The 114,486-nt window shown below is 65.4% G+C and carries 97 protein-coding genes, 1 pseudogene and 3 riboswitches (2 of these 101 cut by a window edge); of the genes and pseudogenes, 25 read left to right on the top strand and 73 right to left on the bottom strand.

Annotation, left to right across the window (positions count from 1 at the left end):
* Window positions 1–314 carry the 5' portion of a UbiX family flavin prenyltransferase gene (locus JQ627_RS03030; protein WP_212482659.1) on the bottom strand. The gene continues 307 nt to the left of window position 1, outside the view, so only the first 314 of its 621 coding nucleotides appear in the window; the start codon lies at window positions 312–314; its stop codon lies beyond the left edge, outside the window.
* 174 nt (window positions 315–488) lie between these two features.
* Here JQ627_RS03030 and JQ627_RS03035 point away from each other — a divergent pair, with 174 nt between their 5' ends.
* On the top strand, window positions 489–1,457 hold the full coding sequence (locus JQ627_RS03035; RefSeq protein ID WP_212483152.1) for a LysR family transcriptional regulator: 969 nt from the start codon (window positions 489–491) through the stop codon (window positions 1,455–1,457).
* On the opposite strand, the gene JQ627_RS03040 is transcribed toward JQ627_RS03035, so the two are convergent.
* Entirely contained in the window at window positions 1,454–1,666 is a 213-nt protein-coding gene (locus JQ627_RS03040) for a hypothetical protein (RefSeq protein ID WP_212482660.1), read from the bottom strand. The two genes, JQ627_RS03035 and JQ627_RS03040, sit on opposite strands and share 4 nt — an antisense overlap.
* Window positions 1,667–1,695: 29 nt before the next feature.
* On the opposite strand from JQ627_RS03040, the gene JQ627_RS03045 reads away from it, so the two are divergent.
* Together JQ627_RS03045 and JQ627_RS03050 are read left to right on the top strand one after the other, a co-directional pair.
* Window positions 1,696–2,382, top strand: a complete 687-nt coding sequence (locus tag JQ627_RS03045) for a siderophore-interacting protein (protein ID WP_212482661.1) — start codon at window positions 1,696–1,698, stop codon at window positions 2,380–2,382.
* A 208-nt stretch (window positions 2,383–2,590) separates the two neighbouring features.
* Entirely contained in the window at window positions 2,591–3,631 is a 1,041-nt protein-coding gene (locus JQ627_RS03050) for a tripartite tricarboxylate transporter substrate binding protein (RefSeq protein WP_212482662.1), read from the top strand.
* Window positions 3,632–3,657: 26 nt separating this feature from the next.
* On the opposite strand, the gene hydA is transcribed toward JQ627_RS03050, so the two are convergent.
* From hydA to JQ627_RS03070, 4 genes are all read right to left on the bottom strand, one after another.
* Entirely contained in the window at window positions 3,658–5,067 is a 1,410-nt protein-coding gene (hydA, locus tag JQ627_RS03055) for a dihydropyrimidinase (RefSeq protein ID WP_212483153.1), read from the bottom strand.
* Window positions 5,068–5,078: 11 nt separating this feature from the next.
* Window positions 5,079–5,819 (bottom strand): aspartate/glutamate racemase family protein, encoded by a 741-nt coding sequence (locus tag JQ627_RS03060; RefSeq protein WP_212482663.1) that lies wholly within the window; start codon window positions 5,817–5,819, stop codon window positions 5,079–5,081.
* 121 nt (window positions 5,820–5,940) lie between these two features.
* The gene (locus tag JQ627_RS03065; protein WP_212482664.1) at window positions 5,941–7,371 is read right to left on the bottom strand and encodes a PepSY domain-containing protein; all 1,431 of its coding nucleotides are present in this window, start codon (window positions 7,369–7,371) and stop codon (window positions 5,941–5,943) included.
* Between the two features lie 12 nt (window positions 7,372–7,383).
* Window positions 7,384–9,741: a TonB-dependent siderophore receptor gene (locus tag JQ627_RS03070; protein WP_212482665.1), complete on the bottom strand. Its 2,358-nt coding sequence runs from the start codon at window positions 9,739–9,741 to the stop codon at window positions 7,384–7,386.
* Window positions 9,742–9,857: 116 nt separating this feature from the next.
* A riboswitch (cobalamin riboswitch) is annotated at window positions 9,858–10,060 on the bottom strand.
* Between the two features lie 71 nt (window positions 10,061–10,131).
* Here JQ627_RS03070 and JQ627_RS03075 point away from each other — a divergent pair.
* Window positions 10,132–10,704 (top strand): histidine phosphatase family protein, encoded by a 573-nt coding sequence (locus JQ627_RS03075; RefSeq protein WP_212482666.1) that lies wholly within the window; start codon window positions 10,132–10,134, stop codon window positions 10,702–10,704.
* Between the two features lie 6 nt (window positions 10,705–10,710).
* On the opposite strand, the gene cobT is transcribed toward JQ627_RS03075, so the two are convergent.
* The 8 genes from cobT to cbiT all read right to left on the bottom strand — a co-directional run bounded on the left by cobT (window position 10,711) and on the right by cbiT (window position 17,907).
* Window positions 10,711–11,763, bottom strand: coding sequence for a nicotinate-nucleotide--dimethylbenzimidazole phosphoribosyltransferase (gene cobT, locus JQ627_RS03080; protein ID WP_212482667.1), 1,053 nt, complete (start codon window positions 11,761–11,763; stop codon window positions 10,711–10,713).
* 10 nt (window positions 11,764–11,773) lie between these two features.
* The gene (gene cobF, locus JQ627_RS03085; protein ID WP_212482668.1) at window positions 11,774–12,523 is read right to left on the bottom strand and encodes a precorrin-6A synthase (deacetylating); all 750 of its coding nucleotides are present in this window, start codon (window positions 12,521–12,523) and stop codon (window positions 11,774–11,776) included.
* Between the two features lie 42 nt (window positions 12,524–12,565).
* Entirely contained in the window at window positions 12,566–13,243 is a 678-nt protein-coding gene (locus tag JQ627_RS03090; RefSeq protein WP_212482669.1) for an energy-coupling factor ABC transporter permease, read from the bottom strand.
* A 36-nt stretch (window positions 13,244–13,279) separates the two neighbouring features.
* A riboswitch (cobalamin riboswitch) is annotated at window positions 13,280–13,498 on the bottom strand.
* A gap of 45 nt (window positions 13,499–13,543) precedes the next feature.
* Window positions 13,544–14,275, bottom strand: a complete 732-nt coding sequence (cobA, locus tag JQ627_RS03095; protein WP_212482670.1) for a uroporphyrinogen-III C-methyltransferase — start codon at window positions 14,273–14,275, stop codon at window positions 13,544–13,546.
* Entirely contained in the window at window positions 14,272–15,582 is a 1,311-nt protein-coding gene (locus tag JQ627_RS03100) for a cobyrinate a,c-diamide synthase (protein ID WP_212482671.1), read from the bottom strand. Before JQ627_RS03100 ends, cobA begins: the two co-directional genes overlap by 4 nt.
* Window positions 15,582–16,364 carry a precorrin-4 C(11)-methyltransferase gene (gene cobM, locus JQ627_RS03105; protein WP_212482672.1) on the bottom strand — a complete coding sequence of 261 codons (783 nt, stop codon included), beginning with the start codon at window positions 16,362–16,364 and terminating at the stop codon, window positions 15,582–15,584. The genes JQ627_RS03100 and cobM overlap by 1 nt, the downstream gene beginning before the upstream one ends.
* Window positions 16,361–16,729, bottom strand: coding sequence for a cobalamin biosynthesis protein (locus JQ627_RS03110; protein WP_212482673.1), 369 nt, complete (start codon window positions 16,727–16,729; stop codon window positions 16,361–16,363). Before JQ627_RS03110 ends, cobM begins: the two co-directional genes overlap by 4 nt.
* Window positions 16,726–17,907 (bottom strand): precorrin-6Y C5,15-methyltransferase (decarboxylating) subunit CbiT, encoded by a 1,182-nt coding sequence (gene cbiT / locus JQ627_RS03115; RefSeq protein ID WP_212482674.1) that lies wholly within the window; start codon window positions 17,905–17,907, stop codon window positions 16,726–16,728. The genes JQ627_RS03110 and cbiT overlap by 4 nt, the downstream gene beginning before the upstream one ends.
* On the opposite strand from cbiT, the gene JQ627_RS03120 reads away from it, so the two are divergent.
* Window positions 17,906–18,652 carry a cobalt-precorrin-6A reductase gene (locus JQ627_RS03120; protein WP_212482675.1) on the top strand — a complete coding sequence of 249 codons (747 nt, stop codon included), beginning with the start codon at window positions 17,906–17,908 and terminating at the stop codon, window positions 18,650–18,652. The genes cbiT and JQ627_RS03120 overlap by 2 nt on opposite strands.
* Here JQ627_RS03120 and cobJ read toward each other — a convergent pair.
* The 7 genes from cobJ to JQ627_RS03155 are packed head-to-tail and all read right to left on the bottom strand — an operon-like array spanning window position 18,628 to window position 26,550.
* Complete coding sequence (gene cobJ, locus JQ627_RS03125) at window positions 18,628–19,362, bottom strand: precorrin-3B C(17)-methyltransferase (protein ID WP_212482676.1); 735 nt, start codon at window positions 19,360–19,362, stop codon at window positions 18,628–18,630. The two genes, JQ627_RS03120 and cobJ, sit on opposite strands and share 25 nt — an antisense overlap.
* On the bottom strand, window positions 19,359–20,090 hold the full coding sequence (locus JQ627_RS03130) for a precorrin-2 C(20)-methyltransferase (RefSeq protein WP_212482677.1): 732 nt from the start codon (window positions 20,088–20,090) through the stop codon (window positions 19,359–19,361). The genes cobJ and JQ627_RS03130 overlap by 4 nt, the downstream gene beginning before the upstream one ends.
* A 2-nt stretch (window positions 20,091–20,092) precedes the next feature.
* The gene (locus JQ627_RS03135; protein WP_212482678.1) at window positions 20,093–20,722 is read right to left on the bottom strand and encodes a precorrin-8X methylmutase; all 630 of its coding nucleotides are present in this window, start codon (window positions 20,720–20,722) and stop codon (window positions 20,093–20,095) included.
* A complete protein-coding gene (gene cobG / locus JQ627_RS03140; protein WP_212482679.1) occupies window positions 20,722–21,885 on the bottom strand; it encodes a precorrin-3B synthase in 1,164 nt (387 codons plus the stop codon). Before cobG ends, JQ627_RS03135 begins: the two co-directional genes overlap by 1 nt.
* Complete coding sequence (gene cobN / locus JQ627_RS03145; RefSeq protein WP_212482680.1) at window positions 21,882–25,130, bottom strand: cobaltochelatase subunit CobN; 3,249 nt, start codon at window positions 25,128–25,130, stop codon at window positions 21,882–21,884. Before cobN ends, cobG begins: the two co-directional genes overlap by 4 nt.
* Window positions 25,130–26,179 carry a cobalamin biosynthesis protein CobW gene (gene cobW / locus JQ627_RS03150; RefSeq protein WP_212482681.1) on the bottom strand — a complete coding sequence of 350 codons (1,050 nt, stop codon included), beginning with the start codon at window positions 26,177–26,179 and terminating at the stop codon, window positions 25,130–25,132. The genes cobN and cobW overlap by 1 nt, the downstream gene beginning before the upstream one ends.
* Window positions 26,176–26,550 (bottom strand): DUF1636 domain-containing protein, encoded by a 375-nt coding sequence (locus JQ627_RS03155; RefSeq protein WP_212482682.1) that lies wholly within the window; start codon window positions 26,548–26,550, stop codon window positions 26,176–26,178. The genes cobW and JQ627_RS03155 overlap by 4 nt, the downstream gene beginning before the upstream one ends.
* Window positions 26,551–26,644: 94 nt before the next feature.
* Window positions 26,645–26,865: riboswitch (cobalamin riboswitch) on the bottom strand.
* A 40-nt stretch (window positions 26,866–26,905) separates the two neighbouring features.
* Between JQ627_RS03155 and cobO the strand changes: the two genes are divergently transcribed.
* Both cobO and JQ627_RS03165 read left to right on the top strand, forming a co-directional pair.
* Window positions 26,906–27,541, top strand: a complete 636-nt coding sequence (gene cobO, locus JQ627_RS03160) for a cob(I)yrinic acid a,c-diamide adenosyltransferase (protein WP_212482683.1) — start codon at window positions 26,906–26,908, stop codon at window positions 27,539–27,541.
* A gap of 11 nt (window positions 27,542–27,552) precedes the next feature.
* A complete protein-coding gene (locus JQ627_RS03165) occupies window positions 27,553–29,001 on the top strand; it encodes a cobyric acid synthase (protein ID WP_212482684.1) in 1,449 nt (482 codons plus the stop codon).
* Here the strand turns inward: JQ627_RS03165 and cobD are convergent.
* Window positions 28,990–29,955 (bottom strand): threonine-phosphate decarboxylase CobD, encoded by a 966-nt coding sequence (gene cobD / locus JQ627_RS03170; protein WP_212482685.1) that lies wholly within the window; start codon window positions 29,953–29,955, stop codon window positions 28,990–28,992. The genes JQ627_RS03165 and cobD overlap by 12 nt on opposite strands.
* Before the next feature lie 11 nt (window positions 29,956–29,966).
* Window positions 29,967–30,908 (bottom strand): adenosylcobinamide-phosphate synthase CbiB, encoded by a 942-nt coding sequence (gene cbiB, locus JQ627_RS03175; protein WP_312015726.1) that lies wholly within the window; start codon window positions 30,906–30,908, stop codon window positions 29,967–29,969.
* A gap of 121 nt (window positions 30,909–31,029) precedes the next feature.
* On the opposite strand from cbiB, the gene cobU reads away from it, so the two are divergent.
* The 3 genes from cobU to bluB are packed head-to-tail and all read left to right on the top strand — an operon-like array spanning window position 31,030 to window position 32,952.
* Window positions 31,030–31,536, top strand: a complete 507-nt coding sequence (gene cobU, locus JQ627_RS03180) for a bifunctional adenosylcobinamide kinase/adenosylcobinamide-phosphate guanylyltransferase (RefSeq protein WP_212482686.1) — start codon at window positions 31,030–31,032, stop codon at window positions 31,534–31,536.
* Entirely contained in the window at window positions 31,533–32,315 is a 783-nt protein-coding gene (gene cobS, locus JQ627_RS03185; RefSeq protein WP_212482687.1) for an adenosylcobinamide-GDP ribazoletransferase, read from the top strand. Before cobU ends, cobS begins: the two co-directional genes overlap by 4 nt.
* A 4-nt stretch (window positions 32,316–32,319) precedes the next feature.
* Entirely contained in the window at window positions 32,320–32,952 is a 633-nt protein-coding gene (gene bluB / locus JQ627_RS03190) for a 5,6-dimethylbenzimidazole synthase (protein ID WP_212482688.1), read from the top strand.
* A 163-nt stretch (window positions 32,953–33,115) separates the two neighbouring features.
* Here the strand turns inward: bluB and JQ627_RS03195 are convergent, their stop codons facing one another.
* The 3 genes from JQ627_RS03195 to JQ627_RS03205 all read right to left on the bottom strand — a co-directional run bounded on the left by JQ627_RS03195 (window position 33,116) and on the right by JQ627_RS03205 (window position 52,286).
* On the bottom strand, window positions 33,116–34,804 hold the full coding sequence (locus JQ627_RS03195) for a ShlB/FhaC/HecB family hemolysin secretion/activation protein (RefSeq protein ID WP_212482689.1): 1,689 nt from the start codon (window positions 34,802–34,804) through the stop codon (window positions 33,116–33,118).
* A gap of 11 nt (window positions 34,805–34,815) precedes the next feature.
* Complete coding sequence (locus JQ627_RS03200) at window positions 34,816–51,465, bottom strand: leukotoxin LktA family filamentous adhesin (RefSeq protein WP_212482690.1); 16,650 nt, start codon at window positions 51,463–51,465, stop codon at window positions 34,816–34,818.
* A gap of 71 nt (window positions 51,466–51,536) precedes the next feature.
* On the bottom strand, window positions 51,537–52,286 hold the full coding sequence (locus tag JQ627_RS03205; RefSeq protein WP_212482691.1) for a hypothetical protein: 750 nt from the start codon (window positions 52,284–52,286) through the stop codon (window positions 51,537–51,539).
* 296 nt (window positions 52,287–52,582) lie between these two features.
* On the opposite strand from JQ627_RS03205, the gene JQ627_RS03210 reads away from it, so the two are divergent.
* The gene (locus JQ627_RS03210) at window positions 52,583–53,614 is read left to right on the top strand and encodes an ABC transporter substrate-binding protein (RefSeq protein WP_212482692.1); all 1,032 of its coding nucleotides are present in this window, start codon (window positions 52,583–52,585) and stop codon (window positions 53,612–53,614) included.
* On the top strand, window positions 53,611–56,301 hold the full coding sequence (locus tag JQ627_RS03215) for a hybrid sensor histidine kinase/response regulator (protein WP_212482693.1): 2,691 nt from the start codon (window positions 53,611–53,613) through the stop codon (window positions 56,299–56,301). The genes JQ627_RS03210 and JQ627_RS03215 overlap by 4 nt, the downstream gene beginning before the upstream one ends.
* Window positions 56,302–56,345: 44 nt before the next feature.
* Here the strand turns inward: JQ627_RS03215 and JQ627_RS03220 are convergent, their stop codons facing one another.
* Both JQ627_RS03220 and JQ627_RS03225 read right to left on the bottom strand, forming a co-directional pair.
* Window positions 56,346–56,612, bottom strand: a complete 267-nt coding sequence (locus JQ627_RS03220) for a hypothetical protein (protein WP_212482694.1) — start codon at window positions 56,610–56,612, stop codon at window positions 56,346–56,348.
* Window positions 56,609–57,511, bottom strand: coding sequence for a LysR family transcriptional regulator (locus tag JQ627_RS03225; RefSeq protein ID WP_212482695.1), 903 nt, complete (start codon window positions 57,509–57,511; stop codon window positions 56,609–56,611). The genes JQ627_RS03220 and JQ627_RS03225 overlap by 4 nt, the downstream gene beginning before the upstream one ends.
* A 129-nt stretch (window positions 57,512–57,640) precedes the next feature.
* Here JQ627_RS03225 and JQ627_RS03230 point away from each other — a divergent pair, with 129 nt between their 5' ends.
* Complete coding sequence (locus JQ627_RS03230; protein ID WP_212482696.1) at window positions 57,641–58,579, top strand: ring-cleaving dioxygenase; 939 nt, start codon at window positions 57,641–57,643, stop codon at window positions 58,577–58,579.
* Entirely contained in the window at window positions 58,576–59,202 is a 627-nt protein-coding gene (locus JQ627_RS03235) for an alpha/beta hydrolase (RefSeq protein ID WP_212482697.1), read from the top strand. Before JQ627_RS03230 ends, JQ627_RS03235 begins: the two co-directional genes overlap by 4 nt.
* A 43-nt stretch (window positions 59,203–59,245) precedes the next feature.
* On the opposite strand, the gene clcA is transcribed toward JQ627_RS03235, so the two are convergent.
* Both clcA and JQ627_RS03245 read right to left on the bottom strand, forming a co-directional pair.
* Window positions 59,246–60,574: a H(+)/Cl(-) exchange transporter ClcA gene (gene clcA, locus JQ627_RS03240; RefSeq protein WP_212482698.1), complete on the bottom strand. Its 1,329-nt coding sequence runs from the start codon at window positions 60,572–60,574 to the stop codon at window positions 59,246–59,248.
* A gap of 271 nt (window positions 60,575–60,845) precedes the next feature.
* Window positions 60,846–62,399 (bottom strand): winged helix-turn-helix domain-containing tetratricopeptide repeat protein, encoded by a 1,554-nt coding sequence (locus JQ627_RS03245; protein ID WP_212482699.1) that lies wholly within the window; start codon window positions 62,397–62,399, stop codon window positions 60,846–60,848.
* A 247-nt stretch (window positions 62,400–62,646) separates the two neighbouring features.
* Here JQ627_RS03245 and JQ627_RS03250 point away from each other — a divergent pair, with 247 nt between their 5' ends.
* Entirely contained in the window at window positions 62,647–63,123 is a 477-nt protein-coding gene (locus JQ627_RS03250) for a hypothetical protein (protein WP_212482700.1), read from the top strand.
* Window positions 63,124–63,447: 324 nt separating this feature from the next.
* Here JQ627_RS03250 and JQ627_RS03255 read toward each other — a convergent pair whose 3' ends face one another.
* Window positions 63,448–63,981 carry an isoprenylcysteine carboxylmethyltransferase family protein gene (locus JQ627_RS03255; RefSeq protein ID WP_212482701.1) on the bottom strand — a complete coding sequence of 178 codons (534 nt, stop codon included), beginning with the start codon at window positions 63,979–63,981 and terminating at the stop codon, window positions 63,448–63,450.
* 64 nt (window positions 63,982–64,045) lie between these two features.
* Window positions 64,046–64,207 (bottom strand): annotated as a pseudogene (locus JQ627_RS03260) (phytochelatin synthase family protein); the annotation flags it as partial.
* Between the two features lie 229 nt (window positions 64,208–64,436).
* On the opposite strand from JQ627_RS03260, the gene JQ627_RS03265 reads away from it, so the two are divergent.
* From JQ627_RS03265 to JQ627_RS03280, 4 genes are all read left to right on the top strand, one after another.
* A complete protein-coding gene (locus JQ627_RS03265) occupies window positions 64,437–64,652 on the top strand; it encodes a dodecin family protein (protein ID WP_212482702.1) in 216 nt (71 codons plus the stop codon).
* 163 nt (window positions 64,653–64,815) lie between these two features.
* Window positions 64,816–65,127, top strand: a complete 312-nt coding sequence (locus JQ627_RS03270) for a hypothetical protein (protein ID WP_212482703.1) — start codon at window positions 64,816–64,818, stop codon at window positions 65,125–65,127.
* A 156-nt stretch (window positions 65,128–65,283) separates the two neighbouring features.
* Complete coding sequence (locus JQ627_RS03275) at window positions 65,284–65,460, top strand: hypothetical protein (protein WP_212482704.1); 177 nt, start codon at window positions 65,284–65,286, stop codon at window positions 65,458–65,460.
* Between the two features lie 39 nt (window positions 65,461–65,499).
* Window positions 65,500–65,823 (top strand): GcrA family cell cycle regulator, encoded by a 324-nt coding sequence (locus tag JQ627_RS03280; protein ID WP_212482705.1) that lies wholly within the window; start codon window positions 65,500–65,502, stop codon window positions 65,821–65,823.
* 203 nt (window positions 65,824–66,026) lie between these two features.
* Here the strand turns inward: JQ627_RS03280 and JQ627_RS03285 are convergent, their stop codons facing one another.
* The 7 genes from JQ627_RS03285 to JQ627_RS03315 form a co-directional block, all read right to left on the bottom strand.
* Window positions 66,027–67,667, bottom strand: coding sequence for an amidase family protein (locus tag JQ627_RS03285; protein WP_212482706.1), 1,641 nt, complete (start codon window positions 67,665–67,667; stop codon window positions 66,027–66,029).
* Between the two features lie 274 nt (window positions 67,668–67,941).
* Window positions 67,942–69,438, bottom strand: coding sequence for an ABC transporter substrate-binding protein (locus JQ627_RS03290; RefSeq protein ID WP_212482707.1), 1,497 nt, complete (start codon window positions 69,436–69,438; stop codon window positions 67,942–67,944).
* A 54-nt stretch (window positions 69,439–69,492) separates the two neighbouring features.
* Window positions 69,493–70,497: an ABC transporter ATP-binding protein gene (locus tag JQ627_RS03295; RefSeq protein WP_212482708.1), complete on the bottom strand. Its 1,005-nt coding sequence runs from the start codon at window positions 70,495–70,497 to the stop codon at window positions 69,493–69,495.
* Window positions 70,494–71,507 (bottom strand): ABC transporter ATP-binding protein, encoded by a 1,014-nt coding sequence (locus tag JQ627_RS03300; protein WP_212482709.1) that lies wholly within the window; start codon window positions 71,505–71,507, stop codon window positions 70,494–70,496. The genes JQ627_RS03295 and JQ627_RS03300 overlap by 4 nt, the downstream gene beginning before the upstream one ends.
* Window positions 71,508–71,509: 2 nt before the next feature.
* Window positions 71,510–72,403, bottom strand: a complete 894-nt coding sequence (locus JQ627_RS03305; RefSeq protein WP_212482710.1) for an ABC transporter permease — start codon at window positions 72,401–72,403, stop codon at window positions 71,510–71,512.
* Entirely contained in the window at window positions 72,400–73,350 is a 951-nt protein-coding gene (locus JQ627_RS03310; protein WP_212482711.1) for an ABC transporter permease, read from the bottom strand. The genes JQ627_RS03305 and JQ627_RS03310 overlap by 4 nt, the downstream gene beginning before the upstream one ends.
* 83 nt (window positions 73,351–73,433) lie before the next feature.
* Complete coding sequence (locus JQ627_RS03315) at window positions 73,434–74,855, bottom strand: amidase (RefSeq protein ID WP_212483155.1); 1,422 nt, start codon at window positions 74,853–74,855, stop codon at window positions 73,434–73,436.
* Between the two features lie 127 nt (window positions 74,856–74,982).
* On the opposite strand from JQ627_RS03315, the gene JQ627_RS03320 reads away from it, so the two are divergent.
* Window positions 74,983–75,870 (top strand): LysR family transcriptional regulator, encoded by an 888-nt coding sequence (locus JQ627_RS03320; protein ID WP_212482712.1) that lies wholly within the window; start codon window positions 74,983–74,985, stop codon window positions 75,868–75,870.
* Between the two features lie 12 nt (window positions 75,871–75,882).
* On the opposite strand, the gene JQ627_RS03325 is transcribed toward JQ627_RS03320, so the two are convergent.
* The 15 genes from JQ627_RS03325 to JQ627_RS03395 all read right to left on the bottom strand — a co-directional run bounded on the left by JQ627_RS03325 (window position 75,883) and on the right by JQ627_RS03395 (window position 91,127).
* Complete coding sequence (locus JQ627_RS03325) at window positions 75,883–76,818, bottom strand: carbohydrate kinase (RefSeq protein WP_212483156.1); 936 nt, start codon at window positions 76,816–76,818, stop codon at window positions 75,883–75,885.
* Between the two features lie 5 nt (window positions 76,819–76,823).
* The gene (locus JQ627_RS03330; RefSeq protein ID WP_212482713.1) at window positions 76,824–78,470 is read right to left on the bottom strand and encodes an FGGY-family carbohydrate kinase; all 1,647 of its coding nucleotides are present in this window, start codon (window positions 78,468–78,470) and stop codon (window positions 76,824–76,826) included.
* A gap of 38 nt (window positions 78,471–78,508) precedes the next feature.
* Entirely contained in the window at window positions 78,509–79,282 is a 774-nt protein-coding gene (locus JQ627_RS03335) for an SDR family NAD(P)-dependent oxidoreductase (RefSeq protein ID WP_212482714.1), read from the bottom strand.
* Window positions 79,283–79,322: 40 nt separating this feature from the next.
* The gene (locus JQ627_RS03340) at window positions 79,323–80,330 is read right to left on the bottom strand and encodes an ABC transporter ATP-binding protein (RefSeq protein ID WP_212482715.1); all 1,008 of its coding nucleotides are present in this window, start codon (window positions 80,328–80,330) and stop codon (window positions 79,323–79,325) included.
* Between the two features lie 15 nt (window positions 80,331–80,345).
* Window positions 80,346–81,176, bottom strand: a complete 831-nt coding sequence (locus tag JQ627_RS03345) for a carbohydrate ABC transporter permease (protein WP_212482716.1) — start codon at window positions 81,174–81,176, stop codon at window positions 80,346–80,348.
* A gap of 4 nt (window positions 81,177–81,180) precedes the next feature.
* A complete protein-coding gene (locus JQ627_RS03350) occupies window positions 81,181–82,053 on the bottom strand; it encodes a carbohydrate ABC transporter permease (protein WP_212482717.1) in 873 nt (290 codons plus the stop codon).
* Window positions 82,054–82,148: 95 nt separating this feature from the next.
* A complete protein-coding gene (locus JQ627_RS03355) occupies window positions 82,149–83,462 on the bottom strand; it encodes a sugar ABC transporter substrate-binding protein (protein ID WP_212482718.1) in 1,314 nt (437 codons plus the stop codon).
* Window positions 83,463–83,794: 332 nt separating this feature from the next.
* Window positions 83,795–84,745, bottom strand: a complete 951-nt coding sequence (locus JQ627_RS03360; RefSeq protein ID WP_212482719.1) for a sugar-binding transcriptional regulator — start codon at window positions 84,743–84,745, stop codon at window positions 83,795–83,797.
* A gap of 8 nt (window positions 84,746–84,753) precedes the next feature.
* The gene (locus tag JQ627_RS03365; RefSeq protein ID WP_212482720.1) at window positions 84,754–85,419 is read right to left on the bottom strand and encodes an HAD family hydrolase; all 666 of its coding nucleotides are present in this window, start codon (window positions 85,417–85,419) and stop codon (window positions 84,754–84,756) included.
* 74 nt (window positions 85,420–85,493) lie between these two features.
* Complete coding sequence (locus tag JQ627_RS03370; protein WP_212482721.1) at window positions 85,494–87,413, bottom strand: nitric oxide reductase activation protein NorD; 1,920 nt, start codon at window positions 87,411–87,413, stop codon at window positions 85,494–85,496.
* A 9-nt stretch (window positions 87,414–87,422) separates the two neighbouring features.
* Complete coding sequence (locus tag JQ627_RS03375; RefSeq protein ID WP_212482722.1) at window positions 87,423–88,235, bottom strand: CbbQ/NirQ/NorQ/GpvN family protein; 813 nt, start codon at window positions 88,233–88,235, stop codon at window positions 87,423–87,425.
* A 62-nt stretch (window positions 88,236–88,297) separates the two neighbouring features.
* Window positions 88,298–89,644 (bottom strand): cbb3-type cytochrome c oxidase subunit I, encoded by a 1,347-nt coding sequence (locus JQ627_RS03380; RefSeq protein ID WP_212482723.1) that lies wholly within the window; start codon window positions 89,642–89,644, stop codon window positions 88,298–88,300.
* Between the two features lie 81 nt (window positions 89,645–89,725).
* Window positions 89,726–90,178 carry a cytochrome c gene (locus JQ627_RS03385; protein WP_212482724.1) on the bottom strand — a complete coding sequence of 151 codons (453 nt, stop codon included), beginning with the start codon at window positions 90,176–90,178 and terminating at the stop codon, window positions 89,726–89,728.
* Window positions 90,179–90,288: 110 nt separating this feature from the next.
* On the bottom strand, window positions 90,289–90,549 hold the full coding sequence (locus tag JQ627_RS03390) for a cytochrome C oxidase subunit IV family protein (RefSeq protein ID WP_212482725.1): 261 nt from the start codon (window positions 90,547–90,549) through the stop codon (window positions 90,289–90,291).
* A gap of 2 nt (window positions 90,550–90,551) precedes the next feature.
* Window positions 90,552–91,127: a cytochrome c oxidase subunit 3 family protein gene (locus JQ627_RS03395; protein WP_212482726.1), complete on the bottom strand. Its 576-nt coding sequence runs from the start codon at window positions 91,125–91,127 to the stop codon at window positions 90,552–90,554.
* Between the two features lie 131 nt (window positions 91,128–91,258).
* Here JQ627_RS03395 and JQ627_RS03400 point away from each other — a divergent pair, with 131 nt between their 5' ends.
* Window positions 91,259–91,426: a hypothetical protein gene (locus tag JQ627_RS03400; RefSeq protein WP_212482727.1), complete on the top strand. Its 168-nt coding sequence runs from the start codon at window positions 91,259–91,261 to the stop codon at window positions 91,424–91,426.
* Between the two features lie 90 nt (window positions 91,427–91,516).
* Here JQ627_RS03400 and mmsB read toward each other — a convergent pair whose 3' ends face one another.
* The 11 genes from mmsB to ytfQ all read right to left on the bottom strand — a co-directional run bounded on the left by mmsB (window position 91,517) and on the right by ytfQ (window position 103,764).
* On the bottom strand, window positions 91,517–92,707 hold the full coding sequence (gene mmsB / locus JQ627_RS03405; protein WP_212482728.1) for a multiple monosaccharide ABC transporter permease: 1,191 nt from the start codon (window positions 92,705–92,707) through the stop codon (window positions 91,517–91,519).
* Window positions 92,704–94,281 (bottom strand): multiple monosaccharide ABC transporter ATP-binding protein, encoded by a 1,578-nt coding sequence (gene mmsA, locus JQ627_RS03410; protein WP_212482729.1) that lies wholly within the window; start codon window positions 94,279–94,281, stop codon window positions 92,704–92,706. Before mmsA ends, mmsB begins: the two co-directional genes overlap by 4 nt.
* A 101-nt stretch (window positions 94,282–94,382) precedes the next feature.
* A complete protein-coding gene (gene chvE / locus JQ627_RS03415; RefSeq protein ID WP_212482730.1) occupies window positions 94,383–95,456 on the bottom strand; it encodes a multiple monosaccharide ABC transporter substrate-binding protein in 1,074 nt (357 codons plus the stop codon).
* A gap of 73 nt (window positions 95,457–95,529) precedes the next feature.
* Entirely contained in the window at window positions 95,530–96,408 is an 879-nt protein-coding gene (locus tag JQ627_RS03420; protein ID WP_212483157.1) for an SMP-30/gluconolactonase/LRE family protein, read from the bottom strand.
* Window positions 96,408–97,484, bottom strand: coding sequence for an aldose epimerase family protein (locus JQ627_RS03425; protein ID WP_212482731.1), 1,077 nt, complete (start codon window positions 97,482–97,484; stop codon window positions 96,408–96,410). The genes JQ627_RS03420 and JQ627_RS03425 overlap by 1 nt, the downstream gene beginning before the upstream one ends.
* A 2-nt stretch (window positions 97,485–97,486) precedes the next feature.
* A complete protein-coding gene (locus tag JQ627_RS03430; RefSeq protein WP_212482732.1) occupies window positions 97,487–98,413 on the bottom strand; it encodes a Gfo/Idh/MocA family protein in 927 nt (308 codons plus the stop codon).
* Entirely contained in the window at window positions 98,410–99,186 is a 777-nt protein-coding gene (locus tag JQ627_RS03435) for a FadR/GntR family transcriptional regulator (protein ID WP_212482733.1), read from the bottom strand. The genes JQ627_RS03430 and JQ627_RS03435 overlap by 4 nt, the downstream gene beginning before the upstream one ends.
* Complete coding sequence (yjfF, locus tag JQ627_RS03440; protein ID WP_212482734.1) at window positions 99,183–100,163, bottom strand: galactofuranose ABC transporter, permease protein YjfF; 981 nt, start codon at window positions 100,161–100,163, stop codon at window positions 99,183–99,185. The genes JQ627_RS03435 and yjfF overlap by 4 nt, the downstream gene beginning before the upstream one ends.
* Window positions 100,160–101,152, bottom strand: coding sequence for an ABC transporter permease (locus tag JQ627_RS03445; protein WP_212482735.1), 993 nt, complete (start codon window positions 101,150–101,152; stop codon window positions 100,160–100,162). Before JQ627_RS03445 ends, yjfF begins: the two co-directional genes overlap by 4 nt.
* A complete protein-coding gene (locus JQ627_RS03450) occupies window positions 101,149–102,684 on the bottom strand; it encodes a sugar ABC transporter ATP-binding protein (protein ID WP_212482736.1) in 1,536 nt (511 codons plus the stop codon). The genes JQ627_RS03445 and JQ627_RS03450 overlap by 4 nt, the downstream gene beginning before the upstream one ends.
* A gap of 114 nt (window positions 102,685–102,798) precedes the next feature.
* Complete coding sequence (ytfQ, locus tag JQ627_RS03455; RefSeq protein ID WP_212482737.1) at window positions 102,799–103,764, bottom strand: galactofuranose ABC transporter, galactofuranose-binding protein YtfQ; 966 nt, start codon at window positions 103,762–103,764, stop codon at window positions 102,799–102,801.
* Window positions 103,765–103,864: 100 nt separating this feature from the next.
* Between ytfQ and JQ627_RS03460 the strand changes: the two genes are divergently transcribed.
* The gene (locus JQ627_RS03460) at window positions 103,865–104,017 is read left to right on the top strand and encodes a hypothetical protein (protein WP_212482738.1); all 153 of its coding nucleotides are present in this window, start codon (window positions 103,865–103,867) and stop codon (window positions 104,015–104,017) included.
* Window positions 104,018–104,129: 112 nt separating this feature from the next.
* On the opposite strand, the gene JQ627_RS03465 is transcribed toward JQ627_RS03460, so the two are convergent.
* The 8 genes from JQ627_RS03465 to JQ627_RS03500 form a co-directional block, all read right to left on the bottom strand.
* Window positions 104,130–105,302, bottom strand: coding sequence for a fumarylacetoacetate hydrolase family protein (locus JQ627_RS03465; RefSeq protein ID WP_212482739.1), 1,173 nt, complete (start codon window positions 105,300–105,302; stop codon window positions 104,130–104,132).
* A gap of 138 nt (window positions 105,303–105,440) precedes the next feature.
* Window positions 105,441–106,499 (bottom strand): putative sulfate exporter family transporter, encoded by a 1,059-nt coding sequence (locus tag JQ627_RS03470; protein ID WP_212482740.1) that lies wholly within the window; start codon window positions 106,497–106,499, stop codon window positions 105,441–105,443.
* 111 nt (window positions 106,500–106,610) lie between these two features.
* The gene (locus JQ627_RS03475; RefSeq protein ID WP_212482741.1) at window positions 106,611–106,829 is read right to left on the bottom strand and encodes a hypothetical protein; all 219 of its coding nucleotides are present in this window, start codon (window positions 106,827–106,829) and stop codon (window positions 106,611–106,613) included.
* A 163-nt stretch (window positions 106,830–106,992) separates the two neighbouring features.
* A complete protein-coding gene (locus tag JQ627_RS03480; protein WP_212482742.1) occupies window positions 106,993–107,706 on the bottom strand; it encodes an ABC transporter ATP-binding protein in 714 nt (237 codons plus the stop codon).
* Window positions 107,703–108,458 carry an ABC transporter ATP-binding protein gene (locus JQ627_RS03485; protein WP_212482743.1) on the bottom strand — a complete coding sequence of 252 codons (756 nt, stop codon included), beginning with the start codon at window positions 108,456–108,458 and terminating at the stop codon, window positions 107,703–107,705. The genes JQ627_RS03480 and JQ627_RS03485 overlap by 4 nt, the downstream gene beginning before the upstream one ends.
* A 2-nt stretch (window positions 108,459–108,460) precedes the next feature.
* Window positions 108,461–109,480, bottom strand: coding sequence for a branched-chain amino acid ABC transporter permease (locus JQ627_RS03490; RefSeq protein WP_212482744.1), 1,020 nt, complete (start codon window positions 109,478–109,480; stop codon window positions 108,461–108,463).
* Window positions 109,477–110,379 (bottom strand): branched-chain amino acid ABC transporter permease, encoded by a 903-nt coding sequence (locus tag JQ627_RS03495; protein ID WP_212482745.1) that lies wholly within the window; start codon window positions 110,377–110,379, stop codon window positions 109,477–109,479. Before JQ627_RS03495 ends, JQ627_RS03490 begins: the two co-directional genes overlap by 4 nt.
* Window positions 110,380–110,470: 91 nt before the next feature.
* The gene (locus JQ627_RS03500) at window positions 110,471–111,730 is read right to left on the bottom strand and encodes an ABC transporter substrate-binding protein (RefSeq protein WP_212482746.1); all 1,260 of its coding nucleotides are present in this window, start codon (window positions 111,728–111,730) and stop codon (window positions 110,471–110,473) included.
* A 169-nt stretch (window positions 111,731–111,899) separates the two neighbouring features.
* On the opposite strand from JQ627_RS03500, the gene JQ627_RS03505 reads away from it, so the two are divergent.
* The 3 genes in view from JQ627_RS03505 to JQ627_RS03515 are tightly spaced (each overlapping or abutting the next) and all read left to right on the top strand, a layout consistent with a single transcriptional unit that may run on beyond the window.
* Entirely contained in the window at window positions 111,900–113,393 is a 1,494-nt protein-coding gene (locus JQ627_RS03505; protein WP_212482747.1) for an AMP-binding protein, read from the top strand.
* Window positions 113,390–114,031, top strand: a complete 642-nt coding sequence (locus JQ627_RS03510; RefSeq protein WP_212482748.1) for a TetR/AcrR family transcriptional regulator — start codon at window positions 113,390–113,392, stop codon at window positions 114,029–114,031. The genes JQ627_RS03505 and JQ627_RS03510 overlap by 4 nt, the downstream gene beginning before the upstream one ends.
* Window positions 114,028–114,486: the beginning of an NAD(P)/FAD-dependent oxidoreductase gene (locus JQ627_RS03515; protein WP_212482749.1), read on the top strand. It continues 1,452 nt past the right edge of the window; only the first 459 of its 1,911 coding nucleotides appear in the window; the start codon lies at window positions 114,028–114,030; the stop codon falls past the right edge of the window. The genes JQ627_RS03510 and JQ627_RS03515 overlap by 4 nt, the downstream gene beginning before the upstream one ends.

Here is a 114,486-nt window from a genome sequence, read left to right on the forward strand (position 1 = left end):
GTGGTCACGCCTGAGGCGATCTCGGACATCGAGCGCATCGAGCACGGCGCCACGATCATGCCGGCGGTGCGGAACGAGCCGCTGGAGATTGCCGAGGCCATGTCGTCGATCGCATGGCAGACATTGGCGAGCGCCCTCACCTCCGCGATCTTCAGGTCCGTCTCGTAGGCAAAGGTCACCTCGGCGGTCTTCGACATCACCAGATGCGTCTCGACGCCGGCATTGCGCAGCAGCTGCAGCAGGCGCACGCCATAGGTGACGCCCGAGGCGCCGGAAATGCCGATGATCATCCGCTTGGGCGTTGCGTCCTGCATATGTCTGATTTCGCTCCCTGGGCACACGCCCCCTGAGGTCACGTGGCCCGCCGCAAGACTAGGGAATGGCACCCATCAGCACAAATAATGATTGATTATATCATTCATCATCTGAGATGATGGACCGCGAGCAAGATCGGCGAACGAAGGACGGGCCCCGTGGAACTCAGGCAGATGCAATATTTCCTGTGCCTGGCCGAGGAGAAGAACGTCACGCGGGCCGCGCGCCAGCTCAACATCGTGCAGCCGGCGCTGAGTATGCAGATCGCCAAGCTCGAGGCCGAGCTCGGCCAGAAGCTGTTCGATCGCAGCGTCCAGGGCATGACGCTGACCAGTGCCGGCGAGGCGCTGGTGCGGCTGACGGCGCCGATCGTACGGGATGCGGAGTATGCGCGGCAGGAGATGGCCCAGCTCGGCGGTCGCATCTCCGGTCGCGTCTCGGTCGGCCTCATCACCTCGGTCGCGCAAAGCACCATGGCGAGTTCGTCGGCGACAGTTGCCAGTCGCTATCCCGAGATCACGCTGTCCGCCTGCGAGGGTTACACCGAGACGCTGGTCGACTGGGTCAACACCGGCCAGCTCGACTTCGCGCTGATCAACGTGCCACGCCGAAGGACGCCCCTCGCCGCCCACCACGTCATGGACGAGGAAATGGTGTTCGCCTGCCGAAAGGACGGCCCGATCAAGCCTCCGGTAAAACTGCGTTTCGACCACATCGCGAATTTCGATCTGGTGCTGCCCTCGAAACGTCACGGCCTGCGGTTGATCCTCGACGAGCACGCCGCCGCTCTCGGCATCGACCTGCGGCCAAGGCTCGAGCTCGACACCCTCCCGGCCCTCTGCGACGTCATCGCGACCACCGATTTCGCAACGGTGCTGCCGACCATCGCGCTCCGGCAATCGCTTGCGAGCGGCGCCATCCGGGCGCATCGCTTCGACGAGCAGAAGATCGTGCGCTCGATCGCCTGGGTTCATCACCCGCGGCGAGCGGTGTCGGTCGCGGCCAAGGCCGTGCTCGACGTCATCAGCCATGATCTTGCGCAGGCCGCCGCCGTGGCAAGAGAATTCGTGGAGCCTGCCTCCGGCAGGACGAGCTCAACGTCCCGCAAGGAGCGCAGGAAGCCGCGGAGGCGAACCGGTTAGAACTGATCGAGATCCGGGCCGACCGCGTTGAAAGTCGCGATCGCGAGCCAGATATTACCTGCACCCAGCTCATCGCGTCCGGACCGATCACCAACCGCCGCCCCCGGACGCGGCAACGAGCTCACGATCAAAACCAGATAACTCAACCAGTCGAGAAGGGAGCGAAGCCTTGAACGGGCCCGGCCAAGCCCTGCAAATTTCCGGACCATCACAGCCACCGCAAGGACGGCTCACACGAATGCTGCTGCGCTGGTTGATGCACCCGGCGCGCGTCACTGCCATCGAGGCCCTCTCACCACGCTTTCGACTCATCGAGCTCGAAGGCGAGGCCCTCAAGGACGCCGCCTGGACTGCGGGGCAAAAGATCCAGGTCGCGATGGGCGCGGGCCTCAGCGCACGCACCTATACCCCGATGTCGTGGGACACAGGCCACGGCAGGACGCGGCTGCTCGCCTTCGCCCATGGCGACGGCCCGGGCAGTTGCTGGGTGCGCGGTTTGCGCGCAGACGATTCCTGCCATTTCTTCGGCCCACGCCGCTCCCTCGATCTTGCCGGCCTGGAGGCACCTGTCGTCCTGTTCGGCGACGAGACCTCGTTCGGCCTGGCTGCAGCTCTGCGCAACAATCTGCGGGCCGGCGGTGCGCTCCACATGTTCGAAGTCGCTGACGCAGCGGAATCGCAGCAGGTGCTGAATGCCGTCAACCTCGGCCAGGCGCGATTGATCACACGCAGCGCCAGCGAGGAGCATCTCACGGCCGTCGAGGCGGAAATGCTGCGCCTTGCTGCAAACGGCGCGCAGTTCGTCCTGACCGGCAACGCATCCTCGATCCAGCGCGTCAGCCGCGCCCTGAAAGCTGCGGGCGTCGCGCCATCGCGGATCAAGGCAAAAGCCTATTGGGCACCGGGCAAGACCGGGCTGGATTAAGCCCCGATTCACTCGGACAAGATGTCGCGCCCATAGCAAAATGAGACGCGTTGGTAAGTTTTGAGACGAGCAGGCATGACGGTCGCATTCACGAGATAACTACGGTCCAGGCGCATAAAATCGCGACCTGGTGCTCATCCCGATGACTCTTGTCCCGGACGGTCCCAGGTCTGGCAGAACAAGACACAGTCGGGAGATTCAGTCCGAGATGACACGGTTCGATCGCAGCAAGATCACGGACAGCACTCAGCAGCAGCGCGAGGGATTTCGTCCTGACCGGAGGTCGCTGCTCTCGCTCGGCGCCGGCGCGGCTCTCGCCGCCACCGGGCTGTGTCCCGCACAAGCACAAGACTATCCCGTCCGGCCGGTGCAGGTGCTCGTGCCCTTTGCCGGCGGAAGCGCCAGCGATGTCATTACCCGCATCCTGCTCAACCGCATGTCCACGTCACTGGGACAGGCCTTCGTGGTCGACAATCGTCCCGGCGCCGGCGGCAATATCGGCACCGCGGCCGCAGCGCATGCGGCCCCGGACGGCTACACTCTGCTGATGAGCACTTCCGGCCCGCTGGCGGCGAACAAGTCGCTCTACAAGGATCTGCCTTACGATCCGCTGAAGGATCTCGCCCCGATCGGGCTGTTCGCCACGCTGCCGAATGTCATCGTGATCAATTCGAAGCTGCCGCCGAAATCGCTGCCCGAGCTGATCGACTACGCCAAGGCGCATCCCCGGGAGCTGAACTACGGGACGGTCGGCGTCGGCTCGTCTCAACACCTCGCGGCCGCCTATTTCGAGCAGCTCACGGGCACTGAGATCACGCACGTTCCCTACCGCAACATCGCCGCTTACACGCCGGACTTCATCGCAGGCCAGGTCCCGCTCGGCTTCCAGCTCTTGCCCAACGTCCTCAGCCTGATCAAAAGCGGCGATGCGCGCCCGCTCGCGGTTGCCAGCGACAAGCGCATGACCGCGCTGCCTGAAGTGCCGACCGCGGCCGAGGCAGGTCTGAAAAATTACGAGAGCGCGGCCTGGCTCGCTTTGCTGGCGCCTGCGAGCACCGGCAAGGCCGTGGTCGACAAGCTCTATGCGGCGATGGTGGAAGCCGTGAACGATCCGAAGGTGCGCGCCCTCTTCGTCGAGCAGGGCGCCGAGCCGCTGGTGATGGACCCGCAAGGCCTGACGAATTTCATGACCGCCGAGACCACGAAATGGGCCGGGATCATCAAGAAGATCGGCATCGAGCCGATGTGATCAGCCACATCGCTTCGATGTGACGGTCACACCAGGCTCGACTTGCCGCGGCTCAGCACTTCGCCCGCGCCCTTGTCGCCAACGATCTTGCCCTGCTCGTACACCACGCGCCCGCGCGCAATGGTGGTGACGGGCCAACCGGTGACGTCAAAGCCCTCCCACGGCGTATAGTCCGCGCCGTGATGCAGGTCGGTCTGCCGGATTGGCTTGGTCAGCCTGGGGTCCCACAGCGCAATGTCGGCATCGAAGCCGACACCGATCGAACCCTTGCGCGGATAGAGGCCGTAGATCCGCGCATGGTTGGTCGCTGTCAGCTCAACGAATTTTTGCAAGCTGATCCGTCCTTTCGAGACGCCCTCCGAGAACAGGATCGGCAGCCGCGTCTCGACGCCGGGGATGCCGTTCGGCACCCAGCGGAACGAGGTACGGGAGTTTGGCGTCAGCTTGCCCTTGGGATCGTCGTAGCGGAACGGGCAGTGATCGGACGAGAAGGTCTGGAACACGCCGGTGGTGATGCCTTCCCAGATTGCCCGCTGGCTTTCGGCATCGCGCGGCGGCGGCGAGCAGACATATTTCGCGCCTGACATGTCCATGTTCAGGCCCTTCATGTCGTCGGCCGTCAGCGTGATGTATTGTGGACAGGTTTCCGCATGCACCGGCAGCCCACGCTGCTGGGCCCAGCGCACCTGCTCCATCGCCTCGCGGCCTGAGACGTGCACGATCATGATGGGAACGCCGATCACTTCGGCATGGCTGATGGCCCGATGCGTCGCCTCGCGCTCGACGGCCTGCGGCCGCGACACGCCGTGATAGTAGGGCGCGATGTGGCCTTCGCGCTCCAGCCTGGTGGTGAGGAAGCGGATCGCGTCATAGCCCTCGCAATGGACCATCACAAGCGCCTCCTCGCGGCGCGCGACATCGAAGACTTCGAGCAGCTGCTTGTCGCTGAGCACGAGGTCGTCATAGGTCATGAACACCTTGAACGAGGTGTAGCCGTCCTTGACCAGGGCCGGAAGCTCCTGCCCGAGCACGACCGCGGTCGGGTCGGAAATGATGAGGTGGAAGGCGGTGTCGATGTAGCACTCGCCCTCGGCGAGCTTGCGGTAGTTCTCGACGCAGGTGCGCAGTGAAGTCCCCTTCTCCTGGAGCGCGAAGGGCAGCACCATGGTGTTGCCGCCGGCCGCCGCTGCGCGCGTCGCCGAGGCAAAATCGTCGGCCATCACCACGTCGGGGCCGGAGGCCTGGGAGATGTGGACGTGGCTGTCGATGCCGCCCGGCAGCGCCAGCAGGCCCGTCGCGTCGATCTCGCGCGCCGCACCTTCAATGCGGTCGGCGATGCTGACGATGCGTCCGTCGCGAATGCCGATATCGGCACGAAATTCGTCGCTGGCCGTCACGATGGTGCCGCCGCGAATGGCGAGATCGAGCTGCGTCACATCTGTCTCCGTCACTTGATGATCGCTGATGTCTGGAAAATCCGGCCCCACTCGGCAAAGGCCGCGATGTCGCCGCCGGCAAGCTGCAACGTCCGCCACAGCGTGACCGCGACCGAGTCCAGCACGGCGATGCCCAACTCCCGTTCGAGCGGGGCCGCCAGCGCGGCGCCGTCAAGATTGGTGCAGAGGACGACCACGGTATCCGCGCCCTCCGCCGCGACGGCGCGGATCAGCTTTGCGATCGTTGCGGGCGCGACCTCGCCAAAGGAAAAATTGTCGCGCAGGCCGAGATGCCGCTCAGCGTGAGGGGTGATCCCCTCCCCGGCCCAGACATCGCCGATACGCCGCTGCACGTCGTCCGTATAGGGCGAGACCAGGCCGACACGTCTGGCGCCGAGCGCGCGGACAGCGTCGATGCAGGCGAGCGTGGAGGTCGTCGCCGGGATGCCGGTCCGCGCCGGGATCGCTTCGCAAAGGTTTTGGTCACGGGCGACGCCGAGCCAGCTTGCCGAGGTGCCGTTCCAGGCGATGGCGTCGACCCTGGCGTCCGCCAGCAGGTCCGCTGCCGGCAGCATCACCGAGGCATCGAACTGGCTCAGCGCCACGGCATCGAGCGCGATCTCGGTGACGCGGAAGCGCGAGAAATGTGCGGTGACGCCGGCGACGCCATGCAGCATCGAATTGGTGACGGGCTCCAGCACCGAATTGGAGGACGGCGTGATCATGCCGAGGCGCTTGCGCTGAACTGACATCGATCACGGTCGCCCCATTGGGGGAGCGCACCGCTGCGCCCCTCAGACGATCATCCTCGCCTGCCATCGCCCGCGCAACCCGCAATTTGCATGCTGCATATGATTTGTTCGAGACGCAGGCTCAGGTCGCGAAGGTCGACCGCAAACGCCGCCAGCCGATGACGATGCCGGTGACGGAGAACACCAGCCCGAGCAAGCAGAGCCCGACAACAAGGGCATCGCGCAGGCGCGGATGCGCCAACAGCACAGGAAAATCGAGCGTGTGAAGCGCGCTGTAGAACCAGCGATAGGCCCGCCGGGAAGAATCCAGCCGTTGCAGCACAGCGCCGGCGGCGCTGTCGATATCGAACCAGACGTCGCCGCAGCGGGAGCGGTAGACGGGGGCACCGGGGACGGCGGACTGCGCGGGATAGTCGTCATTGTCGGCGAGAACGGACGGCGTGCCGCAGTTCGCGCCGAGGCGCGTCGTCAATTCCTGAATGTCGCGCACACCTAGAACTCCCGCTTGTCCATCACGGGAGAGATACCCTGCCCTGATCAATGTCTGGGAACCGGGTGCGAACCGATCGCGACGGTAGACATTGCCTGCGAACGCGAACCATTCGACTTCGCGGACCGCCGCTGCCGGCAGCTGATCGCGCGATGAGGCCGCCGTCCAATCCGCCGCGGCATACACCACACCGGCTTCGGCCGGCGTCAACTGCCCGCGCGAGAACAGCCGGCCGTGATCCATGGACAGCCAACCGCTCAAAATCCAGGTCAGGACGAAAACGGTCGCGACAAGACCGATGACGTGATGCAGCGCGTGCCAACCGCGATAAGGCGACGAAATCCCGCGTCCTCGTATCCTGACGCGCGCGATCCCGAGTACCGCGCCGAGCACGGCCGAAATCGAGGCCAGCAGCGACAGCGTCCAGACCACACGATCCCATAGCGCCCAATGGCTCCTCAGGACCGTTGGATAAATCCAGTGCAAGACGCTGCCGACCAGGTTCCACCCGCGTTCGCTTCGCGTCGTATCCAGGACAATCTCGCCGGTAAGCGACGAGACATAGATTTCCGTTCCGGCGGGATCGCCGATGGCGACGCGAAACAGGGGCCGGTGGCGGTCAAAGCCGTTCGGCACGCTCCATTGATCGTAGTCGGAATGCGCGACGATCCCGGCCGACGTGGCATCGAGCCCGCGCTGACGGGCGTGATCCCGCGCGATGACGAGCGCGATGTCGGGCGACGTCACCGATGCCTCCGCCCCGTCGGAGGCGCGGACCGCGCGGACGCGCGATGGCCCCGATACGATATAGATCGATCCCTCGCGCCGCTGGATCAGACGAACGCGCGCGACATCGGCGACCCCGCTCGCGGCCACCGCATCGGCGACCGTGATCCGCGCCTCTCCGCGCTCCACTGGCGCGAGTCCGGAGAAACGTTCCGCTTCCGTCAATGACGGAAACGGAACGAAGTGCATCACGATCCCCGTCGCAAACCACATCGCGAACAGCAGGCAGAACGCGATCCCGAGCCAGCGATGTAGCAGGACGATCGCGCTCATCATGCGTTCAGCGCCTCACCATTTGAACGCGGCCGAGAGCTCGTAAGTGCGCGGTGTGCCGAGCAGGATCTGGTCGGGATAGAACGGATCGCCCCAGATCGCGTAGCGCTTGTCGGTGATGTTGCGCACGCGGAAGGTCAGGCGGGCCTGGTCGACCGCATGGAACACCGTTTTGGGGATGTCGACGAAGGCATAGACGTCGGCGATTGTGTAGGCCTTCATCGTCACGACGTTGGCATCGGTGTTGTAGCGGTCGCCGACATGGCGGCCGGTGACGCCGACTTCGACCGGCCAAGGCGTGAAGAACCGGTACGACGCGCCGGCATTGGCCACGACGCGCGGCACGTTCGGCGGCGTGTTGCCGGAGAACGAGCCGCCGGCGAAATTGTAGTCGGCGTAGCGCGCATCGACATAGGCGATGTTGCCCCAGAGGCGCAGCGGCTCGATCGGGCGCACCGCGGCCGCAAGCTCCACACCCTTCGACTCCTGCCGTCCCGCAATGTTGAGTGTCTGGCCGCCGGCCGCCGCATAGACGTTCTTGCGCACGATATCGTAGGCCGAGAACGACCACTCCGCCCGGTTATCCCAGAACAGATGCTTGACACCGGTCTCGTAGGTGCGCGCGGTGGTCAGGTCCAGGTTCTGGGTCGGACCAAGCAGGAAGATGTTGTTGGCCGAGATGTCGGCGCCGGTCGCATACTGGCTGAAGAAGGTGAGGCCGGGCACGGCGTCCCACGTGTAGCCGATGCGGCCGGTGACGGGCGCCCAGTCTTGCGTGAACGGGAAGTTCGCCTTCTCCAGCCCGTTCTTGTCGATCGAGTTGCGGTCAAGCCCGATATGCTCGACGCGAAGGCCGCCGATCAGCGCAAAGCTGCGTGTCAGCTTCAGCCGGTCCTCGAACGACAGCGCTTCGTTGTCGATACGTGCGGTCTGCTGCTGCGTCGTGAGCAGGCCGTAGAAGCCGCGGTTGGGATCAACCAGCGAAACGGAATCGCCGGGGAAATTTGCGGCGCCCGGCCTGACAAAGTCGAGATAGCTCGACGACAGCGTCGTGACCAGCCGGTTGTCGAATCCGGCGATGTTGGCGTCCCAGATCAGGTCGGTGATGTTGCCGACGAGGCGCTGGTTGTGCGCGACATAGAAGCGCTCGCGATCGACCAGATTCGTCCCGGAGTTGAAAGCCTCGATCTCGTTGTTGAACCAGCTACGTTCCGCCCCATAGCCATAGGCCTGGCTCTTCAAGGTCAGGTCAGGCGCGAGCTTCAGCTCGAAGCCGCCGCGGAGCCAAACTTCCTGCGCGACATTGCGGTTGTCGAGCACGTTGTAATTGGTGTTGAAGGTGCGGTCGTCGATAGTGACCGCACCGAGATTGGTTCCGTTGTAATTCGAAACGTAATTGCCGGAGACGATGCCGCTTGTCGCGTGCGAACCGCTGAAGGCGATCGGCACCAGCGGCGCGCCCCAATAGGCTTTCGAGCGGTCTTCCCGGTACTCGATCGCGCCCCAGATCTTGAGGCTGTCGGAGATGCGGTAGTTGAGCTGGCCGGAGACATCGAATGTCTTGGTGTTGGTGTCGTCGGCAAATCCGTTGAGCGAGGCGCGGCTGATATCGAAGCGGTAGTCGAGGCCCTGCACGTTGGTGCTGCCGCCCGAGCCGTAATGGACGCCGAACGAGTTGAGCGAATCCCAGGAGAAATCCGCCTCGTTCCGGATCGCCCCGGTGTGCGGCTGCTTGGTGACGAGGTTGATCGACCCGCCGGCCGCGCCCTCACCCGATATCAGCGAGGCCGGGCCCTTCAGAAATTCCACGGCTTGGAGATTGGCGGTGTCCGTGATCCGCGAGGTCATGTTCTGTGGACCGATCTTGATGCCGTTGTAGAGCATGTTGATCTGGCTGTTGGTGAAGCCGCGCATGGAGAAGGCCGCGGGCTCGGCCGGATTGTCGCCGGAGGTGACGCCGACCGCGCCCTGCGCCACCTCGGACACGGTGCGATAGCCCTGCTCGCGCATGGTCTCGGCCGAGATCACCTCGACGGTCGCGGGTATCTGCCGTACGGTCAGGCCGAGCCGCGAGGCGCTTTCAGCCACAACATTCGTATTGAGGGGTGTCTGCACCGCGCTCGCCGCGGCGGGCTTTGGCGCTGCTGTCGCAGCGGCCGCGGATCTGCGCGATGACGCGCGGCGAGCGGCTTGCCCTTCCCGGCCTGCTGGCCTCGCCTGCTTGCGGGATTGGGCGGGCGACACCTCGACAGGCGGCAGCGGTTCGCGAGCCTGCTGCGCCACGGCGGCAGGCAGATCGAGGGCGGCAAAGGATGTGAGCGCGGCGGAAGCGAGCAGGAAGCAACGTGGTCGTGCAATACGGATGGAAGACACGGTTTGAGAACCTCGGTATGACGTCAGTGGCACGTCACAGCGAACCAAGGTCCCATCTTCGGCTTATCAAGCCTCCGATAAAGCCGAATGTCTGTACTCCCCGACCGACATCTTCGCGTGTGACCACGGCTGACGGCAGGTCTCCTGGCTCGCGGGTCAGTACCTTGCGTCGCCTTCCCGGGACCGAGATTCCCAGTGGCTCGTGACACAAGATTCGCCGCTTACAGTTGCGGGGGCAGCCACGGCATTGGGGACAACATCCCCGCACCGCATTCCCTTTTCATCCCCTCTCGGGGAAACCGTCAAAGCCATCTAGGATTACCGACAAGACAGAGTCAATGTGCCGGTGCGGCGTTATTGCCACAGCAACCAACTTCCTTGGAGATGAGCATGGAAGGCGAGACCTTCCTCTGGCTGATACGGCATGCACCCGTCGACGGCATCCCCGGGACGATCCACGCAGCCGACGCGCCCGCCGATCTCGGCGATCGCGTGCAACTGGAGGCGTTGCGGCAGAGGCTCCCGCCGGATGCTGCGAGCTTTGCGAGCCCAGCGCGACGCACGGTTGAGACGGCGCGCGCGCTGGGACTCGAACCCGAGTTGGTGCCCAAACTTGGTGAGCAGGATTTTGGCAACTGGACCGGCCGGCGGCATGACGAGCTCGCCGCGACCGGCGGCGAAGCCTACGCGCAGTTCTGGAGCGATCCGGCGCACGGGCGGCCGCCGGGCGGCGAAAGTTTCGAGGATCAGGTCGCGCGCGTTCGGCTGGGCCTCTCGCAGATCGGCCCCGGGTCGGCAACGCTGGTCGTGCATTCCGGCACGATCCGCGCCGCGCTCTGCATCGCACTGGATCTGACGCCACGAGCGGCCCTGCGCTTCGTGATCGCCCCCCTGTCGCTGACCCGGATTGATCGGCTCGCGGCCGGCTGGCGCGTCGTCTCCGTCAATCAGCGGATGGTCTGAGCCGGATCAGGCCGGGCGATCCGGCACGTTAGCCTGTGCGAAGGTCGCCATGCCGTTGTGAAGGCTGCACGCGAGCCGCACCAGCGGCAGCGCAATCGCCGCGCCCGATCCCTCGCCGAGCCTGAGATCGAGGCTGATCAGCGGTTGCACGTTCAGGGCGCGCAGCACCAGCCGATGCCCCTGCTCCGCCGATTGATGCGAGGGCAGCAGGAATGGCTGGCAGGACGGATTGAGCCGCACCGCCGCGAGCGCCGCGACCGACACGATGAAGCCGTCGATCAGCACGGGGATGCGGGCTTGCGCAGCCGCAATGATCGCGCCACAGATCGCCGCGATCTCGAGGCCGCCGACGGCGCACAGTACCTTTTCCGGCAAAGCGCCGGCAACGCCATGGCGTGCCATCGCAGTGTCGATCACGCGCGCCTTGTGCGCGCGGCCGGCCGGGTCGACGCCGGTACCGCTGCCGGCGATCTCCTCGGCACGCATGCCGAGCAGACTCGCGGCAATCGCCGCCGACGTCGTGGTATTGCCGATGCCCATCTCGCCGAAGATCAGGAGATCCGGCTTGCTCGCCTCGGCGCGAACGACCGCGCGCTGGCCGGCTTCGAAGGCGAAAGCCAGCTCCTCAGGCGTGAGCGCAGCTTCGGCGCTGAAATCCCGCGTGCCGTTGCGCGGCTTGTCGGTGACGATGCCCGGTATCGCCTCCTGCGCCAGTGTGCCGGCGTCGACCACCTCGAGGCTCGAGCCAAGCTCGCGCGACAGCACGGAGATCGCAGCGCCACCGGAGGCAAAATTCGCCATCATCGCGATGGTCACGGCCTGCGGATACGCCGATACGCCCTGCGCGACGATGCCATGGTCGCCCGCGAAGACGATGATCGGCACCCGCGCCGCGCGAGGCTGCTCGGTCGCCTGCAGGCCCGCAAGCTCGATCGCGAGCTGCTCCAGCCGGCCGAGCGCGCCGGTCGGCTTTGTCAGCTGCGCCTGGCGCGCGAGCGCCGCCTCGCGATGGACCGCGGAGACATCGGGGCACTTTTGATAGACCCATTCGGGGAGCATGCTGCCTCGCTTACGGCCTGCGCTTGAGAATGTAGCTGTCCATGATCCAGCCGTGCCGCTCGCGCGCATCCTGTCGCGCGGCGACGATGCGCGGGCCGATCTCGGCCAGAACGCCCGACATGACGATCTGATCGGGCATGCCGAGATAGGCGCCCCACCAGATCTGCAAGCCTTGCGGATCGAGCGACTGGAATGCCGTGCCGCCGTCGAGCATCACCGCCACGGTATCGACGCCCTGCGGCCAGCCGCCGTCGCGCAAGCGACGTCCCGTCGTCACGAGAAAAGGCTCACCAATGTCGTTGAGCGGCAACGCATGCGCCGCGCACAGCGCCTGAATCGAGGTAATACCTGGCACCACCTCGATTTCAGGCAGGGGATCGAGCCGCCGCGCAATGCGCAACGAGGAATCGTAGAGCGAGGGATCGCCCCAGATCAGCAGTGCGACCTTGCCGTCACCTCCGAGATGGCTCGCGATCGTCTGCGACCAGGCCGCGGCGACGGCGTCGTGCCAATCGTCAACGCCCTTGCGGTAATCCGCTTCGGCCGCATCGCGCACGGGAAGATCGAACTCGGCGATACGGGTCTTGTCGCTGGTGAGAACGTCCGCGCAGATCGTCCGCCTGAGATCGGCGAGATCGGACTTCGCCGTCCCCTTGCGCGGGATCAGGACAAGATCGGCCGCGTTGATGGCCTGGATCGCGGCGCGCGTGAGCTGCTCGGGATCGCCGCAACCGATACCTATCAGGGAGAGCGTGAGCATCGCGAGCGAGAGGAGCGGCCTTGAGCGGCCGCCCCTTGTCTCTTAAGCCGCGTTGTGCAGGCGCGGGGTGACGAGGCCGGGCGCGGTGACGCCGCGCAGCGACTTCGCCAGCGCCAGCACGGCGAGATCGGCCAGCGGCTCGATCACGATGACGAGCGCGTAGGACGCCGCAAAGGTCGCGATGTTGACGAGGTTGGTCGCACCGAAGCCGGAGCCATAGAGCGCCCAGAACGCCACCCAGGCGATGACGCCGGCCTGATAGGTGGTCGAAAGCGCCAGCGCCTGGCGATAGCTGAGATCGACATAGGCGGTGTTGCGGGCAATGATCCGCGCGGCGATCGCCTGGATCCCGAACAGCGGCACCAGCAGCGTGGTGACGTTCATGCCGAATTGCGGCAGGTCGGGCGGCTCGAAGAAGATGCCCTGGAACAACAGTCCGAACGCAAGGCCGAAGGCCGCCGGCGCCGCACCAAACAGCAGGAACAGGGTCGAGCCGAGGATGAAGTGCACTTCGGACACGCCGACCGGGAAGTGCGGCAGGATCTCGAAGAAGACGAACACGAGGCCCGTGGTGGCCAGCGTCCGCGCCGCGAACGATGTGATGCCCTGCTCGCGCACGGTCTCGACCGCGAGCTTCAACGCAACGCCGCCGACGGCGATGCCCGTTGCGTAACTCAATACGAGCTTGGCGCCCGAGACTATACCGGGTTCGATATGCATGGCTCAGTTCCTTCCTGCCGTCACACCCGACGGCCTTGGCCTCAAAACGTGCAGGGCCGGTCTCCTGGCTCGCGGGTCACTGGGTCTCCGGCCTTCCCGGACCTTTCGGCCCAGTGGCGGTTCGGAGCCCCTCACCGCTTACAGTCGCGGGGGCGGCTGGGGTTTTGGGCGCCGCAATTGGGTCCGCCCACCCCCATTCCCGATTATGCTCCGGCGCTTTGCGCCGCGTCGAGCACCATGCATCCCTTGTGTGCCCCTTTCGCAGAGCCTGCGTCAAGGGGCGAAGGAGGGCCGACGCCGTCACGACGGATAATCCCCCGCCAGCGCGCCGAACAGGATCACGGCGGCCGTCGAAGCCGCGCCGCCGCGCGCAAGCCGCTCGGCGAGCTCGGTAATGGTGGTGCGGACCAGCCGCTCGTCCGGACGGCCGAGGGATTCTGCGAACAGGGCCGGGGTGTCCGCGGCGAGGCCGTGCTCGATCAATTTTGCGACAAGCGCCGGAAAGGTACGTCGGCCCATATAGACGACGGTCGTCGCCTCCGGATCGGCCAGCGCCGCCCAGTTGAGGTTTGGCGGCAGTTCGCCGGTAACATCGGCCCCGGTGACGAACTGCACCCGGCGCGCGGTATGGCGCCGCGTCAGGGGAATGCCGGCTTGCGCGGCGGCGACGCAGGCCGAGGTGACGCCGGGAATGATCTCGTAACCGATGCCGGCTTCGCGCAGCGTGTCGAGTTCCTCTTCCAGTCGCCCGAAAATGCCGGCATCGCCCGACTTCAGACGCACGACGCGCGACCCGGTCGCGGCATAGTCGACCAGCAGGCGGTTGACGTGGTGCTGCTTGGTCGACGGCCGCCCTGCCCGCTTCCCCACCGCGACGAGATTGGCGCCGGGCCGGGCCAGATCGAGGATCGCGCCGGAGGCGAGGTCGTCATAGAGCACGACGTCGGCATCGCGCAGCCGCGCGGCGCCTTTGAGCGTGAGGAGCTCGGGGTCGCCGGGGCCGGCCGAGATGAAAGTGACAAAACCGCTCACCGGTCCTCCGCGATCAGATGGAAGAACGTGCCGGTGGCAAGGCCGCGGCGCGAGCCGGTCTCGGCGATGACCGCGCCTGTTGCATCGTGCACGACCGCCAGCGGCGTATCCGGCTGGGCGACGATCGTCGAATAGTGAAACTCGTGACCGCGCAGGCGCGCGCCGGCCTGATGCCCCGGCATCGGCGCTGCGAGCGCAGCGAGACGATAGCCGAGATGCATGCGGCGCTTGGCAAAGCTCGTCTCCAGTCCGAGCAAGCCCGTCATGTCATGGCGGATACCGTCGGCATCGGTCAAAGCGGTTCCCAGCACCATATAGCCTCCGCATTCGCCGTGCACCGGCCGTGTGTCGGCGAAGGCGCGCAAGCCGCTGCGAAAGCGTGCATTGGCCGCGATCTTCCCCGCGTGCAGCTCGGGATAGCCGCCGGGCAGCCAGCAGACATCGGCGCTGGCATCAGGCGCTTCATCGGCAAGCGGCGAGAATGTCGAGATTTCGGCGCCGGCCGCGCGCCAGGCTTCCAGCATGTGCGGATAGACGAAAGAAAACGCGGCATCGCGGGCCAGCGCAATGCGCTGACCGGGCGGCGTCACGTTCAGGCCGTTCGCGGCTGGTTGCGGCGACCAGCCGGCGGCCGATCGCAGCACCGCATCGAGATCGACATGTTCGACGACGAAGCGCGCGGCCTCGTCGATCAGCTTGCCGATCTCCGCCTGCTCCTCGGCCTGCACGAGGCCGAGATGCCGCTTCGGCAGGCTGATCTCGGCATGACGCGGCAGCGCGCCGAACACGGCGATGCCGGCGTCGTTGAGTGCCCGCCGCACCAGGTCTTCGTGGCGCGGGCTGGCGACGCGGTTGAGCACCACGCCGGCAAGGCGCACACCAGGGCGATAGTCACGCAGGCCTGCGGCAATCGCCGCTGCCGTCTGCGCCTGTCCAGAGGGGTCGATCACCAGCAGCACCGGCCAGCCCAGCATCTCCGCGATGTCGGCGGTGGCGCCGGTACCGGAGACGCCGCGCGCGGCGACGCCGTCGAACAGCCCCATCGAGCCCTCCGCAAGCACGACATCGGCGTCCGCCCCGCGGTTGACGAGGTGCGCGATGGTCCCGCGATCCATCGCCCAGCTATCGACGTTGACGGACGCGCGCGCCGTCGCGGCGGCATGGAAGGCGGGATCGATATAGTCCGGCCCGCTCTTGAAGCACTGCACGTTCAATCCGCGATTGCGCCAGGCGCGCGCCAGCGCCAGCGTCAGCGTGGTCTTGCCGACGCCGGAGGCCGGTGCGGAGATGACAAGTCCTGCCGGCATCACGATGCCTCCGGAAAGCGCGGTTCGGCGCCAACGGGCCGATAGCGGCGGTCGTAGTCGACAGCATAAAGGCGGCTTTCGTCAAAATCCGCGGCGCCAAGCGTTTTGCCGACCAGGATCAGTGCGGTGCGCTCCATCTCCATGCCGACGGCGGCATCGAGCGTCGCAAGCGTGGCGCGGACGATGCGCTGGTCCGGCCAGCTCGCACGCCAGACGATTGCGACCGGGCAGCCTTCGCCATAATGCGGCGTGAGCTCGGCTATGACCTTGTCGAGCAGGTGGATCGACAGATGGATCGCGAGCACCGCACCGGTGGCGGCGAATGCGGCAAGCTTCTCGCCCTCGGGCATCGCGCTGGCGCGACCCGGCGTGCGCGTCAGCACCACGGTCTGGGCGAGACCGGGCAGCGTCAGCTCGGCCTCCAGCGCGGCTGCGGCGGCCGAGAAGGACGGCACGCCCGGCGTGACCGTGTAGGGAATACCGAGCGCGCGAAGGCGGCGGAGCTGCTCGCCCATCGCCGACCAGATCGAGAGATCGCCGGAATGCAAGCGAGCAATATCCTTGCCGTCAGCATGGGCGGCCGTGATCTCCGCGACGATCTCGTCGAGCGACAGCGGCGCGGTGTTGACGATGCGCGCATCGGGCGGGCAATGCGCCAGCACGCCCTCGGGCACCAGCGAGCCCGCATAGAGGCAGACCGGACAGGCCGCGATCAGGTCGCGCCCACGCAACGTCAACAAATCCGGAGCGCCTGGTCCTGCACCGATGAAGTGCACCGTCATGCGCCGTCTCCCTCCGCGATCGCCGCCGTCGCGGTGCGATCCCGCGAGGCCACCCGCGTCGCAATCAATCGCGCGCGAGGACCAGCGGCGGCGAGCGCCGCGGCTTCGGCAACGGATCCCGTGCCGAACCTTTCCGCGACGCGTTTTGACTGTGTCGGCGTGTCGACGCTCGCAAGCACATCGGCTGGGATCGCCTTGATCGGCACTCCGCATTCGCGCGCGAGCTGCTTGAGCGCTTCCGCGTCGGCCTTGTCGTTGACGGTCGCTACGGCCGCAAGGCCTTCCGTGCCGCCGGCCGCCAGCAGCGCCTCACGCAGCGAAGCCAGCGTCACATCCTTCTTGAATCCGAGCCCTGCGACCTTCATCTGACCGCACTCCACTGCACCACCGGCCGCGACGCTTCCCAGGACCGGTAGCGGCCGAGCGGGGTGGTGTGCGCGATCTCGACCCGCATCAACTCGCCGCCGTGGCGCTGGTGCAGTTCGCCGAGCAGTGCTTCCGTCTCCAACGTCACCGCATGCGCGACGAGCCGCGCACCCGGCGAGAGCCGGGACCAGATCGCATCGAACATCGCGCTATCGAGACCGCCGCCGATGAAGACGGCATCCGGCGCGTCCAGCCCGGCAAGAGCTTCGGGCGCTTTCCCCGTCGTGATCGTGATCCGATGGGCCAATCCGAACGCCGCCGCATTGCTGCGGATATTCGCGGCGCGATCCTCGCGTGCCTCGATAGCCGTCGCCGTCCCGCCGCACAGCGCCCATTCCACCGAGATCGACCCCGAGCCGGCACCGATATCCCACAGCCGTTCGCCGGGACGCGGCGCCAGCGCCGAGAGCGCCAGCGCGCGCACCGGCCGCTTGGTGATCTGGCCGTCATGAGCAAAGAGATCGTCCGATAGACCGGAGCTGCGGGGAATGCCCTGCCCGCCCTTCGCCTCGACGGCGACTGCGACCAGGTTTCCTGTGAGATCACCCGCAAAGCGCTCGGCACGATGTTCCGCAACGCTTTCGCGCGGCCCGCCGAGTGCGGCGAGTGTCCAGAATGCCGAGGCGCCCCATCCGCGCTCGCTCAGCCATTTCGCGAGATCTCCGGCCGCCTTCCCGTCGCGAACAAGACAGATGATGTGCACACCGGGCGCAAGATGCGGCACGAGGCGCTCGAACGGCGCGGCATGGAGCCCAAGACAGATAGCGGATTCGAGACGCCAGCCCAGCCGCCCCGCGGCGAGCGAGAAGGTCGATGGCGCCGAATGTGCAATCCACTCGTTGGCATCGAGCTTCTCGGCAAGACCTGAACCCGCGCCGTGCCAGAACGGATCGCCGGAGGCGAGTACCGCCGTCGGCCGGCCGCGGCAGCTCAGCACAATCTCTGCATCGAACGGTACCGGCCAAGGGCGGCCGCGGCTGGTGACGCCAGCAAGCGCGAGGTGCCGTTCACCACCGAAGACGGTTTCCGCCTCGTGAAGCGCCTTTCGGCTTGCCTCGGACATCCCGGCAAGGCCATCTTCGCCGATACCGATGATGGTCAGCCAGGGATCAGCCATGACGCGCGCCCTCATTCTGGGCGGAACCGCCGATGCGAGTTTGCTCGCCGCGGAAATCGCGCGCGCGCACATCGACGCCGTGTATTCCTATGGCGGCCGCACCCGCGCGCCTGCCGATCAGCCGCTGCCGACCCGCATCGGCGGTTTTGGTGGCGTGAGCGGGCTCGTGGATTATATTCGCTGCGAAGGCATCACGCATGTGATCGACGCGACGCATCCCTTCGCGGCCGAGATGAGCCGCCACGTGGTCGAGGCCAGCGCGGAAACCGGCACGCCCTTGATTGCGTTGGAGCGCGCACCCTGGACAAGGGCGCCCGGCGACAACTGGATCGAAGTTCACGACGTCGACGCCGCGGTCGCCGCGCTGCCCGAGGCGACGGCAAAAGTGTTCCTCGCCATCGGCCGCCAGCACATCGCGCCGTTCGCCGCGAAGCCGCAACATGCCTACACGCTGCGGTTCGTCGATCCGCCGGAAGCGCCCCTGCCCTTTGCGGCCGACGTGATCGTGTCGCGCGGGCCGTTCACGCTCGACAGCGAGTTGGAGATGATGCGCACGCGCGGCATCACGTGGATCGTCGCCCGAAACTCCGGCGGCGACGGCGCGCACGCCAAGATCGACGCGGCCCGCATGCTCGGCCTGCCCGTAATCATGATCGCGCGACCAAAACTGCCCGAACGGTTGCGGGTCGAGAGCGTGGGCGAGATCATGCAGTGGCTCGGTCATCGCGCCTGCCTCGGGGCATAGACCCAGCGGCCGACGCGGCGCGTCTGCGAATTGCCGACGATCACCAGCGTGCGCATGTCGGCCATCTCGGGCCGGGCATCATTCAGCGTGACGGTCTCGATCTTCTCATCCGCAGCGCTGATCGCGCGCGCAAAGATCACGAGGCGATCGCCGCAACCGGCCTCTTTCAGCGCGGCAAGCGCGCGGCCAAAGCCCTCGGGTCGGCTCGCCGATCGCGGATTGTACATCGCAATTGAAAAGTCGGCTTCGGCGGCGAGGCGCAGACGCTTCTCGATCGCCGCCCACGGCTTGAGATTGTCGGAGAGATTGATCGCGCAGAAATCATGGCCGAGCGGCGCGCCGGCACGCGCGGCCGCGGCCAGCATTGCGGTGATGCCCGGCAGCACGCGGATCGGCAGCTCCTGCCATTGCGGCGCCTGTTCGAGCGCCTCGAACACGGCAGAGGCCATCGCGAACACGCCGGGATCGCCGGAGGAGACGACGACGACCTGCCCGCCTTCGGCCGCGAGCCGCAGGGCCTCGCTCGCGCGCTGCAACTCTTCGCGATTGTCGGAAGGATGCAAAGTGAGCCCTGCCCGCGGCGGCACGCGCGCAACATAGGGCGCATAGCCCAGAATGTCGGTCGCGGAAGCCAATGCAGCGGAGACCTCAGGCGTCACCAGCGCCTCGCTGCCGGGGCCGAGGCCAGCGATGGTCAGCGCGCCCGTCATTCGGCGGCGTCCAGATGCCGGCCCTTGCCGTGCACGAGCACGATCGCAAAATAGGGACAGTCGGCGGCATCGATCTCGGCGAGCCGTACCACGCGCTCGCCCGGCATGGTGCCGCGCTCGACCAGCCAGGCCTCGTCCAGCCGGCCGGCAGACGCGAGCGCACGGCGCACTTTTGCAAGATTGCGGCCGGTCTTCATGATGACCAGCGCATCGGAATCGCGCATGCGCCGTTCGAGCTCGTCCTCGGCGAGCGTGCCCATCAAGACCGTCGTCACATCGTCGCCAAGCGCGATAGGCTGGCCGACGCCGTTCCAGCAGCCGACCATGCCGGGAATGCCCGCGATCACCTCGATCTCGACGCGCCCTTGCAGGCGCATGTGCAGGTGCATGAACGAGCCGTAGAAGTAGGGATCGCCCTCGCAGAGCACGACGACGTCGACCGCGCGCGAAAGCCGCGCCAGCCGTTCCGCCCATTCGTCGTAGAAGCCGGCGAGCAGCCGCACATATTCCGGGCTATCGAAAGCGAGCTCCGTCGTAACAGGATATTCCATGGCATATTCGGTGACGTCGGAAGCCAACATGCCTTGGACGATGCGGCGCGCCTGACCGGGCCGGCCCTTCTTGCGGAAATAGGCGACATGCTTCGCGGCACGCACGGCTCGATCCGCCCGCACGCTCATCATATCAGGGGCACCGGGGCCGAGACCGCAGCAGATGATGCGTCCCATGACTACTCGCTCCGGCTCGCGAGCGCATTCACGGCAGCGACCGTGATCGCGGAGCCGCCGAGGCGCCCCTCGACCGTCAGCGCCGGCACCGGCGGATCGGCCATCAACGCAGCCTTGGATTCAGCCGCGCCGACGAAGCCGACGGGGCAGCCGATGATCGCCGCAGGCCGCGGGCAGCCCGGGTCCTCAAGCATGTTGAGGAGGTGAAACAGCGCGGTCGGCGCGTTGCCGATCGCAACGATTGCGCCGTCGAGATGCGGTCGCCACAACTCCAGCGCCGCTGCGGAGCGCGTGTTGCGCATGGACTGCGCGAGCGCGGGAACGGCCTCGTCGCCAAGCGTGCAGATCACCGCGTTGGCCGCGGGCAGTCTCGCGCGCGTAATGCCTTCCGAGACCATGCGCGCATCGCACAGGATCGGCGCGCCCTTCTGCAAGGCCGTGCGCGCAGCGGTCGCCATGCCTGATGTGAAGCGGATATGCGCCTCGAGGCCCACCATGCCGGCGGCGTGGATCATCCGCACCACCACCTGCTCCTCGTCCGGCGAAAAGCGCGCAAGATCAGCTTCGGCCCGGATGGTCGCAAAGGATTGCCGGTAGATCGCCGCGCCGTCGGTCTCGTAAGTGTGCGGCATCAGTGCCCTCCAACCAGGATGGAGGGATCGCTGACGATGTCGGCACCGCTAAGGCCGCGCAAAACCGGCTCGTCGCGGGTCGAGCCGTCGCGGACGAGATCGAATCCGGTGCTGGTTGCAACCAGCGTCACCGCGGACGCGCCGGAACGCGCGCAGCCCTTGGCGCAGCCGGAGACATGAAGGCGCGTATCGAGGGCGATGCGCGGCGCAAGCGCCGCGGCCAGCGCGCGGGTGTCGGCATGCGCCTCTCGGCAGCGTGGGGCGCCGCTACAAGCGATCACGCGCAACGCCGGATCGTAGGGCTCGGTGATGAGGCCTGGCGCGCTGGGCATCTCGCGCTTGCCCTCGCTCAGCACCATGCGCCATGGCGTCATGCGCAGCGCATGTCCGCAGCCGGAAAATTGATGGAGCGTCGTGTGCAGCATCTGCCCGAACGCGACGCCGACCAGGGCGCCATGCGGATAATGCCCAGGCCGCGACGCCGCCATAACCGGAGCAGGCTCGGTTTCGCCCAGCAAGCTCTCAGGCAATGCCGCGCCGGCCGCGATATGGGCTGCCATGCGACCTCGCCCGCCCTTCGCGCCGCCGGACGTGATGAACCAGTTCGCGAGCGCGAGCGCCATGCTTACGGCCTCTCCGCGTCCGACGGAGCGGCCGAGCCTTGCGCCATCGGCCCGCACCAGGAGCCGGCCACCGCGATCGCGTTCGATGCGCAAATCGGCGGAATCGCCGGCCAGCACACGCGATTTCCCGTCATCGATGGCGAAGCCGAACTTCGTGGGAAGATCGAGCGCGCTGTCAGCAAGCGCCTCTTCCAGCTCCGCGGCGAGTGCCTGCGTCTCGTCACCGGCGTTCCAGAACGGCGTCACCAGGATGTTGCGGCGGGATTCCATGTCGGTATCGGGATCGAGCAGATGCAGCCGTGCAAGTCCGTCGAGCAGCGGCCGATGGCCCTGTTCGCTCACCCCCCTGATCTGGAGGTTCGCGCGGCTCGTCACATCGATGAGACCATTGCCGTAGCGTTCGGCGAGCTCGGCAAGCCCGGCCACCTGTATCGCTTCGAGACGCCCGCAGAACGGACGCACGCGAACCACGAGCCCGTCGCCCGATTGCATCGGGCGCAGCGCGCCGGGACACCAGCCCTTGATCGCGGTCGTGCTCATGAAGCCTCCTTCAGCGCCGCCGCGATCGAATTGCGGCGCGTTCGCCAGAGCGAGGCCTCATGCAGGCGCGTGAAGCACGTCTCCATCGCGGCGAGCGCCGCCGGATTTTCGCGGGCCATGAAGGTGCGGACATCCTCGTTGCCGAGCGTCGCATCATAATAGAGGTCGAACAGATGAGGCGGCACGGCGCCGGCCAGATGGGCGAAGGCAGCCATGTGCTCGAGCGTGGCCGTGATCTCGGCTGCTCCACGAAAGCCGTGGCGGATCATGCCGGCGATCCAGGCCGGGTTGGCCGCGCGCGCGCGGACGACGCGCGAGATTTCCTCGGTCAGCGTGCGTGCTTGCGGCTGCTCGGGCCGCGTCGTATCGAGATGATAGAGCGATGGTCCTGCTGCGCCGAGATGTGCCGCTGCCGCCGCGATACCGGCTTCATGCGCGGCATAGTCGGCGGCGAGCAGAAGATCCGTTTCCGGCAAATCCTGGACGTGGACGAAAGCATCAGCGGATGCAAGCCGCGTCTCGATGCCGGTACGATCCGGCTGCATCGCACCGTCCGCGGAGAACGCCCAGGACGATGCCGACAGCCAGGCCTCGCCGGCGGCATCGCGGGTCTCGGGCGTGAAGGCATCCGGGATCGCCGACATGCCGACGCCGTATTGTCCGGGACGCGGCGCGAACACACGCGACGCGCGGTGGCGATAGGGATTCTCATCGCCCTCCTCCTCGCGCGCTGCGAGGGCCTCGGCGGCGGCTTCGAACAATTGCGCGAGGCCGGAGAAGACATCACGGAACAGGCCCGACACGCGCAGCGTGACGTCGATGCGGGGACGGCCGAGCTCGGCCGGCGCGATGATATCGTAGCCGGTGACGCGGCCGGAGGCGTGGTCCCAGCGCGGCGCGAGGCCGGCCAGATGCAGCGCCATCGCAAACTCCTCGCCTGCGGTTCGCATCGTCGCCGAGCCCCAGAGATCAACGACGAGGCCCTTCGGCCAGTCGCCATGATCCTGCAAATGGCGACGCAGCAGTTCCTCGGCGAGCTTGATGCCTTGCGCGTGCGCCGACGGCGTCGGCACCGCGCGCGGATCGACGGCAAAGAGATTGCGTCCGGTCGGCAGCACGTCCTGGCGTCCGCGATAGGGCGAGCCCGACGGCCCCGGCGCAACGCGCTGTCCTGCAAGTGCGGCACGCAACGCATCGCGCTCCGCCTCGCCGCAGGCGCCGCGGCCGAACACATGCAACCCGTCGCCGAACTGGCTTTCCTTGAGATCGCAGACGAAGCGATCGATCCGCGGGATCGCTTCGGCCGGCGCGGCCGAGGCGTCAAGACCGAGATCGTCTTCGAGGCCGGCGGCACGCGCCTCGTCGCGGATCGCCGCGATCAGGCGCTGACGGCGCGCGGGATCGAGACCATCGGCTGTCGAATATTCGTCGAGGAGGCGTTCGAGCCGGCGCAGGCCTTCCGGCACCGCGGATTGTTCGAGCGGCGGCGGCAGATGGCCGATGGTGACGGCCCCCAAGCGCCGCTTGGCCTGCGCGGCCTCGCCGGGGTCGTTGACGATAAAGGGATAAATGACAGGGAGATCGCCGATCAGCGCTTCGGGCCAGCACGTGGACGACAGCGCCACGGATTTTCCGGGCAGCCATTCCAAGGTGCCATGCGCGCCCATGTGCACGACGGCATCGATGGCCTGCCCGCGGAGCCAGAGATAAAACGCGACATAGGCGTGGCGCGGCGTGCGGGCGAGATCGTGATAATCGGCATCGCGCGTGGCCACATCGCCGCGCTCGGGCTGAACCGCGATGATCGATTGGCCACTTGCGATGGCCGCGAATTGAAATGCACCGTCGCGACAGCCCGGGTCATCCTCCGGCGCGCACCAGGCCTGCGCGAGATCATCCTGCAAGGCTTGCGGCAGGCGCGAGAGCGCCGCGCGGTAATCGGCGACGCTCCAGGTCAAGTTCTGCTTGAGCAGCGTCTCGCCGAGCGCCTGAACCGGCGCAACATCGAAGCCGGCCTCTGTCAGGTCAGACAGCAATGTCTCGACCGACGCAAGCGCATCGAGACCAACGGCATGCGCGATCTGATGCGGACGGCCCGGATAGTTCGAGAGCACGAGCGCCAGCCGCTTCCCGGCGGCTGGCGTCTTCGCGAGGCGCCGCCGGGCCGTAACGCGCGCGCCAACGGCCTTGACGCGCTCCTCATCGGGCCGGTGCGCCAGATGCGAAAATTGCAGATCGGGATCACGCTCCGCGGCCGATTTGAAGCTCACCACGCCCGCGAACAGGCGACCGTCGACCTCCGGCAGCACCACATGCATCGCGAGATCGCTGGGCGACAGGCCGCGCAGGGACTCTGCCCAGTCCTCGCGCCGTGCCGACGAGAGCGCGACCTGGAAGACGGGACACGATGCCGCATCGAGCGGTGTCGTGCCATCATCGCCCATAGCTGAGAACGCCGTCGCGTTGACGATCGCGGCCGGAGGATTCGTCGCGAAATACGTCCGCAGCCAATCCGCAACGCCCGGAGCCTTCAGCGAGGTGACGAACACGCCGTACGCGTCAAAGCCGCGCTCGCGCAGCGCCGCGATCAGGGCGTCGACCGGCCCGGTATCCGCGGCGGTGAGATAGGAACGATAGAAGGTCACCAGCGCCAGCGGCTTCCCCTCTCCGCCAGTCGGCGCAGCAATGACGCCACGCGCGGGATCGTAAAAACCCATCTCGGGTACCGTCATCTCGCCGACGACCGGCCCCGCATAGAGGCCCGAGGCGAGCGCCAACTGCGCGATCGCCGCTTGCGCAGCGACGGGGCCGCCGGTGTCGCAGAGCACTTTTAGCCGACGCAGCGTCGAGACCGGCAAGGTCGAGTAGGCATCGAGCCGCGTGTCGTCGCGGCCATCGGCGGGCAGCACGGCCAGCACGATGTTGCGGTCCTTCGCGAGCTGCTGCAGGGTCGCCAGCCCGTACGGCCAGTAGGATTCACCGCCGATCAGGCGCACCAGGATGCCGCGTGCCCGCGACAGCGTGCGCTCGATATAGGTGTCGACCGACAACGGATGACGCAGCTCCGCGAGATTGGCGAGCCGCAGCGACGGCAGGCTGTGGCGGCCGCGCCGCCAGCCGGCCGCGAACGCGGCAAGGTCGGAATCCGAATACGAGAGCACCACGAGATCGGCCGGGTCCTGGCCGATGTCTCTTGGCGTCGCGGTCTCCTCGAGACCGCGGCTCTCGCGGAAGACGACGTGCATCAGATACCAAGTCCTGAAAGACCAAGTCCTGCCTTGATCGCGGCCTCGTCGATATCCCCGTGCTCGCCGATCACGACCAGCTTCGACTGCCTGAGAGCTGCGCCCCAGGGCTTGTCGAACTGGTGGCGCACGCGCTCGCCGACCGCTTGCAGCAACAGGCGCATCGGCTTGCCCGCGACCGCGATGTAGCCCTTGGCACGCAGCACGTTCTGCTCGCGCGCCAGACGCTGCACCGATGCGACCAGCGCATCGACGTCGCTGACCTCCGGAAGATCGATCACGACGGAGGCGAAATCGTCGTGCTCGTGATCCTCCTCGCCGTCATGATGCGAGGGGCGCGCGGCGAGATCGTTCTCGGCCGCAGCGCCGAGGCCGAGGATGACGCGCGCATCGATCGCCCCGTCAGTGATGGGCAGCATCGGCACGCGGCGCGGCATCTCGGCAGTGATCACGGCCTTGGCGGCTTCAATGCCTGCGCTGCCCGCGAGATCGGCCTTGGTCAGCAGCACGATATCGGCGCAGGCGATCTGGTCCTCGAACACTTCCGACAGCGGCGTCTCGTGATCGAGGCTCTCGTCCGCTGCGCGCTGCGCTTCGACAGCAATCGGGTCGGGCGCGAAGCGGCCGGCGGCCACGGCTTCCGCATCGGCGAGCGCAATCACGCCATCGACCGTGATGCGCGAGCGGATCTCCGGCCAGTCGAACGCCTTCAGCAGCGGCTTCGGCAGCGCGAGACCCGAGGTCTCGATCAGGATGTGATCGGGCCGCACCGGCCGCGCCAGGAGCTTCTCCATGGTTGGAATGAAATCATCGGCAACGGTGCAGCAGATGCAGCCATTGGCGAGCTCGACGATATTCTCCTCCGGGCAGTTCGCGTCGGCGCAGGACTTCAGGATCTCGCCATCGACGCCCTCGCTGCCGAACTCGTTGACGAGCACGGCAAGCTTCTTGCCGTCAGGGTTTGCGAGCAGATGCTGGATCAGCGTTGTCTTGCCGGAGCCGAGAAAGCCGGTGACCACCGTGACAGGGACTTTTGCGAGCGAGTTCATTCGGCGGCCTCCGGCACGACGGCAATGGGGGGAATGCGGGCAAGCGATTGCTTGCGGAAGATTTCGGGCCGGCTGCGCCAGGGCACGAGACCGTCGGGCGCGGCCGCATAGGCGGCAGCGCCCGCGACCACGTCCTGTGCATTGGCATCCGAGAGACGGCCGTAGACATAGGACCAGCGGCCGGGCGCGCTGAGCGCGACCGAGCAGCCCTGGCTGCATGCCGAGAGGCATTCAATGGGAACCACATTGACGCCGTCGGGCACGCCCGCGTCGAGGATCGCCCCATGCAGGCGCTTGCCAGGCGTCGTCTCGCCCTCGCCGAGGGTCTGGCCGGCGCGGCAGGTGATGCAGACGTGAAGTGTGACGGTCATCGCCTCTTCCAGAATGAGCTACGGGAGGCGAAGAGGCGCACGGACCCTGACTTGAGAGGCCCGCTTCCCCGTCGCGGAACACCCCGTCCGCCGGTCCAAAATCGTCCGCGCTGGCAGGTCTCCCGGCTTGCGGAGCAGGGTTTTGCCCTTCGATCCCCGCCTTCCCGATCCCCAGGGGAATCAGTGGCTTCGGGCATCTCTCCGGTCACGGTCGCGGGGGCGGCTGCAGTTTGGATTCAAATCTTGCCGATTCGGACCCTATCGCATTCCCTCTTCGCCTGTCATAGGACAGGAACCAACGCCGGGCCACCATTTGCCCCCGGCCGCCTCTTGTCAAGCCGAAGGACCGGGTACGATGACGCCTGAACCGGATACCCAAACAACTGAGGAAACCGACGCCCGGCACGCCCAGAAAATGGCGAAGAAGAAGGCCGCCCGCGACAAGATCATGGCGACCAAGAGCGGCGAAAAGGGCCTCATCATCGTCCACACCGGCGCCGGCAAGGGCAAGTCCTCCTCGGCCTTCGGCATGATCGTCCGCTGCGTCGCCCATGGCTTCCCCTGCGCCGTCGTGCAGTTCATCAAGGGCGCCTGGGATACCGGCGAGCGGCGCCTGCTCACCGGCCATTTCGGCGATCTCTGCCAGTTCCACGCCATGGGCGAAGGCTTCACCTGGGAGACGCAGGACCGCGCCCGCGACATCGCCGCCGCGCGCGCCGGCTGGGAGAAGGCCAAGGAGCTGATCCTCGATTCCAGCCTGCGCATGGTCGTGCTCGACGAGATCAACATCGCGCTCCGCTACGACTATCTCGACATCGCCGAGGTCGTTGAATTCCTGACGACGCAAAAGCCTGAGATGACGCATGTCGTTCTCACGGGCCGCAACGCCAAGGACGAGCTGATCGAGATCGCCGACCTCGTCACCGAGATGACGCTGGTCAAGCACCCCTTCCGCTCCGGTATCAAGGCGCAAGCCGGCGTCGAGTTCTGAAGATACTCCCGATGGCGCGTGCGCTGATGATCCAGGGGGCCGGTTCGGACGTGGGCAAGTCGCTCATCGTCGCCGGCCTCGCGCGCGCCTTCACGCGCCGCGGCCTGCGCGTGCTGCCCTTCAAGCCGCAGAACATGTCGAACAATGCAGCCGTGACCGTCGATGGCGGCGAGATCGGCCGCGCGCAGGCTCTGCAGGCACTCGCCGCCGGTGTCGAGCCGCACACCGACATGAACCCGGTTCTGCTCAAGCCCGAGACCGATGTCGGCGCACAGGTCGTCGTCCAGGGCAAGCGCATCGCGACCGCGCGGGCACGCGAATATGCGGCGATGAAACCTTCGCTGATGGGCGCGGTGCTGGAGAGTTTTGAGCGCCTGAAGGCGCGCGCCGATCTCGTGCTGGTGGAAGGCGCCGGCAGCCCGGCCGAAGTGAACCTGCGCAAGGCCGACATCGCCAATATGGGCTTTGCGCGCAAGGCCGATGTGCCGGTCGTGCTGGTCGGCGACATCGACCGCGGCGGCGTCATCGCCCAGCTCGTCGGGATCAGGACGGTGATCGACCCGGACGATGCCGCGATGATCCAGGGTTTCGTCATCAACAAGTTCCGCGGCGACCCCTCGCTATTCGACGACGGCTACAAGCTTATCGAGCAAAAGACCGCGTGGCGCGGCCTTGGCGTGTTGCCCTGGTTCGCTCGCGCCGGCGAGCTGCCGGCCGAGGACGCGCTGGGCCTCAGTGACGCGCGCAAGCCGGGCCAGTGCAAGATCGCCTGCCTCGCGCTGTCGCGGATCGCCAATTTCGACGATCTCGATCCGCTCAAGCTCGAGCCTGGCGTCGATCTGGTGATGGTGCGCCCTGGCGAAGCGATCCCGGGCGACGTCCGCCTCGTCATCATCCCCGGCTCGAAATCCACCCGCGGCGATCTCGCCTTCCTGCGTGCGCAAGGCTGGGACATCGATCTGCTGGCGCATCACCGCAGGGGCGGCCAGGTGCTCGGCCTCTGCGGCGGCTATCAGATGCTCGGACGCAGCGTCGCCGATCCCGACGGCATCGAAGGCCCCGCGGGCGATACACCGGGCCTCGGGCTGCTGGATGTCGAGACGGTAATGAGCCCGCAGAAGACGCTGACGCGTGTCGCCGCCGTGCATGCCGCCACGGACCAGCCGATCCAGGCTTACGAAATCCACATCGGGCGTACCGACGGGCCGGATCGCGCGCGTCCCTTCGCAAAGCTGAACGGCGTGCCGGAAGGCGCGATCTCACGCGATGGCCGCGTGCAAGGCAGCTATCTCCACGGCCTGTTCACATCGGATGATTTTCGCAGGGCGTTTTTGGCCAAGCTCGAAATTCCCGCAGGCCACGAACCCTACCACGCCAGGGTCGAGAGCGCGCTAGACGCCCTCGCCGATCACATCGAAAAGCATCTCGACGTCGACGGCCTGCTCGCGCTAGCGCGCTAGGATCTCGGCAAGACGCGTCCATTCGGCTTCGCTGCCGGGAAGGCCGAGCCGCAGCCATGTCGGCTTTCGTGCGAAGACGCGCGACCAGATCTGGCTACGGGCCAACGTCTCCTGCGCGGCAAGCGCGTCCGGCGTCTCGTAGAGGCGAAACAGCGGCGCACCGCCGACGAGCCGCCAGCCTTGCACTTGCGCCATCTCGTCGAGACGAACACAGTCCCGCACAAGCCGCGCTGACGTGGCCTTGGCCCAGGCATCGTCGCGCAAGGCACGGCAACCAATTGCGATCGCCGCGCCCGAGACCGGCCATGGACCTGACATCGCGGCGAGCCTCGTTATGTCAGCCGAATGACCGATCGCGAAGCCCAGCCGCAGCCCGGCAAGACCGTAGAATTTTCCGAACGAGCGCAGGATCAGCAGGCCCGGGCGGTCCGCCTCAGACGCCAGCGACAGCTGCGGAACGGCATCGGCAAAACTCTCGTCAATGACGAGGTGGCCGACGCGCGGCAGCAGCGCGAGCAAGTCCATCGGCGCAAAGCACCGGCCATCGGGATTGTTGGGATTAACGACGATTGCGACATCCGCGCCGGCCAGCGCGTTGAGCTCGCTGGCCTCCTGCACATCCCAGCCCGCAGTCGACAGGACGCCTGCATATTCATTGTAGGTCGGCGCAAGGATGCGCGCACGGCCGGGTGGTCCGAGTTGCGGCAGCAATTGAATTACGGCCTGCGCACCGCCCATCGCGACGATCAGCGCGTTTGTGCGATAAGCGTGCTGCGCCGCCTGATGCAGCGCCTCGATCTCGGCGCGCGACGGCAGCGCGCTCCAGGCGCGCGCGCTCACCTCGCCGACGGGATAAGGCAGCCGGTTGATCCCGGTCGACAGATCGATCCAGTCCTCCGCGCGCCCGCCAAAACGCTGCTGGGCCAGATCGAGATTTCCACCGTGCTCGCGCATGCCCCGTTCTTTCACGCGAAGGCCAGGATCGCAAGCAGGCCGGCGAGCAGCAGCATGGCGCGGCTGTAGACGGTCAGTCCCTCGCCGATATCCCCGGCAAGCGGATCGCGCGCGCCTTCATTGAGCCAGGGCTCGTCGGTGGTGCTGCCGTGATAGATGCGGGGGCCGCTGAGCCGCACGCCGAGCCCACCCGCCATCGCCGCTTCCGGCCAGCCGGCATTGGGCGAGCGGTGGCGGCGGGCATCGCGCGTCATGCACGACAGCGCCTCCGATCGCCGCGATGCCAGCAGCACGAACATAAAGCCGGTCAGGCGCGCCGGGATGAAGTTTGCGACATCGTCTATGCGCGCCGCGGCCCAGCCAAAAGCTTCGTGGCGTTCGTTGCGATGACCGATCATGGAGTCCAGCGTGTTGATCGCCTTGTAGCCTAGAATGCCGGGCAGTCCGAACAGCGCGCCCCAGAACACCGGCGCCACGATACCGTCGGAGGCGTTCTCGGCGAGGCTCTCGATCGCCGCGCGCGCGATGCCGGCTTCATCGAGCGTTGCGGGATCGCGTCCGACGATGCGCGAAACCGCGTCGCGCGCAGCGGCGATGTCGCCAGCCCGTAACGGGTTTGCGACGGCCGCCACGTGATCGTGCAGCGAGCGCAAAGCGACCAGCGGCCAGGCCAGCACACCCACCAGTACAATCTGCACCAAGCCCCAGGGAAGCAGGGACTGAAGCACCCAGCCGAGTGCGACCGAGAGTGCGATCACCAGGAGCGCGCCGGCAAGGCCTGCGGCGCGGCGGAAGGCCGGCGGATCGGACGAACGATTCCAGCCACTATCGATGGCACCAATCAGCCAGCCCAGCCAGGTCACGGGATGGCCGATCCGCGCGAACAGCCATGACGGCCAGCCCAAGAGGGCATCCACCGCCATCGCCACCGCCATCGCCCCCGCAAAACCCACGCACGCCTCCTGTCCCGCCCCTGTTGCGCAATGCGAAGGCGGAGCGCAAGCCCCTGCCCGCCTGATTTCGGCTTTGTCTTTGGCCGCGTTTGGTGATTAGTCAGGCCCACAGGAGACCTTTATGGCCGTCATCTTGATCACGGGCGGAGCACGATCGGGCAAGAGCGCCCACGCGGAAAAGCGCGCGCGCAGCTTTCCGGGCCAGCCCATCTACATCGCGACGGCCGAGGCGCTCGATGCCGAAATGGAGGTGCGCATCGCCAAGCATCGAGCCAAGCGCGCGGTCGTCGACTGGATCGAGCGGGAGGTACCACTCGATCTCCTGCAGGCTCTGATCGAGACCGATGGCGGCGGCCCAAGGCTGGTGGATTGCCTGACCTTGTGGCTCTCCAACATCATGCATGCGGGGCGTGACTGGGAACACGAACTCATGAAGCTCGCCGCTTTCATGGGCGGCCAGAAGAGCCCCGTCATTTTCGTCACCAACGAGGTCGGCCTCGGCATCGTGCCCGACAACGCGCTGGCGCGCAGCTATCGCGACGCCGCCGGAATCATGAACCAGGTCATCGCGGCGGTTTCCGACGAAGTCGAGTTCGTCGTCGCCGGCCTGCCGATGAAACTGAAATGATGCCGCCCGCCGAACTCTTGCGGGACCTCGTTGCCGATCTCAGGATGGCGGCATCGTTCGTGACGATCCTGCCCGTGGCATCGTCGAAGCCCGCAGCCGACGGCGCCGTGGCGCGCGCGACCTGGGCGCTTCCTCTCGCCGGGCTGCTGGTCGGCGTTGCCGGAGCTTTGGTCTACAAGATCGCCAGCCGGTTCGGACTGACACCGAACCTTTCCGCCCTGCTCACGCTGGCCACGACCGCGCTCATCACCGGCGCGCTGCATGAGGACGGCCTTGCCGATACCGCCGACGGGCTCGGCGGCGGCCGGACGCGGGAACGCAAGCTCGAGATCATGCGCGACAGCCGGATCGGCACCTATGGCGTCTGCGCGCTCATCCTGTCGTTCGGTCTGCGCTGGAGCGCACTCGCGGCGATCGCCAATCCCTGGGCCGTCGCGCTCGCGCTGTGCGCCGCGCACACTGCCGCCCGCGCGGGCGTGCCGGCTTTCATGTCGCTGGTCCCGCCGGCACGACCTGATGGACTGTCGGCAGGCGCGGGAGCGCCGCCGGGCCGCAGCGTCGCCATCGCCTTCGCTGTCGGAACGCTCGCCCTCGCGCTCGCGCTCGGGCCGGGCAAGGCGCTCGTCAGCCTGATCCTGCTGTCCCTCGCCGGCTTGATGCTCGCGCACCTTGCCATCCGCCAGATCGGCGGACAGACCGGCGACATCCTCGGCGCATTCGAGCAGATCGGCGAGATCCTCATCCTGCTGGTGGCGGCATCCTTCCGGGTGGGAGGCTGATCTCATGGTCGAGTTCGACGACACCTTCCGTCAGCACCTGCACGAGCTGTTCGTGTGGCGCCGCGACGTGCGCCGCTTTCGCAGCGATCCGCTGCCGGCCGGCGCCATCGATCGCCTGATCGAGACCGCCTGTCTCTCGCCCTCGGTCGGCCTGAGCCAGCCCTGGCGCTTCGTTGTCGTTGAAGATGCCGCACGCCGCCGCGACGTGATCGACGACTTCAAGGCATGCAACGCCGATGCGCTGAATTGCTATTCCGGCGAGCGCGCCGCGCGCTATGCCACGCTAAAGCTGTCGGGTCTCGAACAGGCGCCCGGCCACCTCGCCGTGTTCGCGGACAAGGCGACCGACATCGGCCACGGCCTCGGCCGCGCGACCATGCCGGAGACGACGGAATATTCCGTGGTTGCCGCGATCACCGCGATGTGGCTCGCCGCGCGCGCCAACGGCATCGGCCTCGGCTGGGTGTCGATCCTGAACCCGGCGCGCATTCACGCCGTTCTCGACGTGCCCGATACCTGGAAGTTCATCGCCTATCTCTGCATCGGCTATCCCGAGGCCGAGTGCGACCAGCCCGAGCTCGAGCAGGCGAAATGGGAGCACCGGCGCGGCGCGGAGGAGTTTACGTTGCGGCGCTAGCAGCCGCGCCCCGCTCCATCCTCTGTCATTGCGAGCGTTGCGAAGCAATCCAGGCTGCCTCCGCGGAGGGATTCTGGATTGCTTCGTCGCACCAGCGCAAAATTGCTTTGCAATTTTGTCGCGGGCTCCTCGCAATGACGACGGAGAGAGAGGCGGCTTGTCGCTACGACCTGCTCTTGCCGGCCACGGCCGCCACAGGCGCAGGGCTCTCCTGTTTCTGGAACATCAACAACGGCCGGAAAATGACGCGGCCATAGGCCTCGTAATGGTTCTGGGTCGAGACGGCCATCTTCAACGGCGTCGCGTAATTTGCCTCGAACGTCATGAACGACGCATAGGTCCATGAGAAGCCGACGCCGACCGAACCCAGCTCGGTGACCCCCGGGAATGTCGAATAGACCGCACCCCAGTCGGTGAAGATGTAGGTGTCAAAGCCCTTCAGCCATTGCGACCAGTTGTAGTGCAGCTCGGCGTTGAAATAGTAGCCGCTGTCGCCGGAAGCCGAGTTGGAGGGATAGCCGCGTACGGTGGTCGGACCGCCGATCGAGAAGACCTGGTCGCCCGGCAGCAGCTTTTCCTGCGTGTATTGCCAGCTCGCCAGCACGTTGGCGCTGAAATTTGCCGGCCCCGCGGCGCTGGTCGCGAACAGCGAGCCGGTATAGGTGTTGAACGTGCGGTTGTTGCTGAGCACATGGTCTTGCCACTCGATGTAGTTCACCGCCGGTGAGACCGTGATTGAATAGGCGTTGCCGGACTTCGTCACGGAGAGCCCGGCAGTGGCCTTGTCGTAATGGTCGTTGGTCACGTCGACCGTGGCGAAGCGGCTCACCGTCTTGCCCTCGGTCTCGGCGGCGTTGAACAGCACCAGCCAGTCCTGGGTCACCCAGAGCGGCTGGCTGAAATTGACCGCGGCCTGGCTCGAGCGTCCGGTGACGTCGAGCGCGACGAACGGCCCCTGGATGATCTTGATCTTGCCCTCAGTGTAGCTGACGCCGACGCGGCCGCCCCAGGGATTGACCGGAATATTGTAGGCGACGTTGCCGTTGAGATTGCCGTCGGAGCGGACGCCGTAGAAGGTCAGGCGGTCGTCGACGCCGAACAGGCCGTGGCGCTTGTAGAATGCGCCACCCTCCCAACGCCCGGTGTTCTCGACGCCCTGGTTGTCGGTGAAGAGCTGCAGGGTGTCGACCGGCGGCTCGATCACCGCGAACTGGAGATCGGTCAGGCCGAAGCTCGTGCCGGGCTGGAGCAGCGCCTTGATCTGCACGTCGTTGGTCCGGTTGAACCAGATCACGTCGCGATTGAGCTTTGGAACGTCGAGGACCTCGCCTTCGGGCTCGCCAACGCGCTGAAGGATGTAGTCGGTGCGGGTCTGCTTGTTGCCCTCGATGGTCGTCTTCTGGAGCCGACCTTCGGTCAGCTTGATGCGGACGACCCCGCCCTTGGCATCCTGATCCGGCAGCGTCGCGATGCCGGTGACGATGCCGCGCTCGGTGTAGATGGCGTTGATGTCGGCAACGAGCTGCAACAGCGCGGCGATGTCGACGTCCTTGCCGACATACCTCTTCGCGATCTCGTCGAGCTCCGCTGGCGTGATGAACTTCGAGGAATCGAACTCGACCTTGCGCAGGCGGAATTTCGGCCCGCCCGGCTTCAGCAGCTGGGACTTCTCCCGCTCGCCGCCGATCACCGCAGGACCGGTGAGCTTGGGCGGCGCACTCTGCTGCTCGAGCTGGCGGCGCTGCCGGTCGATGTCGTTCTGGATCACGCCGGGATTGATCGACTGGGCGTGCGCAGATGCGATGCAGCAAGCTGCAAGCCCGCCCCCCAACGCTGCCCCCCAAATCCGCATCCCGAATCTCGTTACCATGCCTGCGCGAGACGGCCAACGGCCGGCTTCGCTGTCTCAACCGCCGCGTCCTTCCAGCCCGGACGACCCGTGCGCTGCCCGTGACGGCGCAGCTTGCGCAGGTCGCTCAGTCCCTCGATGTTGACGGCGGGACCAGAGCCGATGGTCTCGACCGGACGCGGCGTCAGCAGTGCGTCGAGCCGCGCCTGGCCGGAGAGCCCCAGCAAATAGAACGTCCCGCCGTCCTTCTTCGCCAGCCAGGTCTCGATGCTCTCCTTACCCTCGCCGTCGACCGCGATGTTGCGCACCATGCTGGCGCCAGTGAAGTCGTAGCAGCAGGTGTGGCCCGGCCCGTAATTGGTGACGGTGGCCGAGACGCCGTCGGTGTAGAACACCACATAGGCGTTGCTGACATTGGCGTTGCCGATCTGGCTCATCGTGAACACGCCGCCCGGCTGGTAAAGCTGGAGCGTCGGCCCGTTGGTCGGCGCCAGCGTCCGGTTGTTCAGGAACACCTGCTGGGTGGCGGTGGTGAGCACGAGCTGGCCCGGGACATAGCCGTTCAGGATCGTGACGGCGTGAGCGTCAGTCCAGAAGTTCGCGTCCACCACCCTGAACTGGTTGACGATGATGCTGTCCGGGTCGATCGAGATGTTGGCGGATTTCGCGACGCCGCCATTATAGCCGGTGATGTTCATGATCAGCGGGACCGCCGGGTTCGAACGGATCTGCTCGCCCCTGACGTTGATCGTATCTGCCGCGAGGTCGAGCTCCCTCACGACGCTGACCCAGTTGATCGTCAGGTCACCCGACGACGTCATCTTGACGATGTCGCCACTGATCCGGTCGAACGAGACCGATCCAGCCACATCGAAGCGCGTCGCGCCGTTGGCGGTGATCGATCCGCCGCGGAGCGAGCCCGTGTCGGACTTGACGTTGAGGTCGCCGGCATCACCCGGGATACCCGTCGTGGTGAGCTGGCTGAAGACGACGTCGTTGACGGCATGCAGGGTCTGCGTACCGCCGCTGATGGCGGTGCCAACGGTGATCCCTCCGGCCGTCGCGGTGACGTCGAGCGTGCCGCCCACGTTGAGGTTATCCCAATGAACGACGGTGCCGCTCAGGGCTGCGTTACCGGTTGTAGCCGTGAGGTTATGACCGGTGTTGGTCCCCGCCGCGATCAGCCTCGCCGAGCCATGGGCCGAGACCGAGCCCAGCGTCGGCACGCCGCCAGCCATCACCGTCTGCGCCAGGATGATGCCGTTGTCCGCGTTGACGTTGATGCTGCCGGCATCGCCGTTGATGCCCGTCGTCGTCAGCGCGTTGAACGTCACGTTGTCATGGGCGTGGATGGTCTGCGTGCCGCCGCTCTGCGCCGTCTGGAACGAGATGCTGCCCTGGCCTGATGTCACGCCCAGCGTCGTGCCGACATTGAGGACATTCCAGTTGACCGGGCCGCTCGCGGTCAGCAGGCCCGAGCCGGTCGTGGCGGCGAGCGTGTTGCCGGTGATGGTCGTGGCGGCAAGCAGCGTCGCCGAACCGTTGGCCGAGACCGAGCCCTGGCTCGTCACGCCGCCAGACGTCACCGTCTGCGCCAGGATGAAGCCATTGTCCGCGGTGACGTTGATGTTGCCGGCATCGCCGCTATTGCCGGTGGCCGCAAGCGACTTGAACGTCACGTTCTCGCTGGCATGGACCGTCTGCGAACCGCTGCTGTCGGCGGTGCCGATGACGATGCTGCCATTGTTCGTGACGGCGCGGAAAGACCCGCTCGCACCGGTCGCGGTGCCCGCCACCACCTGGTCGAGCGTCAGGCCGCCCGTGCCGATGATGTCCACGCTGCCCTTCACCGCCGACAACAGGCTTGCCTCGGTGTCGGTGAGCGCCTTGACGTAGATGTCGCCGGCACTCGCGCTCGCCGACAGCCGCACGGCGTTGAAGGCAATCCGGTTCGCCGCGCTGCCGATGCCGTTCGATCCGCTCAGCGACAGTTCGGCGCCCGCGCCGGAGGTGACGAACTTGGTCTGCCCGTCGCCATTGTCGATGATCGCGCCGAGCGAGGCGACGCCGCCGGCGGTGACGATGATCGACGGTGCGTTCGAGGCGGCCGCATAGGACAGCGACGAATTCAGCTGGCCGATCGTCGCATCGCCCGTGGTGGTCACCGAGATCAATCCGGCCGCGTTGATGGCCGAATAGGCGCCCATCGACAGCGTCGCGGCGACCAGGGTCACGCCGTTCGAGCTGCTGGTCGCAACCACCGGCGCCGCGCTGGTGCCGGCTGTGAAAGTCATGCCGCGGTTGGCGAGCAGCTGCATCAGGCCGCCGCTGGTGATGTCGGCATTGATGGTGAGCGCGCCGCGCGCAGCGTTCAGCGTCAGCGCACCGCCGGCCGTCAGCGTCCCGGAGGGGCCGCTGGTGCCGACCACGAGGTCGCCGGTGACGGCGAGGAGGCTGAGGTCCCCGACCGCCGAGCCGGTCACCGCGCCCGAGATGTTCACCTGGAGCGGCTGGAAGGTCGTCCCGTTGAAGCCGATGCTGCCGCCGGCGCGCAGATCGAGGTCGGCGCCCAGGATATGGATCGCCGAACGGTCGGTGAAGTCGGCTTCGGCGTAGATGCTGCCAGTCGCGGCGAACTGGATCGCATTGCCCGCTGCGATGTTGCCGAGGATGAGATCGCCGGTGGTCTGCTTCAGGTAGATGCCCTGCGCCGACGAGACCTGGTCGAGCTGGTCGTTACCCGGGTCAGTGAACGCGATCTGGAGCGCGTTCGAGCTGGAGCCCACATTGCCGTGCTCGGCGATCAGGGTCAGGTTGCCGATGTCGCCGGAGATCACGGCCCCGCTCGCATTTGCCGCGATACTGTTGACGGCGTCGAGCTTGACGTCGCCGCGGCCGGTCACCTGGATGCCATTGGCCTGCGCCGCCGTGATCGGGCCGTAATTGGCGGTGACGCCGCCGAGCGCGAGGCTGTTCTTGCTGCCGAGATAGACGTTCGTCAGCGCCTTGGCCGAGATCGCGATCGGGTTGTCGACGACAACGAGGTTCTGCTGCGACAGGCTGACCGTATAGGTCGTGACGTGGGTGGTCGGATCCGTGACCGCGCCGACGGTGAGCTGGCCGGGACCGGCGGTGGCGAGCAATCCCCTTTGCTCCGGCGTCAGCGACGAGGAATCGACGCTGGTGAAGGTGAAGGTCTGGGGCGCGGCCGAATTGCCGACCGAGCCGCGCGGCGCGTAGAGCATGATCTGGTTCGCGCTGACATTGGCCACGACATTCTCGTCGATCGGCGGCGGCGCCGCGCCGACGGCCGACGACGACACGGTGTAGGCGAGCTGGCTCTGCGTCCACTGCGAGCCCGCGGTGATGATGCTGTAGACCCGCTCGGTCGATGCGAGCGTGTAGCTGTAGCTCGCGTTGTAGGCGTCCAGCGCGGTCTGCAGCGCCGTGTTGCTCGGCATGCGCTGGTTCGCTGTCGGAACGCCGTCGAACAGCTTGGTGAACAGGGTCGTCGACAGCGAGCTGCCGAACAGCGTCCCCAGCGGATCTGAGGGTACGCTGCCGAGCAACGTCGTCAGCGAGGTCTTGAGCTCGTCGGTCGTGATCTTGCCGAGCAGGAACTGATCCCTCAGGAATCGCGTCGTCGCCTCGTTCTTCATCTGCGTCGTCGTGACATCGGCGGGATCAATGCCGAGCTTGGCGGCCACCTGCGCCCGCAGCACCGTCTGCCCCACCGACGTCGGGTTGTAGGTGCTGCCGTTCGGGAAGGCGATGTTCTTGAGCTGGAAGTAATCGTTGTAGGCCGACGTCACCATGGACTGGTAGCTGTTGACGGCGTTGGTGGCTGCGTTGCCGCTGAGCAGGTCGAGGCTCGTCCAGACGCTCTGGAGGTGATCGCTCTGCGCCTGGGTCAGGCCAACCGCCGCCCGGCCGTTCAGAATGCTGGCCTGATTACCGTCGGAGCCGGCCGCCTCAAGGAAAACCGGCCCGCCCGTCGACTGGATCGTGCCGAGGCGCAGATCGCCCTTGGACTGGATGATGTAGGTGCCGGTCGCCGAGGCGCTGTCGAGAACGCCGCCATCGACGGCGCCGCTCGCCTGAATCGTGCCCGTCGCCTGGATCACCAGAGGGTTGATGTTGGTCAGGGTGGAGGCGCCGTTGACGACGGCGCTCGTCGCGCCGATCGCACCGGAGGTGGAGTTGATCTCGATGTTCTTGCCGATCACGACGGGTGTCGCGACGTTGTAGGCGGAGGCCGAGTTGATGTCGCCCGTTGCAGACAGGAAGACGTTGCCCTGCGGCGTGGCGCCTGCCGAATTCACCTTGACCTGGTTGATCGACAGCGCGCCGATCGCGGAGATCGCGATGTCGCGGTCGATCGAGCTGGCGGTCAGGCTGCCGCCATAGAGCTGCACCTGGACGGGCGCCTTGGTGGTGCCGAGCGTGCCGATGCCGCCGTCACCCCGAAGCGTCACGCTCGTCCCAGAGATCACCGGGTTGTTGGCATTGGCGCCGACCGTAATGGACGAGTTGGCGCCGGTCGCGGCGAGCGTCGTCGCCCCCTGCTGGTTGTTGATCGACCCGTTGATGACGATGCCGGAGGTCGAATTGACCACGACGTCGCTGCTACTGCCGCCGATGAACTTGATGTTGATCGGGTTCGACGCCTTGACCGTGTTGGTCAGCGTGAGCGTCAGGTGATCATAGATCGCCTGGTACCAGTTGTACTGTGCATCCGCGCCGCAGCACGCGTTGGAATGGGTGTTGAGTCCAACGGGGCTCCCATCCGGGTTCACGCCTCCCGCCCAGTGATAGCTGCCTGTGGCGGTGGTGACTTTCTGATAGTTGCTGCTCTGCGTGCCGGAAACCAGGTTGGTCGAGCGGGTCCAGTTCTCGCCGGTGACCTGATTGGGCGTGAAGCTCCAGCCGTAGTCGAACTGCGTGCTGGTGGGTAGACGATCCAGCGTCGCGGTGTCGACCCATTGATAGAGCATGTTCTCCTGCGTCGCGTACTGGACGCCCGCCGTACCGGTCCTGGCCGTAAGCATCGACGGGTCGATCGCGGCCGCAGTGACACTGTTGGTCTCGTACCGCGACACCTGCTGGCTGCTTGCAGCCTTGGGATCGTAGACCCACCACGTCGTCTTCCCCTTGAGCTGGTCGACGATCTCGACCACGCTCTGGGCAGTGACGCTGGTATTGATGGTGTTGGTGACGAGCTGGAGCCCGCTGGTGTTGTTGACGGTGACCGTGCCGGCGCCGCCTTTGATCTCGATGTTGCCCTGGGTCTGGGTGCTGTCGGTCGAGGTCGAGATGATCTTGCCGTTGAGGTAGACGTAGCCGCCGGCGCCCTGCGCCACGCCATTCAGGATGAGCTGGTCGGTGAGAGCGTTGTACCTGACGCCGATCTTGGCGTCGCCGCTGGCCGACGCCGTCACGGAGCCCGAGATGTCGTAATAGACGCCGTTCCGCGCATTGGCCTGGGCCGCGGCAAAATCCGCTCCGCCGTTGCGGTTCTTGAGGCCGTTGCTGCCATAGATGGCATCGTACGCCGCGGCGCCGATGTTGACCGAGTAATTGCTGCTCGAGCCGGCCTGGATGGTTCCGTTGATGTTGATCACCGACGCCGAGATGATGACCGCCTGACCGCTGATGGTCCGGGTGGCTGTCGCGGTGGCCGGCGCATCTGCGGTCTTCGGCGTGATCGCATCCGGCTGGATGTTGATCACCTGGAAGAAGCCCGAGCTGTCGCAGTCTGACGCACAGTTGAACGGCGTCTTGTACGGACCGCTATCGGTGTAGACGTTGCGGCCGTCATAAGTCGTTTTCTTCCACTGCGCGAGCACGACATTGGTCGAGTCCTGCGACTGCCCCTCGATGATCTTGAGGGTCGGGACGTCAGGCACGCTGCCGGCATCGGGAGTGCTGGTGTTCCCAGGCGTACCCCTGCCCACCGGCAGGAAGATCGATGAATAGAGCGAGGTGCCGTCGTAATACGTCATCAGCATGCGCGCGGTGAAGATCGTGCTGGCGTCGGCGTTGCCGACGGGTTGATACACGCCGTGGCTGCCGTCGGTGCAGCAGTAATAGAAATAGGGGTGATCGGTTCCCGAAGCGATATGCGGAGCGGTATAGTAGTCGCCGTAGGCGCCGAGATAGGTCGCCGCCGTCATCACCGCGGTCAGCGTGTCTTCCGGCCTGTTTTCAGTGGTGGCCCATTGCGAGGTGACCGCGCTGCCGCTGTCGTAGAAGCTCCCGATACCGCCGAGGAAGGTGAAGGTGCCTTTGGGCACCACGATCTGGACGGTCGCGGCACTGAGCGACTGCGATGCGACGACGCTGCCGAGATTGTTGATGATCTTGAGCAGGCCGTTGGCGTTGTTGACGGCGCCATTGAAATAGATGTCGGGCGTGCGGGTCAGCACGTTGCCGTTCTGGTCAATGCCCTGGCCGCTGTCGGGATCCAGGCGGTTGTAGGTGGCGGAGACGTCGATGACCGGCGTCGCGCTCGGCATCGCGGTGAAGGTCACATTGGAATGCGAATCCGGGTCGACGTGGTCGATCTGGCGGTAGGTGATGTTTCCTCCGGTCACGTCGGTGACCGTGAGATTGCCCAGGCTCATGAAGTCGAGGCCCTTGTTCTCGATCTTGATCAGCGGCGAGCTGCGCGCGATGACCGCGGGCGCGGCCGGGTTCGTACCGCTGTTGCCGGTGAGCTTCTGCGCCAGGATCGAGACGTTGCCGGCGGACACCAGGATGTCGCCGAACGCGAAGGCGTTGCCGGGCGCGTCGGAGGTGAACGGCGCCTGCTTGATCAACGTATCGATCTGGCGCTGGATGTCGCCGGTCGCATCGGTGCCGGACGGCGACATCGTGGCGGGCGCCGTCGGCGTCGCCGCCGCAAGCTGGGAGCGGACCTGCGCCTCGGTCAGGCCGGTCAGCGTCGCCAGCTGGTTGACCACCAGCTGATAGGGATTGAAGTTGCCGACGACGGCATACTGGACCGTCTGGTGGTTCCAGCTCATCACCGGGCTGAAATGATTGACGTCGGAGACGTATTCGAGGACCGACGACGAGCCGTTCGTCAGCGAAGAGTACGGACTGGTAGTGCTCAACGTCGGCGCGGTCGCACCGAGTTCGATCGTGATGGTCAAGTCGTTATTGACGCCTGCCACCACCAGGCCATTGAGCGCGACATCGCCGGTTCCGCTGGTGTGGCTGTGATTGTCGCTGTTCTTGGCGCTGAAGATGTCCAGATACGGATTGTAGTTGCTGCCGTTGCCGGCCGCCGTGACCTGCCCCTGCGTTGCGCCGAGGTAAATGTCCCGCGCGCCGAGCACGCTCGAGGTTGGGGCCAGCGTCAGGCTCGTGGTGTCGTCGGCATTGGCCGTGCCGCGGTAGAGCGTGGAGATCGGAATGGCGGTGTTGTTGTAGACGACCGTCGTCGCCGTCGCCTGCACGCTGCTGAAGACGGTGCCGTCGCCGGCGAGGCCCGCATAGATGGTGATGTCGCGCCAAGCTGCGATCTTCGCGTTGTCGCCGACATTGACGGACTGGTTGGCGTGGACCCAGCTGTTGGTGCTGGCGCCGACGCCCGCGATCGCGCCGTAGAGGCTGGCATTGGCGTTGTTCGCCGCCGCCATCTTCGCCGCCGTGCCGATATAGATCTTGCCCACGCTGAACAGCTCGCGGGCATTGATGTTGACCGCGAGCGTGGCGTTCGCCGTCATGTTGGATTCGGCGCCGCCGCCGGCGAAGAAGCTGGCCGTGGCAAGGCTCGCCGTGTCGTTGGTGTTCAGCGTGTTGTAGGCCTCGATATTGATGAACGCCGCCGACGTCTGCGGATCGCCGTTGAGGCTCAGCACCGTGCCGGCGCCGATATTGGTGTTGACGTGCTGGGTGACGGTCGAGGTGCTGAGTGCCGCAGCGCCCGAGAACGAACCGCCGGAGCCCGAACGTGCGCCGCCACCGCCCTGGTTGACGATGTCGTTGGCGATGACGACCATGTTGCCGCCCGCCGAATTGATGATCAGGTGCGTTCCGATCTCGGCAGTGGTGGTGGAGTCGACGTCGTTCTGCGCCTTGCCGGCCGAGACGCCGGCCGTGGACGCCTGATAGGCGTCGCCGCTCGCGGCATAGTTCGTGGTGTGGATGGCATTGATGCGGAGGCCGCCGAAATAGAGCGTGTCATCCGCCGTGCCGCCGTCGAACCGCGCGTTGGTCACGGCGGTCGAGCTGGTCGTGGCGACCGCTGCGGCGCCGGCATAGGTGCCGCCCGCGCCGACCGTCGCGTTGGAGACGTTGGTATCCGCGCCGGTGGCCGTGATCCGGAGGATGCCGGTGTAATTCTCGTGATTGAGATTATCCATGTCCGCCGGCGCACCCAGATAGGCATAGGTGTGGGCGCTCGACGACGTCTGCGCCACGGTGGCGCCGAGCGCCAGGAACCCGGTCGAAAGGCCCGTCCCCTCGGCATATTGGGCGCTGTCGTTCTCGGCCGCGATGGTCACGTTGGCGTTGGGCAGCACGATGCCCGTCCCGCCATAGGCATTCACCGTCGCGTTCTCGGACGCCACGGCCAGGCTGCCCTGCGCACCGATCAGCGAGCCGCCGCCGCCGGCGAGCGCCTTGGCCCAGGTCGTCGTGCCGCTGGTCGGAACCAGCGCCATGGCGGTCACCGCGAGCGCACCGCCCGAGAAGCTGACATTGTCGCCGACATCGGCCGTCACCGTGGCGCCGACCGTGGACTTGGCAATGGCGACACCGACGGCGGCGCCGCCGACCGAAACGCCGATCGCCTCGCTCGAAAGGTTGGGCGTGATCGACGCCGACACCAGCGTGCCGACGCCGGTCGCGGACGTCGTGATCGAGGCACTGCTGCCGATCTCCGCCAGCACGGACGAGTTCTCGTGGGCCTCGGCATCCGCACCGACGCCGGCGACGATGCCGCCGCCGAGTGCGGTGGCCGTCGTCGTCAGCGTGCCGGCGCCGCTTGCGCCAACTGCCAGAGTCGCGACGTTGACGGTGGAGCCGTTCAGAACCCGTGCTGCGACCGAACTCGTTCGGCTTGCCGTTGCGACCGACGCGCCGACGGCCACGGCACCGCCGGTAACGCCGCCGGTGAAGACCACCTGGGTCGTCGAATCCTGCGCCATGACGGCGGCGCCATTGCCGGTGCCGCTCGCGCCGGTGATCTGGCCGCCGAGCAGCGCCACCACGGAGTTGCTGACATTGCCGACCGCCACCGCCGCCTGCGCGCCGAAGTAAAGCGCCGCACCGCCGGCGATCGCCTCGGTGTCGATGGTCTTGCCGGCATAGGGTCCGGTGGCCGCGTCCTTGACGACCGCCGCAACGGTGACGACAGGTGCCGTGACGGCCAAGCGCGTATCCGCGGCGACCAGCACGCCGGAGCCGTCGCGTCCGTAGTCACTCAGATTGGCGAGGACGGTGCTGTTGACGCTGGTGTAGCCGATGCCGGCCCCGATGCCGACGTTCTTGGCGAAGCCGGCGCCGAGAAGATACATCTTGGCCGCATTGGCGCTGGTGGCAGAGACATTGACCTGCGTGCCGATGACGTTGCCGCCCGCGATCTGCGCGACGACGGCGTCGTTACCGCCGGAGAGCACGTTGCTGACGTCGTAGGTCGAGCTGACGTTGGCACTGTTCGGATTGCCGGCGGTGCCGCTCGCGACCGCGCCGCTGCCATGCGAATTGTTGGTGCCGCTGTTCACGGACGCGATGGTGCCGTTGTTGCCCTGATTGAGCTGGCCGGTCTGCTGGCCCTGGGTGTCGGCATCGGCGGTGTTGGTGCCGATGATGATGACGCCGACGGTTGCACCGATGCCGACGCTGCCGCCGATGCCGGCGGTGACCGCGTAGGACAGCACCTCCTTGGTGCTGAGCGCGTTGACGTTGATCGCGCCGGACGAGTTCAGATTGCTGTTCCAGCTCTCCGCAACGGTCCGGCTCTTGAACACGATGACGTTGGCGGCCGCGCCGACGCCGACGCCTGCACCGCTTGCCCCGACCGCGAGCGCGCCCGCGATCTCCTTGATCGCCACGTCCTCGTTGGCGTTGATGGTGACCGCACCGGCCGCACCGCCCGTCACCGATTGCAGCGTGGTGTCGTAGACGCCGGCGATGGTGGTGTTGTTGGCAATCTCGATGTTCGCCATGCCGGCGATCGCCGCCGTGCCGGTCGAGAGCGCACCGCCGATCGCATAGGCCTCGAAGCGGTTCTTGGTCTTGGCCTCGACGTCGAGCGCGCCGCTCAGATTGAGCGCGGTCGTGTGCGCCGCGCCGTTGCCCTGATAGTGGAATTCGTCGCCGACATAGGCCTCGGTCCGGTTCGAGGAGACCTGGACCAGGAACGCCGCGCCGATCGCGGCCTGGCTGCCATAGGCGCCCGAGCCGTTCGCGGAGAAGATGCCCGTGTTGTTGTTGGCGTTCACCGTCAGTGACGCAGCCGTCAGCGCGCCGCCGTCGACATAGGCTTCCGTCGTCGCCTGGAACACGTTCAGTCCGACCGAGCCGGTGTTGAAGCCGATCGCGATCGAGGACGCATCCTGCTCGGCATTGGCCTTCACCGTGACGGCGCCGACCGTCGCGCTCGACGACTGCACGCCGCCGACCGTGGCATTGGTGATGTAGGCGAACGTGCCGCGCTGCATCGTGGTGCTGATGATGGTGGCGCCGCCGCCGCCATTGCCGGTCGGGGCCACGATGCCGGCACCGAATGCGCCGGAATAGGAGAAGCTCGACGCCGCGACCTCGATCTGCGGCGCCAGCGTCGAAGAGGTCAGCCGCGTGTCGATGGAAGCGCTGTCGATATAGGCCCGGGTCTGCCCGCTCATTACATTGGTGATCGGGTTGATCATGATGGAGATGCCGCTGCTCGCGGCGACCGAGGCGACGTTGGTCACGACCGCCTGGTGCGAGCTCGCGACCACGGCAAGGCCACGCACCGTGTCCTGGGTCTCGGTGAGGTCGGGCGTGGTGTCGGTCGGCGCATGCGCGGTGCCGAGATCGAAGGCATGCGCGAGCGTGCCGCTGTTGACCGACAGCGTATCGGTGCTGCTGGTCCCGAGCGCATCGACCTTGGTGTTCGCTCCGCTGATATAGGCCGCGGTGGTTCCCGTGATCTGGTTGGTGACCAGCGAGCCCGCGCCGCCGGCCGCCCCCTTGCTGATCGACACGGCGCCGGCGAACACGGCCGCCTTGTCGTTGTTGCCGGCAGTCACGCCGACATTGTTGGTGGCGGTGACGTCGGCGCCGTTGATGCCGTTGGTGCCGGCGGCGGTGATGCTCGCCGTGACGTTGGTCCCCATCAGATTGGTGGCGACCGAACCGGCCAGCCCGACCTGCGAGGACATCGCGATACCGACGGCAACCGTCGAGATGCTGGCGTTCGAGTTCGCACCGACCGCGACATTGCCAGATGCGGTCAGCTTGGAGCCGGTGACGCCGGCGCTGACATTGTTGGCGATGCTGCTGTAGACGAGCGCCAGGCCCGCGGCGCTGCCCTGCGTCGAGGCACCCGCGATGGCGGCGGTTCCGGTGATGCTGGAATTGTCGGTCGCGTTGACGGAAATGTTCTTCGCCGTGACGGATGATTGCGTCGCGCTGGACAAATTGTTGCCGATCGCCGCCGAAACCGTGTTGGCGATCGAGCTGATCGTGGTGCCGCCGACGCCCGCAAACTGTCCGGTCGCAAGACCGAAGCCGATCGTGACCGCCTGGATCTTGGAGGAATCGACCGCGCTCACGCTGACATTGCCGTTGCTGCCGGCCGTCATCAGGACGTTGGCGATATAGGCCGAGTGCGTCGTCGCGATCGTGTTGTAGACGATCGAAGCACCGACATTGTTCTTGCCGGCCTGGATCAGGCCCGCAACGGAGACGATGCTGGCGCCCGGACCGTTGCCCGTGCCATCGTTGAGCGCAGCCGCGCTGAAGTCGATGCAGTTCTGCCCGCCGGTGCCGCCGGCGACCGTGCAGGTGTCGGTGGCGAGATGATTGTTGTTCGACTTCTTGACGAGATTGCCGAGCGCCGTGTCGAGCGCCGACACCGCGCCGCTGTCCGCCAGCACCGTCACGCGGCCGACGTTGATGTTCACCGTCGCACCGCTGTTGATATAGGCCGTCGTGGTCGGCGTGATCTCGCTGACGACGATCGCGCCGGCAAGTCCGTTGGCACTGGCCCCGCCCCCGCCTGAGGCCGCACCGGCCGCAATCACGCTGGCGCTGTCAGCCATCACCAGCAGGCTGTCGTAGTTCGAGATCGCTGTGCTGCGGATATGCGCGTCGGTCGCGTTTCCGCCGGTGGGATCGGCGATCGACGCATAGGTTAACCCGATGCCGACGCCGGCCTGGCCACCCGATATATAGAGCGAGCCGCCACCGATCGCGATGTTCGTGGTCTGGTAGGCGTCGACCTCGAGCGCGCGGTTGACGCCGCTCGCCTGCCCCGTGATCGTCGAGCTCTCGATATAGGCGTTGGCGCTGTCGGTGATGATGCCGACCGAGGCCGACAGCGACGCCGCATTGGATTTCGATCCCGCCACGCCGATGGCAACGACGGTCTCCGAGCCGCCATTGAGCGCCTGCACCGTCACCGAACTCTGGTTGTTCATGGTGGTACCGTAGATATAGGCGAGCGTCGCATTGTCAGACATCGCCGCCGCGATCGCGCCGCCGATCGCCGCCCCCGTGGCGGACCCTCCGGCCAGATTGAGCGCCGCCGAGCCCGAACCATTGTTGAGCATGGTGTCGTTGAGCGCCTGAACGATCGTGTTGGTCAGCACGGCGCCGGTCGTGGTGTACTTGTTGACCGTCGTGTTCCTGATATAGGCGCTGGTGCCGAGCGAGACGTCGCTCACCGACGAGCTTCCGGCGAGATCGAGGCTGAAGCCGCTCGTGCTCGATCCCGAGGTCGAACCAATCTTGCCCGCCGCCGTCGTCACGCCGGCGGTGCCTCCGGTCGAGGCGGCGCCGGCAGCGCCTGCCTTGTCGGAGAAACTCGACGACGCCGGATCGGAGACGGCTGCCGCGACGGCGGCCGCGGTGATGCGCCCCGAAGTGGTCGCGCTGAGCGTGAGGTTGTCGACATTGACCGCCCCGCTTCCGCCGCTGGTGCCGGCGAACGGATCGTTGGCGCTGAACACGCCGGGCCGGATGTCGGAATGGTTGTCGCCGATATAGGCGGAGGTGTCGGTATTTGCGCCGAGATAGGCGACCGACAAGCCGACCGCCGAACCGCCGCTCCCGTTATAGCTCATCGCGCCGGACAGCGTCACGACCGACAGGTCCTGCTGCGCCAGGATGCCGACGGTCGGGGCATAGACGGTGGCCTGGCTCGAGATCGACGCGTGCGTCGTGTTGTTCAGGAAACCGAGCGAAGTGATGCCGTTCAGCGCCAGCGTGCCGGCAGCCTTGCCGGACGACGGTGCGACAGCGACGAACTGGTCGGAAGTGATCGCGTTGACGGCGATGTCGTCCGCCGCACGCAGCGTCGCACGGTCCGAAACGCCGGCGATGGTATTGGTGTTGAACTGGACGAGATTGAGCGCGCCGCCGACGGAGGAGCCGCCCGAGGTGTTGCCGAACAGGAAGCCGAGCGTGCCGACATTGCCGGCGGCGTCGATCGACGCCGTGGTCGTGGTGGCCGCGATCTGGAGGCTGGCGTTGTAGGTATGGACGTCGCCATTGTCCATCCCGACCGACCAGCCGGTGCCACTGCCGCAGGCCGCGGTCGCGCAGGTCGCCGTCAGGCTCGCGCTGCCGGCCACCCACGCCGTCGTGTTGTTGTTCACGACGAAATGGTTCAGCGAACCGGCGATGCCGATCGTGTCGCCGGCGTCCGCGGTGGCATTGGCGTAGCTGGTCAGGATGTTGCCGCCGACGCCGAGATTGCCGTTGAGGTGGCTCAGCACCGCGCCCAAACCATCCCACTTCAGCCAGGTGATGGTGATCGGCAATTCGGTGGTGGCATCAACGGCGATATTCGCCGCGTTGACCAGGGTTCCGCCGCCGATATAGGCGTTCGAATTGTGGGTGAAATTGCCCCAGGCGACGGCCGCGCTGATCGCGGTGCTCTCGCCGGACACCGGGTCCTTCGTGATCGCGCTGGACGTCGCATTGCTGCGAACGCCGCGATCGATGACGTTGCTGGCGACGGCGACGTTGCCGCTGGCATAGATGCTCGGCGCGCCGCCGCTCGGATTCTGCGCGATCGCAGCGGTTGCGCTCTGGGTGCTGTTGGCCAGCGAGAGCGCGCCTGCGACTTTGAAATCGAAGCTCAACGGCATCAGCGAGCCCATATGGTCCCTGATGATCGACGTCGGCGCGGTGACGGCACGCAGTCCTCTTTCGATTGCCGCGATCAGTGCCGGGAGGCCGGCGATGGACGAAGCCATCGTGGAATTGAGCGTGGTATCGGACGTCGCTTCGACCAGAACGGAGCCGTTCATCCGGTTGGCGGTATCGGTTCCGAGCGATGCGCCGAGCGTTGCGGTCGCGGATGTCGTGATGTCGCTGATGGCGAACGCGCCGCCGACAGCACCGCTCGCCCCCGTTCCGGGCGCCGCAACCGACGTTGCGCTGGTCGAGAACGAGTTGTTGTTGATCGCGCGCACCTTCAGGGTGCTGCCGCTCGTGTTCACCGTACCGGCAGCAATATGCGCGCCGGTCGCGACGTTGGCGGTCGTCGTCACCGATCCCGTGGAATAGGCCACCGTCGGGACAATCTGCGCGCTCGTCGACGCCGCGAGGGCCGAGATGGCGATGGTCGCATCGTTGAGCGCCTTGATCTCGAGGTTGCCGCCGGCGTTGACCGTCGCGCCCGAGGCCACGTTGGTCGTGGCAGTGCCGTCGATCTTGCCGACGACCACACCGGCCGCGACCGGCGTGAGGCTGCCGAGCAAGGTGGAGGCGACCGCCGGATCCGACGCGGTCTCCGTGGCATGCGCGGAAATGGTGACATCGCCGCGGCCGTTGATGTCGGCATGGCTGTTGATGTTGATGGTCGCGGTGGCGCTTGCCGCGACATAGCCGCCATTGAGCCCGAGCAGCGAGGCGGCAAGCGTCGAGCCGACAAGCGCGAAATCACCGGCCACCGAACCGTTCAGGAAACTCGACACGGCCGTCGAGGTCGCACTGATCGAGATGATGCCGCCGGTGATCTTGCCGTCGACCGTGATCGACGTCGCGGCGGTGGCCTGGCCGGACAGCTTGATGTCGCTCGCCGTTGCCCTCAGCGTCACGTTGCCGTCGGCGTAGGTGGTCCCGCCGAAGTTGACCGACTGGGCCAGGATCTGCGCGCCATTCATGATCTCGATGTTCGGCGCGTCGATGATGACGTTGTTGGCGTTGCCGGTCGAATGGCCGGAGCCATCGAGACGGCGGGCATCGATCATCGCATGCGCGGCGAGCGTGATGGAATGATCGGCCTGGATGAGGTAGTCGGCACCGGCGCTGAGCCCGGCGAGCGCATTCACGATGGAGCTGTTCGACAGCGTCACGCCGGTGTCGCCCTGAGCGGCATCACCCACGACCACGTCGGTCGGGTCGATCAGCAGCGTGCCGGCCTTGCCGTTGTCCGCACTGAGATCGACCTTGATGCCTTTCCCAATGTCGATGATCCCGTGCGCGCTGAAGTCGACGAGACCGGCATTGCCCGTCTTCGCGCTGGCATCGAACCTGGCGCCGCCCGCGACGGTCAGGTTCTGCGCCGCCTTCAGGCGGATCTCTCCGGCATTGCCGTTTGCGCTTGCGATGTTGAGATTGGCCTTCTTGCCGACATCGATGCTGTTGCCGGCCTGAACCGTGATGTTGCTCGGCGTCGCGCTCTTGCTCTGCGCGGTCAGGCGCCCGTTGATCCTGGCATTGTTGACGGCGCCGATATGGATCGAGCCGTTGCTCACGGTGATCGCGCTGGCGCTGCGCAGGCCCTTCGAGTTGACGGAGGCTGCGAATTTCGCGGCGTGATCGAGATTGGCGATGTCGCGCTGGCTGGCGCCGCCGACATAGACGTTCTGCCCGGTCAGGCGCACGCCGTCCTGGGCATTGACCCGGCCGTAGATGCGGATGTTGCCGTCAGGCGAGACCGGGAACGAGCCGGCCATCAGATTGCCGACCGCCGATTGGTTGATCTGCCCACCCGCGCCGATCAGGCTGTCGGTGAATTCGCGCGTCGGCGTCGAGACGTTAAGGCTGCCGACGTTCACGGTGCCGGAACGGCCGACCACGAACCCCTTGGGATCGGCGAAATAGACGTTACCGCCGATCGCACCATTCATGTAGGAGTTCAGCGTGCCGTTGACGTAGACCGGGGCGTCGCGAACGATGTTGACGAGGTTCTTCGTGCCTGTCGGCAGTTGCAGATTGACGGTGTTGCCCTGCCCGACGCTGAACTGCGAGAACGAGTTGAAGGCGTTGTTGCCCGAGACCGTCGACGTCGTGACGTTGGTGACGCTGCCGGAGGTCTGAAGGCTAGTGCCGGTGCGGCCGTCCGGCGTGATCACGTTCGCCGTCTGCGCCTGAACGCGGACGCTGAACACCGGCAGGAAGACCATCTGCATCGCGCAGAGCAACGACATCGAACGGAAGCGCGCCAGCCCCCGCAGCGTCAGCCCGTCATCGTCTCGCGTCGCAGATGGTCGGCGCATTTCAGATCCTCGTCATCGGCATTGGCGCCGATCCACAACCGGGTGGGGGAATGTCGTGGAAGCCTCCGGCATCAGAACTGGCCGGGCGGCAGCTTGAAGATGTCGGGGCTCTTGGCGTCGGCCACGTAGAACAGCAGCAGGCTGGTGGGCGTCAGCACACGCTGGTTGTTCTCCTTGTTCTCGAACGTGCCCTGCAGCAGCAGGATCACCGAGCGATCCTTGGCATCGCTGCCACGGAACATCACGATGCCGCCGGCCACGGGCATGTTGACCGCGATGGAGTCGGGCTTGAAGCCTTCGCCCATGAAATGCGCGCGCAGGATGTTGGCGTTGGAGAACAGCTTCTCCGGCGTCATCGCCGTGTCGGTCCCCTTGGACCAGACGGCGCCGATCTGGATCAGCGACTTGGACTTGTAACCGAACACATAAGAGAGCTCGGCGGTCCCACCGTTCGGCAGCAGCTCGGGAACGGACAGCAGCAGGCTGTGCGTCAATTCGGACGCGTTGTCCTGGGCCCTGATCGCGTCGGGCTTGGTGCTGAAGTCCCTGGTCATCGCGGCGCGGACGTCGGCTTCGTTCATGCCGAATTTGGCGGAGCGGAAACCGTCGATCGCCTTGATCGCCTTGTCGTCCGCGGCTGGCGTCTCGGCGGCCGCCGTCGACGTCGCGCCTGCGGCGGCAGCGGGCGCCGCACCGGTAGCAGCGGCTCTGGGTGCCGGCGCAGCCTTCTGCTTCGGCACCGCTCCCTGAGCCGCGAGCGGCCCGGCTGCAACAGAGGTAAGCAGGCCCACGAGGGCCGGAAGAAGATAGATTTTGCGCATCGAAAACCTTCGAAACAAGCCTGAAACAACGCTTCAAAAATCAGCAGTTCAGCAATCGACTTCTCCGAACCGTCGTCGCAACGAGACGGAAAATGTTGCAACACCACAAGGCGTTACAGATCGTCACGGAGCAGACAAAGCTCGAAACAGCGACTCTTTGGCCCGGGTAGGAATACGGTATCGGACTGCCGAATGCTGCGAATGAACATTCATAAGCGCATTTTTTCATCAATTGTGGACCCCGCCCTTTCGCGTTAAGCATCGGGCTTGGGACAGACCACCGTGCAAAGATTTCCATGACCGAACGGCCTTCCGCGTTCGCGGTCGATCGCCGCGGCTTCATTCGCCTTGCTGGCACAACCGCGGCGGGATGGCTCGCGCTCGGCGCAACATCTGATCGTATGCGAATCGTCGCATCACTGACGGGATTGCCGCTCAACGACGAACTGACCAGAAGGAGCATGACCGACAGCCCGACCTCCCGCCTGGGTGGCCTCATCGTCGGCTTGAGGCAGCGCGGCTGGGTCGAAGGCGTCAACTTCCGCTTCGAACTCCGTTCGACCTTCGGCGGACCGGACAAGCTCAACGCCGCGGTGCAGGAGTTGCTCGAGCTCAAGCCGGACGTGATCCTGACCGGCTCGACCATCGAAACCGCCGCAGTCTTCGCCGCCACCAAAACCATCCCGATCGTTTTCGCGACCGCCAACGATCCCGTCGGCAACGGCTTCGTCGCTAGTCTCGCGCATCCCGGCGGCAACGTCACCGGCTTCACCAACAGCTCCGCCGAAATGGGCGGCAAATGGCTTCAGCTCATCCGGGAGGCGGTGCCGGATCTCGCGCGCGTCGGCGTGCTTTTCAACCCGGCGACCACGCCCCGCGCCGGGCGCTTCTTCCTCGATTCGATCGAGCAGGAGGCTGCGACGTCCGGGGTGTCCGTGGCCCCCGCGCCCGTCAATGCGACGACGGACATCGACGAAGCCATCAGGCGCTTTTCGGAACCGCCCAGGGCGGCGATGGTTGCGCTTGTCGACAGCTTCCTCGTGATCCACCGCCAGGCGATCGTGGCGGCGGCGGCCAAGCATAGCGTCCCCATGATCTATCCGTTCCACTACTTCATGGATGCGGGCGGACTGATGAGCTACGGGCCGACGCTGGAGGTGCGCTCGGCCGACTATGTCGATCTCATCCTGCGCGGCACCAAGGCCGGCGATTTGCCGGTGCAATCGCCGCGGAAATACGAGCTCCTGATCAATCGCACGGTCGCCCGCTCGCTCGGACTGAACATTCCATTCACGCTGCTCGCACGCGCCGACGAGATCCGCGAGTGAACGAGGCGATCGACCAGGGACATTTGCGGACGCCTCCGGGCCGGTTGTTCCGAAAATATCTCTACTCGATCGTCGCCCTCGCCTTTGCCGCACTCGCCATCAACACCGGCTTCGACGTCTGGTTCTCCTACCGCGAGCAGAAGCAGCTGCTCGCGGCGACCCAGCGCGAGCAGGCAGCAAGCGCGGCGATTCAGATCGGCCAGTTCATCGGCCAGATCGAAAGCCAGATCAGATGGCTCTCGCGCCTGCCTCCCGAGCTGTCGAGCAACGAAGACGACCGCCTCAACGCCATCCGCCTGCTGCGCCTCTCGCCCGCGATCGCGGAGATTACCGAGCTCGACTCGCAGGGCCGCGAGCAGGTGCGCGTGTCGCGCCGTGCCGCGGACAGGATCGGCAGCAGGGCCGATCTCTCGGCTTCGCCGGCGTTCCGCGGTGCCAATGAAAGCCGGGCCTATTACGGGCCGGTCTACTTCTTCGGCGACACCGAGCCGTTCATGACGCTCGCCACGCGCGGGATCGGGCGGAATCCCAATGTGATCGTGGCCGACGTCAATCTGCGCTTCATCTGGGACCTCGTCGCCGGGATCAGGGTCGGCAACACCGGCAAGGCCTATGTGGTCGACCGCATGGGGGTCTTGATCGCGCATCCCGATCTGTGGCCGGCACTGCGCCGCAGCGATCTCTCAGGGCATGCGGACGTGCGCGCCGCGCTCGATGGCGTGGGGCCGCCTTCGGGCGGCCTGGTCAAGGAGGACCTGTCAGGCCAGCGCGTGCTCTCGACCTATGCGACGGTCCCCTCGCTCGGCTGGCTGGTGTTCGTCGAGCTTCCGCTCACAGAAGCCTATGCGCCAATCTACGCATCGATCGGACGCGCGACGTTTCTCCTGGTCGTCCTGCTCGCCTGCGCGGTCCTGGTGTCCCTCTGGCTCAGCCGGCGCATGACCGTGCCGATCCAGATCCTGACGCAGGGAGCGCGGCGGATCGGCAGCGGCGATCTCGGCCTGCGGCTCGCGATCAAGACCGGCGACGAGCTGGAAGCGCTCGGAGACCAGTTCAACCGGATGGCCGCTCACTTGCGCGAATCCTACGCGACGCTGGAGCGCAAGGTGATCGAGCGCACCTCCGAGCTCGAGAAGGCCCGCGACCACGCCTTGGCCGAGCATGACGCAGCCGAGCGCGCGCGCAGGGCCGCCGTGCTGGCCAACGAGACCAAGTCGCGCTTCCTCGCCGTCGTCAGCCACGAGCTGCGCACGCCGCTGAACGGCGTCATGGGCGTGCTGCAACTGCTCGACGACGGCAGCCTCGGCGAGGCCCAGCGCCGCCACCTCGCGACTGCGGAGGCATCGGGCGAAACGCTGATCGCGCTGGTTGATGCCATCCTGGAATATGCCCGCCTGGAGGCCAGCACCGAGACGCTGGAGACGCGCGACTTCCGCCTCCAGCAGCTGATCGAGACCGCCGCGGAGCTGATGTGTCCGCAGGCCTTCGGAAAGGGCCTGACCTTCGACCTCGCCTGCGATGCGACGGTCGACACATCCGTGCATGGCGATCCGGTCAGGCTCAATCGCATCCTGCTCAATCTGATCGGCAATGCCATCAAGTTCACCCCGCGCGGCGGGATTACGCTCACGGCGGCCGCCGAGCAACGCGACGATCACGTCCTGCTGCGCATCACCGTTCGCGATACCGGCATCGGCATTGCGCCCGACATGCACGAGCGCATCTTCGACGATTTCGTCCAGGCGGACGACAGCATCGCGCGGCGGTTCGGCGGCACCGGCCTTGGACTTGCGATCGCGCGGCGCCTCACCCACCTGATGCGCGGCGAGCTGACGGTTGCGAGCACGCCGGGTGCGGGCAGCGCGTTCACGCTTCAAGTGCCGCTCGCCCGCGCCGCAAGCGGCGTTGCGCAAGGTGCGATTGCGCCGCCGACGCGGCAGCTCCGCGTGCTGCTGGTCGACGACGATCCCGTCAATTGCGAGGTCGGCGAAGCCATTCTGAACCGGCTCGGCCATCGCGCGACCATCGCGAGGAATGGCGCGTCGGCCATAGAGCTCGCCCGAGATCAGGCATTCGACATCATCCTGATGGATCTGCACATGCCCGACATGGACGGCGTCGAGGCGGCCTCGCGGATCGGCAAGCTCGATCTGCCGAAGATGCCGCGCATCATCGCCGTGACCGCCGATGTGTCCACCAGCGCCCGCGAGCGGCTCGCAGGCGCCGGCATCGCCAAGATCGTCAGCAAGCCGATCCTGATCAATGCGCTGCGCGAGGCGATCGAAGACACCCAGGACGCGCCGCCCACAGCGCAGCTCGCCGCAGGCGCATTGATCGACCGGCATTTCCTCGACGACCAGAAGGAGCTTTTGGGCCAGACGCAGATTGCGAAGCTGCATCATCTCCTGCAGGAGACCAGCGACAAGCTGATCGCGGACATCATCAGCGCCGCGGCAACCGGCGACCACAAGCAGCTCGCGCGGCTCACGCACCAGCTCGGCAGCGCCGCCGGTGCCCTCGGCCTCGTCCGCCTGTTCGAACGCTGCCGCGAGGTCGAGGAGGCAGCGCCGTCAATGTCCGCTTCCGAATGCCAGAACGCAGCCCGCGAGCTCGCCGCGCTGCGGGAAGCCTCGATGAGTGCGCTGGACGAATTGCTCCGGCCGGCAGAGCAGCGTTGGGTCAGCTAGGGAAGCTCGAAGCAGACTTTCCGGAAACCGGGCCTGCCAACCGTTTACTGGGCCTCGACAGAGAGAACACGAACGGCGCCGTGGCTTTTGAGATAGGCTGAGAGGCAGTCACCAAATTCGTCCAGGAAGGCCAACCCGTTTCGATCAAAATCGTTTGTTCCGCAAAGAACTAGCGCCCCACGTTCGAAGCGGCAGTTTACCTCTCGATGCCATCGGCGGTGTTGGCGAAATTCAGCTTGGATGTCTTGTGCTGCTGTCGCTCCGACGGAAGCATCGATCCCGTCGCAAGCCAGCGTGATCTTGAAACTCATGGGCCAGCAACCTCCTCCCGCCCAAACCGCTCCACCAGAAAATCGATGAACAGCCGCACCTTCACCGACAGGTGCCGCGTCGGCGGATAGACCGCGTAGAGCGCGAGCGGCGGCGCAGAATAGGTATCCAGCACGGTCCGCAACTCGCCCTTCCGCAACGCCTCAGCGGCGATGAACTCGGGCAGCAGCGCGAGCCCCCTGCCCTTGACCGCGACGTCGCGCAGCACTTCGGCATTGTTGACGCAGAGCGACCAGGCCGGCTGGATCCAGTGATCGCCGTCGATGCCGGTGAGCTTCCATTGGTTGCCCGTGAGCAGGAAGCCATAGGTCAGCGAGACGTGCTCGCGCAGATCCTGCGGATGCTTTGGCGTGCCGTGACGTGCCAGATAATCCGGCGAGGCGCAGATCATGCGCGCCACCGGCATGATTTTTCGCGCGATCAAACTCGAAGATTCCAGCTCAGCGATCCGCAGCGTCACGTCGAATCCGTCCTGCACGGGATCGAGCAGATCGTCGCTGAGCACGATCTGGAGCTGGAGCTCGCCATAGCGCGCCATGAAATCGGCCAGCACGGGACCTAACCGCATCGTGCCGAACGACATCGGCGCGTTGACCCGCAGCAGGCCGCGCGGCGCCGACTGGGCCTGCGTCACCGCCTGGTCGGCGGCCTCGATCTCCGAGAGGATCACGACCGCGCGCTCGAAGTAGCGCTGGCCGTTCTCGGTCGGGCTGGCGTGCCGCGTGGTCCGGTTCAGCAGCTGGACGCCGAGGCTCTCCTCGAGGTCGGCGATGTATTTGCTGATCGCCGAGCGCGACAGCCGGAGCTGCCGGCCCGCCTCGGCAAAACTGCCGCTTTCGACCACTTTGACGAAGGCCCGGAGGCTGGCGACCTTATCCAAGGCCTGGCTCCGGCGATTGTTTCCAAATCGTAGACATAGACGTCATATTTGCATGGATTGTCTCCAATCCAAAGCGGAACGATATTTCCGCCCAGGGCAAGACCGCTCCCCGAATTCTGGAGGACGACAATGTCTGGACTGCACCATGTCACCGCGATCGCCGGCGACCCCATCCGCAATTTCGGCTTTTACACCCGGGATCTCGGCCTGCGCTTCGTCAAGAAGACGGTCAATTTCGACGATCCCGGCACCTATCACTTCTATTACGGCGACGAGACCGGCCGCCCCGGCACCATCCTGACCTTCTTCCCCTGGGCCGGCGTGCCGGCCGGTCGCCGCGGCGTCGGCGAGACCCATCAGACGGCCTTCCGGGTGCCGCAGCGCTCGCTCGGCTACTGGACCCAGCGCTTCACCGAGAAGGGCATTGCCTATGAAGCCCTGGAGAAGCGCTTCGGCGAGTCCGTGCTGCCGTTCACCGACCCTGATGGCATGGCGCTCGCACTCGTCGGCGTTCCCGGCGCCGAGAACGAGCCCGGCTGGAGCAATGGCGACGTGCCGGCGGAGCATGCGATCCGCGGCTTCCACGGCGTGACCCTGCTGCTCGACAGCGCGGCCAAGACGGCTGCCGTCCTCACCGACGTGTTCGGCTTCAAGGAAACTGGCCGCGAAGGCTCGGTGATCCGCTTCAAGGCGCCTGGCGACACTGAGGGCAGCGTCGTCGACATCTATGAGGCCAAGGGCTTTCTGCGCGGGCATCAGGGTGGCGGCTCCGTCCATCACATCGCCTTCCGCGCGGCCGACGATGCCGAACAGGGCAAGATGGCGCAAAAGCTCGTGAGCAATCACGGCCTGCACCCGACCGAGCAGCGGGATCGCAACTACTTCCGCTCGATCTACTTCCGCGAGCCCGGCGGCGTGCTGTTCGAGATCGCGACCGATATCCCCGGCTTCGCCGTCGACGAGCCCGTCGCGACGCTGGGACGTGACCTGAAGCTGCCGAGCTTCCTCGAAGCGCAGCGCAAGCAGATCGAGGGCGTGTTGCCGAATCTGGAAGAGAGGGTGTCGTGACCGAGAGTGCATTCATCCATCGTTTCGAGCCCGCGCGCGACGCGGGCTCGCCCCCGCTCCTGCTGCTGCACGGCACCGGCGGCGACGAGAACGACCTGCTCGGGCTCGGCAAGATGATCTCGCCCGGCTCCGCCCTGCTCTCGCCGCGCGGCCGCGTGCTCGAGCACGGTATGCCGCGCTTCTTTCGTCGTCTCGCCGAAGGCGTGTTCGACGAGGACGATGTGCGTCGGCGCGCACACGAACTCGGCGACTTCGTCGCGGAGGCGCGGAAGCAGTACGGTATCGGTGCGCCCATCGCGGTCGGCTTTTCCAACGGCGCCAACATCGCAGCCGCGCTGCTGCTGTTGAAGCCGGACGTGCTGGCAGGCGCGATCCTGCTGCGCGCCATGGTGCCACTGTCGGATCCGCCCAAGGCCGAGCTTGGCGGCAAGCCGATCCTGCTGCTGTCCGGACAGGCTGACCCGATCGTGCCGGCGAGCAATTCGGCGCAACTTGCGGCGCTCCTGTCCGAAGCAGGAGCCCGTGTCGACCACAAGGTGCTGCCGGCCGGCCATCAATTGTCGCAGGCCGACGTCACGCTGGCCCGCAACTGGATCGGCAATGTCGCCGCGAAAGCGGCATAAAAGAGCGAGCGGCGCATCGCTTTCGGACGGTGCGCCGTCCCTCTCATCTCTGTCTGATCTGCCGCTCCAGGCGCAACGTATGCTCACGCAGGGACTCGTAGATCGGTGCATTGCCCAGCAGCATGGGTAGCAGCATCGCCATGAAGCACGCGCCCAGCATCGGCAGCAGCATTGTCACGTTACCGGTCATCTCGGCGACGAGAACAATGCCGGTCACCGGCGCACGCACCACGCCGGTGAAGAAGGCGGCCATGCCCACCAATGCAAAGGCTTCCGGCTGGATAGCGAGCGTTGGGAAAGCAAGGCGGCACGCCGCTCCGAACAGCAGCCCCGACTGGGCTCCGAGCACGAGCAAGGGCGCGAACAGTCCGCCGGGAGTGCCGGCCGCGTATGAGAGAGCGCCGAGCCCGAACCGGATGAGGAATGCGGCCCCCAGGATGCCCACGCTCTCGTGGCCGATCAGCGCGCGCTGCGTGAGCTGATCGCCGCCACCGACCAGTTCGGGCGCGAACCAGGCCAATATGCCGACGCTCGCGCCGATCAATCCGGCGCGGATTTCCATCGGTAGCCGTCCAAATCGGTCGCGAACTGCGATGGTCGCAAGCAGCGTACGATTGTATGCGACGGCGAGGAGACCCGCGATGCCGCCCAGAGCAAAGAACAGCGGCGCGGACTCAGCGCTGGGATAGCTCAGCGGCGCGATCTGGAAGTCGGGCGCGTCACCGAGAAGCAACCTTGCGACCGGGATCGCCGTCGCCAGCGCTGCAAGGGCGGCGATGGCAACACGGCGCTCGAACCTTTGCACCAGCTCCTCCAGCACAAACACGAGCCCGGCAATCGGCGCATTGAAGGCCGTTGCGAGGCCGGCGCCAGCGCCGGCCGCCAGCAGCACGCGCGTATCCGCCCAGCAAAGCCGGCAGACGCGCGCAGCGAAAACCGCGATACCGGCGCCCATCTGGACCGTCGGCCCCTCGCGGCCCAGCGCCAGCCCGGAGCCGATCGCCAGTAACCCGCCGACGAATTTCACTGGCACCAGAGCAATCGGAGCCGGTGGAATCTCTCCGTGCAGGACAGCTTCGACATGCGGAATGCCGCTGCCCGAAGCGTGCGGCGAGAACGTCCGCACCATCCACGCCGCAACCAGGGTTGCGAGAGCGCAAGCGCCGACGACAATCAGGAACCCCCAGAATGTGTGGCCATGGGCCCAGGCTATCATCGCATCGCGCAGGCGATCGGCATGCGCGAGCAAGAGCCGGAAGATCGCCCCAACACATCCGGTGGCTGCTCCTATGATGAGAGCCATCGCCGCGAGGCCCAACAGGCTGCGACCTTCGTCTGCGACTTGCCGGTCGTCGTTAGCGTTATGGTCCACGGCTGGCCGATGATCTCGAGGCTTTCGCAAAGCACAATCTTTGCCGAAATCATCGGCGAATGTCCCGGAAAAAATGCTTCCTCTGCCTTCTGCACGTTCTCACCAGAGCCCTTTTGCAGATCAGGGCACCGCTCGTGGGCTGCTGGATCCGATCAGTCCACGAAGGCAGGCCAGGTCCGCTCGGCTCTCGAGAGCGGACAACGTCGGCTCGCCTTAACCAGTCGGCCAAGGGCTGGAACCGGTCCTGTCGATTCTGATCGGCTTTGGAGAGCTACTCGGGCAACCCGGCTTTCCGAAACCCCTCGATCAATAGCTTCGCCTTTGATTGCCCACCGCGAGCGATGTAGGTGGATATTGTAAAGGAAGGGTCGTGCTCGAGTATCCCCGCCGCTGCCTCGCGCGCCTCCGCGTCGCGTCCGCAATGGGCAAAAGCGGATGCCAGACACCGGTAGGATGCCGAATGAGAGGGGTTCTGACGAACTGCCTTCCTTGCTGCCACGATCGCCTCATCAAAGCGGCCAAGTTCAATGAATGCCATTGCCATGCCGATGAAGGAGCGGTGCAGGAGCGGATCGACCGGGCTCATGCGAATGGCACGCTCAAAGCTCCTGATCGCTTCTTCCGGCTGCCCCGCTATTCTGTACACCCAGCCTCTGCCATGCCACGCCCAGAATGAATTCGGGTTGAGTGCGACTGCGCGATCCGCCATCTCGATCTCGCGTTCACAATCGCCAACCATGAAGGCCGAGACGGTAGCAGCGTTCGCCAACGCTTCGGGATCGCTGTCGTCGATGCTCAGTGCCAGACGAAAAAGTCGGATCGCCTCCCTGCGATCGAAATAGGGATCGACCGCAAAGCCCATGGTAACGTTGAGCGCGTGGCACAGACTTGCCAAAGCCGCAACAGAGCCGGATCGCGGGTCCAGCTCCAGGGCTTTATGAGCGAGCCTTATCGCCTCAGCGAACCCTTCGCGGGTCGAGCTGTAATATTGCGGCAAAGCCCGAAGGTAGAAATCATAGGCTGTAAGGTTTTCCGGCCGCCGCCGCGTTGCCATCGCAATTTCTGTTTGAAGCAACTTCGGCTCGATGGCCGAAACGACAGCGACTGCGACCTCGTCCTGGAGCGCAAAAACGTCCGTCAGGTCACGCTCGAACCTGTCGGCCCAGATGTGCGCACCTGTAACCGCATCAATCAATTGCCCCGCGATGCGAACCTTGCCCGACGACTTGCGCACAGACCCCTCGAGCACGTAGCGCACGCCAAGCCTGCGTCCAACTTCCTTGATATCGACCGCTCTGCCCTTGAATGTGAAGCTCGAGTTTCGGGCGATGACGAACAGCCATTTGAACCGCGAAAGCGCTGTCGTGATCTCCTCGACCATTCCGTCGGCGAAATATTGCTGCTCTGGATCGCCGCTCATGTTCTCGAACGGCAACACCGCGATCGAGGGCTTGTCGGGAAGCGCAGGTGCGGGCTTTGACGAATCCACGCAGCCGATTGATTCCGGCGTGATGGCGGATTGGTGCACCGCGCCGACGAAACGGAAGCCCTTGCGTGGCAGCGTCTTGATGAGGCGTTGTTCGTCGCCGGAATCACCGATCGCGCTTCGTGCAGCGTTAAGACGAGTGGTCAGTGCCACGTCGGACACGATGCGTCCATTCCAGATGGCGCTCACGAGGTCGTCTTTGCTGACGACCCGCTCCCTGTTCCGGATCAGGTAATCGAGCAGATCGAAAACCTGCGGTGCGGTAGGGACGACGTTAGAGCCACGATGCAGCTCGCGCCGGTCGGTGTCGAGAGCGTAGTCCTCGAAGAAATAGCGCACGCTACCCTCCTTGGTCACCTCGTTGATCGCCTGACGCGCTCAAGCACCGTTGGAACTCAAAGAATAGGCCGCGGGTGAGGAAAAAGTAAGCCGGATATCGATCCGCGTGGCATCCGCCTCGCAGAACGACCTTCCCGACGTTAACCTTATCGGCAAAATGATCCGTACGCGGGTCGGTAGCCGCCGACAAGTTGCCTCATTGGAGCGGAGAATTTTCAGCGGCACTAACTCAGGTTGGAGGCGCATCATGCTGAGAATGGTGTTGTTGGGCCTGCTTATCCCGTTGTGTGTAGGAGTGCTGTCAGCAATGGAGCTCAGAACTCCACCGCGCAGCACAGTCGCGGTCGTCCAGCCCCAGCCCCCTGCCGAGCCAAACGCAGACATTTCCGATTCACATGGCGTATTGGCAAAGGCTGATCGCCTTGAAGTCGTCGCTATGAACAGCGAAAGGCCAGCACAGCTTGCTTCGGTCGACGAACGCGTTGCTCCGCCGGAAAACATCAGTATCGGTCCGTCGGAGCCTCCGAGCCCGATCGCCCGTCATCGGCACAATCCGAAGAAGGTCACTACCACTGCACACCCCAAGTCGAAGCCAAAGGCAACCGTCATCAAGCGAACTGCGGTTGTCCAGCCTTCAAAGGCCGCCAGCGATACCGAGCCCTGTCGGCTCAAGGCGTTTGGCGGCTTACTTAAGGCTTTAAATTCAACCGGCTGCGAAATCTGAGGGCTTCGATATTGCCCTATGAGCAGCAGCCCCCGCTTCTTGTCGCCGTCGAACGTCCTCACAGCGTCGAACAACGGCTTCCGCTCGACCAGGGTTCAGCCTCAATTGATTACAGCCGGAATGCCACGGCGGCAACGAGGCACAGGGCTGAGAAGTTGTTCCGAGCGAGTTTTGTCGTAGCGCGTTGCGATGCGCCTGAAACCCAACCGCTTCGCCAATCGGGAGATGTTCTTTTCCGAGGGTCGTTAGCGTGCCTGCTCGCGGCGCCGGTGAAGCGTCCGAGACCGGTCGCGAGCAGCGGCTCGCACAACCGCGGGCCACCGATCACTTCGACCGCCATGGGGTCATCCGCGGTATCCAGCGCGGGACCGCGGCGCGGAACGCATCGTACTCTCTCCCAAACGTCTGCTCGAGTGTGGGTTCTTCGTACGCGACGACGAAGACGTGGAAGGCGAGCCAGAGCAGCGCCCCGTAGACGATGAGGCGCCAATCGCCCATCAGCACCGCTTGACCCAGGATGATGGCAACGACAGCGACGTATATTGGATTACGCACATAACAGTAGAGACCGGTCACCACGAGATTCCGGGGCGGCGCGATGGGCGCGGGGGTGCCGAGACCCTGCAGGGCGAAACGCGCAAATGCGTCAACGAGCCCAGGCACGCCTGCGAGAATCATTATCGCGCCGATGCCGCGCGTCAGCTCCAGACCAAGGAACGGCGGCCGGAGTTGCCAACCCGTGATCGACCATGGAACGAGCCCCGCCAGCGTAAATGGGGCGACCACGAAGAAAACCGCCGAGCCCAGGACGGCAATGGCTCGTTGCACGGCAGTTCCCGACACTCGCTGCGAGCTCATTCCAACCTCGCCTGCATGGTTTACCGTCGTCATCCGGGTGCCGACACGCTGGCCATGTTAGCCCAAAAGCGGAAACCGCGACATCGAGCACGAAAACGAGGTCCTCGGGTTCGAGATTGCCCCCAATTGGGGAATGATGTCCGCCACCCGCGCCAAGAATCTGAGCGCGATCGAAATTCACGAGGTAGCGTCGGCGCGGATCGCTGGAGCGACGCAGATGCGAACGCATCCCCCGACAGAGAGCCGGCCGATGTTCTTCGTTAAGTCAAACAGAAAAGCGACAGCTAATCGGACCCATTCCGTCTTCCCGCTATGAGCGGGCATGAAGGCGCTGGTCCGGCAGTAGCGGCTCTTCACCAAATGCAGTTTGCCCTTCTCGGGGGCATCCCCGGAACGGTATCAGCGTCGAGATCCTGATGCTAGATTTCCCGGGTCATACCGGACAGGAGGACGACATGCCTGATAGCATCTACAAGGTCATAGAACTGATCGGTACCAGCAGCGACTCATGGGAGAAGGCGGCCGCCAATGCGATCGAGCAAGCTGCAAAATCTCTCCGAGATCTTCGCATTGCAGAGGTCGTCAAGCTCGATATGCAACTGGATGACAAGGGAAAGGTTGAAGCCTATCGCGCCAAGCTCAATGTATCGTTCAAGTTCGAGGGCTCCTGAGCCTCAGCACCTCGCCCCGCTTGCGGGGCGAGGATGGATCATTGGAAAAGGCGCGTTGCGCGGCCCACGCAACCGGGCGGTAGGACCCAGCTCGGAAGCAGGCCGTAGTCCGACTGGGACCGAATGCTTTGACGTGTGAGCGCGCGTGGCGCGAGGTGGCCTCATGTACATGGTCATTCGCAAGTACACCAAGGTTCGTTCCGTAGCGGACGCCGCTCGCCGGGCCAAGAGCGGCGTCGGTGAGATCCTAAGGCAATCGCCGGGATTCAGGTCTTACTATGTGCTGGATGCGGGCGATGGTGTTGGTATCGCCGTGATGATATTTGACGACAATGAAAGCGCCAATGCAGCGAACGCCAAGGTACTGGCGTTTGTTCAAGCGAGTCTACACGACCTCGATCTTGGAGTTCCCGAAATCACCACCGGCGAGATTTTGGTGAACATTGAGCCCAATGGGTCCTCGAGCATAAGGTAGACGCAAACGTCACCAGCCCCGCGGCGGGGGCCCGCCCGCTGCTGATGCAGTCGACCTGATCCCCGTCGCGTTTGCGGCGAGCGCGAGCCTTGGGCATCAGCATGTCGTCGGCCAGCAATATGCGACTGCGCGTTCTTTTCGAGGAGCAGCAACACGATGAAGCAACACACCTCCGAAACATTTGCCACCACGGCGATCGGCTGGGCACCGCTCGTGCTTATGGGCACCGCGATGCCGCCAAGAGACCCAGATGAAGAGGACGAGGACGAAGACGACGAAGAGGAGGATGACGCTGACGAACCGCCGGTCGTGCGCGAGCCGGACGAAGACTAGACTAGCGCGCGTTCGCCAGTCAGCGCTATAATATCTCCCATGGGCTGGGATGCGAAAGACATAGCGCTCCTCAAGAAACTCTGGTCCGCAGGACAGAGCGCGGCGCAGATTGCGCGCCGTCTCGGGTGCAGCCGCAATGCGGTCTGCGGCATGCTGACCCGTATGGGCCTGAAGCGCGGCCGCAAGCCGCCTACAGCAAGACCCAACATAAGGCCGCCCCCGAAGCTGAGGCCGACGTCGTCGGCGGCCTGCGCCAGCCCAGTCGCAAAGAAGGTGTCGCGGGCGAAGAGACCGGAGCCCAAGGAATTCAGCAAGCAACAGCTTTACGCCATTCTGGCTGAGGCGGTCAGAAACACCGGCTGAGAGCTCACCACGAACGTCGTTGCGCTCCCACCAGCCCGACGGGTCGGCTGTCGTGTCGCTTCCAAGCCTTCGTCCGCTTCGGATCACAAGGCGACATTCCCCGGGTCGAGGCGGCGCGTGCGCTTTCCCCTCGAAAGCAGGTATCCGCACTTATGCCCTATGGGCCGCCCGCTCACCGACAAGCGCGAGGACAGCGGGGAAACCTAAAGTGCCGGCAAGCCGGGGGGCGGCTTGCGCATGTTGGAGGCCTGCTCATAGGCGTGGGCGAGACGCAGCAGCTTGTGCTCGCTCCAGGCACGGCCTGTAAAGGTGACGCCGAGCGGATAGTCGGGCGTGTCCTTGTCATCGGCGCCCGAGATGAAGCCGCCCGGCACCATGACGCTGGGATAGCCCGCCTTCGCTGCGATCACGCAACCTGCGGCGCCGGGAAACAGCACAGCGTCGAGCTTGTGATGGTTCATGTAGGCGTCCATGCCGCGCGTCTTGGCGGAGAGCAGGTCCATGGCACGTGCCGATTTGTACTCGCGCTCGCTTAAGTCCCCCTTGGTCATGTTGGCGGCGAGGAACAGGTCCTGGCCGAACCGCAACGCCTTCTCCGCGTGCGCCTCGTTGAAGGCCACGATGTCGGCGATGGATTTGATCTCCGTATTGGTCGCCCAATCCCTGAGGTAAAGGTTGAGATCGCGCTTCAGCTCGTAGAGGAAGACGATCGGCGGCGTTGCCAGATTGCCCTTGTAGCGGCTCAGCGGATTGCGGTTGAGCACATTCATGCTCGTGCCCGGCCCGCCGATCCACCCTGCCGTCGGCATGTTGGCGCGCACGATGACCGCGCCGAGATCCTCCAGCACCTTGACCGCATCGGCCATCACCTCGGCCGATCTGGGCGGCAGCTTGCCGTAGTAGCGATCGTTCAACGGATCGGTTGGGTCGCTCGGCACACCGATACGGGCGCCCTTCATCGCATCGCCGGTGAGATCGGCGGTGTAATCGGCCGGCCGCCGCTGCCGCTCCGTCGCCGGATCGAGCGGATCCTGGGCCGCCAATACATTTAAAAGCATCGCCGCGTCGCGCACCGTTCGCGTCATCGGCCCTGCGGTGTCCTGGCTGTGCGAGATCGGCAGGATGCCGGCGCAGCTGACCAGCCCGACGGTCGGTTTCACGGTGACGAGACCATTCTGGCTGGCGGGATACAGCAACGAGCCCGAGGTCTCGGTGCCGATCGAAGCCGCGCAAAGACCGGCCGCCACGGCGACCGCCGAACCAGCGCTCGATCCGCCTGGCAGCACGATCGGGATGCCCCGGTCGTCCATCAGCGCCGGCGCGTAAGGGTTTTTCACCTGACCGCCAAGTGATGAGTAGCCCGCGGGCATGTCGGTTGCGAGAATGTTGGCGAACTCCGTCAGGTTCGCCTTGCCCAGGATCACCGCGCCGGCCTTTCGCAGCAGCTTGACGACGGTCGCGTCTCTCCTGGCGCGCGCGCCCTCCAGCGCCAGCGAGCCCGCCGTCGTCGGCTGTTTGTCAGAGGTCGCGATGTTGTCCTTCACCAGGATCGGAATGCCGGCCAGCGGCCGCTTGGCCGACGGCTTTGTGCCGTCGAACTTGCCCGCGATCCCAAGCGCGTCGGGATTGATCGCGCGCACGGAGTTGAGCGCTGGCCCGTTGCGGTCATAGACTTCGATGCGCGCGAGGTAAGCCTTGGTCAGCGCCGTGGCAGTAACCTGCCCGCTGGCCAGGGCGTGAGCGATATCGCTCATCGGCGCATTGTCGAGCTTCAGGGTAATCGGTGCTTCAGCGCTGACGGCAGCCGCAGCGATGCCGGCATCGCGGCGGGATGGCTTCTTCATGGCGTGCCTCGCCTGACGGCGCGTCCCGAACCATGACGCCGCGATGTTCGTATATTGCCGGTGTTTTGCCCGACGGGTCAACCGCATCGCGTGGCTCGGCAAGCCGTCGAGCGGACCGTGCAAGCCAATGACGCAAGTCATTGAAATATCTAACACCGGCTACTGTGCATGGGGTTGTTTTTCAGGTTTTTGTTTTGGGCCGCCAAAAAAATGACCTCTCCCCGATGGGGAGAGGTCAACGTTGAAGCGACAGGTTCGACTTGATCGAACGGCCCTACTCCCAGGACCAGGTCGAGAAATCGTTCTCGTATTGCGGGACGTCCTTCCAGACGCCCTTCAGCTTCTTGTTGGTGATGGTGATGAGCTGGGGCTGATACAGGAAGCCGGCGACCGCATCGGTGGCCAGCATGCGCTGGGCATCGCCGAGCAGCTTTGCGCGGCCGGCCTCGTCAGGCGTCGACACGATCTGCTTGTAGAGCGCGTTGAAGGCCTCGTTGTTGTAACCGAGATAGTAGTCCGGCTCGGTGATCTTGACGAGGTCGAACGGCTCGACATGGCTGACAATGGTGAGGTCGAAATTATGCGGCCCGTTGCCGGCGAACACCTGCGACAGCCACTGCGCCCATTCGACGTTCTCGATCTTGGCGATGATGCCGACCTTGGCGAGCTGGGCCGCCAGGATCTCGCCGCCCTGCCGCGCATAGGACGGCGGCGGCAGCTTCAGCGACAGCTCCAGCGGCGTGGTGACGCCTGCTTCCGCCAGCAGCTTCTTGGCCTTCTCGGGATCGTAGGGGTTGATGCCGGTGGTGTCGACGAAGCCGAGCGCGCCCGGCACGTAGAAGCTGCCGATCGGCGTGCCGAAACCGTCAGCCGCGCCGTCGACCATCGCCTTGCGGTCGATCGCGGCGAGGATGGCACGGCGCACACGTACGTCGTCGAGCGGCTTCTTGCGCTCGTTGATGCCGACGATGGTCTTGGCACGGGAGCCGCCGACCATAACGTTGAAGCGCGGATCAGCCTTGAACTGTCCGATGGCGCGCGCTGCCGCAACGCGCGGGAACGCATCGACGTCACCCGAGAGCAGCGCCGCGGTCTGCGCCGCCGGATCGGAGATGAAGCGGATCGTCACCTTCGACAGCTTGATCGCGGCGGCGTTGCGATAGTCGGCCCACTTGTTCAGCGTGATCGAGGAGCCCTTGGCCCAGGCGCCTAACTGATAGGGCCCGGTGCCGACCGGCTGTGTGCCGTTGGTGGCTGCGCTCTTCGGCTCGACGATCGAGCCGCTCGCCTGCCCGAGCAGGAACGGCAGGTTCGGCTCGGAATATTTCACCGTGATCACGACCGTGTCGGCGTCGGGCGCGTCGACCTTCTCGAAAGCCTGGAACAGGCTCTTGTCCTTGTTGGTGCTGGTCGCGATCGCGTTGCGCTCGAACGAGAACTTCACGGCGGCGGAATCGAACGGCTCGCCGTTCTGGAATTTGACGCCCTTGCGCAGCTTGAACGTATAGGTCTTCAGGTCGGGCGAGGCCGTCCAGCTCTCCGCCAGCAAGGGCGAGACGGAGCCGTCCTCGTTGATCTTGGTCAGCGTCTCGTAGATGTTGTAGAGCGTGACTTCGGCGATCGCGGCCGCAGCCGCAATGGTAGGATCGAGCCCCGGCGGCTCCAGCGCCATCGCCATCACGACGCTGTCCTTCTTGCTCTGCGCCAGCACCGGCAGCGGTGCCGCGGCAAGCGCGGCGGCAAAGGCGACGATCGATAGTTTCCTGAACATGCGCAACTCCCCGGCCTTCTCTTGTCCCAGCCTACGCCAATCTTGCAGCGGACACTAACCTTCCATGGCCGCCTGCGGCAACGCCATCACCGCCTCCGCCTTGTGGCAGGCGGCGAGATGGCCCTCGCCGATCTTGCGTAGCAAGGGCGGAACCTCGCGGCAATGCTGGTCGGCGAGCGGACAGCGCGCGACATAAGGGCATCCGCTCGCCGCCGCCGATTGCGAGGCGATCGCCTGGGCCCCGCGCCGCCGCCGGCCGCCGCCGGCGCGCGCCCGCGGCACGGCGTCCAATAGCGCCCGCGTATAGGGATGGGCGCAGCGCTCGAACAGGTCTTCCGGCCTGCCCTGCTCGACAATCCGGCCGAGATACATCACCGCGACCTCGTCGCAGAGATAGTCGACGACAGCGAGGTCGTGGCTGATCAGGATGTAGCTGAGGCCAAACTGCTCCTGGAGGTCCTGCATCAGGTTGAGCACCTGCGCCTGCACGGACACATCGAGCGCGGAAACGGGCTCGTCGGCCACGATCAACTTCGGCTGGGTGATCAGCGCGCGCGCGATCGCGATGCGCTGGCGCTGGCCCCCCGAAAATTCGTGCGGATATTTGTCCATGTCCGCATCGCGCAGCCCGACCTGCCGCAGCACCGCGGAGACGCGAGCGCGAAAAGTGGTGCGGTCGGCATCTTCCAGCACGGTGAGCGGCTCGGCGACGATGCGCGCGATGGTCTGGCGCGGATCGAGCGATCCGTAAGGATCCTGGAACACCATCTGGAAATCGCGGCGCGCGCGGCGCAGCTCGTCGGCCGGGATGCGGTTGAGATCGCGCCCGAGCAGCGCCACCTGCCCCGACGCCGGCCGCTCCAGCGCCATCACCACCCGCGCGAAGGTCGACTTGCCCGAACCGGACTCGCCGACGACGCCGAGGCTTTTGCCGGCCTCGACCCGCACGCTGACGCCGTTGAGCGCGCGCACCTGGCCCGGCGGGCGGAACAGGCTTTCGCGCGGCAGCGTGTAGCGCTGCTCGAGATTCTTGACGTCGAGAAGCGGTGCTGCGGTCATGCGGGCAGCGCTCCAACATTCGCGGCCATGGAGACATCGGTGCGTACACAACGCACGCCGTGACCGGGACCGACTTCGACCATCGCCGGCAGCGCCACACGGCACTTGTCCTCGACCAGCGGACAGCGGTCACCGAACGTGCAGCCGGCGGGCAAGTCCGCAAGCTCGGGCACCGTGCCCGAAATCGTCGTCAGCCGCGTCCCCTTGCGCGCGCCGAGCTTCGGCCGGGCGCGGAACAGGCCCTGCGTATAGGGATGCCCCATGCGGCGGAACACCTCGTCGGTCGGCCCGCTCTCGACGACCGTGCCGCCATACATCACCATCATGCGCTGCACGTTCTCGGCGATGACGCCGAGATCGTGCGAGATCAGGATCATCGACATGCCGCTCTCCTCGACGAGATCGGCGATGAGGTCGAGGATCTGCCCCTGGATGGTGACGTCGAGCGCGGTCGTCGGCTCGTCCGCGATCAGGAGGTCCGGCTCGCAGGCCAGCGCCATCGCGATGGTGACGCGCTGGCGCTGACCGCCGGAGAACTGATGCGGATAGGCGTCGATCCGCCTTGCGGGGTCGGGCAATCCGACGCGGTCGAGCAAGGCGATCGCTTCTTTGCGCGCCTGCGCCGCCGAATATTTCTTGTGACGCCGCAGCGGCTCGGCAACCTGATGCCCGATCGTGTGCATCGGATTGAGCGCGGTCATCGGCTCCTGGAAGATCATGCTGATGCGGTTGCCGCGCAGCTTGCAATAGTCCGCATCAGAAAGCCCGGCGAGCTCGCTGCCATCCAGCTTGATGCTGCCAGTGACCACCGCGCTCTCCGGCAGCAAACCCATCAGCGACAGCGCCGTGACCGACTTGCCGCAGCCGGATTCGCCGACGAGCCCGAGCGTCTCGCCGCGCTTCAACGCAAAGCTGACACCGCGCACGGCCTGTGCAGGCCCGCGGCTGGTGTTGAGGCGCACGCCGAGATCGGCGACCTCGATCAGCGGCAGGGTTGAGCGCTCACCCATCGTCACCGCTCCCGCGCCAGTCGCGGATCGAGCAGATCGCGCAGTCCGTCGCCGAGCAGATTGAGCCCGAGCACCGCGATTGCGATCGCCGCGCCCGGATAGACCGCGAGCATCGGCGACTGGAACAGCAGCGTCTGCGCATCGTTCAGCATCCGTCCCCAGGACGGTTGCGGCGGCTGCGTGCCGAGGCCGAGATAAGACAGCGCGGCTTCGGCGAGGATCGCGAGCGCAAACTGGATGGTGACCTGCACGATCAGGATCGACAGGATGTTCGGCAGCACATGCTCGATGGTGATGCGGAATTTGCCCTTCCCCGAGGCGCGCGCGGCCAGCACGAATTCGCGCGCCCAGATCGCGTTGGCCGAGCCGCGCGTCAGCCGGGTCAGCGTCGGGATCTGGAAAATGCCGATCGCGATGATCGAGGTCACCATGCCCGGCCCGACGACGGCGGCGAGCATGATTGCGGAGAGCACCGCCGGAAAGGCGAAGGTGAAATCGGAGAAGCGCATGATGATCTCTTCGGTCCAGCCGCGCTTGGCCGACGCGATCAGGCCGAGGCAGACACCGAAGGTGAGACCGATGCTCACGGCGATGACGCCGACCAGAATGGTCGAGCGGGCGCCTGCGAGCAGCAGCGAGACGATGTCGCGGCCGAAGGAATCGGTGCCGAGCCAGTGCGCCGCCGACGGCGGCCGGAGCTTCGAGGCGATGTCGATCTCGTAGGGCGACCACGGCGTCCACACCAGCGACAACAGCGCCGAGGCGAGTACCAGCAGGCTCAGCGCGCCGCCCAGCACAAAGCTGCGGTGACGCAGCGCGCGGGCCCAGAAGGTGCGGGCCGGCAGCGGACGCGTTGCGATCGGGGCGTCGACCGAATTGGTCAGTGGCGCGCTCACAAATCGTGGACCTTGATGCGGGGATCGATGAAGGCGTAGAGCACGTCGACCACGAAATTCACGATGACGACCATGGCCGCAAGCAGCATCACGCAATTGCGCACCACGATCAGGTCGCGGTTGGCGATCGACTGGAAGATCAGGCGGCCGAGGCCCGGCAGGTAGAACACGTTCTCGATCACGATGGTGCCGGCGAGCAGATTGGCGAATTGCAGCCCCATCACCGTCATCACGGGGATCATGGCGTTGCGCAGCACGTGGCTCCACAGCACCTCGCGCTTGCCGAGACCCTTCGCGCGCGCGGTGCGGACGAAGTCTTCGCGCAACACTTCGAGCACGGCCGAGCGCGTGACGCGCGCCAGGATCGCGGCCTGCACCACCGCGAGCGAGATCGCCGGCAGCAGCAGCGACTTGATGCCGAGCCAGATGCCATCCTCCCAGCCGGGAAAGCCGCCCGCCGAGAGCCATTGCAACCGCACCGAGAACAGGAGGACAAGCAGGATCGCGAACCAGAAGTTCGGCAGCGCGATGCCCACCTGCGTCAACGACATCACACCGACGTCGCCGAGCTTGTTGTGGTTGGCCGCAGTGTAGATGCCGGCCGAGAGCGCCAGCGTCACCGTGATCAGCATCGACATGATCGCGAGCGGAATGGTCAGCACCAGCCGCTCCGCGATCAGGCCGGCGACCGGCGTGCCGTAGACATAGGAGTTGCCGAGGTCGCCGACGAGGAGGCCCTTGATCCATTGCAAATAGCGAACCGCCAGCGGCTGGTCGAGCCCGAGCTTGACGGTGAGCGCGCGCACCGCATCGGCCGATGCGTCCGCACCCATCAGCATCTGCGCGGCATTGCCCGGCAGCGCGTCCAGCACCAGGAAAATGATCACGGATGCGCCGATCAGCGTCGCCAGCAAGGTCAGGACACGTCGGAGGACAAATACGCTCATGCGCGTTCAGGTTCGGAGCTCATGCGCGGCACGATCAACATGTCCGGGCGCCGGACGCAAGCTCTTTGCTGCATGCCATACCCTCAGCCGGGCCGGCGGGACAGAAGGTCTTGCGAGGCCTCGAACAGCGCGCTCACGCGCAGCAAATCCGCATCAGTGCGGAAGCGCCCGACGAGCTGAAGCCCGATCGGCAGGCCGTCGCGGCCAAAGCCGCAAGGCAGGCTGATCGCGGGGTGGCCGGTCATGTTGAACGGCATGGTCCAGGGGAACCAGTGCGGCCGGACGCTGTCGAAGTGCTTGCCGTCGATTTCGATGGTGCCGAACAGGTCCTGCTCGATAGGCAGCGCAGTGCGGGTGATGGTCGGCATTGCCAGGAGATGTCCGCGCGCAAGCAGGGATTGTACGCGGCGGAACAGCGCGGTGCGCGCGAACATCGCCTCCTGATAGGCGACGCCGCTGACATTGGTCGCAAGCGCGACCTGCTTGACGAAGGCTTCACTCAAGGCATCACCGTGCTCGGCCACCAGCTTGGCGAAACGCGTGCGCCAGACAGTGTGGTTGATGGCGCGCCACATCGGCTCGATGTCAAACCCCTCGCCGGAGAACTCCTCGAGCTCGGCACCGAGGCTCGCGAGCCGGTCGAGGCTCGCCTTGAAGCTGGATGCGACATCTGACGACACCGGGCGGCCGGGCGGCGACGCACAGAACAAAATCTTCTGTCCGCGCAGATCGCCGCGTGCCATGGCCGTGCCGATGAAATCAGACACCGGCACACCGATCGACCACGGATCGCAAGCATCCTCGCCGGCCATCGCCTGCATCATCAGCGCGGTGTCGGGGACGGTGCGCGTCGTCGGCGTGACATAGGTCTGGTTGCCGTAGGCGTCGAGCGCCTGGCTGTGCGCGATCACCCCGTTGCTCTGCTTCAGCCCGACCACACCATTGCAGGCAGCCGGAATTCGCGTCGAGCCACCGCCATCGGTCGCGATCGCCAGCGGCGCGATGCCGCTCGCAACCGCCACCGCAGCGCCGCCGCTGGAGCCACCCGAGGAGCGCTCTGCGCTCCAGGCATTGCGGGTGCGGCCGAACAGCGGCGAGTCGGTCAGGCATTTGCTGCCGAATTCGGGCGTCGTGGTCTTGCCGATCAGGATCGCGCCTTCCGCACGCAGTTTTGCGACCGCGACGGCATCCTCGTTCGGCACATTGTCCTTGTAGGGCACGGCGCCGAAGGTGGTCTTCACGTCCCTGGTGTTGACGATGTCCTTGACGGTGACGGGAAGGCCATGCAGCAGGCCGAGCGGTTCGCCCGCCATCACCTTGCGCTCGGCCGCGCGGGCCGCCGTCATCGCCTCGTCGCCGCAGAGCGTGATGAAGCAGTTCAGCTCGGGCTGAAGCGCCTCGGCGCGCGCGAGCACGGCGCGGGTGATTTCGACGGGCGAAATCTTCTTCGTGGCGATGAGGCCGCGCAGTTCGGTTGCAGACAGCAGGCAGGGGTCGCCGTTCATCGTCACATCACGCTCCGAAGCCGGCCCCCGTTGGCCCAGCCATTGCATTGACAGCGAGAATGACAGTTTTGTTAACTCGCCGTCCAATACGTTTTTGGACGCCAACCCATACGTTTTCGGTATGCCAATGGATCTTCGCCGGCTCCGTTACTTCGTCGCCGTGGCCGAGGCGCGCAGCGTCGGCAAGGCCGCCGAACGGCTGCGGATGGCACAGCCTCCCCTCTCCGTCCAGATCCGCAAGCTCGAGGCCGAGGTCGGCGCGCCGCTGTTCCGCCGTGGCACGCGCGGCATGGACCTGACCGAGGCGGGCCAGGCCCTGCTGGCGCGCGCCGGCGAAGCACTGGCGCTGGCCGCCGACGGCATCGAAGCCGCGCGCGCGGTCGCGGCTGGTAGTCGCGGCCGGATCTCCGTCGGCTACATGTTCGTGCTGGCGAACGCGATGCTGCCGCGCCTGATCCCCGAATTGCGGCGATCCATCCCCGGCGTCGACCTCGACTTCGTGGAGCTCAGCGCCTCGACGCGCGTGGCGCGGCTGCTCGACCGCAGCGTCACGGTCGCGCTGTGCATGCCGGCGATCCACCATCCCGAAATCCAGGTGGCGCGGATCGGCGCTCAACCCTTCATGCTGGCGATGCCGGCCCGCTCGCCGCTCGCGCGCCTCGGCGCAGTGCCGATGGCGAAATTGCAGGGCCGCCCACTGATCGCGCTGCCCCGGCCGGATGAAGACCCCGCCTCCTCCGCGGTCGCGGCCCTGCTGCGGCGGCATCAGATCGTGATGCCGATCGCGAGCCGGGTGGAGACGGTGCATTCGGCGATGAGCCTGGTTCTCGCCGGTGAAGGCCTTGCAATCCTGCCCGCCTGCGCGAAGCTCGGCGCGCCGCAGGGCATTGTATTCAGGCCGCTGCGGGATGCGACTGACTCCATCGATATCGCGGTGTGCTGGCGGCGGGATTCGCAAAGCCCGCTGATCCGCACCTTCCTCAGATGCACCGAGAAGGTGGTGTCGCGGCTGTGACGCGGCGTCGAGCTAGACACTCCACGTGACTTCATGATTCCACGGCGGATCGGCGCCCGGACGGGTGCAGGTCAGGCCAGCGCATTTGGTGGCAAAGGACAGCGCGCGGCGAAGTTCTTCCTCGCCGATGTCCTTCAGTTGTTGGCGGCCGATGCGGCCCTGCTTGTGCAGGGCGAACAACAGCGCCGCCTGAAAGCTGTCGCCGGCCCCAATGGTGTCGGCGATCTCGACCTTCGGTGCCGGCACTTCGATCTGCCCTGCTCCTGCATGCCAGGCGATGGCGCCACGGTTGCCGCGGGTGATGACGACGAGGCTCGTGCCCTGTCCCAGCAGCGCGCTCGCGCGCTGCTCGTAGGGCTCGTCGCCGAACAGATAGGCGAAGTCGACGTCCGACATCTTGATGAGATCGGCGGTCCTTGCGAACTCCGCCATGCGCACGAGATAGGCCGGCTTGTCCTTGACCAGATTGGGCCGGCAGTTTGGATCGAAGGAGATCGTCGACGACGCGCGCGCGTCCGCGATCAAGGCTTTGGTTTCGGCCGCGCCCTGGTCGTTGACCAGCGTGGTCGAGCCGACATGCAGCGCTTCAACCGTGTCGAAGGGAATGGACCCGCGCTGGTAGATCCAATTCCGCGTCGCGGTCTCGGCATCGTAGAACGCATAATGCGACTCGCCTGCGACGATGCGCACGAAGGCGAGTGTCGTCTGGTGATCGCTGCGCGTGGCGAGTCCCAACACGACCTTCGACGCTTTGGCGTGGTCGGCGATCATGCGCCCGAACATGTCGGTCGAGATACCGCCGACGAAGCCGGTCGGCGCGCCCAGCCGCGCCATGCCGATCGCGACGTTGAGACAGGAGCCGCCGACCGCCGGCATCACCGCCTCGCGCCCCTCGGTGTTTCGCGTCGGGACGAAATCGATCAGCGCATCGCCGCAGGCAATCAACATCCGTTTCAACCTCCGGCACCCTCGCGCATCGCTTCACGACTGCCGCGGTCGACCTCGCGCAGCAGCTTGTAGACCTCGCGCTTGCGAGCATGAAACGCGGCCATGCCGGGCGCGGTCGGCTCGCTCCTCCGTCCCAGCGCCGACATTTTGGCCATGGTCTCGCCGATCGAGGCATAGGCACCGCCGGCCACCGCCCCGAGCATCGCGGCACCCAATAGCACAGGTTCCTTCGTCTGTGGCAGCGCGACTGTGAGGCCTGTCGTATCGGCCATGATCTGCCGCACCAGCGGGCTGCGGCTCGCGCCGCCGCCCATGACCATGATGCTGGAATGGACGCCATGCGCGGCAAAGGCCTCGATCACCTCGGCGAGCCCATAAGCGAGACCGCAGAGGCCGGCGACGAACAGCCGTTCCATCGCACCAACGTCGCTGTCGAGATCGAGGCCCGCGATCACCGCGCGGGTGTCGGGGTCGGCGTAGGGCGAGCGGTTGCCGATGAATTCGGGGAGGACGTGAATGTCGCGGGCGAGCAGCGCGGCGTGGCTGGCGTCACCGGCACGCGCGATGATGCGCCGCTCGAGGTATTCGATGAGGTCGACACCCTCGTTACGCGCCGCCGCGTTCGCATCCGCATGGCCCGGATGCGACTTGAGGAGATGATCGATCGCTGCCCCCGCGGCGGACTGGCCACCCTCGTTGAGCCAGAAGTCCGGCACCATGCCGGAATAATAAGGGCCCCATACGCCGGGCACGAAGCACGGCTCCTTCGTCGTCGCCATGATGCAGGCCGACGTCCCCATGATGTAGGCGAGGCGGTCGCCGACGTCGGTCGTCCCGCCCGCTCCGTCGCGTCCGCCGATCGCACCGATGCCGCCGGCATGCGCATCGATCAGGGACGCTCCGACCGGTGTGCCGGGTGACAGGCCGAGCTCAGCCGCCGCCGCACGGGTGAGGCCTGCACTGAGCCGCGTGCCGGGCGCAACGATCTCGGTTCCGATGCGGGCGTATGTCTCGGCAACGAAATCCGATAGTCCAATGCGCTGGAAGAACGGCGCGCTCCAGCCGCCACCGTCATGCGCGAGGTAGTTCCATTTGCAGGTGACCGTGCAGGTGGAGCGCTGCAGCGAGCCGGTCGCGCGCCAGGTCAGATAATCTGCCAGATCGAAGAAATGACCGGCGGCATCGAAGCTCGCACGCATGTGACGCTTCAGCCACAGCAGTTTCGGCATCTCCATCTCGGGCGAGATCGAGCCGCCGACATAGCGCAGCACGGGATCATTGGTCTCGTTGATCAGCCGTGCCTCGGCGGTGGCGCGATGATCCATCCAGACGATGACGTTGCGCTGTTTGTCGCCGGAGGCGCTGACGGTGACCGGCTCGCCTTGCCGATCCAGGACGACCAGCGAACAGGTCGCGTCGAAGCCGATGCCGCCGACGCTGTCGGGTGCGATGGCAGCTTCCGTCATCGCCGCCCGCACGGATTTGACACAGGCGTCCCAGATGTCCGAGGACGACTGCTCGACGATGTCGCCGGCCTCGTGCCAGATCCTGATCGGATGTTTGGCGGTCGCGAGCAAAGTGCCCGCTTCGTCAAACACCCCTGCCCGCGTGCTCGTGGTCCCCACATCGACGCCGATATACGCTCGCGGCATTGTCGCTCCCGGAAGCTCTCGTCAGTTTTGACGCAAGCCTACCAGCAAGTGTAGCCGCCATCCACCAGCACGATGCTGCCTGTCATCAGGCTCGCGGCCTCGGAGGAGAGGAACAGCACGACGGAGGCGATCTCCTCGACCTGCCCCATCCGCCCCATCGGGGTTCCACCGATCCAGGCATCATACATTTTCGGGGTGCTTTTCACGAAAGCGTTGAGCGGCGTGTCGATATAGGTCGGCGCCACCGCATTGACGCGGATGCCACGCGCGCCCCATTCGGCGGCCAGCGACTTGGTGAGGTGATGCACCCCGGCCTTGGAGGCATTGTAGAAGCACTGCTCCTGCGGCTTGTTGACGATGAAGCCGGACATCGAGCCGACATTGACGATGGCACCACTCCTGGCCTTCAGCATGTGCTTGCCGAACTCGCGGCAGCACCAGAAGGTGCCGTTGAGATTGACGTCGATGACGTTGAGCCAGTGCTCGTCGGTGACGGTCTCCGCCGGGGTCTCGCTGCGGGCAATGCCGGCATTGTTGACGAGGATGTCAACCTTGCCATGGCGCGCGACGAGATCAGCCGCGACCTCCGCCACGCGCCTGGTGTCGGTGACGTCCATGATCGCGGTCTCGATATCGTAGCCCTTGGCCTTCAGCTCGGCCTTCGCGCTGTCGGCGACCTTGCTGTCGCGGTCACCGATGATGACCTTCGCGCCGGCTTCGGCCAGCGCTTCCGCGCAGGCGAGGCCAATGCCTTGCCCGCCGCCGGTGATGAACGCGGTCTTGCCGCTCAGCTTGAATTTTTCGAGGTACATGGTGGTCTTTCCGTCTCTTGCCGTTTATTGCCGTTTCTTGTCAGCCCCGAAGCGCGTTGCCGCTCTCATCGAAGCGATGGATGCGCGCGGGATCCGGCACCAGCGACACGCGATCTCCGGCATGCAGGCTCAACTCGCCGATGTAGCGCGCCGTCAGCATGCCGAGCGAACCGGCATCGACATAAAGGAAGGTGTCGCTGCCCAGATGCTCGGCCACCGCGATCGTGCCCGGCCAGCCGCTTCCGCCGTCCCGCTCGATCTTGAGGTGCTCCGGCCGCACGCCGATCGTGGCCGCGCCGCGTTGCAAGGCGAGTTCACCGGTCACGAAGTTCATTTTTGGCGAGCCGATGAAGCCGGCGACGAAGAGATTGGCGGGCCGCTCGTAGAGCTCCAGCGGCGAGCCGTATTGCTCGATCTTGCCGCCGTTGAGCACGACAATCTTGTCGGCCATGGTCATGGCCTCGACCTGGTCGTGGGTGACGTAGATCGCGGTGGTGCCGAGCTGCTTCTGAAGCCGCGTCACCTCGATCCGCATCTGCACGCGAAGGGCCGCGTCGAGATTCGACAACGGCTCGTCGAACAGGAACGCCTTGGGCTCGCGGACGATGGCGCGGCCAATCGCGACGCGCTGGCGCTGGCCGCCGGAGAGCTCGCGCGGCTTGCGGTCGAGATAAGGCGAGAGATTCAACGTCGCGGCTGCAGCCTCGACCTTGCGGTTGATCTCGTCCCTGGCCAGGCCCGCCATCTTCAGGCCGAAGCCGATATTGCCGCGCACGCTCATGTGTGGATAGAGCGCATAGGACTGAAACACCATCGACAGCCCGCGCTTGGCCGGCGGCGTGTCGACCACGTTCTTGCCGTCGATCAGGATCTTGCCGCCTGAGACGTCTTCGAGCCCGGCGATCAGCCGCAGCAGCGTGGTCTTGCCGCAGCCTGAGGGACCTACGAACACCACGAAAGAGCCGTCGGCGATGTCCAGGTCGGCGCCCTTGATGATGTGCACGGGGCCGAAGGATTTCTGTACGTCCTGAAGTGTGATCTGCCCCATGATCCGCCAGCCCCTTTACTTCACCGCGCCGAAGGTGAGCCCGCGCACGAGCTGCTTCTGGCTGAACCAACCGAGGACGAGAATGGGCGCGATCGCCAGCGTCGAGGCCGCCGACAGCTTTGCCCAGAACAGCCCTTCCGGGCTCGAATAGGAGGCGATGAACGTGGTGAGTGGCGCGGCGTTCGAGGTCGTCAGATTGAGCGTCCAGAAGGCCTCGTTCCAGGCCAGGATCAGATTGAGCAGCATGGTCGACGCCAGCCCCGGGATCGCCATTGGCGTCAGGACGTAGATGAGCTCGCGCCCGATGGTGGCGCCGTCCATGCGCGCGGCTTCGAGGATGTCGCGCGGGATCTCCTTGAAATAGGTGAACAGCATCCAGATCACGATCGGCAGATTGCCGAGACACAGGATGAAGACGAGGCCGATGCGGGAATCGAGCAGGCCGAAGGTCTTGAAGATGAGATAGATCGGCACCAGCACGCCGACCGGCGGCATCATCTTGGTCGAGAGCATCCAGAGCAGGATGTCCTTGGTGCGCTTGGTCGGCGAGAATGCCATCGACCAGGCTGCGGGGATCGCGATCAGCAGCGCAATCAGCGTCGAGCCGCCGGCGATGATGATCGAGTTCATCGCGTGGTGGAAATAATCGCTGCGCTCCTGCACGGTCGCGTAGTTTTCCGTGGTCCAGTGGAAGAACAGGAAGGACGGCGGAATGGCGAAGGCCTCTAACTCGGTCTTGAAGCTCGCCAGCACCATCCACAGGATCGGGAAGAAGATCAGGAAGCCGAAGAACCACGCTCCAATCGTCGATATCACCACCCGCTGCGTCGTTGCCATCCGCGCCATGCTCTCATGCCTCCAGATTGCGACCGACGATGCGGACGAGGAAGAAGGCGACGATGTTGGCGATCACGACCGCGACGAGGCCGCCTGCGGAGGCGCTGCCGACGTCGAACTGGATCAGCGCCTGCGAATAGATCAGGAAAGCGATGTTGGTGGTCTGCAGGCCCGGCCCGCCGCCGGTGGTGACGAAGATCTCGGCGAACACGGTGAGCAGGAAGATGGTCTCGATCAAAATCACCACGGTGATCGGACGCGCCAGATGCGGCAGCGTGATGTAGATGAAGGTCGAGACGGCGCTGGCGCCGTCCATCTCGGCGGCCTCCTTCTGCTCCTCGTCGAGCGATTGCAGCGCCGTGAGCAGAATGAGCGTCGCGAACGGCAGCCATTGCCAGGCGACGATCAGGATCACCGCGAATAGCGGTACGTCGTTGAACCAGTCGATCGGCGTCGCCCCGACCAGCTTGGCGAGCCAGGCGAACAGGCCGGACACCGGGTGCATCAGCAAATTCTTCCAGACCAGCGCGCTCACCGTCGGCATCACGAAGAACGGGGCGATCACCATCAGCCGCACGAAGTTGCGGCCGATCACGGGCTGGTCCATCAGCAGCGCCAGGGGAATGCCGAGCAGGATGGTCAGCGCCAGCACCGAGCCGACCAGCACCAGCGTGTTCTGGAGCGAGGCGAGAAAGGCAGGATCGGTGAGGAAGTAGCGGAAATTCTCCAGGCCGACGAACGCCTCGGAGCCAGGATCGAGCAGGCTGTAATGGAGGGTCGAGAAATAGATCGTCAGCGCCAGCGGGACGATCATCCAGACGAAGAGCAGCCCGACCGCTGGCGTCAGGAGCGAGCGCGCAAGAAACTGCGTCTGCCGGGTTGCCATCCTTGGCGTCTCCGCTGGGAGGAAGAAGGCGGCCATCCATTCGGGGCTGGCTGGTGGATGGCCGCCAGTTTGAGCTCAGGACGGAGAGCTCGGGTTCACTTGATGTAGCCGGCGCGCTTCATCTCGCGCTCGGTGGCGGACTGCGCTGCGGTCAGTGCGGCATCGACCGTCATCGATCCCGCAAGCGCGGCGGAGAATTGCTGACCGACCTGCGTGCCAATGCCCTGGAATTCGGGGATCGCGGCGTACTGAACGCCGACGTAGGGGACCGGCTTGACCGTCGGCTTGTTCGGATCAGCCGCGTCGATCGAGGCCAGCGTCAGCTTCGCGAAGGGCGCGACTTTCAGATAGTCCTCGTTCTGGTAGAGCGAGGTGCGCGTGCCCGGCGGCACGTTGGCCCAGCCCTCCTTCGACGCCACGAGTTTGGTGTAGTCCTTGCTGGTCGCCCAGGCGATGAACTTCTCGGCCGCTTCGGCCTTCTTGGAGCCGGCGGGGATAGCGAGGTTCCAGGCCCACAGCCAGTTGGCGTTCTTGCCGAGGCCGGTATTGGGCGCGAGCGCAAAGCCGACCTTGTCGGCGACCTTGGAATCCTTCGGGTTGGTCACGAAGGACGCCGCGACCGTCGCGTCGATCCACATCGCGCACTTGCCGGCGTTGAACAGCGCCAGATTCTCGTTGAAGCCGTTCGAGCTCGCGCCGGGAGGGCCGGCTTCCTTCATCAGATTGACGTAGGTCGTGAGCGTCGTCTTCCATTCCGGCGTGTTGAACTGCGGCTCCCACTTCTCGTCGAACCAGCGCGCGCCGTAGGAATTGGCCATGGCCGACAGGAACGCCATGTTCTCGCCCCAGCCGGCCTTGCCGCGGAGACAGATGCCGTAGACGCCGGCGCTCTTGTCGGTGAGCTTTTTGGCAGCATCGATGACGAAATCCCAGGTCGGCTTTTCCGGCATCTTCAGGCCGGCCTTCTCGAACAGGTCGGTGCGATACATCACCATCGAGCTCTCGCCGTAGAACGGCGCCGCATAGAGCTTGCCGTCGGCGGACACCGCATCCTTGATCTTCGGCAGCAGGTCGGCGACGTCGTAATCGGCGCCGAGATTGGCGAGCGGCACCAGCCAGCCCTTCTTGGCCCAGATCGGCACCTCGTAAGTGCCGATGGTGAGGACGTCGAACTGGCCGCCCTTGGTGGCGATGTCGGTGGTGACGCGCTGGCGCAGCACGTTCTCCTCCAGCGTCACCCATTTGACGGTGATGTCTGGATTTTTTTTGGTGAATTCGCTGGTCAGCCCCTGCATGCGGATCATGTCACCATTATTGACGGTGGCGATGGTTAGGGTCGTTTCGGCCATCGCGGGGACGGCCAGCAACAGGCAAGACGCGCCGCAGACGGCGCCGAGGACGTGTTTCACGGTGACCTCCCTAGGATCGCGCTTTTGAGCATATGCCCACGCGTTGGGCGTATGTTCAGCCGAGGACCCACGCTTGTCAAGCAGGCGCGCGGGCGTTCCCGCAACTTATGAGCGCTGCGGTGCGGGAAGAGCCGTAGGTGTTGTTTCACCCACGCTGTCATGTCCCGCGAAGGCGGGCATCCAGTACGCCGTTTCATCTGTTGGTTTGCCCAAGCAGGGCCGCGGCGTACTGGATCGTCCGCCCCAGTGCGCAATTGCGCACAAGGCGGACGATGACAGTGTTAAGTGGGGAACCACCGCCCGCCTCGCGGGCAGCTGGAAGCGTAGGCGCCCTACCGCTCCAGGATCGCCCGCGCCGTCGCCTCGTCCGTGATCAGGCCGTTGATCAGGCCTCCGTTCAGCGCCGCTGATATCGCCGCGACCTTGGCTGCGCCAACCGCAGCGCCGATCGTCGTGGTCTTCGCCGGCACTTCCGGCGGAATGCTGGTGAGGCGCTTGTTGGTGCCGGCCTTGAGCAGGCGGCCCTTGGAGTCATAGGCCCAGCCGGTGATTTCCCCGATCGCCCCCTGCCGCATCATCTCGAACAATTCGTCGCGGGTGACGAAGCCGTCGACATGGATCTGCGCCTTCTGGTCCATCTGGCCGATGCCGACGAGGCGCAAGTCCGCCTTGGCCGCAACCGCCTTCACCCTTGCGATCGGCTCGATGCGCACCATCTTGTTGCGTTCGTCTTCCGACGACATCAGGAACGGCAACGGCATCGGGTAGTGCCGCGCGCCGGTGCGGTCGGCGAGCCGACCGACAGTGTCGTAGAAGCTCGCCGAACCGTCGGCGGAGATGTTGCCGACCAGCGAGACGATCTGGTGGTTGGGCCGGTCGATCGGCGTGACGCGCTCGACGGCGGCGCGCACGGCCCTCCCCGTGCCGAGCGCGACGATGACGGGCGTTTCCGAACGCAACGTCGAATCCAGCAGATTGGCGCAGCGTTCGGCGATGCCCGCTGTGGCCTGCGGCGCGGCGGGGTCGGCCGGCACCACCTCGCAATGGCTGAGGTCGAAGCGCGCCTTCAGGCGCGCCGCCAGTTCCATGCAGGCGGCGATGGGATGCTCGAGACGGAAGGTGATGAGACGCTCGGCCAGGCACAGCGAGACCAGCCGCTGTGCGGAGGCCCGCGAGACCTGGAGCATCTTTGCGATCTCGTCCTGGGTGTGACCGGCAATGAAATAGAGCCAGCCGGCGCGCGCGGCATCGTCGAGCCTTGATTTGTCGTTCTCTACGGCCATGGCGGGCGTCAGGCGTCCTTCCAGAAATCGCTCATATGCGCGAAGACCCGATCGGCCCCAGCGCCGGACAGCATATCCTGACCGTCGCGTCCACGATAATGACTGCCACCGACAAATCCCCAGACGGTCATGCCGGCAGCCTTCGCGGCCAGCACCCCACTGACGCTGTCCTCGATCACCAGCGTGCGCGCAGGTTGCGCGCCCATCTTCTCCGCCGCGTGGAGAAAGAGATCCGGCGCGGGCTTGCCATGCGTGACCATTTGCGCCGTGTAGATCCGGTCGCCGAAATGGGGCGCGAGGCCGGCCACCCTCAGCGACAGGGCGACGCGGTCGAGATCACTCGACGAGGCCACGCAATTCGGCACGCGCAGGCCGGACAAGACAGTATCGATATCGGGAATCGGATGCAGCGCCTTCTCGAAGGCGCTCAGCACGCGCGACTTCAGCCGGAAGGGAAAATCGACCGGCACCGTCTGGCCGAGCTCACGATAATGCTGCGTGATCGCGCTCGTGCTTCGCCCGAGAAACAGCTCGAGCGCCTGCACAAGTGTCAGCGATATCCCAAATCCGGAAAGCTCGTCCGACAGGCACTGGCAGCTCAGCAGTTCGCTGTCGACGAGCACGCCGTCGCAGTCGAAGATGACGAGATCGGGTCCTGGCCGGCTTTGGTCCATCCGGCCATTCGATCATATACCCATTCTTTGAGCAATAGTTCACCCGGGGAGGACGCGTGGCGGGTTCGCCGGGGTCAATGGGCGACCTGACGATAGATCGCCGGCAGCGCCGCGGGCAATCGACGGACATTGCCGACGATGGCGTAGCCGCTGCGGCCGAACAGCGTCGGGAAGTAGGATTGCGCCGCCGCATCGACGGTCACGCCGAAGACCGCGATGCCGAGCCGGCGCGCTTCCTGCACGGCTTTCCGCGTGTCTTCGACCGCGAAGCGGCCCTCATAATGATCGACGTCGTTCGGCTTGCCGTCGGTCAGGACGAGCAGCAGCTTCTTGCGCTGCGGCTGGCGCGCCAGCTCGGCCGAGGCGTGGCGTACCGCCGCGCCGATCCGTGTGTAATAGCCAGGCTTCAGCGCGCCGATCCGGCGCTCGATCGCCCCGGTCATCGGCTCGCCGAAGGCCTTGACCGTTTCGAGCCGCACCCAGGAACGCCGGCGCGAAGTGAAGGTGAGGATGCTGTGGTGATCGCCGCAGGCCGAAAGGCCGTGCGCAAGCACCAGGAGCGCCTCCTTCTCGACATCGAGCACCCGATAGCCGTCGACCCAGGCGTCCGTCGAGAGCGAGACGTCGACGAGCAGCGTGACGGCAAGATCGTGCCCCTGCGGCCGCATCGCGATGTGGACGCGATCGAGACCGGCGCCATTGCCGCCGGCGCTGAGATCGCATCGCGCGCGCACGAGCGCGTCGAGGTCGAGGTCGTGACCATCGGCTTGCGCACGCATCAATTCGTGACGCGGTCGCAACATCTCGAAGCGGCGGCGCACCTGGCGGATGTGGCGGCGCATTGTCTCGTCGGGCGACCAGGTCTCACCTAGCACAGACGCAGCGCCCGCGAGCACGCGGCAATGATCGGGCAGATAGGAGTTGCTGCGATAATCCCATTCGGGATAGCTCAGGTCGGCGTTCAATCGCGAGGCATCGAGCGCTTCCGGCGGCAGGTCGAGATCGAATTTGAGCCGGCTCGCCGGCTTGCCGCTGCGGCGGCTGAGCGTGATCTCCTCCAGATCGTCGGCGGCCTTCTGCGCATCCTCGTCGTCGCTGTCGTCAGCCGGGCGATCGACATTGATCATCTCGGCCATCGCGAGGATCTTCTCGAAGCGATTGAGCACGAAGGGATCGCGGCGATTGGCACGGTCTTCGCGCTCACGGACGGCGAAACGCTTGCGATCGTCCGATGGCGCCGGCGCCGAAGCCGGCGCATTCTCGTCGTCACCCGCATGTGCCGGTGAAAGCTCGCGTGTCCAGCAATCGCCCCAGAGCGGGCACGGCAGGATCGAATGATAGCCCGGCGGCGCCTTGTCCGGCAGCGGCCCTGTCCCCATCATCGCCGGCCACAGCTTTCCCATTGGCGGCGTATCGGCGCCGAGCAGAGCAAGTACGATCTGCTCCATGTCCTGCTCGATGCGCGGCAATGGCCGGTGTGGCCGCGCCATGGCCGTGGCCGCGGCCAGCCGAGAGTAGTCCTCGGCGAGGCCGGGACATTCCGTCAGCACAAGCACCGCGATTTCGCTGGCCCGCCGCAGCATCAACAGATCGCGCCGCAACGGATCGGTCTCCGCGATCGCCTCAGTGGGCGCAAACGCGAACCACGCCGCGAGCCAGCGGTACAGCGTGGCGTTCAGCTCGCGGTCGGCAAAGATTGCGATGCTATCAGGCAAAAATATCGTCGCGGCATCGCGGCCCGGTTGCTCCAGGCGCTCGTCGCCGAGCCCGATGCGCTGCAGCCATCCAAGCCGGTGACCCGACCGGCGGGCACTGGCACTCGCGATCTGCACGCCCGTCTCGCCGCCGAGCGCGCGGAACATGATCGCGATCCGGCTACGAACTTCCGTCAGCGATACCGCGTGATCGGCATGGACCGGGTAGCTCGCGGCGCCGCCGACGAGACGATGCCAGGCACGGCCGACGCTTTCTTCAAGCTCGAGGAAATCGAGCATTGCATCCCCTCAGGACATCATGGCGCGTGCGACGTCGAGCAGTGCGGCCTTGACGTCTGCATCATCGGTCAACGGCTCGATCATGCCGGCGAGTACCGCATCGGCGATCGAGGCCCCGGCGGCAATCAGGGTGGCGCAATAGACGACGAGACGGGTCGAGACGCCCTCCTCCAGGTCGTGGCCCTTGAGCGCGCGTAGCCGGCCGGCCAGCAGCACCAGCGGCCTGACATAGCCGGGCGCAAGCCCGCTCTCGGCCGCGACCACGGCGATCTCCTGTTCCGGCGGCAGGAATCCGAACTCGATCGCGACGAAGCGCTGCCGCGTCGAAGGCTTCAGCGCCTTGAGCAGCGTCTGGTAGCCGGGGTTGTAGGAGACCACGAGCATGAATCTCTCCGGCGCGATCAGTTCCTCGCCGGTGCGCTCCAGCGGCAGGATGCGGCGGTCGTCGGTCAGTGGATGCAGAACGACAGTGACGTCCTTGCGCGCCTCCACGACTTCATCGAGATAGCAGATTCCGCCCTCGCGCACCGCGCGCGTCAGCGGACCGTCGGTCCATACGGTGTCGCCGCCCTTCAGCAGGTAGCGACCGGTAAGATCGGCGGCGGTGAGATCGTCGTGGCAGGCGACGGTGTGAAGCGGCAATCCCAGCCGCGCCGCCATGTGGGCGACGAAGCGCGTCTTGCCGCAGCCGGTCGGTCCCTTCAGCAGGACCGGCAGTCGATGCCGCCAGGCGTGCTCGAACAGCACGCATTCGTTGCCGCTCGGAACATAAGCCGGGAGCACGAGCGCGGGTGCCGCCAGGGCGTGAAGTGCTGCTGTCATGGTCATTCTCCGAAAATCATTCTGGAACGCGGCGGCCGCGACTTGCACGGCCGCCTTCGCATTTATTCGGCCGGTTGCAGGGCGCCGGGAATGGCCGCGTGCTGCTCACGGCCGGGCACCAGCACCGCCCAGACGAACATCAGCGCGGAGATCGCGACGAACACGCCGGAGCCGAGCCGCACCCAGTAGAAGAAGGCAAGCTGGTCCTGCACGTCCATGTAACTCTGGCCGAGCACGCGCTGGAGATGGACCTGGATCACGCCGGCAAAGGTCAGCGCGAAAGTCATGGTCATCATGGCCGTGCACATGATCCAGAAGCTGGTCATGCTGAGCCACTGGTTATAGGGCGTACGTCCCTTGATCTGCGGGATCGCATAAGCCATCACCGACAGGTTCAGCATCACATAGGCGCCGAAGAAGGCGAGATGACCGTGTGCGGCGGTGACCTGCGTGCCGTGGGTGTAGTAGTTCACCGAGGACAGCGTGTGCAGGAAGCCCCAGACGCCGGCGCCGAGGAACGCCATCACCGAGCAGCCGACCGACCACAAGAGCGCGGCGCGGTTCGGATGCTTGCGGCCGGCTTTCCAGGTCATCTGCACCGTGAAGATCACCATGGTGAAGAAGGGCGCGACCTCCAGCGTGGAGAACAGCGAGCCGATCCACTGCCAGTAACCGGGCGCGCCAATCCAGTAAAAATGGTGGCCGGTGCCGAGGATTCCGGAGAACAGCGCAAGGCCGATGATGACATAGAGCCACTTCTCGACCACCTCGCGGTCGATGCCGTTGAGCTTGATCATGAGATAGGCGAGCACGGAGGCCATGATCAGTTCCCAGACGCCTTCGACCCAGAGATGCACGACATACCACCAGTACATCTTGTCGACTGCGAGGTTCGCCGGATTGTAGAAGGCGAACAGGAAGAAGATCGCAACGCCCCACAGGCCGAACAACAGGATGTTGGTGACCGTGGTCTTGCGTCCCTTGAGCGCCGTCATCGTCACATTGAACAGGAACATCAGGCAGACGACGACGATGCCGACCTTGATGATGAAGGGCTGTTCGAGGAACTCGCGGCCCTCGTGGTAATGGAAGAGATAGCCAACCACGGCCACACCTGCTGCACCGAAGAACATCCAGAACTGGATCTTTGCCAGCAGCGGGCTGTAAAGCTCGGTCTCCGTTTCCTCGGGTAGCAGGAAGTAGGTCGCGCCCATGAAGCCGATCAGCGACCACACGATCAACGCGTTGGTGTGTATCATCCTGACGATGTTGAACGGCAGCAGCACCGACAGCGTGTTGGGCAGCACGTAGATGGTTCCGGCGAGGAGGCCAAACAGGACCTGGGCCAGGAACAGCGTCAGCGCGCCGTAGAAATACAGCATCGCGACTTTCTGGGTTTGGTATTTCATTTCGGGTTCTCTCTGTCTTGAAAGAGGCAAGTCTTGAAAGAGGCAAGTCTTGAAAGAGGCAAGGCCTTGAAAAGGAAGGCGTCAGCCGGCCTTGTTCGGCGGCCATTCCTGACGCTTGATCTTGCTGGTCCATTGTAGGAAGTCGGCGAGATCGTTGAGCTCCTGGTCGGTGAGGTTGAACTGCGGCATCTGGCGCCGGCCCTCCGCGCTCGAGGGCTGCGATTGCATCCAGGCCTTCAGCGTCTCGCGCGCACCGGCCGGATCCTCGTTGCCGCCCCAACGTTCCCAGACATTGCCGACTTCAGGGGCGAAATAGGCGCCCTCGCCCAGCAAGGTGTGGCAGTTGATGCAGGAATTCCTCTCCCACACATGCTTGCCGCGCGCGACCGACGATGTCAGCGTCGTCGCATCCGTCGAGGTCGTCGCCATATAGTAGTGGCTGTGCGCCGTCAGCCCGATGAAGATGGCGAAGAAGAAGGCCGAGCCGCCGTAGAAGACGTTTCGAGCCGCCGACTTGGTCAGGCGTTCAGCCATTGCCAGTCCTTTCCGTTGTGAGTCCAGTCGTGAGGAACAGTGATGCTGTATCTTGCCGATTGGTGCCGACAGGTCTTTGTCGGGGCGCAATGAGCGCTGCGTTGGCGGCGTCAGATCAATGCGATGACGGCGGAGGCGAGCCAGGCAAACAGCACCACGATGAGGATCCATGCGCTGACCAGGCCGCGCCAGAGCGCCGGCGCCGCCCGGAGATCCATGAAATCAAGCGCAATCCGGCGGCCCTTGAGGGCAGCGAAGGTTAGCAGCAAGGCATTGCCGGGCAGCGGCCGCGGCACCAGCTGTGGCACGAGGATGGTCGCGAGTGCGAGGCCGATCAGCGCGATCCAGGTGATGTCAAGGCGATCCGTCATCGTCACCGCATCAGATAGAGAATCGGGAACATCACGATCCAGACCAGATCGACCATGTGCCAGAAGGCGGCCCCCGTCTCGACGCCGGAGGCCTCGGCGCGGCGGCAGACCACGGCGAGAATCACGATGCCGAGGCAGACGTGCAGAAGATGGAAACCGGTCAGGAGGAAGTAGAGCGTGAAGAACGGGCTGGTCTCCAGGCCGATCCCGCGATCGATCTCTTCGGCATATTCGGCGAGCTTGATCGCGATGAAGAGTCCGCCGAGCGCCATGGCGGTGAGGAGCCACCAGCGCGAGGCCCGCTTCTCGCTGGTCCGCGCGGCCCTCGTAGCCCGGGCCGCAGCCCAGCCGCTGGTCACCAGCACGACGGTGTTGAGACCAGCGAGATTCGAATCGAGCACCGCCTGCCCCGCCGCGAACACTGCGGGGTGGACCGCGCGCGCGACCGTGAAGGCACCGAGAAACAGGCCGAAGGCGACGAGCTCGCTGAAGATCAGCACCCAGATCATGGGATCGCCGGGGAGATCTTCCAGAATTCCCCAGCCGGTTTCCTGTTGTTCGCAATCGGCGGTCGACATCTGCTTTTTCGGATCAGGACACCGGCCAGCCTTAGCTCAGTCGCCACGATCCGAGTTTGTCGCCGGACAAACTGGCGGACACCGGAGCGCGGTAAGAACCACCTCAGTGTTCCACGGAATGGCGAACAACGATGAGCGATGCGCAACTCGGGCTGATGACAGCGACCCCCATCATCATCGCCTTCGCAATCACGCTCAGGCGGATGGGGGTGCTGTCGACGGTGGCAACGGTATCGGCGGTGGGCCTCTCCGTCGCGATCGCGGCGGTGCTATTCACGACGCAGTCACCGCTGCCGTAGGGTGGGCAAAGCGAAGCGTGCCCACCACCTGTCATGATCATGGAAAGATGGTGGGCACGGCGCGTTGCGCCTTTGCCCACCCTACGGGACCTACCGTCGCTGATTGTACACGTCGATGCACACCGCCCCGAGCAGCACCAGGCCCTTGATGACCTGCTGATAGTCGATGCCGATGCCGAGGATGGACATACCGTTGTTCATCACGCCCATGATCATGGCGCCGACCACGGCACCGCCGACGCGACCCACCCCACCATAGGCCGAGGCGCCGCCGATGAAGCAGGCGGCGATGACGTCGAGTTCGAAGCCGAGGCCCGCTTTCGGCGTCGCGGTGTTGAGGCGCGCGGCAAAGACGAGGCCGGCCAGCGCGGCGAGCACGCCCATGTTGACGAAGGTGAGGAAGGTCAGCCGCTCGGTCTTGATGCCCGACAATTTTGCTGCTTTCGCATTGCCGCCGACCGCATAGATATGCCGCCCGATCACTGTGCGACGCGTCACGAAGCCGTAAAGTGCGATCAAGACGCTCATGATCACCAGCACGTTCGGCAGGCCGCGATAGGTCGCGATCAGATAGGTGAAATAGAGCACCGCACAGGCCAGCACGACGCTCTTGCCGAGGAAGAACGCGTAGGGTTCGACCTCGATGCCATGCGACTGCTCGCGCGTGCGGCTTTTGGCGCTGGCATAGACCAGCCCCAGAGCCAGCACGGCACCGATCAGCATCGAGGTCGGATGCAGCGTACCGGCTTCGGGCAGGAGCTCCGGGATGAAGCCCGACGACAATTTCTGGAAAGTCGGTGGGAACGGGCCGAGCGACTGGCCCTGCAGCACCGCGAGCGCAAGTCCCTTGAACACCAGCATGCCCGCCAGCGTGACGATGAAGGACGGAATGCCGAAATAGGCCACCCAATAGCCCTGCGCCGCACCGATCGCAGCGCCCAACAGCAGGCAGGCGATGAAGGCGAGCGTGTAGTCGACCTTGTACGTCACCATCAGCACGGCGGCGACCGCACCGACGAAGCCCGCGACCGAGCCGACCGAGAGATCGATATGCCCGGTGACGATCACGAGCAGCATGCCGAGCGCCATGATGACGATGTAGCTGTTCTGCAGCACCAGATTGGTCAGGTTGAGCGGCTGGAGCAGCGTGCCCCCGGTCATGACCTGGAAGAACAGCATGATCGCGATCAGCGACATCAGCATGCCGTAGTTGCGCAGATTATTCTTGATGAAGCTGCCGTGCCGGCGCTCCTCGGGCAGCGAAACCGTCTTGTCGGTCATGGCTGCAATCCTCCCATCTCCGCGGCCTCAGGCACGCCGTTTCCATTGCTTCGTTCGTTGCGCATGATGGCGCGCATGATCTTCTCCTGCGTCGCCTCTGCGCCCTTGAATTCCCCGACGAAGGCGCCGTCGTTCATGACGCAGATGCGATCGCAGATACCAAGCAGCTCGGGCATCTCCGAGGAGATCACCACGACGCCGCGGCCGGCCTCCGCAAGCTCGTTGATGATACAGTAAATTTCGTATTTGGCACCGACGTCGATGCCCCTTGTCGGCTCGTCCAGGATCAGCACCTTGGGGTCGGTCATCAACCATTTTGACAACACCACCTTCTGCTGGTTGCCGCCGGAGAGCTGGCCGGTCTCCTGGTAGACGTCGGAGCAGCGGATGCGCATCCGGTTGCGGTAATCGCTGGCGACCTTCAGCTCGGCGATGTCGTCGATCACCCGGCCGGGTGCGACCTGGTCGAGGCTGGCGAGTGTGATGTTCTTGCGGACGTCGTCGGCGAGGATCAAGCCGAGCTGCTTGCGGTCCTCGGTGACATAGGCAAGGCCGGCGTCGATCGCGGCCGCGACGCTCGGCAGCACGATCTCCCTGCCCTCCAGCCGGATCCGGCCGCTGATAGTGGTGCCCCAGGAGCGGCCGAACAGGCTCATGGCAAACTCGGTGCGGCCGGCGCCCATCAGCCCGGCAATGCCGACGACCTCGCCGCGCTTCACGCCGAAATTGACGTTCTTGATCACCTGCCGCTCGGGATGAATGGGGTGATAGACCGACCAGTTCTCGACGGTGAGGACAGGCTCGCCGATCTTCGCGTTGCGCTCGGGAAAGCGATGGGCGAGATCGCGATTGACCATGCTGCGGATGATGCGATCTTCCTGGATCGGCTCGCTGCGGCAGTCAATGCCATCGACGGTGCGGCCGTCGCGCAGCACGGTGATGTGGTCGGCGACCTTGGCCACCTCGTTAAGCTTGTGCGAGATCAGGATCGAGCCGATCCCCTGCTCGCGGAAGGCCATGAGGCGTTCGAGCAGCGCGGCGCTGTCGGCCTCGTTCAGGCTCGCGGTCGGCTCGTCCAGGATCAGCATCCGCACGCGCTTGGACAGCGCCTTCGCGATCTCGACTAGCTGCTGCTTGCCGACGCCGAGGTCGGTGATCAGCGTATCCGGTGATTCCTTCAGCCCGACCTGCGCCAGGAGCTCGCGCGTGCGCCGATACACCTCGTCGCGATCGATCACGCCGAGTTTCGACGGCGGATGCGACAGGAAGATGTTCTCGGCGATCGACATCAGCGGGATCAGCGCCAGCTCCTGGTGGATGATGATGATGCCGAGCGCCTCGGAATCGTTGATGTCGCGGAAGCGGCGCTCCTCGCCCTCGAAGACGATGGTGCCCTCGTAGCTGCCGGCCGGGTAGACGCCGCTGAGCACTTTCATCAGCGTCGACTTGCCGGCACCGTTCTCGCCGACAAGCGCGTGGATCTGCCCGGCCTCGACCGAGAAGTTCACGTCACGCAGCGCCTGCACGCCTGAAAAGCTCTTGCTGACGTTGCGCATCTCCAGCATGGCGGTCATGATTTCACGTCCCTCGATCGCTGCTAGTTCACCTCTCCCCGCTTGCGGGGAGAGGGAGAAGAGGCTCTCCCCGCAGGCGGGGAGAGGGGAAAGAAGGAAGCTTACTGGAACTGCGACTTCTTGTAGTAGCCGCTGTCCACCAGAGTCTTCTCCCAATTGTCCTTGTAGACCACGACCGGCTTGAGCAGATAGGACGGCACCTTCTTGACGCCGTTCTCGTAAGTGTTGGTATCGTTCACCGTAACCTGCTTGCCGGCGAGCGCCGCGTCGACCATGTCGGCCGTTACCTTGGCGAGGTCGCGGGTGTCCTTGAAGATGGTCGAGTACTGGTCGCCGCGCAGCATCGCCTTGATCGAGGGCACTTCCGCATCCTGACCGCTGATAACAGGCATCGGCTGGCCCGCGCTGCCATAACCGACGCCCTTCAGCGAGGAGATGATGCCGATGGAAAGGCCATCATAGGGCGACAACACCGCGTTGACCTTCTTGTTGCCGTAGTAGGCGCTGAGCAGATTGTCCATGCGCGCCTGCGCGGTGGCACCGTCCCAGCGCAAGGTCGCGACCTTGTCCATGCCCATCTGGCCGGAGACGACGACGAGCTTGCCGCTGTCGATGTAAGGCTTCAGCACGCTCATCGCGCCATTGTAGAAGAAGTAGGCGTTGTTGTCGTCGGGCGAGCCGCCGAACAGCTCGATGTTGAACGGGCCCTTGCCGTCCTTGAGGCCGAGCCCCTGCACGAGCGACTCCGCCTGGAGCACGCCGACCTGGAAATTGTCGAAGGTCGCGTAATAGTCGACGTTCGGCGTGCCGCGGATCAGACGGTCATAGGCGATCACGGTGATGCCTTTTGCTTTCGCCTGCTTGAGCACGTCGGACAGCGTGGTGCCGTCGATCGCGGCGATCACCAGCGCCTTCGCACCCTTGGTCACCATGTTCTCGACCTGCGAGAGCTGGTTCGGGATATCGTCCTCGGCATATTGCAGGTCGGTGTTATAGCCGCGCTCCTTCAGCACCTTGACCATGTTGTTGCCGTCGTCGATCCAGCGCGCCGACGATTTGGTCGGCATGGCAATGCCAACCGTCGCCTTGTCCTGGGCGGAGGCGGTGATGCCCGAGGCCATCGTCGCTGCGCCGGCCAGCGCCAGCGCGAGGAATGTCGTCTTCAGTTTCAGCATGTTTTACTCCCTTGGGTGTCAGACTGTTTCTTCGTTTCGTCGAGAACGTTGGTCGTGTGCGGCTTCGAGCCTCCTATGCGAGCTTGGCGTCAGGCTCCGCGCGGCCACGCGCGGACGCCTTCAACAGGAAAGTGCAGCCGGCTTGCGGATCGGCGGCGCGCGCCGTCGCGTCCATATCCTGCCAGGCCGACGTGACGAGGAGGCGCGACAGATCAGGGCTGACGAAGGCCGGGCAGCTCGACTGCTTTGCCGGCACGCGCAGCGAGCGCAGGCGCTCGCCTTGCGGAGAGTAGACATCGATACGGCCCGCACCCCAGCAAGCGTTCCAGATCTGTCCGTCAGCGTCGCACACGGAGCCGTCGAGGCCCCCGATGCCGGTGTGGCGCAACAAGACTTCAGGTTCGCCTCGCGGCAGGCCGGTCGCCGGATCAAGCGGAACGGCGTAGAGCACGGCGCGCGCGGTGTCGGCGAAGTAGCCGGTCGCACCATCCGGTGAAAAGCAGATCGAATTGGGAATGGTGATGCGGGGAAACAGCATCGAGATGTTGCCGCGATGGAACGCGTAGATCGCGCCTGCTCCTGCCTCCGCATTGCGGCCCATGGTGCCGATCCAGAACGTTCCGGACTGATGAACACGGGCATCGTTGGAGCGCGTCGCGGGATTGTCGGCTTCAAGCGGACAGACCAGTGTCATCGCGCCGTCGGCGAGCTTGCGGATGTAGAGGCCGTCTTCGGCGACGATCAACTGGCGCTCGGCGTCGATGCGCCCGAGACCGCTCGCCATCCGGCCGAGCGCGTGGACGCGAATGCTGCCACTGCCGAGATGCGCCTCGAACAGCCGCCCCTCGCGGATATCGAACCACCAGGCCGTGTCGGTGGTCACATCATAGGTCGGCCCCTCGCCGAGATGGCATGGATCGTCCGAGAGAACCGAGGTCGGCACCTCTTCCATCATGGCGTCCTCACTCCAAAGCGATAGACCGTGTGATGGCGGTAGACCTCGCCGGGATCGAGGCGCGGGCTCGGAAAGTCCGGCCGGTTCGGCGCATCCGGCCAGATGTGCGGCTCGAGACACATGGCATCCGACTGCCGGATGAGCTTGCCGCCCTTGCCCGAAATCGTGCCGTCGAGATAGTTGCCGGAATAGACCTGAAGGCCAGGCTGATCGGTAAGAAGCTCCATGATGCGCCCTGATCGTGGCGCCTCCAGCCGGGCCGCGAGAGCAAGCTTGCCGTCACGCCCGAGGCAATAGGTATGGTCGTAGCCCTTGCCGTTGCGCAATTGCTGATCGCTCTCGCGAATGCGCGCACCGACGGCATCGCCGTCGCGGAAGTCGAACGGCGTTCCGGCCACCGCGCGCGGCGGCTCAGGCAACGGAATGGCGGTGGGATCGATGGCGAGGAAATGCTCGGCGGCGACCGTCAGCTTGTGATCGAGGATGGGCGTGCCTGAGGTCACGCCTTCCAGATTGAAGAAGCTGTGATTGGTCAGGTTGACGATGGTCGGCCGGTCGGTTCGCGCCTCCATCGTCAACGACAGCTCGGCCGGGCCGGTGACGCGATAGGTCAGGCGCACGTCGAGCCGGCCGGGATAATGTTCTTCGCCATGCGGACTCGAATAGGTGAGCGTGACGCCCGGCTCCGCACCGTCGTCGATGCCGGCGATCTCCCAGAGCTTGCGATCGAACCCGTCGAGGCCGCCATGCAGCGCATTCGGACCGTTGTTGACCGGAAGCTGCACCGTTTCGCCGTCCAGCGAAAATCGTCCGTTGGCAATGCGATTGGCGTAACGGCCGACGGTGGCACCGAAGAACTTTCGTTCAGCGAGATAACCGGCGAACGCGTCATGGCCGAGCACGACGTCGTCGCAACCGCCCTTGGCGTCCGGCGCAATGAGCGCCTGGATCACTGCGCCATGGGTGATGATGCGGGCTTCGAACCCGCCCTCCCCGCGCAACACGATACGCTCGACATCGCGGCCGTCCGGCAGCGTTCCGAAAATGTCTTTGTCTACTTTCGAGCCAGCCATGTTCAGTCCACAAACGGTTCGACGATGTTGCGTTTGCCGAGCAGGAAGGCATCGGCAACGAGACGCAGCGGCGCCAGGTCGACGTCGCTCGTGCCGGTCGCGGTGAGCTTGACGAAGCGCATGTACAGCTCGCGATATTCCTCATCGGGCGCCTCGGCAACGGCCTTGCCGTCGATCGCCATGCGCCGGCCGCCGCCGGACAACGTCATTCGGCCCTGGTCCGTTTCGACGAGGATATCCCAACTCTGCGGTCCGGTCTGGCGGAAATCGAATTCGGCGGTCACAGGCAGGCCGCCAATGTCGGTCAGTGTCAGGTTCGCGGCGATCGGCGCCTGGCAATTGGCCGGAAAGGCCAGCTCAGCCGCGGTGACGAACAACGGCTGGGGCAGAATACGGGTCAGGATCGAGAGCGCGTTGATGCCGGGATCGAACACGCCGAGCCCGCCCGGCTCCCAGATCCAGCCCTGCCCGGGATGCCAGACTCGAACGTCTTCCTTCCAGTTGATGTGCACAGACTTGATCCGCCGGGCGAGAAGCCACGCGCGCGCCGGTTCGACCGCCGGTGCATAGCGCGAATGCCAGGTCGCAAACAGCGTTCGCCTGGCCTCCCCCGCCATCGCGATCAGCGGGTCGAGCTCGGCAACGCCGGTACCGGGCGGTTTCTCCAGCATGACATGCTTGCCGGCAGCGAGCGCCGCGGCGGCCTGGGCACGCCGAACCTGCGGCGGCGTGCAGAGTGAGACTGCATCGATCGGCGGTCCCTTTTCCAGCAATTCCTCGATGGTCGCAAAATGCGGCACTCCGGGCAGCGATGCGTTGCGGCTCGCGACGGCCGCGAGCGTCGCGCCCGTCGTCGCGGCAATCGCTCCGACGTGCTGGTCGCGCGCGATCTTGCCGAAGCCGACGATGGCGATGCGAAGTTCGGTCACGCTTTTTCTCCAGTATCTGCGGACGGCAGCGCCTCGGCCGGTGCTGTTACGATCACCGTGCCCTCGTGGCGGCGCATGCCGTTGTGAATGACATAAACCATCGCCTCCGAGGCGGTCTCTGCGTCGCCGGCAGCGATGGCATCGACGATCTTCTGGTGCCAGAGCAGCACGGTGTCGCGGTCCTCCGGCTCGACCGGTGCGCTGAGCAGGAAGGAGGCGCGCAGGGCGGCCTCGATGACGTGGCCGATCGAGCGCATGAACAGATTGCCCGACGCGTGCGCCACCGCAACATGGAGCGCGAGGTCGGCGTCGGCAAAGCCGACGGAATCGGAAGCCTCAAGCCGCATGCGGTCCATGCAACGACGGAGCTCGGCGAGGTCGTCCTCGGATCGCTGCGCCGCCGCCAGCATAGCGGCGCGCGGCTCGACCGCGAGGCGAATCTCAGCGAGATCGTTGAGGAAACGCTTGTCGATGCCGGCGTCCAGGTGCCAGGCCAGCACGTCGGCGTCGAACATGTTCCAGGCGGCGCGCTCGCGCACGACGGTGCCGACCCGCGCCTTGGTGGTAAGCAGGCCCTTGGCGACGAGGGTCTTCACGCTCTCGCGCAACACCGGCCGCGACACGCCGAACATCGCGATCATCTCGGCATCACCGGGAAGGCGCGTTCCCTCGGCGTAGCGGCCGGCGATGATGTCGACGCCGATCGAGCGGGCCACTTCCGCATGATTGGAATGGGCCCGCCGCGTCGGGATGACGACGATGCGCGACGTCATGTGGCTGCTCCTGCGCGCTTCGCCGCCGGCCGCCGCGCGAGCGCGACCAGCCCCTGCTGCAAGGCGATGAAGGCGAACAGTAGCACGCCGGTCGCGATCTTGGTCCACCAGCTCGACAGCGTTCCGTCGAAATTGATGTAGGTCTGGATCAGGCCCTGGATCAGCACGCCAAGGAAGGTGCCGATCACCGAGCCCTGCCCGCCCGTGAGCAGCGTGCCACCGATCACGACGGCCGCGATGGTGTCGAGCTCGACGCCGACCGCGGAGAGCGAATAGCCGGCGCTGGTGTAGAAGGAGAAGACGATGCCGGCGATGCCCGCGAGCAGGCTCGACAGCATGTAGATCTTCACCGTCATCTTGCCGACGGCAACGCCCATCAGGCTCGCCGTGGCCCGGCTGCCGCCGAGCGCATAGACATTGGCACCGAACCGGGTGAGATGCAGCAGCAAGGCGCCGCCGATCACGATCACGAGCATAATGATCGCAATCGCCGTCAATCGCCCTCCGCCGGGCATCCGCAGCGCGAAGTCCGACACGGTGGAATAGACCGGTGCGGTGATCGGCACCGATTCGGTCGAGAGCAGGAAGCTCGCACCGCGGGCCAGGAACATCCCCGCCAGCGTCACGATGAACGGCGGCAGGTCGAAGACGTGGATCACCGCGCCCATCGCCCCACCAAAAGCCGCCGAGAGCGCGAGGATAGCGACGAAGGCAACCAGCGGCGGCACGCCCCAACGCTCGATCGCGAGCGCGACGAACACCGTGGTGAAACCGATCACCGAGCCGACCGAGAGGTCGATGCCGCCGGAGATGATGACGAAGGTCATGCCGGTCGCAACGATGCCGAGAAAGGCGTTGTCGGTGAGGAGATTGCCGACCACGCGGGTCGAGGCGATGTTGGGGAATTGCATGGCGCAGAGCGCGAAGCCGGCAACGAGCACGATGGCGGTGATGAGGACGGGCGGCAGGCCTTTCATGCTTTGGACCTCCGCAGCCGCGCGGCGATCCCGGCAATCCCCGAAAATTTCGGCGATTGCAGCAGCAGTACCGTCATCACCACCACCGCTTTGACCAGCAGATTGAACTCCGGTGGATAGCCCGACAGGAGAATGCCGGTGTTCATGGTCTGGATGATCAGCGCGCCGAGCACGGCCAGCACGAGGCTGAAGCGGCCGCCGAACAGGGAGGTTCCGCCGATCACCACCGCGAGGATGGCGTCGAGCTCGAGCCAGAGGCCGGCGTTGTTGGCATCCGCCCCCATGATGTCGGCCGCCGCGATCACGCCGGCGAGCGCGGCGCAGATGCCGCACCAGACATAGACGGCCAGGATCATCGCACGCGTGCCGACGCCGGCAAGCTCGCTCGCCCGCGCGTTGCCGCCGGTTGCCTCGATCAGCAGTCCGAGCGCCGAGCCGCGCACCACCGCGCCGGTGAGAATCAACATGCCCAAGGCAATCGCGATGGGCATCGGCAGACCGAGCACCGCGCCATTGCCGAGCCAGACCAGATCCGGCGAGGAGAAAGTCACGATACGCCCCTCGGTAATGAGCTGCGCGATGCCGCGTCCCGCCACCATCAGGATCAGCGTCGCTACAATCGGCTGCATGCCGAGCACCGCGACGAGAAATCCGTTCCACAATCCGCAGATCAGGCCCGCGCCGAGCGCGGCCGCGAGCACGATCGGGAGGCCGTGGCTGTCGGCAAGGCTCGCCGCGATCGCGCCCGAGATGGCCATGACCGCACCGACCGACAGATCGATGCCGCGCGTCGCGATCACCAGCACCATGCCGAGCGAGAGCAGCGCCACCGGCGTGCCGCGGTTGAGCACGTCGATCAGGCTGCCGAACAGCCGGCCGTCCTGGAGGCGCAGATCGAAGAATTGCGGCGACACGATGCGATCGACCGCTAGGATGACGATCAGCGCGAGGATCTGGGCAAGGCCGCGGCGCGGCAACAGCGCTGTCATGCGTGGGCCTCATGCGCGACATCGGCGGCGATGGCCGCGAGAATGTTGCCGACGTCGATCGCCTCGCCCGCGAGCTCCTCGACATGGGTACGGTCGCGCAACACCACCACGCGGTCGGAATAGGTCACGATCTCGTCGAGCTCGGAGGAGATCACGAGAAGCGCCAACCCGTCATCGCAGAGCTCGCGGATCAGGCGGATGATCTCGGCATGCGCACCGACGTCGATGCCGCGGGTCGGCTCGTCCAGCACCAAGAGGCGCGGCGAGGTCGCGAGCCAGCGTGCCAGCAGCACCTTTTGCTGATTGCCGCCCGACAGCAGCCCCACGGCGCGCTCAGGATCGGGCGGGCGGATGTCGAGCATCCTGACATACCGGCGCGCGATCTCGTCCTGCTCGCGGCGCGAGAGTGGCCGGTGCAAGCCGCGCTTGGCCTGGAGGGCGAGCACGATGTTCTCGCGCACGGTGAGCTCGGCGACGATGCCGTCGGTCTTGCGCTCCTCCGGACAATACCCAAAACCGTGGCGCACGCCGTCGCGCGGCGACTGGAGTCGCACGGGCGCCCCCTCCACCTTCGCCTGCCCGCGATCGGCTCGCTCGGCGCCGAATACCAGCCTTGCCGTCTCGGTCCGGCCCGAGCCGAGCAGGCCGGCGAGACCCACGACCTCGCCATGGCGCAGCTCGAGATTAAACGGGGTGACATACCCGGCCTTGCCGTAGTTCTCGAAACTGGCGCAGACCTCGCGCGCGATGCGCTCGCCCGCCGAGGCCCGCGCGCTGGTGGTCTCGGCCAGCTCGCGGCCGAGCATCATCCGGATCAGTTCGAGCCGCGGCAGCGAGGCGGTCTCGCGCTCGCCGACCAGGCGGCCGTTGCGCAACACCGTGATGCGGTCGGAGATCTCGTAGACCTGATCGAGGAAGTGGCTGACGAAGACGATGCCGATGCCGCGTTTCGCGAGCTGACGCATGACGCCGAAGAGGATCTCGACCTCGTGACGGTCGAGGCTCGCGGTGGGCTCGTCGAGGATCAGCACGCGCGCGGAAAGATCGACGGCGCGCGCAATCGCGGTGACGTGCTGGATGGCGACCGAATAGCTGCCGAGCGACGCGGCGACGTCGATATCGAGGCCGAAATCCTTCAGCAGCGCCTTGGCGCGACGCCGCATCTCGCCTTCACGCACGATGCCGAAGCGCATCGGCTGCCGGTCGAGGAACAGGTTCTGCGCTACCGAGAGATTCGGCAGTAGATTGACCTCTTGGTAGACGGTGGCAATGCCGGCCTGGAGCGCGGCCTTCGCCGAGCGCGGCGCGATCTCTTCACCGCCCAGCCTGACGATACCTGCATCGCGCGGGAATACGCCGGTGATCACCTTGATCATCGTGGACTTGCCGGCGCCGTTCTCACCGAGCAGCGCATGGATCTCGCCGGCACGAAGCGTGAAGTCGACCTCCTGCAACGCACGCACAGCACCGAAGCTTTTGCTGATCCCGCGCACCTCCAGCAGAGAAGGAGCAGGATCAAGGCTGTTTTCCATCGCGACGTCACTCCTACCGGTGCCCGCAAACGATGCGGACACCCAGCCTATTCGCTCGCACAGCGGTTTCGAAGGGAGTGCCGGACCGCAAGGCGCAGTCCGGCGAAGCCCGCCTCAGTAACCGAGGCCCTTCTTGCTGTCGTAGATCTTCTGCGGATCGTCGGCAGCCGTATAGAGCTTCGACTCGGTCTGGATCCATTTCGGCGGCACCGTGCCCTTGTCCTTGAAGGCCGCGATGGCATCGAGCGCCGGGCCCGCCATGTTCGGCGTTAGCTCGACGGTGGCATTGGCTTCGCCGGCGGCCATCGCCTTGAAGATGTCGGGGACCGCATCGATCGAGACGGTGAGGATCTCCTTGCCCGGCTTCAGGCCGGCTTCCTTCATCGCCTGGATCGCGCCGACCATCATGTCGTCATTGTGCGCGTAGACGGCGCAGATCGACTTGCCGCCGCCTTCGGCCTTGATGAAGCTCTCCATCACCTCCTTGCCCTTGGCGCGGGTGAAGTCGCCGGTCTGGCTGCGCACCACCTTCAGGTTCGCGTGCTTGGCGATGGCGGTGTCAAAGCCCTTCTTGCGGTTGGCGGCGACGCTGGCGCCGACCGTGCCCTGCAATTCGACGATATTGCAGGCCTTGCCGCCGACGGCCTTCGCGAGCCAGTCGCCCGCGACCTCGCCTTCGTGCACGCTGTCGGAGGTCACGGCGGTGAGATAGAGCTCCTTGCCGGAAGGATCGATGTCGCGGTCGAGCAGCACGACCGGGATCTTGGCCTCCTTGGCTTCCTTCAGCACCGAGTCCCAACCGGTCGAGACGACGGGCGCAAGGAAGATCGCATCGACGTTCTGCGCGATGAAGGAGCGGATCGCCTTGATCTGGTTCTCCTGCTTCTGCTGCGCGTCGGCGATCTTGAGATTGACCTTTCGCTTGGCAGCCTCCTGCTTGGAGACCGACGTCTCGGCCGCGCGCCAGCCGGATTCCGATCCGATCTGCGAGAAGCCGATGGTGAGCTGGCCGGCGCTGGCCGGCACCGCGAGCAACAACGTGGCCGTGGCGCTGGCCGCAAAGAGGGCTTTGAGGGTCATCAGGCGTGTCTCCCAAGAAGTCATCTTGTGTTATCTCGGGCACCGATTGGTAGCATGGCACCCGCAGGCCGGCCTTTGAGGCGGCGGGAGGGACTATTTCATGGAAGACGAGTTCCGACTAGTCATATTATTTGACTTTTTAGCGGAAAGCGCGAGTTGGCGGGGTGAGCGGTTCTTTGACACGCCCAACGCGATTTTGTTCCAGGGATGCAACGAGGAGATGAAGAAATTCGTGCGGCTCGGCGGCCGCTAACACCCGTCATGGCCAGGGCTTGTCCCGGCCATCCACGCCTTGTGCGGCACGAAGAACGTGGATGCCCGGGACAAGCCCGGGCATGACGATCGTAGATAGGGAGGCAAAGAAGCTAGATCAGCTTCCGCTGCGCGAGGTTCTTCATCAGCGCGCCGATTCCAAAAGTCCACGGCTCGCACTCGTCGCTGGTGCGCATACGGTTGACGAGCTTGCCGAGCTGGGGCGCTGCGATCGTGACGATGTCGTCGCGCTTGTGAGTGAACCCCTGCCCCGGCGCATCGCGATCCTTGACGGGGGCGAACATCGTGCCGAGGAACAGCACGAAGCCGTCGGGGTATTGATGCACCTTGCCGATCGTCTGCTCGACGAGGTCCGTCGGATCGCGACTGATCATGCTGATCGAGGAATGGCCGTCGAGGACAAAGCCGTCCGCGCCCTTCACGTTCAGGCTGATATCGAGCTTGCGGGCGTCGTCGAGGGTAAAGCTGTCGTCGAACAGGCGCAGCAGCGGCCCGATCGCGCACGAGGCATTGTTGTCCTTGGCCTTTGAGAGCAAGAGCGCCGAACGCCCCTCGAAATCGCGCAGATTGACGTCGTTGCCGAGCGCACCGCCGACGATCTTGCCGCGGCTCGAGACGAACAGCACCAGCTCAGGTTCGGGATTGTTCCAGGTCGATTTCGGATGCAGGCCGGCATCCATGCCGGTGCCGACCGACGATAAGGTCGGCGCCTTGGTGAAGACCTCGGCGTCGGGACCGATGCCGACTTCGAGATACTGGCTCCAGGCGTTCTGATCGATCAGCACCTGCTTCAGCCGCATCGCCTGGTCCGAGCCGGGCTTGAGCTTCGACAGATCGTCGCCGATCAGCCGCGTCACCTCTTTCCGGATCGCTTCGGCCGAGGCCGGATTGCCCTTCGCGCGCTCCTCGATCACGCGCTCCAGCATCGAAATGGCGAAGGTGACGCCGGCAGCCTTCAGGGTCTGAAGATCGACGGGTGCGAGCAGCCACGGCTTTTTCGGGTCGCGCTGGTCGGGGGCCGTGTTGGCGACGATGGCCTCGAGATCGCCGATACGCTCACCCTTGCTCGCCGCAAGCGCCTTTGCCGGATTGTCCTCTTCGCAGAGTGCGCTGACGGTCGGAAATTTCGCGGTGACGTCGAAGACACCGTCGCTGCGCACGGCGACCACAGCGGGACCGTTCACCTGCGGCAGCCAGACGCGGCCGACGAGTGTTCCCCGCGTTCCGTCCTCGGGGAGAAGGTCCTTAAGCGTCAGTGTCGTCATGGCCGCGTCCTCACTCTTTGTCGGATCAACCGCGTTCGCTCAACGGCCAACCACGTTGGCGAAAACCAATACCGGTCTGGCAGGGGAAGTCCAGAGTGGCAGCGCACCGCAATTTATGCGCGCCATCGCGGCACGCCCTCACTTGAACCAGTGCACCAGCGCGATGCTGATCCCGAGCAGCAGCATCAGCGACAGCGTCACCGCGGCCGTGACCCGACCACCGACATTGGCGAGCACGCGGACATCGACACCCAAGCCCAGCGCCGCCATCGAGACCACCGTCAGGAAGCTCGTGATCTTCGTCACGGGTCCGACCACTGTGCCCGGCACGATCTCCAGCGACCGCAAGGTGGCCAGCGCCAGGAAGCCTAGAATGAACCACGGGACCAGGCGGAAGAAGCCGACATTGGCCTTCTTGGCGCCGCTCTGCCAGCGCGAGGCAGCGAGCGACAGGCCGACGACGACCGGCCCAAGCATCAGCACGCGCATCAGTTTCACAAGCGTGCCTATCTGCGTCGAGATGAGCCCGGCGGGCACCGTCGCGGCAAGCACCTGCGGCACTGCATAGACGGTCAGACCCGCAAGGATGCCGTATTGCGTGGCCGACAATTGCAGCAGCGGAATCAGGAGTGGCAGGCCCAGTACCATCATCACGCCGAGGATCGCGGTGAAGGAGATCGACGACGCGATCTCGTCGTTGTTCGCGCCGATGATCGGCGCCACGGCGGCGATCGCCGAATTGCCGCAGATCGAGTTGCCGCAGGCGATGAGGATGGACAGACGCGTCGACAGGCCCAGCATCCGGCTGAGACCGAAGGAGACGCAGAGCGCGATCACGACGACCGCGGCGATCGATGCCAGCAGCGCGATGCCTGAAGCCGCGATGGCGGCGAAGCTGATCGAGGCTCCCAGCAGCATGACCGCAACTTCGAGGAGCTGTTTTGCGCTGAAGGCAATGCCGGCCTGCCAGCGTGCCGCGGGTTTCCAGAAGCTGCGGAGCGCCATGCCGAGCAGGATGGCCATCACCAGCGCCTCGACATAGGGATGCTCGAAAACGCCCAGTTCCAGGTGCTCGAGCAGGGCCGAAACGCCGGCGACCAGAACGCAGAGGAGAATGCCGGGAATCAGCGCGACGACGCGGCTAATGGCAGTGGCCGGCTTGGCGTCGGTCGGGCTGGATGCTTGATTCTGCGACACAAATCTCTCCCAGAGGAGAAGGATTTATACGCACGGCGATCGAATTGGGGAATAAGTTTTCGGCATATCAGGGCCGAGGGAAGTTCTGTCCTCGGCCCGGAATAATCAGCCTCAGAAGATCAGGCTCTTGGCGAGCGATGCGACCCGGCTGAAGCTGTCATAGATGCCCGGCTCGAAGAAGGCGGCGCGAGCCAGCACGATGCCGGCAACCAGCGACCAGAACACCGTGGTGCCGGCCCGCAGCAGGAGCTTTGAAGCGCGCGACTTCGGCTGGGCGTCCGTCGCGGACACCAGCTGCTCGCCGAAGGGTTCAAATCCAGTGCGTTCCATGGCCGTCAATCCATCAAATCGTGATGGGAATGTCGTCGTTTCGGCCCCAAACGGCAATGGAAGCGATTGGCGTATTTGCCTCCCGAAGGGGAAACTCCTTCCGTCGGGTGCCCACGAGGCAATAGTTTTCTTCTTTTGGCAGGTTTAGCGGTCCGGAGCCCGGCTATAGGGCCAGATATCGCCGCCGAATGGCGTCGTTGGCCTTAAGCTCGTCGATCCCCGCGGCATAGACGATCTGGCCCTTGTCGATCACCGTGGCGTGGCTCGCCAGCCCCAGGCAGAAATGCATGTTCTGCTCGGCGATCAGCACGGTCGAACCGAGCTGGCGGAGCTGCCGCAACAGCTCACCGATCCGCTGCACGATGATCGGCGCGAGCCCCTCGCTCGGCTCGTCGAGCAGCAACAGCGCCGGGTTGCCCATCAGCGTGCGCGCGATGGCGAGCATCTGCTGCTCGCCGCCCGAGAGACGTCCGGCGATGCGATGGCGCAGCGGCTCCAGCAGCGGGAAGACGTCGTAGATGCGTTTGATCGGCCACTCGTCCTGGCCCTCCGGCCCGCGCTTCCTGCCGATGACGAGATTGTCCTCCACCGTGTGCTCCGGAAAGATCTGCCGATCCTCCGGCACGAAGCCGAGACCGGCGCGCGCGATATGGTGCGGCTTCTGGCCCGAGATCACCGCGCCGCGCAGGCTGATCCTGCCCCGCCGCGGCGGAGCCAGCCCCATGATCGCTTTCATCGTCGTAGACTTGCCGGCGCCGTTGCGGCCGAGCAGCGCCATGGTCTCGCCCTGCCGCACGGAGAGCGCGACGCCGAACAGGATCTGGCTGGTGCCGTAATAGACGTCGAGATCGGCGACTTCGATGACCGCTGCGCTCATGCGGCGGCTCCTGCATGTTCGGTGCCGAGATAAGCGTCGATTACCGCGCTGTTGTTGCGGATCTCATCGGGCGTGCCGGTCGCGAGGATGCGGCCGTAGCAGAGCACGACGATCTTCGGCGCGATCTTGAACACGATATCCATGTCGTGCTCGATGAAGACGACCGTGATCTTCTGCGTCTCCCAGAGCTCGCGCACCTTGTCGATCATGCGCCAGCGCTCCTCCGGGCCCATGCCGGCGGTCGGCTCGTCCAGCAGCAGCACCTTTGGTTCGAGCACCAGCGCGAGTGCGATGTCGAGCAGCTTCTGATCGCCATGCGACAGCGTCGCGGCCGTGCGGTCGCGCTTGCCAGCGAGACCCAGCAGCTCCATCACATGCTCGGCGCGGTCGCGCGTCTCGGGCAATGGAAAATGCTTGTGCAGCACCGCCGAGGTACGCTGGTCGGCGCTGACGGCGGCGAGCATGGTCTCCTGCACCGTCAGCGATTTGAAGATGCTGGCGACCTGGAAGGCGCGGCCGATACCGTGGCGCACGATCTCCGGCGGCGAGCGGCCGGCGAGATCGACGCCGTCGAGCAGCACCTGACCGGAATCCGGCTTCAGCGCGCCGGTGATCAGGTTGAAGAACGTGCTCTTGCCCGCGCCGTTCGGACCGATCACCGCGGTGAGCGAACCGTCGGGGAAATCGAGCGTGACGTCGTTGGTCGCCTTCACGCCACCGAAGGATTTTGCAAGGTTGCGGATCTCCAGCATGACTAGCGCCCCTCACCTGCATCACGCCGATGCGAAAACCATTCGGCGACGAAATCGAGCAGGCCTTTGCGCAAACCCAGCGCGAAGAACAGGATGACCACGCCGAGCACGATGCCGTGGTATTCGGTGAAGCGCGTGACGGTGTCGTTGAGCAGCAGCAGCAGCACCGTGCCGACCATCGGCCCAAGGAAGGTCGAGACGCCGCCGAGCATGTTGATGAAGATGCCCTCGCCCGAGATCGTCCAATAGGCGAATTCCGGATAGGCACCGGAAACAAACAGCGCCATCACCATGCCGCCCATCGAAGCGAACAGCGCGGCCAACACGAAGACGGTCAGCTTGGCGCGCCAGACGTCGATGCCGAGGAAGCTCGCGCGCGCGGCATTGTCGCGGATCATGCGCAGCGTGTAGCCGAACGGCGATTGCGCGATCTGGCGCATCGCAAGCAGCCCGAGGACGAGAAGCGCGCAGCTCGCGATGTAGAGATGGACGTGGTTGGCGAGATTGATGCCGAGGAATGCGGGGCGCGGAATGCCGCCGCGCAAGCCCTGGTCGCCGCCGGTGAAGGAAGCCCAGGACAGGATCGTCGAGTGAATCAGCATCTGAAACGCGAGCGTGACGAAGGCGAAATAGATCTCCTTCAGCCGCACGCAGATCGCGCCAATCACGGCCGCGATCACCGCCGTGATCGCCAGCGTCGCGACGAAGGCGACCGGAATGGGCAGGCCGAGCTTCTGCATGATCAGGCCGAAGCTGTAGGCGCCAAGGCCGAAGAACATGCCGTGACCGAACGAGGTCAGGCCGGTGTAGCCGACCAGCAGGTTGAGCGAGGTCGCGAACAGGCCGTAGGCCGAGCAGCGGATGACAAAATCGAGCAGCGCCTTGCTACCCGTGAACAGCGGCAGGCTCGCCAGCACGGCGAACGCGATCACGGCAATCAGGACGTCGCGATAGCGTTGAAACGCTGCGCCGCCGCGCACCGACGCCAGCGTTTCGGCGCGTCCGGCCTCGAGCTCGGTCATGCCGCCTCCTTGCCAAACAGGCCAGTGGGCTTGGAAACCAGCACGATCACCATGAACAGGTACATCAGGCCTTCCGTGAACAAGGGAAAGCCGAGCGATCCGAAGGAGCGGATCAGGCCGAGCAGCAGCGCGCCGATCAGCGCGCCCAGGATCGAGCCCATGCCGCCGATCACGGTGACGATGAAGGATTCGATCAGCACCGAGAATCCCATGCCGGGGGTCAACGACCGCACCGGCGCAGCGAGCGCGCCGGCTAGCCCCGCCAGCATGCCGCCGAGCGCGAACACGCCCCCATAGATGAGGCCGGTGTTGATGCCGAGCGCCGAGACCATGCCGGGATTATGCGCGGCAGCGCGGATCACCTTGCCGATGCGACTGCGCGACAGCCCGATGCCGAGCACGATCGCCGCGACGAGCGCGACGCCGATCAGCAGCAGGTAATAAGGCGGCACCACGCCGCCGGCGATGAACAGCGGCATCACCTGGAATGCCGCGGGCATGCCCATCGACTTGAATTCCGGCCCCCAGATGATGCGCACGACATCGTCGAAGATCAGCACGAAGGCGTAGCAGACGAGAAGCTGCATCAGCACGTCGGCGCCATAGACGCGGCTCATGAAGACGCGCTCGAAGATCAGGCCGAGAAGCGCTGTGCCGGCCGCACCCGCAAGCATCGCAAGCGCAAAGCTGCCGGTGAGCTGATAGGCCGTCATCGCAAAATAGGCGCCGAACATATAGAAGGCGCCGTGGCTGAAATTGACGACCTTGAGGACTCCGAAGATCAGCGTCAGCCCGACCGCGACCAGGAACAGGAGCATGCCGATGATGAGGCCGCTGGTGGTTTGCGTCACCAGGCAGGCAGAGCTGGAGAGGCAGCCGGCGAGCGCGTCGAGATCCACGGGAGCACTTTCATTGAAGGCGCGCCGGACGTGGCGCGGAGAACCAAACAAAGGCGGCGGAGACGCTCACCCGTCTCCGCCGCTCAGCGGATCAGATATAGCCCTTGCTCTTCTTCCACTCGGCCTCGAGCTCGAAGATGGTCTTCCAGTCGCCGGCCTTGACCTCTGGCACATAAGGCTCCTGCGGGATCGTGGTGCCCCAGCCGATGGCGTAGCCGACCAGCGTGTGGTCGTCGCCGCGCATCGTCACGGTGCCGTCGGCGCCGAACGGGCACTTGATGGTGAGCCCCTTCAACACCTCCGCGATCTTCTTGCCGTCGGTGGAGTTCGCCTTCTTCGCGGCCTCGGTGAGGAACATCACCGCGGTCGCGTTCTGCCACGACCAGTTGGTCGGATATTCGTTGTACTTGGCCTTGTAAGCGTCGCCCCAGGCAGCGTTCTCCGGCGTGGTCGGGAAGGTCTTGATGTAGCGATTGCCGGAGTGAATGCCTTTGGGCAGGTTCTTCACCACCGTGAGCGCGGTGTAGTCGGCCATGTTGACCGCGAACACCTCCATCTGGCTGAACATCGCGTAAATGTTGGCCTGGTCGATGTAGGAGGTGAGATCGCCGCCCCAGAGGCAGGAGTACAGCGCCTGCGGCTTGGCCTGGAGGATCTTGGTCACCACTTCGGTGTAGTCGGGCTGGAACAGCTTCGGCCAGGACTCGCTGATGACTTCGACGTCGGGCGCGAAGCGCTTGAGGTACAGCGTGAATTCGCCGGTGGTGTCGCGGCCATAGGCATAGTCGGGCGAGCAGGTCGCCCATTTCTTCAGGCCCTTGGCCTTGGAGATCGAGGCTGCGTAGCTGCCGCCGACGATGGAATCGTGGATGCCCTGACGGACGCAGCGGAACGCGTTCGGGATGTGCTGCTTCGGATCGGCCGTCAGCGAGGACGCTTCCGAGCAGGTGTGGACGCAGAGCACGCCGAGATCACGCGCCACTTCGTGAACGGCGAACGACCCGGACGACGCCTCGCCGTCGATCAGCCACTCGCAACCATCGGTGTTGACGAGCTCGCGCGCGACGCGGGCGGCTTCTTGCGGCTGCCCTTTGGAATCGCGGATCACCATCTCGATCTGCCGGCCGGCAAGGCCGCCGGCGGCGTTGACCTTCTCGACCTCGAGCATCACGGCATTGCGCGACGACGTGCCGAGCTGCGCGACGCGGCCCGACAGAATCGTCGGCATGCCGACCTTGATGGTCTTGGCTTGCGCGCGCGCCACCCATGGCGCGGCAACGCTCATCGCACCGGCGCCCATCAGCGCCAGTGTTGAACGGCGGCTGATGCCCGGCGTGCGGGTTCTCGTCATTTTCCCCTCCCTCTGTCGGGTCGGCGCTCTGGTCCCTTGCCGGAGATCGTCTCGTCTCCGTGTTCCCGAGGATTTCAGAGGCAGGGGGTGACGTCAAGCCAAAGATGAACTATGAGTCAGAATTCATATCAAGGGACACGACACCGGCAACCGGCTCGAAAACTGCGCAATGATCAACCTGTCGAGCTTCATCGCCTTTCATGCCCGGCGCACGCCGGACCGGCCTGCGCTGAAATATCGCGGCGAGGAGATCTCCTACGCGATCTTCGATACGCGCATCCATGTGGCGGCGGGCTGGCTCGCGGCACAAGGCATCGCCGCCGGCGATGTCGTGGCCGTCCTGATGAAGAACAGCGCGGCATTCCTGGAGCTGGTGTTTGCTACCAGCCATCTCGGCGCGGTGTTCCTGCCGATCAATTTTCGTCTTTCGCGCGATGAGGTCGGCTACATCGCCGGCAACGCCGGCGCGCGATTGTTGATTGTCGATGAGGAGCTGGCCGCAAACGCAGCGGGCGCGGAGACTGTCGTGCTCGACGAGGCGGCGCAGCAAAGCGTCACGCGACTTGCGGGCGATGCGGCAGCCGCGCCGATGCATATCCGCCAGCCATCCGACTTGATGCGGCTGATGTACACCTCGGGCACGACCGACCGCCCCAAGGGCGTGATGCTCAGCTACGATAATTTCTACTGGAAGTCGGCCGACCAGACGATCGCCCTTGGCCTCAGCGCCGACACGCGCCTCCTCGTCGTCGGCCCGCTCTATCACGTCGGCGCGCTCGACCTGCCCGGCATCGCCGTGCTCTGGCATGGTGGGTTCATTCGCATCGAACGCGATTTCGAACCGGAGACGGCGCTCGCTGCGATCGCCGAGGACAGGGTCAACGCCGCCTGGTTCGCGCCCGTCATGACCACCGCAATGCTCACCTGCCCCGCGCGCGACCGCTACGACGTCTCGAGCCTGGAATGGGCGATCGGCGGCGGCGAGAAGACGCCGGAGCTGCGCATCCGCGCCTTCTCGGAATTCTTCCACAATGCACGCTACATCGATGCCTATGGCCTCACCGAGACCGTCGGCGGCGACACATTCATGGAAGCCGGCCGCGAGATCGAGAAGATCGGCTCGACGGGACGCGCCATCGCGCATGTCGAGATCGATATCCGCGACGAGGACGGCAGGACGCTGCCGCCGAACGTCAATGGCGAGATCTGCCTGCGCGGGCCGAAGATCACGCGCGGCTATTGGAAGGATCCGGAGAAGACCGAAACGGCCTTCTTCGGCGACTGGTTCCGCAGCGGCGATGTCGGCTATCTCGACGAGGAAGGCTTCCTGTACCTGACCGACCGCAAGAAAGACATGATCATCTCGGGCGGCGAGAACATCGCTTCCTCCGAGGTCGAGCGCGTCATCTACGATCTGCCCGAGGTGCGCGAGGTTGCCGTGATCGGCCTGCGCGATGCGCGCTGGGGCGAGCGGCCGGTCGCCATCGTCGTGCTGGCCGAAGGCGCGAGCCTCGAGCTCCCTGCTCTCACCGAGCACTGCCGCGCACGGCTGGCGAGCTTCAAGGTGCCGAAAGAGCTGATCATTCGTGACAGCCTGCCCCGCAACCCGTCGGGAAAGATTCTCAAGCGCGTGCTGCGCGCCGAGTTGGAGACGTCTGAATGACGCAAGCGAACGCCAAGGTCACAAAGCTCAACCGCGTCGAGCGCAACGCCTGGACCAAGCAGAAGATCTTCGAGGCCGCGACCAAGGTCGTCGGCAAGCATGGTTATGCCGAAGCCTCCGTCGCCCGCATCACCGAAGAAGCCGGCGTCGCGCAAGGCACCTTCTACAATCATTTCGAGAACCGCCAAGAGCTGCTCGACCAGCTGCTGCCGAAGATCGGCCTCGACATGGTCGAGTTCATCCGTGCCCGCACCGGCACGGCGGATGCGGCGCGGCAGGAGATCGCGCGCTTTTCCGCCTTCTTCGACTTCATCCGCGAGGTCCCGGAATTCCTGCGCATCCTCAACGAGGCCGAGTTCTTCGCGCCCATCGGCTACCAGAAGCATCTCGACAACATCTCGGTCGCTTATGTCCGCATTCTGCGGCGCGCACGAACGGCCGGCGCGATCGAGGATTACAGCGACGAGGAATTCGAGGCCATCGTCCACATGCTGATGGGCTCGCGCGGCTATCTCAGCCGCCGCTATTCTTACTCGGCCGACGGCGTCACCGCCGTGCCCGACCACGTCATCTCCGCCTACCGCAAGCTGATGACGCGCGGCCTCTTCAGTTCATCCGGGGATCAGGACACGCCATGAACATCGCATCTCCACAAAAGCCGCTCGACCTCGCCTCGGCGATCGCCGAAGGCGACATCCGCTGCCTGCTGATGGTGCTCGTGCACATGACGGGCGACGAGAAATGGCTCGAGCCGCCCTATCTGCCCAGGCGCGACATCCGCCTCATCCCCGATCCAGAGGCCGGTGTGCCCCGCGAGATCCAGGACGAGATCCGCGCTGCGGTCGTCAGGCTTTTTGCGGTGGGCACGCCAAAACCCGTCATCACCGATCCCGGCGAAGAGCTGCTGCTCAAGATGATGCGCGCCTGCCTCGGCGAGAACGTCGCGCCGGAATATGCGCCCCTGATGCGCGAGGAGATGGGGTTTGTTGCGCGCGAGCCGCGTTGGACCAAACGTCCCGCGGACGAGAAGCTCGCCGACCAGCACGTGCTGATCGTCGGCGCCGGCGTCTGCGCCATCGCGCTCGGCGTGGCG

This window comes from Bradyrhizobium liaoningense, from assembly GCF_018130785.1.
Lineage (GTDB): Bacteria > Pseudomonadota > Alphaproteobacteria > Rhizobiales > Xanthobacteraceae > Bradyrhizobium > Bradyrhizobium liaoningense_A.

Excerpts from the sequence above, each read along its gene's own strand:
- JQ627_RS03035 (WP_212483152.1), top strand. The coding sequence starts at position 489 with ATGCAATATTTCCTGTGCCTGGCCGAGGAGAAGAACGTCACGCGGGCC.
- JQ627_RS03040 (WP_212482660.1), bottom strand. The coding sequence starts at position 1,666 with ATGGTCCGGAAATTTGCAGGGCTTGGCCGGGCCCGTTCAAGGCTTCGC.
- JQ627_RS03045 (WP_212482661.1), top strand. The coding sequence starts at position 1,696 with ATGCTGCTGCGCTGGTTGATGCACCCGGCGCGCGTCACTGCCATCGAG.
- JQ627_RS03050 (WP_212482662.1), top strand. The coding sequence starts at position 2,591 with ATGACACGGTTCGATCGCAGCAAGATCACGGACAGCACTCAGCAGCAG.
- JQ627_RS03060 (WP_212482663.1), bottom strand. The coding sequence starts at position 5,819 with ATGTCAGTTCAGCGCAAGCGCCTCGGCATGATCACGCCGTCCTCCAAT.
- JQ627_RS03065 (WP_212482664.1), bottom strand. The coding sequence starts at position 7,371 with ATGATGAGCGCGATCGTCCTGCTACATCGCTGGCTCGGGATCGCGTTC.
- JQ627_RS03075 (WP_212482666.1), top strand. The coding sequence starts at position 10,132 with ATGGAAGGCGAGACCTTCCTCTGGCTGATACGGCATGCACCCGTCGAC.
- cobT (WP_212482667.1), bottom strand. The coding sequence starts at position 11,763 with ATGCTCCCCGAATGGGTCTATCAAAAGTGCCCCGATGTCTCCGCGGTC.
- cobF (WP_212482668.1), bottom strand. The coding sequence starts at position 12,523 with ATGCTCACGCTCTCCCTGATAGGTATCGGTTGCGGCGATCCCGAGCAG.
- JQ627_RS03090 (WP_212482669.1), bottom strand. The coding sequence starts at position 13,243 with ATGCATATCGAACCCGGTATAGTCTCGGGCGCCAAGCTCGTATTGAGT.
- JQ627_RS03100 (WP_212482671.1), bottom strand. The coding sequence starts at position 15,582 with ATGCCGGCAGGACTTGTCATCTCCGCACCGGCCTCCGGCGTCGGCAAG.
- cobM (WP_212482672.1), bottom strand. The coding sequence starts at position 16,364 with ATGACGGTGCACTTCATCGGTGCAGGACCAGGCGCTCCGGATTTGTTG.
- JQ627_RS03110 (WP_212482673.1), bottom strand. The coding sequence starts at position 16,729 with ATGAAGGTCGCAGGGCTCGGATTCAAGAAGGATGTGACGCTGGCTTCG.
- JQ627_RS03120 (WP_212482675.1), top strand. The coding sequence starts at position 17,906 with ATGACGCGCGCCCTCATTCTGGGCGGAACCGCCGATGCGAGTTTGCTC.
- cbiT (WP_212482674.1), bottom strand. The coding sequence starts at position 17,907 with ATGGCTGATCCCTGGCTGACCATCATCGGTATCGGCGAAGATGGCCTT.
- cobJ (WP_212482676.1), bottom strand. The coding sequence starts at position 19,362 with ATGACGGGCGCGCTGACCATCGCTGGCCTCGGCCCCGGCAGCGAGGCG.
- JQ627_RS03130 (WP_212482677.1), bottom strand. The coding sequence starts at position 20,090 with ATGGGACGCATCATCTGCTGCGGTCTCGGCCCCGGTGCCCCTGATATG.
- JQ627_RS03135 (WP_212482678.1), bottom strand. The coding sequence starts at position 20,722 with ATGCCGCACACTTACGAGACCGACGGCGCGGCGATCTACCGGCAATCC.
- cobG (WP_212482679.1), bottom strand. The coding sequence starts at position 21,885 with ATGAGCACGACCGCGATCAAGGGCTGGTGTCCCGGCGCGCTGCGCCCG.
- cobN (WP_212482680.1), bottom strand. The coding sequence starts at position 25,130 with ATGCACGTCGTCTTCCGCGAGAGCCGCGGTCTCGAGGAGACCGCGACG.
- cobW (WP_212482681.1), bottom strand. The coding sequence starts at position 26,179 with ATGAACTCGCTCGCAAAAGTCCCTGTCACGGTGGTCACCGGCTTTCTC.
- JQ627_RS03155 (WP_212482682.1), bottom strand. The coding sequence starts at position 26,550 with ATGACCGTCACACTTCACGTCTGCATCACCTGCCGCGCCGGCCAGACC.
- cobO (WP_212482683.1), top strand. The coding sequence starts at position 26,906 with ATGACGCCTGAACCGGATACCCAAACAACTGAGGAAACCGACGCCCGG.
- JQ627_RS03165 (WP_212482684.1), top strand. The coding sequence starts at position 27,553 with ATGGCGCGTGCGCTGATGATCCAGGGGGCCGGTTCGGACGTGGGCAAG.
- cobD (WP_212482685.1), bottom strand. The coding sequence starts at position 29,955 with ATGCGCGAGCACGGTGGAAATCTCGATCTGGCCCAGCAGCGTTTTGGC.
- cobU (WP_212482686.1), top strand. The coding sequence starts at position 31,030 with ATGGCCGTCATCTTGATCACGGGCGGAGCACGATCGGGCAAGAGCGCC.
- cobS (WP_212482687.1), top strand. The coding sequence starts at position 31,533 with ATGATGCCGCCCGCCGAACTCTTGCGGGACCTCGTTGCCGATCTCAGG.
- bluB (WP_212482688.1), top strand. The coding sequence starts at position 32,320 with ATGGTCGAGTTCGACGACACCTTCCGTCAGCACCTGCACGAGCTGTTC.
- JQ627_RS03195 (WP_212482689.1), bottom strand. The coding sequence starts at position 34,804 with ATGCGGATTTGGGGGGCAGCGTTGGGGGGCGGGCTTGCAGCTTGCTGC.
- JQ627_RS03200 (WP_212482690.1), bottom strand. The coding sequence starts at position 51,465 with ATGCGCCGACCATCTGCGACGCGAGACGATGACGGGCTGACGCTGCGG.
- JQ627_RS03205 (WP_212482691.1), bottom strand. The coding sequence starts at position 52,286 with ATGCGCAAAATCTATCTTCTTCCGGCCCTCGTGGGCCTGCTTACCTCT.
- JQ627_RS03210 (WP_212482692.1), top strand. The coding sequence starts at position 52,583 with ATGACCGAACGGCCTTCCGCGTTCGCGGTCGATCGCCGCGGCTTCATT.
- JQ627_RS03220 (WP_212482694.1), bottom strand. The coding sequence starts at position 56,612 with ATGAGTTTCAAGATCACGCTGGCTTGCGACGGGATCGATGCTTCCGTC.
- JQ627_RS03230 (WP_212482696.1), top strand. The coding sequence starts at position 57,641 with ATGTCTGGACTGCACCATGTCACCGCGATCGCCGGCGACCCCATCCGC.
- JQ627_RS03250 (WP_212482700.1), top strand. The coding sequence starts at position 62,647 with ATGCTGAGAATGGTGTTGTTGGGCCTGCTTATCCCGTTGTGTGTAGGA.
- JQ627_RS03255 (WP_212482701.1), bottom strand. The coding sequence starts at position 63,981 with ATGAGCTCGCAGCGAGTGTCGGGAACTGCCGTGCAACGAGCCATTGCC.
- JQ627_RS03265 (WP_212482702.1), top strand. The coding sequence starts at position 64,437 with ATGCCTGATAGCATCTACAAGGTCATAGAACTGATCGGTACCAGCAGC.
- JQ627_RS03270 (WP_212482703.1), top strand. The coding sequence starts at position 64,816 with ATGTACATGGTCATTCGCAAGTACACCAAGGTTCGTTCCGTAGCGGAC.
- JQ627_RS03275 (WP_212482704.1), top strand. The coding sequence starts at position 65,284 with ATGAAGCAACACACCTCCGAAACATTTGCCACCACGGCGATCGGCTGG.
- JQ627_RS03280 (WP_212482705.1), top strand. The coding sequence starts at position 65,500 with ATGGGCTGGGATGCGAAAGACATAGCGCTCCTCAAGAAACTCTGGTCC.
- JQ627_RS03285 (WP_212482706.1), bottom strand. The coding sequence starts at position 67,667 with ATGAAGAAGCCATCCCGCCGCGATGCCGGCATCGCTGCGGCTGCCGTC.
- JQ627_RS03290 (WP_212482707.1), bottom strand. The coding sequence starts at position 69,438 with ATGTTCAGGAAACTATCGATCGTCGCCTTTGCCGCCGCGCTTGCCGCG.
- JQ627_RS03295 (WP_212482708.1), bottom strand. The coding sequence starts at position 70,497 with ATGACCGCAGCACCGCTTCTCGACGTCAAGAATCTCGAGCAGCGCTAC.
- JQ627_RS03300 (WP_212482709.1), bottom strand. The coding sequence starts at position 71,507 with ATGGGTGAGCGCTCAACCCTGCCGCTGATCGAGGTCGCCGATCTCGGC.
- JQ627_RS03310 (WP_212482711.1), bottom strand. The coding sequence starts at position 73,350 with ATGAGCGTATTTGTCCTCCGACGTGTCCTGACCTTGCTGGCGACGCTG.
- JQ627_RS03315 (WP_212483155.1), bottom strand. The coding sequence starts at position 74,855 with ATGAACGGCGACCCCTGCCTGCTGTCTGCAACCGAACTGCGCGGCCTC.
- JQ627_RS03320 (WP_212482712.1), top strand. The coding sequence starts at position 74,983 with ATGGATCTTCGCCGGCTCCGTTACTTCGTCGCCGTGGCCGAGGCGCGC.
- JQ627_RS03325 (WP_212483156.1), bottom strand. The coding sequence starts at position 76,818 with ATGTTGATTGCCTGCGGCGATGCGCTGATCGATTTCGTCCCGACGCGA.
- JQ627_RS03330 (WP_212482713.1), bottom strand. The coding sequence starts at position 78,470 with ATGCCGCGAGCGTATATCGGCGTCGATGTGGGGACCACGAGCACGCGG.
- JQ627_RS03335 (WP_212482714.1), bottom strand. The coding sequence starts at position 79,282 with ATGTACCTCGAAAAATTCAAGCTGAGCGGCAAGACCGCGTTCATCACC.
- JQ627_RS03340 (WP_212482715.1), bottom strand. The coding sequence starts at position 80,330 with ATGGGGCAGATCACACTTCAGGACGTACAGAAATCCTTCGGCCCCGTG.
- JQ627_RS03345 (WP_212482716.1), bottom strand. The coding sequence starts at position 81,176 with ATGGCGCGGATGGCAACGACGCAGCGGGTGGTGATATCGACGATTGGA.
- JQ627_RS03350 (WP_212482717.1), bottom strand. The coding sequence starts at position 82,053 with ATGGCAACCCGGCAGACGCAGTTTCTTGCGCGCTCGCTCCTGACGCCA.
- JQ627_RS03360 (WP_212482719.1), bottom strand. The coding sequence starts at position 84,745 with ATGGCCGTAGAGAACGACAAATCAAGGCTCGACGATGCCGCGCGCGCC.
- JQ627_RS03365 (WP_212482720.1), bottom strand. The coding sequence starts at position 85,419 with ATGGACCAAAGCCGGCCAGGACCCGATCTCGTCATCTTCGACTGCGAC.
- JQ627_RS03370 (WP_212482721.1), bottom strand. The coding sequence starts at position 87,413 with ATGCTCGATTTCCTCGAGCTTGAAGAAAGCGTCGGCCGTGCCTGGCAT.
- JQ627_RS03375 (WP_212482722.1), bottom strand. The coding sequence starts at position 88,235 with ATGACAGCAGCACTTCACGCCCTGGCGGCACCCGCGCTCGTGCTCCCG.
- JQ627_RS03380 (WP_212482723.1), bottom strand. The coding sequence starts at position 89,644 with ATGAAATACCAAACCCAGAAAGTCGCGATGCTGTATTTCTACGGCGCG.
- JQ627_RS03385 (WP_212482724.1), bottom strand. The coding sequence starts at position 90,178 with ATGGCTGAACGCCTGACCAAGTCGGCGGCTCGAAACGTCTTCTACGGC.
- JQ627_RS03390 (WP_212482725.1), bottom strand. The coding sequence starts at position 90,549 with ATGACGGATCGCCTTGACATCACCTGGATCGCGCTGATCGGCCTCGCA.
- JQ627_RS03395 (WP_212482726.1), bottom strand. The coding sequence starts at position 91,127 with ATGTCGACCGCCGATTGCGAACAACAGGAAACCGGCTGGGGAATTCTG.
- JQ627_RS03400 (WP_212482727.1), top strand. The coding sequence starts at position 91,259 with ATGAGCGATGCGCAACTCGGGCTGATGACAGCGACCCCCATCATCATC.
- mmsB (WP_212482728.1), bottom strand. The coding sequence starts at position 92,707 with ATGACCGACAAGACGGTTTCGCTGCCCGAGGAGCGCCGGCACGGCAGC.
- mmsA (WP_212482729.1), bottom strand. The coding sequence starts at position 94,281 with ATGACCGCCATGCTGGAGATGCGCAACGTCAGCAAGAGCTTTTCAGGC.
- chvE (WP_212482730.1), bottom strand. The coding sequence starts at position 95,456 with ATGCTGAAACTGAAGACGACATTCCTCGCGCTGGCGCTGGCCGGCGCA.
- JQ627_RS03420 (WP_212483157.1), bottom strand. The coding sequence starts at position 96,408 with ATGGAAGAGGTGCCGACCTCGGTTCTCTCGGACGATCCATGCCATCTC.
- JQ627_RS03425 (WP_212482731.1), bottom strand. The coding sequence starts at position 97,484 with ATGGCTGGCTCGAAAGTAGACAAAGACATTTTCGGAACGCTGCCGGAC.
- JQ627_RS03435 (WP_212482733.1), bottom strand. The coding sequence starts at position 99,186 with ATGACGTCGCGCATCGTCGTCATCCCGACGCGGCGGGCCCATTCCAAT.
- yjfF (WP_212482734.1), bottom strand. The coding sequence starts at position 100,163 with ATGAAAGGCCTGCCGCCCGTCCTCATCACCGCCATCGTGCTCGTTGCC.
- JQ627_RS03445 (WP_212482735.1), bottom strand. The coding sequence starts at position 101,152 with ATGACAGCGCTGTTGCCGCGCCGCGGCCTTGCCCAGATCCTCGCGCTG.
- JQ627_RS03450 (WP_212482736.1), bottom strand. The coding sequence starts at position 102,684 with ATGGAAAACAGCCTTGATCCTGCTCCTTCTCTGCTGGAGGTGCGCGGG.
- ytfQ (WP_212482737.1), bottom strand. The coding sequence starts at position 103,764 with ATGACCCTCAAAGCCCTCTTTGCGGCCAGCGCCACGGCCACGTTGTTG.
- JQ627_RS03460 (WP_212482738.1), top strand. The coding sequence starts at position 103,865 with ATGGAAGACGAGTTCCGACTAGTCATATTATTTGACTTTTTAGCGGAA.
- JQ627_RS03465 (WP_212482739.1), bottom strand. The coding sequence starts at position 105,302 with ATGACGACACTGACGCTTAAGGACCTTCTCCCCGAGGACGGAACGCGG.
- JQ627_RS03475 (WP_212482741.1), bottom strand. The coding sequence starts at position 106,829 with ATGGAACGCACTGGATTTGAACCCTTCGGCGAGCAGCTGGTGTCCGCG.
- JQ627_RS03480 (WP_212482742.1), bottom strand. The coding sequence starts at position 107,706 with ATGAGCGCAGCGGTCATCGAAGTCGCCGATCTCGACGTCTATTACGGC.
- JQ627_RS03485 (WP_212482743.1), bottom strand. The coding sequence starts at position 108,458 with ATGCTGGAGATCCGCAACCTTGCAAAATCCTTCGGTGGCGTGAAGGCG.
- JQ627_RS03490 (WP_212482744.1), bottom strand. The coding sequence starts at position 109,480 with ATGACCGAGCTCGAGGCCGGACGCGCCGAAACGCTGGCGTCGGTGCGC.
- JQ627_RS03500 (WP_212482746.1), bottom strand. The coding sequence starts at position 111,730 with ATGACGAGAACCCGCACGCCGGGCATCAGCCGCCGTTCAACACTGGCG.
- JQ627_RS03505 (WP_212482747.1), top strand. The coding sequence starts at position 111,900 with ATGATCAACCTGTCGAGCTTCATCGCCTTTCATGCCCGGCGCACGCCG.
- JQ627_RS03510 (WP_212482748.1), top strand. The coding sequence starts at position 113,390 with ATGACGCAAGCGAACGCCAAGGTCACAAAGCTCAACCGCGTCGAGCGC.